General features: G+C 36.3%; 105 protein-coding genes, 1 tRNA gene, 3 pseudogenes and 1 riboswitch (1 of these 110 only partly in view). Of the genes and pseudogenes, 23 read left to right on the top strand and 86 right to left on the bottom strand.

Annotated features, from left to right (window positions below):
• Positions 1 to 644, bottom strand: a pseudogene (locus IGJ27_RS05265) (transposase); its annotated part reaches 242 nt to the left of the window's first position; the annotation flags it as partial.
• Positions 645 to 1,024: 380 nt separating this feature from the next.
• Here IGJ27_RS05265 and IGJ27_RS05260 point away from each other — a divergent pair.
• Positions 1,025 to 2,302: a hypothetical protein gene (locus IGJ27_RS05260; protein WP_178306019.1), complete on the top strand. Its 1,278-nt coding sequence runs from the start codon at positions 1,025 to 1,027 to the stop codon at positions 2,300 to 2,302.
• A gap of 203 nt (positions 2,303 to 2,505) precedes the next feature.
• Here the strand turns inward: IGJ27_RS05260 and IGJ27_RS05255 are convergent, their stop codons facing one another.
• From IGJ27_RS05255 to IGJ27_RS05230, 6 genes are all read right to left on the bottom strand, one after another.
• Positions 2,506 to 3,816 (bottom strand): nucleobase:cation symporter-2 family protein, encoded by a 1,311-nt coding sequence (locus IGJ27_RS05255; protein WP_010719392.1) that lies wholly within the window; start codon positions 3,814 to 3,816, stop codon positions 2,506 to 2,508.
• Positions 3,817 to 3,818: 2 nt separating this feature from the next.
• On the bottom strand, positions 3,819 to 4,400 hold the full coding sequence (locus IGJ27_RS05250) for a xanthine phosphoribosyltransferase (RefSeq protein ID WP_010719393.1): 582 nt from the start codon (positions 4,398 to 4,400) through the stop codon (positions 3,819 to 3,821).
• Positions 4,401 to 4,552: 152 nt separating this feature from the next.
• A riboswitch (purine riboswitch) is annotated at positions 4,553 to 4,650 on the bottom strand.
• 322 nt (positions 4,651 to 4,972) lie between these two features.
• Positions 4,973 to 5,656 (bottom strand): hypothetical protein, encoded by a 684-nt coding sequence (locus IGJ27_RS05245; RefSeq protein WP_010737428.1) that lies wholly within the window; start codon positions 5,654 to 5,656, stop codon positions 4,973 to 4,975.
• A 22-nt stretch (positions 5,657 to 5,678) separates the two neighbouring features.
• Positions 5,679 to 6,296 (bottom strand): glycoside hydrolase family 73 protein, encoded by a 618-nt coding sequence (locus IGJ27_RS05240; RefSeq protein WP_178306020.1) that lies wholly within the window; start codon positions 6,294 to 6,296, stop codon positions 5,679 to 5,681.
• Positions 6,297 to 6,305: 9 nt separating this feature from the next.
• The gene (locus IGJ27_RS05235; protein WP_034700361.1) at positions 6,306 to 7,109 is read right to left on the bottom strand and encodes a M15 family metallopeptidase; all 804 of its coding nucleotides are present in this window, start codon (positions 7,107 to 7,109) and stop codon (positions 6,306 to 6,308) included.
• A 14-nt stretch (positions 7,110 to 7,123) separates the two neighbouring features.
• On the bottom strand, positions 7,124 to 7,660 hold the full coding sequence (locus IGJ27_RS05230) for a hypothetical protein (RefSeq protein WP_014834723.1): 537 nt from the start codon (positions 7,658 to 7,660) through the stop codon (positions 7,124 to 7,126).
• Between the two features lie 183 nt (positions 7,661 to 7,843).
• On the opposite strand from IGJ27_RS05230, the gene IGJ27_RS05225 reads away from it, so the two are divergent.
• Entirely contained in the window at positions 7,844 to 8,797 is a 954-nt protein-coding gene (locus tag IGJ27_RS05225) for a Gfo/Idh/MocA family protein (RefSeq protein WP_010737424.1), read from the top strand.
• Between the two features lie 112 nt (positions 8,798 to 8,909).
• Here IGJ27_RS05225 and IGJ27_RS05220 read toward each other — a convergent pair whose 3' ends face one another.
• Complete coding sequence (locus IGJ27_RS05220) at positions 8,910 to 9,863, bottom strand: aromatic acid exporter family protein (RefSeq protein ID WP_178306021.1); 954 nt, start codon at positions 9,861 to 9,863, stop codon at positions 8,910 to 8,912.
• Between the two features lie 109 nt (positions 9,864 to 9,972).
• Between IGJ27_RS05220 and IGJ27_RS05215 the strand changes: the two genes are divergently transcribed.
• Positions 9,973 to 10,566: an FUSC family protein gene (locus IGJ27_RS05215; RefSeq protein ID WP_178306022.1), complete on the top strand. Its 594-nt coding sequence runs from the start codon at positions 9,973 to 9,975 to the stop codon at positions 10,564 to 10,566.
• Between the two features lie 77 nt (positions 10,567 to 10,643).
• On the opposite strand, the gene IGJ27_RS05210 is transcribed toward IGJ27_RS05215, so the two are convergent.
• The 3 genes from IGJ27_RS05210 to IGJ27_RS05200 all read right to left on the bottom strand — a co-directional run bounded on the left by IGJ27_RS05210 (position 10,644) and on the right by IGJ27_RS05200 (position 15,470).
• Positions 10,644 to 12,131, bottom strand: coding sequence for a flotillin family protein (locus IGJ27_RS05210; RefSeq protein ID WP_010719401.1), 1,488 nt, complete (start codon positions 12,129 to 12,131; stop codon positions 10,644 to 10,646).
• A 15-nt stretch (positions 12,132 to 12,146) separates the two neighbouring features.
• A complete protein-coding gene (locus IGJ27_RS05205; protein WP_010719402.1) occupies positions 12,147 to 12,671 on the bottom strand; it encodes an NfeD family protein in 525 nt (174 codons plus the stop codon).
• A 195-nt stretch (positions 12,672 to 12,866) separates the two neighbouring features.
• Complete coding sequence (locus IGJ27_RS05200; RefSeq protein WP_178306023.1) at positions 12,867 to 15,470, bottom strand: HAD-IC family P-type ATPase; 2,604 nt, start codon at positions 15,468 to 15,470, stop codon at positions 12,867 to 12,869.
• A gap of 178 nt (positions 15,471 to 15,648) precedes the next feature.
• Here IGJ27_RS05200 and IGJ27_RS05195 point away from each other — a divergent pair, with 178 nt between their 5' ends.
• Positions 15,649 to 16,431 (top strand): MerR family transcriptional regulator, encoded by a 783-nt coding sequence (locus IGJ27_RS05195; protein ID WP_053766399.1) that lies wholly within the window; start codon positions 15,649 to 15,651, stop codon positions 16,429 to 16,431.
• Positions 16,432 to 16,595: 164 nt separating this feature from the next.
• On the opposite strand, the gene araD is transcribed toward IGJ27_RS05195, so the two are convergent.
• Genes araD through ulaG form a run of 7 tightly spaced genes read right to left on the bottom strand, consistent with a single transcriptional unit; the run spans position 16,596 to position 22,200 of the window.
• Complete coding sequence (araD, locus tag IGJ27_RS05190) at positions 16,596 to 17,312, bottom strand: L-ribulose-5-phosphate 4-epimerase AraD (RefSeq protein WP_178306024.1); 717 nt, start codon at positions 17,310 to 17,312, stop codon at positions 16,596 to 16,598.
• Positions 17,299 to 18,159, bottom strand: a complete 861-nt coding sequence (locus IGJ27_RS05185) for an L-ribulose-5-phosphate 3-epimerase (RefSeq protein ID WP_178306025.1) — start codon at positions 18,157 to 18,159, stop codon at positions 17,299 to 17,301. The genes araD and IGJ27_RS05185 overlap by 14 nt, the downstream gene beginning before the upstream one ends.
• Positions 18,160 to 18,161: 2 nt before the next feature.
• Positions 18,162 to 18,803, bottom strand: coding sequence for a 3-keto-L-gulonate-6-phosphate decarboxylase UlaD (locus IGJ27_RS05180; protein WP_010719407.1), 642 nt, complete (start codon positions 18,801 to 18,803; stop codon positions 18,162 to 18,164).
• A 14-nt stretch (positions 18,804 to 18,817) separates the two neighbouring features.
• On the bottom strand, positions 18,818 to 19,117 hold the full coding sequence (locus tag IGJ27_RS05175; RefSeq protein WP_053766400.1) for a PTS sugar transporter subunit IIB: 300 nt from the start codon (positions 19,115 to 19,117) through the stop codon (positions 18,818 to 18,820).
• 43 nt (positions 19,118 to 19,160) lie between these two features.
• Positions 19,161 to 20,651, bottom strand: a complete 1,491-nt coding sequence (locus IGJ27_RS05170) for a PTS ascorbate transporter subunit IIC (protein ID WP_010737417.1) — start codon at positions 20,649 to 20,651, stop codon at positions 19,161 to 19,163.
• Between the two features lie 12 nt (positions 20,652 to 20,663).
• Positions 20,664 to 21,116: a PTS sugar transporter subunit IIA gene (locus tag IGJ27_RS05165; RefSeq protein ID WP_438791693.1), complete on the bottom strand. Its 453-nt coding sequence runs from the start codon at positions 21,114 to 21,116 to the stop codon at positions 20,664 to 20,666.
• 16 nt (positions 21,117 to 21,132) lie between these two features.
• On the bottom strand, positions 21,133 to 22,200 hold the full coding sequence (gene ulaG / locus IGJ27_RS05160; protein WP_010737415.1) for an L-ascorbate 6-phosphate lactonase: 1,068 nt from the start codon (positions 22,198 to 22,200) through the stop codon (positions 21,133 to 21,135).
• A 217-nt stretch (positions 22,201 to 22,417) separates the two neighbouring features.
• Here ulaG and IGJ27_RS05155 point away from each other — a divergent pair, with 217 nt between their 5' ends.
• Positions 22,418 to 23,182, top strand: a complete 765-nt coding sequence (locus IGJ27_RS05155; protein ID WP_178306026.1) for a DeoR/GlpR family DNA-binding transcription regulator — start codon at positions 22,418 to 22,420, stop codon at positions 23,180 to 23,182.
• 164 nt (positions 23,183 to 23,346) lie between these two features.
• Here the strand turns inward: IGJ27_RS05155 and nagA are convergent, their stop codons facing one another.
• The 4 genes from nagA to IGJ27_RS05135 form a co-directional block, all read right to left on the bottom strand.
• Positions 23,347 to 24,495 (bottom strand): N-acetylglucosamine-6-phosphate deacetylase, encoded by a 1,149-nt coding sequence (nagA, locus tag IGJ27_RS05150; RefSeq protein ID WP_010719415.1) that lies wholly within the window; start codon positions 24,493 to 24,495, stop codon positions 23,347 to 23,349.
• Positions 24,496 to 24,569: 74 nt separating this feature from the next.
• Entirely contained in the window at positions 24,570 to 25,406 is an 837-nt protein-coding gene (locus tag IGJ27_RS05145) for a helix-turn-helix domain-containing protein (protein WP_010719416.1), read from the bottom strand.
• 206 nt (positions 25,407 to 25,612) lie between these two features.
• Positions 25,613 to 26,830 carry a pyridoxal phosphate-dependent aminotransferase gene (locus IGJ27_RS05140; protein WP_010719417.1) on the bottom strand — a complete coding sequence of 406 codons (1,218 nt, stop codon included), beginning with the start codon at positions 26,828 to 26,830 and terminating at the stop codon, positions 25,613 to 25,615.
• A 143-nt stretch (positions 26,831 to 26,973) separates the two neighbouring features.
• Positions 26,974 to 27,135: a hypothetical protein gene (locus tag IGJ27_RS05135; RefSeq protein WP_178306027.1), complete on the bottom strand. Its 162-nt coding sequence runs from the start codon at positions 27,133 to 27,135 to the stop codon at positions 26,974 to 26,976.
• 68 nt (positions 27,136 to 27,203) lie between these two features.
• Between IGJ27_RS05135 and IGJ27_RS05130 the strand changes: the two genes are divergently transcribed.
• The 3 genes from IGJ27_RS05130 (at position 27,204) to IGJ27_RS05120 (ending at position 29,092) form a co-directional block, all read left to right on the top strand.
• Positions 27,204 to 27,286 (top strand) — tRNA-Leu (locus IGJ27_RS05130).
• 623 nt (positions 27,287 to 27,909) lie between these two features.
• On the top strand, positions 27,910 to 28,119 hold the full coding sequence (locus IGJ27_RS05125) for a DUF378 domain-containing protein (RefSeq protein WP_010719419.1): 210 nt from the start codon (positions 27,910 to 27,912) through the stop codon (positions 28,117 to 28,119).
• Between the two features lie 355 nt (positions 28,120 to 28,474).
• On the top strand, positions 28,475 to 29,092 hold the full coding sequence (locus IGJ27_RS05120) for a LysM peptidoglycan-binding domain-containing protein (RefSeq protein WP_010737411.1): 618 nt from the start codon (positions 28,475 to 28,477) through the stop codon (positions 29,090 to 29,092).
• Positions 29,093 to 29,198: 106 nt separating this feature from the next.
• On the opposite strand, the gene IGJ27_RS05115 is transcribed toward IGJ27_RS05120, so the two are convergent.
• The 10 genes from IGJ27_RS05115 to IGJ27_RS05070 form a co-directional block, all read right to left on the bottom strand.
• Positions 29,199 to 30,017, bottom strand: a complete 819-nt coding sequence (locus tag IGJ27_RS05115) for a plasmid recombination protein (RefSeq protein WP_374220323.1) — start codon at positions 30,015 to 30,017, stop codon at positions 29,199 to 29,201.
• A gap of 382 nt (positions 30,018 to 30,399) precedes the next feature.
• Entirely contained in the window at positions 30,400 to 30,906 is a 507-nt protein-coding gene (locus IGJ27_RS05110; protein WP_010737409.1) for a hypothetical protein, read from the bottom strand.
• A 304-nt stretch (positions 30,907 to 31,210) separates the two neighbouring features.
• Positions 31,211 to 31,840 carry a hypothetical protein gene (locus IGJ27_RS05105; RefSeq protein WP_010737408.1) on the bottom strand — a complete coding sequence of 210 codons (630 nt, stop codon included), beginning with the start codon at positions 31,838 to 31,840 and terminating at the stop codon, positions 31,211 to 31,213.
• 55 nt (positions 31,841 to 31,895) lie between these two features.
• Positions 31,896 to 32,234 carry an LPXTG cell wall anchor domain-containing protein gene (locus tag IGJ27_RS05100; protein WP_223603537.1) on the bottom strand — a complete coding sequence of 113 codons (339 nt, stop codon included), beginning with the start codon at positions 32,232 to 32,234 and terminating at the stop codon, positions 31,896 to 31,898.
• 247 nt (positions 32,235 to 32,481) lie between these two features.
• Positions 32,482 to 33,954, bottom strand: a complete 1,473-nt coding sequence (locus tag IGJ27_RS05095; RefSeq protein WP_010719424.1) for a helix-turn-helix domain-containing protein — start codon at positions 33,952 to 33,954, stop codon at positions 32,482 to 32,484.
• A 382-nt stretch (positions 33,955 to 34,336) separates the two neighbouring features.
• Positions 34,337 to 35,821, bottom strand: coding sequence for a helix-turn-helix domain-containing protein (locus IGJ27_RS05090; RefSeq protein WP_034867558.1), 1,485 nt, complete (start codon positions 35,819 to 35,821; stop codon positions 34,337 to 34,339).
• Between the two features lie 391 nt (positions 35,822 to 36,212).
• Positions 36,213 to 37,535: a dihydrolipoyl dehydrogenase family protein gene (locus IGJ27_RS05085; protein WP_034700340.1), complete on the bottom strand. Its 1,323-nt coding sequence runs from the start codon at positions 37,533 to 37,535 to the stop codon at positions 36,213 to 36,215.
• Positions 37,522 to 38,487, bottom strand: a complete 966-nt coding sequence (locus IGJ27_RS05080) for an ABC transporter ATP-binding protein (protein WP_178306028.1) — start codon at positions 38,485 to 38,487, stop codon at positions 37,522 to 37,524. The genes IGJ27_RS05085 and IGJ27_RS05080 overlap by 14 nt, the downstream gene beginning before the upstream one ends.
• Positions 38,484 to 40,022 carry an ABC transporter permease/substrate-binding protein gene (locus IGJ27_RS05075; protein ID WP_178306029.1) on the bottom strand — a complete coding sequence of 513 codons (1,539 nt, stop codon included), beginning with the start codon at positions 40,020 to 40,022 and terminating at the stop codon, positions 38,484 to 38,486. The genes IGJ27_RS05080 and IGJ27_RS05075 overlap by 4 nt, the downstream gene beginning before the upstream one ends.
• Before the next feature lie 450 nt (positions 40,023 to 40,472).
• A complete protein-coding gene (locus IGJ27_RS05070; RefSeq protein WP_034700338.1) occupies positions 40,473 to 40,760 on the bottom strand; it encodes a hypothetical protein in 288 nt (95 codons plus the stop codon).
• Between the two features lie 127 nt (positions 40,761 to 40,887).
• On the opposite strand from IGJ27_RS05070, the gene IGJ27_RS05065 reads away from it, so the two are divergent.
• On the top strand, positions 40,888 to 41,553 hold the full coding sequence (locus IGJ27_RS05065) for a YitT family protein (protein ID WP_010719430.1): 666 nt from the start codon (positions 40,888 to 40,890) through the stop codon (positions 41,551 to 41,553).
• A 39-nt stretch (positions 41,554 to 41,592) separates the two neighbouring features.
• Here the strand turns inward: IGJ27_RS05065 and IGJ27_RS05060 are convergent, their stop codons facing one another.
• The 5 genes from IGJ27_RS05060 to IGJ27_RS05040 all read right to left on the bottom strand — a co-directional run bounded on the left by IGJ27_RS05060 (position 41,593) and on the right by IGJ27_RS05040 (position 46,178).
• Entirely contained in the window at positions 41,593 to 42,645 is a 1,053-nt protein-coding gene (locus IGJ27_RS05060) for a zinc-binding alcohol dehydrogenase family protein (RefSeq protein WP_178306030.1), read from the bottom strand.
• Between the two features lie 72 nt (positions 42,646 to 42,717).
• Entirely contained in the window at positions 42,718 to 43,452 is a 735-nt protein-coding gene (locus IGJ27_RS05055) for a hypothetical protein (RefSeq protein ID WP_010737399.1), read from the bottom strand.
• Positions 43,453 to 43,550: 98 nt separating this feature from the next.
• On the bottom strand, positions 43,551 to 44,498 hold the full coding sequence (locus IGJ27_RS05050) for a LacI family DNA-binding transcriptional regulator (RefSeq protein WP_034700335.1): 948 nt from the start codon (positions 44,496 to 44,498) through the stop codon (positions 43,551 to 43,553).
• A gap of 521 nt (positions 44,499 to 45,019) precedes the next feature.
• Positions 45,020 to 45,784 (bottom strand): alpha/beta fold hydrolase, encoded by a 765-nt coding sequence (locus tag IGJ27_RS05045; protein ID WP_096709219.1) that lies wholly within the window; start codon positions 45,782 to 45,784, stop codon positions 45,020 to 45,022.
• 4 nt (positions 45,785 to 45,788) lie between these two features.
• Positions 45,789 to 46,178 (bottom strand): hypothetical protein, encoded by a 390-nt coding sequence (locus IGJ27_RS05040; protein ID WP_034700331.1) that lies wholly within the window; start codon positions 46,176 to 46,178, stop codon positions 45,789 to 45,791.
• 527 nt (positions 46,179 to 46,705) lie between these two features.
• Between IGJ27_RS05040 and IGJ27_RS05035 the strand changes: the two genes are divergently transcribed.
• Positions 46,706 to 47,326 carry a hypothetical protein gene (locus IGJ27_RS05035; protein WP_010719437.1) on the top strand — a complete coding sequence of 207 codons (621 nt, stop codon included), beginning with the start codon at positions 46,706 to 46,708 and terminating at the stop codon, positions 47,324 to 47,326.
• Positions 47,327 to 47,491: 165 nt separating this feature from the next.
• Here the strand turns inward: IGJ27_RS05035 and IGJ27_RS05030 are convergent, their stop codons facing one another.
• The 7 genes from IGJ27_RS05030 to IGJ27_RS05000 all read right to left on the bottom strand — a co-directional run bounded on the left by IGJ27_RS05030 (position 47,492) and on the right by IGJ27_RS05000 (position 56,424).
• Complete coding sequence (locus IGJ27_RS05030) at positions 47,492 to 48,373, bottom strand: DUF1803 domain-containing protein (RefSeq protein ID WP_178306031.1); 882 nt, start codon at positions 48,371 to 48,373, stop codon at positions 47,492 to 47,494.
• 228 nt (positions 48,374 to 48,601) lie between these two features.
• Positions 48,602 to 49,528 carry a manganese-dependent inorganic pyrophosphatase gene (locus IGJ27_RS05025; RefSeq protein ID WP_178306032.1) on the bottom strand — a complete coding sequence of 309 codons (927 nt, stop codon included), beginning with the start codon at positions 49,526 to 49,528 and terminating at the stop codon, positions 48,602 to 48,604.
• 292 nt (positions 49,529 to 49,820) lie between these two features.
• Entirely contained in the window at positions 49,821 to 51,212 is a 1,392-nt protein-coding gene (locus IGJ27_RS05020; protein WP_178306033.1) for a glycoside hydrolase family 1 protein, read from the bottom strand.
• Between the two features lie 302 nt (positions 51,213 to 51,514).
• Positions 51,515 to 53,137, bottom strand: coding sequence for an extracellular solute-binding protein (locus IGJ27_RS05015; protein ID WP_178306034.1), 1,623 nt, complete (start codon positions 53,135 to 53,137; stop codon positions 51,515 to 51,517).
• 31 nt (positions 53,138 to 53,168) lie between these two features.
• Positions 53,169 to 54,080 (bottom strand): carbohydrate ABC transporter permease, encoded by a 912-nt coding sequence (locus tag IGJ27_RS05010; protein ID WP_370566457.1) that lies wholly within the window; start codon positions 54,078 to 54,080, stop codon positions 53,169 to 53,171.
• Between the two features lie 10 nt (positions 54,081 to 54,090).
• Complete coding sequence (locus tag IGJ27_RS05005; RefSeq protein WP_053766420.1) at positions 54,091 to 55,044, bottom strand: ABC transporter permease; 954 nt, start codon at positions 55,042 to 55,044, stop codon at positions 54,091 to 54,093.
• A 33-nt stretch (positions 55,045 to 55,077) separates the two neighbouring features.
• Positions 55,078 to 56,424: an alpha-L-fucosidase gene (locus IGJ27_RS05000; RefSeq protein ID WP_178306035.1), complete on the bottom strand. Its 1,347-nt coding sequence runs from the start codon at positions 56,422 to 56,424 to the stop codon at positions 55,078 to 55,080.
• 256 nt (positions 56,425 to 56,680) lie between these two features.
• Here IGJ27_RS05000 and IGJ27_RS04995 point away from each other — a divergent pair, with 256 nt between their 5' ends.
• The 4 genes from IGJ27_RS04995 (at position 56,681) to IGJ27_RS04980 (ending at position 61,432) form a co-directional block, all read left to right on the top strand.
• Positions 56,681 to 57,325, top strand: a complete 645-nt coding sequence (locus IGJ27_RS04995; RefSeq protein WP_178306036.1) for a DUF624 domain-containing protein — start codon at positions 56,681 to 56,683, stop codon at positions 57,323 to 57,325.
• 422 nt (positions 57,326 to 57,747) lie between these two features.
• Complete coding sequence (locus IGJ27_RS04990) at positions 57,748 to 59,616, top strand: beta-N-acetylhexosaminidase (protein WP_178306037.1); 1,869 nt, start codon at positions 57,748 to 57,750, stop codon at positions 59,614 to 59,616.
• Between the two features lie 15 nt (positions 59,617 to 59,631).
• On the top strand, positions 59,632 to 60,117 hold the full coding sequence (locus tag IGJ27_RS04985) for a hypothetical protein (protein ID WP_178306038.1): 486 nt from the start codon (positions 59,632 to 59,634) through the stop codon (positions 60,115 to 60,117).
• Positions 60,118 to 60,127: 10 nt separating this feature from the next.
• Positions 60,128 to 61,432 (top strand): alpha-L-fucosidase, encoded by a 1,305-nt coding sequence (locus IGJ27_RS04980; RefSeq protein ID WP_053766425.1) that lies wholly within the window; start codon positions 60,128 to 60,130, stop codon positions 61,430 to 61,432.
• A 275-nt stretch (positions 61,433 to 61,707) separates the two neighbouring features.
• Here IGJ27_RS04980 and IGJ27_RS04975 read toward each other — a convergent pair whose 3' ends face one another.
• Positions 61,708 to 63,942, bottom strand: a complete 2,235-nt coding sequence (locus tag IGJ27_RS04975) for a helix-turn-helix domain-containing protein (protein WP_178306039.1) — start codon at positions 63,940 to 63,942, stop codon at positions 61,708 to 61,710.
• A gap of 465 nt (positions 63,943 to 64,407) precedes the next feature.
• On the opposite strand from IGJ27_RS04975, the gene IGJ27_RS04970 reads away from it, so the two are divergent.
• Both IGJ27_RS04970 and IGJ27_RS04965 read left to right on the top strand, forming a co-directional pair.
• Positions 64,408 to 65,175, top strand: a complete 768-nt coding sequence (locus IGJ27_RS04970) for a DeoR/GlpR family DNA-binding transcription regulator (RefSeq protein ID WP_010737385.1) — start codon at positions 64,408 to 64,410, stop codon at positions 65,173 to 65,175.
• Between the two features lie 9 nt (positions 65,176 to 65,184).
• Positions 65,185 to 65,412, top strand: a complete 228-nt coding sequence (locus IGJ27_RS04965) for a hypothetical protein (RefSeq protein ID WP_034700313.1) — start codon at positions 65,185 to 65,187, stop codon at positions 65,410 to 65,412.
• Positions 65,413 to 65,640: 228 nt separating this feature from the next.
• On the opposite strand, the gene IGJ27_RS04960 is transcribed toward IGJ27_RS04965, so the two are convergent.
• Together IGJ27_RS04960 and IGJ27_RS04955 are read right to left on the bottom strand one after the other, a co-directional pair.
• The gene (locus IGJ27_RS04960) at positions 65,641 to 66,207 is read right to left on the bottom strand and encodes a CPBP family intramembrane glutamic endopeptidase (RefSeq protein WP_178306040.1); all 567 of its coding nucleotides are present in this window, start codon (positions 66,205 to 66,207) and stop codon (positions 65,641 to 65,643) included.
• A 7-nt stretch (positions 66,208 to 66,214) separates the two neighbouring features.
• Positions 66,215 to 66,673: an LMxysn_1693 family intestinal colonization protein gene (locus tag IGJ27_RS04955; RefSeq protein WP_178306041.1), complete on the bottom strand. Its 459-nt coding sequence runs from the start codon at positions 66,671 to 66,673 to the stop codon at positions 66,215 to 66,217.
• Between the two features lie 233 nt (positions 66,674 to 66,906).
• Here IGJ27_RS04955 and IGJ27_RS04950 point away from each other — a divergent pair.
• Positions 66,907 to 67,103 (top strand): annotated as a pseudogene (locus tag IGJ27_RS04950) (ISL3 family transposase); the annotation flags it as partial.
• Positions 67,104 to 67,170: 67 nt separating this feature from the next.
• On the opposite strand, the gene pflA reads toward IGJ27_RS04950, so the two are convergent.
• From pflA to IGJ27_RS04925, 5 genes are all read right to left on the bottom strand, one after another.
• Entirely contained in the window at positions 67,171 to 67,938 is a 768-nt protein-coding gene (gene pflA / locus IGJ27_RS04945; RefSeq protein ID WP_010737384.1) for a pyruvate formate-lyase-activating protein, read from the bottom strand.
• Between the two features lie 151 nt (positions 67,939 to 68,089).
• A complete protein-coding gene (pflB, locus tag IGJ27_RS04940; RefSeq protein WP_010719453.1) occupies positions 68,090 to 70,321 on the bottom strand; it encodes a formate C-acetyltransferase in 2,232 nt (743 codons plus the stop codon).
• A gap of 274 nt (positions 70,322 to 70,595) precedes the next feature.
• Positions 70,596 to 73,046 carry a DNA topoisomerase IV subunit A gene (parC, locus tag IGJ27_RS04935; protein WP_010719454.1) on the bottom strand — a complete coding sequence of 817 codons (2,451 nt, stop codon included), beginning with the start codon at positions 73,044 to 73,046 and terminating at the stop codon, positions 70,596 to 70,598.
• 11 nt (positions 73,047 to 73,057) lie between these two features.
• Complete coding sequence (gene parE / locus IGJ27_RS04930) at positions 73,058 to 75,082, bottom strand: DNA topoisomerase IV subunit B (RefSeq protein ID WP_010737383.1); 2,025 nt, start codon at positions 75,080 to 75,082, stop codon at positions 73,058 to 73,060.
• 199 nt (positions 75,083 to 75,281) lie between these two features.
• On the bottom strand, positions 75,282 to 75,716 hold the full coding sequence (locus IGJ27_RS04925; protein ID WP_010719456.1) for a CoA-binding protein: 435 nt from the start codon (positions 75,714 to 75,716) through the stop codon (positions 75,282 to 75,284).
• Positions 75,717 to 75,819: 103 nt separating this feature from the next.
• Between IGJ27_RS04925 and plsY the strand changes: the two genes are divergently transcribed.
• Positions 75,820 to 76,458: a glycerol-3-phosphate 1-O-acyltransferase PlsY gene (gene plsY / locus IGJ27_RS04920; RefSeq protein WP_010719457.1), complete on the top strand. Its 639-nt coding sequence runs from the start codon at positions 75,820 to 75,822 to the stop codon at positions 76,456 to 76,458.
• 163 nt (positions 76,459 to 76,621) lie between these two features.
• Here the strand turns inward: plsY and IGJ27_RS04915 are convergent, their stop codons facing one another.
• From IGJ27_RS04915 to IGJ27_RS04860, 12 genes are all read right to left on the bottom strand, one after another.
• Positions 76,622 to 77,497, bottom strand: a complete 876-nt coding sequence (locus IGJ27_RS04915) for an aldose 1-epimerase family protein (RefSeq protein WP_034700304.1) — start codon at positions 77,495 to 77,497, stop codon at positions 76,622 to 76,624.
• A gap of 202 nt (positions 77,498 to 77,699) precedes the next feature.
• The gene (gene codY / locus IGJ27_RS04910) at positions 77,700 to 78,491 is read right to left on the bottom strand and encodes a GTP-sensing pleiotropic transcriptional regulator CodY (protein WP_010719459.1); all 792 of its coding nucleotides are present in this window, start codon (positions 78,489 to 78,491) and stop codon (positions 77,700 to 77,702) included.
• Between the two features lie 15 nt (positions 78,492 to 78,506).
• On the bottom strand, positions 78,507 to 79,907 hold the full coding sequence (gene hslU, locus IGJ27_RS04905) for an ATP-dependent protease ATPase subunit HslU (protein WP_438791692.1): 1,401 nt from the start codon (positions 79,905 to 79,907) through the stop codon (positions 78,507 to 78,509).
• A 12-nt stretch (positions 79,908 to 79,919) separates the two neighbouring features.
• Positions 79,920 to 80,468, bottom strand: a complete 549-nt coding sequence (gene hslV / locus IGJ27_RS04900) for an ATP-dependent protease subunit HslV (protein WP_010719461.1) — start codon at positions 80,466 to 80,468, stop codon at positions 79,920 to 79,922.
• 39 nt (positions 80,469 to 80,507) lie between these two features.
• Positions 80,508 to 81,407: a tyrosine recombinase XerC gene (xerC, locus tag IGJ27_RS04895; protein ID WP_096710450.1), complete on the bottom strand. Its 900-nt coding sequence runs from the start codon at positions 81,405 to 81,407 to the stop codon at positions 80,508 to 80,510.
• Positions 81,408 to 81,689: 282 nt separating this feature from the next.
• Positions 81,690 to 83,063, bottom strand: coding sequence for an FADH(2)-oxidizing methylenetetrahydrofolate--tRNA-(uracil(54)-C(5))-methyltransferase TrmFO (gene trmFO, locus IGJ27_RS04890; RefSeq protein ID WP_051092533.1), 1,374 nt, complete (start codon positions 83,061 to 83,063; stop codon positions 81,690 to 81,692).
• The gene (gene topA / locus IGJ27_RS04885) at positions 83,032 to 85,110 is read right to left on the bottom strand and encodes a type I DNA topoisomerase (protein ID WP_178306042.1); all 2,079 of its coding nucleotides are present in this window, start codon (positions 85,108 to 85,110) and stop codon (positions 83,032 to 83,034) included. Before topA ends, trmFO begins: the two co-directional genes overlap by 32 nt.
• A 120-nt stretch (positions 85,111 to 85,230) precedes the next feature.
• Positions 85,231 to 86,088 (bottom strand): DNA-processing protein DprA, encoded by an 858-nt coding sequence (gene dprA, locus IGJ27_RS04880; RefSeq protein WP_081128696.1) that lies wholly within the window; start codon positions 86,086 to 86,088, stop codon positions 85,231 to 85,233.
• 61 nt (positions 86,089 to 86,149) lie between these two features.
• Entirely contained in the window at positions 86,150 to 86,917 is a 768-nt protein-coding gene (locus tag IGJ27_RS04875) for a ribonuclease HII (protein ID WP_096710453.1), read from the bottom strand.
• Positions 86,910 to 87,770 (bottom strand): ribosome biogenesis GTPase YlqF, encoded by an 861-nt coding sequence (gene ylqF, locus IGJ27_RS04870; RefSeq protein ID WP_178306043.1) that lies wholly within the window; start codon positions 87,768 to 87,770, stop codon positions 86,910 to 86,912. The genes IGJ27_RS04875 and ylqF overlap by 8 nt, the downstream gene beginning before the upstream one ends.
• A gap of 668 nt (positions 87,771 to 88,438) precedes the next feature.
• Positions 88,439 to 88,870 (bottom strand): hypothetical protein, encoded by a 432-nt coding sequence (locus tag IGJ27_RS04865; RefSeq protein WP_010737376.1) that lies wholly within the window; start codon positions 88,868 to 88,870, stop codon positions 88,439 to 88,441.
• Entirely contained in the window at positions 88,867 to 89,313 is a 447-nt protein-coding gene (locus tag IGJ27_RS04860; protein WP_034700296.1) for a LytTR family DNA-binding domain-containing protein, read from the bottom strand. The genes IGJ27_RS04865 and IGJ27_RS04860 overlap by 4 nt, the downstream gene beginning before the upstream one ends.
• Positions 89,314 to 89,656: 343 nt before the next feature.
• Between IGJ27_RS04860 and IGJ27_RS04855 the strand changes: the two genes are divergently transcribed.
• Positions 89,657 to 90,055: a VOC family protein gene (locus IGJ27_RS04855; protein ID WP_010737374.1), complete on the top strand. Its 399-nt coding sequence runs from the start codon at positions 89,657 to 89,659 to the stop codon at positions 90,053 to 90,055.
• Positions 90,056 to 90,146: 91 nt separating this feature from the next.
• Here IGJ27_RS04855 and IGJ27_RS04850 read toward each other — a convergent pair whose 3' ends face one another.
• The 11 genes from IGJ27_RS04850 to IGJ27_RS04800 all read right to left on the bottom strand — a co-directional run bounded on the left by IGJ27_RS04850 (position 90,147) and on the right by IGJ27_RS04800 (position 100,084).
• Complete coding sequence (locus IGJ27_RS04850) at positions 90,147 to 91,160, bottom strand: lipoate--protein ligase (RefSeq protein ID WP_178306044.1); 1,014 nt, start codon at positions 91,158 to 91,160, stop codon at positions 90,147 to 90,149.
• Between the two features lie 217 nt (positions 91,161 to 91,377).
• Complete coding sequence (gene lepB, locus IGJ27_RS04845) at positions 91,378 to 91,929, bottom strand: signal peptidase I (protein ID WP_034700293.1); 552 nt, start codon at positions 91,927 to 91,929, stop codon at positions 91,378 to 91,380.
• 121 nt (positions 91,930 to 92,050) lie between these two features.
• Positions 92,051 to 92,272, bottom strand: a complete 222-nt coding sequence (locus IGJ27_RS04840; RefSeq protein ID WP_010719473.1) for a YozE family protein — start codon at positions 92,270 to 92,272, stop codon at positions 92,051 to 92,053.
• Positions 92,269 to 92,787, bottom strand: coding sequence for a peptide-methionine (S)-S-oxide reductase MsrA (msrA, locus tag IGJ27_RS04835; RefSeq protein ID WP_010737371.1), 519 nt, complete (start codon positions 92,785 to 92,787; stop codon positions 92,269 to 92,271). The genes IGJ27_RS04840 and msrA overlap by 4 nt, the downstream gene beginning before the upstream one ends.
• Before the next feature lie 29 nt (positions 92,788 to 92,816).
• Positions 92,817 to 93,518 carry a YpmS family protein gene (locus IGJ27_RS04830; protein ID WP_010719543.1) on the bottom strand — a complete coding sequence of 234 codons (702 nt, stop codon included), beginning with the start codon at positions 93,516 to 93,518 and terminating at the stop codon, positions 92,817 to 92,819.
• Positions 93,518 to 94,411: an SGNH/GDSL hydrolase family protein gene (locus tag IGJ27_RS04825; protein WP_178306045.1), complete on the bottom strand. Its 894-nt coding sequence runs from the start codon at positions 94,409 to 94,411 to the stop codon at positions 93,518 to 93,520. Before IGJ27_RS04825 ends, IGJ27_RS04830 begins: the two co-directional genes overlap by 1 nt.
• A gap of 145 nt (positions 94,412 to 94,556) precedes the next feature.
• Positions 94,557 to 95,399 (bottom strand): DegV family protein, encoded by an 843-nt coding sequence (locus IGJ27_RS04820; RefSeq protein WP_010719545.1) that lies wholly within the window; start codon positions 95,397 to 95,399, stop codon positions 94,557 to 94,559.
• A 231-nt stretch (positions 95,400 to 95,630) separates the two neighbouring features.
• Entirely contained in the window at positions 95,631 to 96,125 is a 495-nt protein-coding gene (locus tag IGJ27_RS04815) for a dihydrofolate reductase (RefSeq protein ID WP_010719546.1), read from the bottom strand.
• A 19-nt stretch (positions 96,126 to 96,144) separates the two neighbouring features.
• Entirely contained in the window at positions 96,145 to 97,092 is a 948-nt protein-coding gene (locus IGJ27_RS04810) for a thymidylate synthase (RefSeq protein ID WP_178306046.1), read from the bottom strand.
• Between the two features lie 10 nt (positions 97,093 to 97,102).
• Positions 97,103 to 98,998 (bottom strand): ABC-F family ATP-binding cassette domain-containing protein, encoded by a 1,896-nt coding sequence (locus IGJ27_RS04805; protein ID WP_178306047.1) that lies wholly within the window; start codon positions 98,996 to 98,998, stop codon positions 97,103 to 97,105.
• A 318-nt stretch (positions 98,999 to 99,316) separates the two neighbouring features.
• The gene (locus tag IGJ27_RS04800) at positions 99,317 to 100,084 is read right to left on the bottom strand and encodes a cyclase family protein (RefSeq protein ID WP_010737366.1); all 768 of its coding nucleotides are present in this window, start codon (positions 100,082 to 100,084) and stop codon (positions 99,317 to 99,319) included.
• A 432-nt stretch (positions 100,085 to 100,516) separates the two neighbouring features.
• Here IGJ27_RS04800 and IGJ27_RS04795 point away from each other — a divergent pair, with 432 nt between their 5' ends.
• Positions 100,517 to 100,846 (top strand): DMT family transporter, encoded by a 330-nt coding sequence (locus tag IGJ27_RS04795; RefSeq protein WP_053766436.1) that lies wholly within the window; start codon positions 100,517 to 100,519, stop codon positions 100,844 to 100,846.
• A 3-nt stretch (positions 100,847 to 100,849) separates the two neighbouring features.
• A complete protein-coding gene (locus tag IGJ27_RS04790) occupies positions 100,850 to 101,164 on the top strand; it encodes a DMT family transporter (RefSeq protein ID WP_010737364.1) in 315 nt (104 codons plus the stop codon).
• A gap of 82 nt (positions 101,165 to 101,246) precedes the next feature.
• Here IGJ27_RS04790 and IGJ27_RS04785 read toward each other — a convergent pair.
• The 6 genes and pseudogenes from IGJ27_RS04785 to IGJ27_RS04760 all read right to left on the bottom strand — a co-directional run.
• A pseudogene (locus IGJ27_RS04785) lies at positions 101,247 to 101,512 on the bottom strand (DNA topoisomerase); the annotation flags it as partial.
• An 84-nt stretch (positions 101,513 to 101,596) separates the two neighbouring features.
• Positions 101,597 to 103,681, bottom strand: a complete 2,085-nt coding sequence (locus tag IGJ27_RS04780; protein WP_010719552.1) for a cation:proton antiporter — start codon at positions 103,679 to 103,681, stop codon at positions 101,597 to 101,599.
• 12 nt (positions 103,682 to 103,693) lie between these two features.
• Positions 103,694 to 103,969 carry a hypothetical protein gene (locus IGJ27_RS04775; protein WP_010719553.1) on the bottom strand — a complete coding sequence of 92 codons (276 nt, stop codon included), beginning with the start codon at positions 103,967 to 103,969 and terminating at the stop codon, positions 103,694 to 103,696.
• Between the two features lie 231 nt (positions 103,970 to 104,200).
• Entirely contained in the window at positions 104,201 to 104,656 is a 456-nt protein-coding gene (locus IGJ27_RS04770) for a hypothetical protein (protein ID WP_010751262.1), read from the bottom strand.
• 264 nt (positions 104,657 to 104,920) lie between these two features.
• A complete protein-coding gene (locus IGJ27_RS04765) occupies positions 104,921 to 106,129 on the bottom strand; it encodes a CCA tRNA nucleotidyltransferase (protein WP_096710459.1) in 1,209 nt (402 codons plus the stop codon).
• A gap of 26 nt (positions 106,130 to 106,155) precedes the next feature.
• A complete protein-coding gene (locus IGJ27_RS04760) occupies positions 106,156 to 106,509 on the bottom strand; it encodes a nucleotide pyrophosphohydrolase (protein WP_010719556.1) in 354 nt (117 codons plus the stop codon).
• Between the two features lie 159 nt (positions 106,510 to 106,668).
• Between IGJ27_RS04760 and IGJ27_RS04755 the strand changes: the two genes are divergently transcribed.
• Positions 106,669 to 107,544, top strand: coding sequence for a YitT family protein (locus IGJ27_RS04755; RefSeq protein WP_034700281.1), 876 nt, complete (start codon positions 106,669 to 106,671; stop codon positions 107,542 to 107,544).
• A 176-nt stretch (positions 107,545 to 107,720) separates the two neighbouring features.
• Here IGJ27_RS04755 and IGJ27_RS04750 read toward each other — a convergent pair whose 3' ends face one another.
• Genes IGJ27_RS04750 through IGJ27_RS04740 form a run of 3 tightly spaced genes read right to left on the bottom strand, consistent with a single transcriptional unit; the run spans position 107,721 to position 110,614 of the window.
• Positions 107,721 to 108,302: a ReoY family proteolytic degradation factor gene (locus IGJ27_RS04750; protein WP_010719559.1), complete on the bottom strand. Its 582-nt coding sequence runs from the start codon at positions 108,300 to 108,302 to the stop codon at positions 107,721 to 107,723.
• A 5-nt stretch (positions 108,303 to 108,307) separates the two neighbouring features.
• Positions 108,308 to 109,567: a tetratricopeptide repeat protein gene (locus IGJ27_RS04745; RefSeq protein ID WP_010719560.1), complete on the bottom strand. Its 1,260-nt coding sequence runs from the start codon at positions 109,565 to 109,567 to the stop codon at positions 108,308 to 108,310.
• Positions 109,568 to 110,614 carry a hypothetical protein gene (locus tag IGJ27_RS04740; RefSeq protein WP_178306048.1) on the bottom strand — a complete coding sequence of 349 codons (1,047 nt, stop codon included), beginning with the start codon at positions 110,612 to 110,614 and terminating at the stop codon, positions 109,568 to 109,570. It abuts the gene before it with no gap.
• Positions 110,615 to 110,880: 266 nt separating this feature from the next.
• Between IGJ27_RS04740 and IGJ27_RS04735 the strand changes: the two genes are divergently transcribed.
• The gene (locus tag IGJ27_RS04735; protein ID WP_178306049.1) at positions 110,881 to 112,623 is read left to right on the top strand and encodes a hypothetical protein; all 1,743 of its coding nucleotides are present in this window, start codon (positions 110,881 to 110,883) and stop codon (positions 112,621 to 112,623) included.
• A 507-nt stretch (positions 112,624 to 113,130) separates the two neighbouring features.
• On the opposite strand, the gene IGJ27_RS04730 is transcribed toward IGJ27_RS04735, so the two are convergent.
• Both IGJ27_RS04730 and der read right to left on the bottom strand, forming a co-directional pair.
• Complete coding sequence (locus IGJ27_RS04730; RefSeq protein WP_002290178.1) at positions 113,131 to 113,406, bottom strand: HU family DNA-binding protein; 276 nt, start codon at positions 113,404 to 113,406, stop codon at positions 113,131 to 113,133.
• 244 nt (positions 113,407 to 113,650) lie between these two features.
• Positions 113,651 to 114,961: a ribosome biogenesis GTPase Der gene (gene der, locus IGJ27_RS04725; protein WP_010719563.1), complete on the bottom strand. Its 1,311-nt coding sequence runs from the start codon at positions 114,959 to 114,961 to the stop codon at positions 113,651 to 113,653.
• Between the last annotated feature and the right edge of the window lie 382 nt (positions 114,962 to 115,343).

Raw genomic sequence — 115,343 nt, 5'->3', positions numbered from 1 at the left:
GCGGGTTCGACATCCATTTTTCGTTTCCGATAAATCGAACCAGCTTTCTCCTCTAGAAGCTTTTTTCTGCATTCTGCTTTGAAATAGCGCCAATTATTATTTACTTGAATTTTTCGCTTTTGTTCACTTTTCGCACGCGTACATTGACGACGGACTGGACAGTTCCGACAATCCTCACATTCATAGATTTTGAAATCTCGAATAAAGCCACCTTTATCTATTCTGCGACTATAATTTTTGAACGGTACCGGACGATTCGCTGGGCAAATATAGGTGTCTTGTTCTTCAAAATAACGCCAATTCTCCACGTTAAACGAATTCTCCTTGTACTTCTTTTTATTTTCTTTGTGGTAACTTCCATAGGTAATCAAGGGGGTTTTATGTAAAACATCGTTGATATACATGTAAATTTCTTCGCTACCATACCCTGCATCTGCCACAATGTACTCCGGCAACTCCTTATGTTGGTCTAAAAAACTATCTAAAAATGGCTTCAATGTTTTGGTGTCTGTGGGATTCGGAAATAATTCATAGCTCAAAACATACTGATTTTCGGTGGTGATTTGTAAATGATAACCTGGTTTGAGCTGTCCATTTCGCATATAATCGTCTTTCATCCGCATAAAGGCGGCATCAGTAAATGTTCTACATCTAGTGGTAAAGTTGTTTGGTTGATGGTATTATTTTTAAACATAAAGCACACTCCTTTGATTTTTGTTTAAGCACTTGAATCATACAAGGTTGTGTGCTTTTTGCGTGCCTTAAAATCAAAAAAAATGGGACAATAATCAGATTTTTTCTGATTATTGTCCCACTCTCTAATCTTAGTATGTTTTTGTAAATGGAAACAATAAATTTCGTGGGAACTATCATATCCTTTGTATAGATTTATGTAATTATCCATTATACAAGTAGAAGAAAAGAGTAGTTTTTCATCTTTTCCTAACAAAAGAAATTATTAGAATATAACAATAATCTTAACGTGTTAAGATTGAACTATGAATAAAAATAGAGGAGTGAAGAGATGAAAGAATGGTATGAAGGGTTTTACTTTACAAAAGATGAGATTAACAGTCAAAGAAAAATAACTGAAAAAGCAAAACAAGCCCTTAATGTGAAACATGAATATTCATCAGCGAGCAAAGTGGCGAAAGAAAACTACGAAAAAGAAAATAAATGCTTGGAATATATGAAAAGTCATCATCAAGAAGAAAAGGATCAACCAGCATTTAGCACAAAAGAAATAGATGAAGCAAAAGTACAAGTGTATAAATTGGAAATGCAGCATGCTCGGATATCCGATCCTTTTGGCAATGAAGCATTAAAAATATCAGAAAAACTTAAATATGCCAAAAACAGATACAATCATATGGAAAACATAAATAAACCCAAAATACAACGACAGCAACAAGCGAAAGAGGCAGAACAAGCAACGGCTAATTTGGGCATGTTACAAGCAAAGAGAGAACAAAGAGGAGAACCTGATGATAAAAAAATTAAGGTTTATATGGACAATTTTAAAAAGTCAAACAACCAGTTAGAAGCAAAATACAATAACTTAACGACTAACAGTCCTGATAAAAATGGAAAACTCAAAAAAAACCAATTTGAGGAAATCACAAACACTGTGCAGTATGTTAAAGATAATAAACATAAAATGTCCCTGCTAGATAAAGAAGTGCCTGACATCCAAGATAAATTAAGTAATGAAAAAGAGAAACGAGAGAACATAAAAAATCAAATAAATGAAATAGATAATTCGTCATTTTTCAATAAAATTATAGTGTATTTTACAGGCGAGAAGAGAGATTTAACGAAAAAGTTAAACACAAAAGATCAAAATATAGCAATGTATAAGGGTCAATTGAGTACGATATCTGAAGATAAAGCAGCATATATAATGGAGAGTGAAGCAGCAATAGATAAAATGTTACCCATAAGTCAAGAAAAACAGGCTGAGTTTAATGCTTTAAAAACGAATCTCAAAACTTTGATGAATGAGGTGAATCATTTATCTAAAAATACACAAGTAACCCAACAAATTGATCCAAAATTCAAGGATGATTTGACAAACTTAGAAAATTCGAATAAAATACTTTCGGAAAAAATTAATAATTCAATAAACATAGTTCAAAATTTAGCTGACCAAAAAAAGGAATTTGCAACAATGAGGGGGCAAAGTACATTTATTGATCTAAAAGATAATGCGAAGGAAAAACAAAGTGAAATTTTAAGTCAAGGGAAACAACCTGAAAAAAGTAAACAACCAGATAAATCAGAGCGGGGTTCCTCTTTTGCATAGCATAAATAGCATATAATAAGTATAGAATATTGATTTTAGCGTATACATAAAGAAATAAACTAGAACGAGGTTGAGACAAAGGTATTTAGCGTCAAGAAATAAGCAGGAATTTCCAAAATTTGCTTTTCAACTTTTTGGTCAATCCCTGCTTATTTTTCGAAGATGTTACTTTTGTCTCAGTCTCATTTTTAGGACGATTCAAGTTATTTTTTTGCTAATGCTTCTTCAATAATCTCTTCATCTTTTTTCAACCCGTTAAAAATAAGATTCAAAACGATCGCTGTCACGCTACTCATGACAATCCCATTCCCCGTAAACATTTGAACTGTTGGGGGTAATTGGCTAAATAAAGTCGGCATAATATTGAATCCTAAGCCAAAACCAATCGAAACAGCAGTAATCAAGAGATTTTTGTCATTCGTAAAATCAACTTCCATCAACATCCGAATACCTTGAACAGCAACCATCCCAAACATGACTAACATGCCGCCACCTAGAACTGGCTCTGGAATGATTTGTGCCAAAGCACCTATTTTAGGAAATAATCCAAGAATAATCAAAAAAATTGCAGAGAAATAAATTGGCTTTCTTGTCTTGATACCTGAAAGTTGGACTAGCCCAACATTTTGAGAAAAACCAGTGTAAGGGAATGTATTGAAAATCCCACCTAAAATAACCGCCAGACCTTCGGCACGATAGCCTTTTTTCAATTCTTCTTCTCCCACTTTTTGTCCAGTGATATCCCCTAGCGCAAAGTAAACACCTGTTGACTCTACCATACTCACAATAGAAATAATGATCATCAACAAGATCGACCAGACATCAAAAGTTGGTTTTCCAAAATAAAAAGGTTGAGGCACGTGAAAAACAGGTGCTTGACCAATCGCACTTAAATCCACCATTCCCAGTACAGCAGCTAAAATACTCCCGCCAACTAAACCGATCAGTACAGCAATCGAGCGAACAAACCCTTTAGCTAACATTTGTACTCCGACGATCAGTGCAATTGTAACGAAAGCTAGCAATAAATTGGTTTGATTTCCAAAATTAGTCGCAGATGAATCGCCACCGCCCATTTTTTCGATTGCAACTGGAATCAACGTCAACCCAATCACGGTAATGACCGTCCCAGTCACGATCGGCGGAAATAAACGTTTGATCTTTGAGAAAAATCCAGACACTAAAACAACAAAAATACCAGAAGCGATAATCGAACCATAAATTGCCCCAACACCTTGGTCGCTCCCAATAAGGATCAGTGGTGCAACTGCTTGAATAGCACAACCTAAAACAACTGGCAACCCAATACCAAAAAAACGATTAACCGTCAATTGTAATAATGTTGCTAAGCCACACATAAAAATATCAATCGAGATCAAGTACGTCATTTGCTCTTGATTAAACCCTAGTCCCGTACCGATCAGCAATGGAACAGCAACTGCCCCAGCATACATTGCTAAGAGATGTTGTAAACCTAATACTGCGGCTTGGCCATTTTTTGTTTCTTTCTCCACCTTTATGCATCCTCCTCAAGAAATTCAACTTGTCCGTTGGATAATGCCGCAATTCGTGCCAATGAAACAACTTTCAAGCCCATTTCTTCTAATAGCTGACGGCCATCTTGGAACGATTTTTCAATCAGGATGCCGATCCCTTCGACTCCTGCACCTGCTTGGCGGCACAATTCAACCAACCCTTTCGCCGCTTGACCGTTCGCTAAGAAATCATCAATGATTAAAACCTTGTCCTCTGCAGATAAAAATTTACGAGAGATAGAAATCGTACTAGTCACTTGTTTTGTAAAGGAATAAACAGAAGTAGTCAACAATTCTTCATCCATCGTCAAGCTTTTGGCTTTTCTGGCAAAAATCATTGGTACATTTAATGTCTGCGCAACAAATAAAGCTGGTGCAATTCCAGAAGCTTCAATCGTTACCACTTTAGTGATTCCTTGATCTTTGAAAACTTCCGCAAATCGTTGGCCTATTTGTTCCATTAATACCGGATCCACTTGATGCGTCACAAAGCTATCTACTTTTAAGACGCCTTCACCTAGCACACGGCCATCTTTTTGAATACGTTCCACTAATTCTTTCACTTTATTTTCCCCTTTTTCATTTATTGATATCAAAGCTAACCACTATTCGACCTCATGGATCACCCTTTCAAGGTTTCAAGCTCGTGCGAAATACGCAAAAATGCCTGCTTTTTAAACAAAAAAACCCTTTTACTAAAGTAAGTAAAAAGGGTGCAAGACACTCTTTCACTTATAGTCCAGCATTTACGGTGCTGGCTAGAAACTGTCATCCTTATCATGACGATATATAAGTGGGCTATATCACTACGTTCCTTCGATCCTCTTAAGAAACAAAATAGTGATCTATTTTGCTCAAGTAGTCTAGAAGTAGCTTTAATAAAATATGTTTGATTGATTCAAGCATTCATAATCGTTGGTTGGCACTTTCAATGTTAGCTATTGTTCCAAACGATGAAAACAGTTTAACATCTGTTTCAGAAAGTGACAACCAACTTTCACTATTTTTTTCTAAAATCTAATATTTTTGATCTCATTCAGCAAGGTTGTTCGGTATTTCTGACAGAAATAAAGAGAAAAAAGAGAATTTACGTGAGTGCCACGATTTTTTCTCTTTTTTGACTTGTTTTTGATTTTTATGATTCCTCTTGCTTTTCAAGTTGTCGATACTTTTCCATTTTACGACTAAATAATTCCCCGTTACTTGGAGGAGTATAGGTAATAGCGTTCGCTCCAGCTTTGATCGTATCCAAGATGCTTTGATCTGTTGGACCACCAGTAGCAATAATCGGTAGTTCCGGATACTTTTCTCGGAAAAATTTTACCGTTTCAGTTGTTTCTTTCCCTGCACTGATATTGATGATCGTAATACCTGCTGCCAATTTTTCATCGATTTCTGTATATTTCGATGTCACTGTACTAATCACTGGGATATCCACTGCACGACAAACTTCTTGAACTGTTTCAAGTGGTGTGGGTGCATTTAAAACGACTCCTAACGATCCTTGCGCTTCAGCGAATAAGCTCATGTAAGAAGAGCGCGTACCTTGCGTTAGACCTCCGCCAACACCTGAAAATACTGGAATGTCTGCTGCTTCGATAATACTTTTAGTGATTGCAGGATGCGGAGTAAATGGGTACACAGCAATCACAGCATTTGCATTTGTATTACGGACAATTGCTATATCAGTAGTAAAAATAATCGATCGGATCAGTTTTCCAAAAATCTTAATACCACTTGCCTCCATAATGACCTCAGGTACTCTAACGATATCTTTTCGTAGCTCGGTCATAATTTCAGGGGTAAATTGCTCTGCCATCTTGCCACTCCCTTTTTCATAGTTATTGATCATATTGATCCAAGTGATAAGTTTCAATGACTTGGATAATTTTTTGTGCGTAGGAAGGGTCAGTTGCGTAGCCTGCGTTTTGCAGTGCTTGGGCAGCTTCACGATAGTTCGTAGCCGTGATCACTTTTTCATATAATGCTGGATTCCAATCTACCCCATTCACAAAAAGTTGTGTGTGAGAGTCCATCGATTGTTCCCATGAATCATACACACGAAAATCTCCTTGGATCGTGACCCATTCTTCATTCACAAATTCCTTTGTTTCTAAATTGACCTTTTTTTGATCACCATATGCTTTAATTCCAAAAAGATTATTGTATTGACTGGCTAACGTACTCTCGCCCCAGTTTGATTCAAGAATTGCCTGACCTAAAATGATACTTGGGAGAACGCCATAGCCGGTTTGTAATTCTTTCGCATGAGGAGCTAATCGATCAATAAATTGTTGATGTGTTTGTGCCTCATTGTTATTCTGTTCTTGCCCAACAAGAGGCGCTGACAAGCCTCGTAAAGAGAGAACAAAAGCTATCATCAACAATATTCCACCAAAAATCACAGCAATCAAGCGTAATGAATTACGTTTTTGTTTCTTCCATTTTTTTTTGGCCATTCACTACTCCTATTTCTTTTGTAATTGTTCTAAGTATTCTTCTAATGTGATATCATGTTTCGAAATATAGGCCGCACTTTCTTCTCCAACATAACGTAGGTGCCATGGTTCATACGTGATTTTTGTAATATCTTGACGATCTTTAGGATAACGTATGATAAATCCATATTTAGGCGCATTTTCAGCAATCCATTTTGCCCCTGGTTGATCTCCATAACTTGCCTCTAAAAGCTGTGAAGGATAATTATTATACCAATTTTCATCCACTACATCGACCGCTAAGCCTGTATGATGTTCGCTATGTCCAGGGACGGTGATCGTTTGTTTCGTGATCGCTGTCGCCTCTTCCTCTGAAACATGTTGACTACTCATCACTTCTTGGACATTTTGTGTAAACACCTGTTGCTGTGCTGCAACCGAACGATATGCGGAGACCATCACTAAAGGAAAACCTGCAGATTGTGCTGCTTTCGCAAAATCTTCATAATGGGATTCGATACGTTTATCGATCAAATAACCATTGGGCAGTGATGCCAGCTGCGTGTCTTCATTGATTTCTTTTTCGATTTTATGATCAGGTCCTACCAAGACAAGATCCCAATCGGTCGGTTGAACCTTTGGTAAATCTTCACTTTTTTTGGTAGAATCCTTCACTTTAGTTTCTTTGGAACTCTTTGTTGTCTGTTTGGTTACTTGTTCAGTTGTTTGATTTTCTGCTTGGACGTCAGATTTCATGTGTTGCTCGCTTACAAAGATGTACCCCATTGCGGCAACCATGATCACAACTGCTCCAAACCCTAAAACTTTATTCACTCTTAAAAATCCTCTCATTCCTTTTTATGTTCATTTTTTTCATGAACATAGGTTTCTTCCAAATTCTCGTTTACCCAATCCAACAGTTCCAATTTCTCGCCTTCGATCTGTCTTTGAACGTCTGCGGGTAATCGAAAGTTCAAGATGTCGTCATAACCCCATTCATCATAATTAATACTTACCTTCAAGTCAAGGAACCCTGTAAGATATTGATCGTTTTTTAATGGAATCAATTCGACTTTGGCAGGACCATCCGTTAACCATTTTTGAGCGATTCTCGTTTTGATTTGTTTATACTCTGCCACTGCAGTCGTCCTTTTTTCAGGGAAAATGATCGTTTGTCGTAAAATCTTTTGCGTAAGCATCCATTCATAATCAGTAAACAGGTTTTTGATTTTCTGCATGGTTTCAGATGGAAGGTTCTTCTCTCCTCGTTTCCAGCCTTCCCACTGCGCTTCGTCAATTACTAAATAGTCCTCTAAAAAATTCTTTTCTGTTGCGTACTGTTCCAGTAATACACTAAGAATCAAATCAACATAAACTTGATGCATAAAAGTTTCCCCCTCTACTCATTTTACTTAAATTTCAAAAAAATTCACTACGGCTTTACTTTTTCTTATTAAAGTACTCTAACACAAATTTTAACGATTCATTTGGTATAATTAAACAAGGACAATGGCATTTTTTCATTTCATTCACTATATTAAATATAACACGAGAAGGAGTTTTGAAGTATGAAAAAGTATCAATGGGGAATCATTGGCTTAGGAAATATTGCACATGAGTTTGCGGAACATTTTGACCAAGAAACAAGCGAGTTGGCAGCAGTTGCTTCACGAACAATAGATAAAGCAGAAGCATTTGCACAACGCTATCATATTCCTAAAGCATATGGTAGTTATCAAGAAATGCTTAATGACCAAGAAATCGATATTATTTATATTGCCGTTCCCAATCGTCAACATAGTCAACATATCATGGAAGCATTAGCAGCGAATAAGCATGTTTTATGTGAAAAAGCGATCACCATGAATAAAAAAGAACTGACCGAAGCAATGAAATTAGCAGAAGAAAAGAATCTAGTGTTAGCAGAAGCGATGACGATTTTCAATATGCCATTGTATCAACAGTTACGTTCTTTGATCGATACAAACAAGCTTGGGGCATTAAAAATGATTCAAGCACCATTTGGCAGCTATAAAGATCCCGACCCAACCAATCGCTTTTTCAATCCTGAATTAGCTGGTGGTGCTTTATTAGATATTGGGACATATGCCGTCTCGTTTGCTCGTTTCTTTTTGAGCTCTCAACCAGAAGTTATTGCATCAACAATGGTACCATTTGAAACAGGTGTGGATGAACAGTCAGTGACTATTTTAAGGAATAAAGAAAATGAGTTAGCAACAATCAGTCTTACTTTCCAAGCCAAAATGCCTAAAGTGGGAATCGTTGCCTTTGAAGAAGGCTATATCACCATCACCGATTACCCTCGTGCGGATCGTGCGGAGATCATCTTCAATGACGGGACAAAAGAATGGATCGAAAGCGGCAGCACCGCGCAAGCCATGAATTATGAAATCGAAAATATGGTCAAAACTATTAAAGGCGAACTCCCTAACCGTTCGTTGTTTCTGACCCACGATGTCATCGAGATCCTCGATGGGATGCAAAAACTTTGGCAAAAATAAGCTCCTTGAAATAAGCTGGAATTTTTCAAAAACATGAAAAGCTGTTTAAGCAACGGAGACATCCCCAATGCTTAAACAGCTTCTCTTTATTTCATTCATTGAACTGAATAATTTAACCAATCGATTGTTGCAAAAATTCCGCTTTGATTTCAATAAAGCTCTTAAAGGATTGCAAAAATTGAAACAATTCTGCTCGATCTTCAAATTCTAAACGTTCTTTGGGCATAGCCATGTCCCGATATAGTTCGTAGACTTCTTCAATCCGCTTCAATAATTCTTTCCCATCATTCTTTTCAGAAAAAGTTTCTGCAGTATAAACCAACAAGCCGTAAATATGCTTGCCATAAGGAACCGGATCTTGGATTCGATCCAGATTCCCCTGCATATCTTTGATCACGTTGATTTGGGTTCTACGCATGGAAAAATACGTTTCATAGTATTGCGTTTGTTTCACCCAGTAATTCTCTTGGTACTTCCTAGCATCGCTCTGACTTTCTCTTACGAAAGCCAACAATTTATCACAAAGCAGTTGATTGCTGGTATTTCTTCCAGTCAGTAGGAAATCAGCCATGTTGTTTAAAATGATACGAAACTCTTCTTCGATCAATTGTTGATTTTTTTGTAGCTGTTTTTTGATATCCGGCATATAGATATTCGCTACTAGTGCAAAAAAAACACCGATAGCCATTAAACTTGCTGCATTACCGATCAACGACCAACTCATATTTTTTTCACTTAAATAGTGTGTGACTAGCACAGAATTTACGACAATTCCATCCGTCAATTTTAACCCAACAGTCAGAGGAATAAACAGTAGTAGGAACAAGCCAAACCCCAAGATCGTATAATCAAAAATAAAAAAGCTAATAAAAGCAATCACAGTCGCTAAAATAAATGCCGCAATCCTTAACATCCCAGTTCTTAAAGTTGAACGTTTCGTGTTGCCCACACTTAACAAAGCAATGATTCCTGCTGAAGGCCAAAACAATAATGAAAACATTTGGGCGGTAACCATGGACAACATACTACTAACCACTGTTTTCACGGTCCTCATTCCGATACGCATAAGCAACCCCTCTCTTTTCTTAGAATTATACTAAAAGACTTAGCTAAAAACTAGCAATCTCTTTAAAAGTTCGTTATCCTATTAAAAAGGACTAAAAGGAGAATAAGCGATGGAATTTGGCCGTTTTCGTTTAGGAATGCGAACAATAAAAAGCGCATTAGCAGTTTTTTTATGTATTTTATTTTTCCACGTCACTGATCGAGGACTACCGATGATTGCTGCATTGTCAGCTGTTTTTTCCTTGCGCCAAGATTTAACCACTACTGTTTCCTTTGGTCGTTCAAGAATCATTGGCAATTCAATTGGCGGCTTTCTCGGAATCATCTATTTTTTAGTAAAGAACTATTTTCACAATGATTTTTTAGTGGAATTATTTCTGCTGCCGGTTCTAGTGGTCATCGTCATCGTGGTATCTGACGGAATCAATAATAATTCTGGGATCATCTCAGCAATCGCCACTTTGTTGTTGATTGCCCTGAGCGTTCCTCAAGGCGAATCCTCTTTATATGCGATCCAACGAGTCTTAGACACATTCATTGGAACCTTTATCGCCATCGGAATCAATTTCTTTCTCCGTCCACCTGAGACAGAAAAAAAAGAAGAGCTTGTAGAAGACTTAGTTGAGCTGCGAAAAAAAGAAGCGTTGCTTAGAGAAAATTTGGCAGAAGTCGAAGAACAGATCAAAAAACACAAAAATAGCTAATACATAAATAAACAAACCAGTCTCTTCAACATGAAAGAAACTGGTTTGTTTATTTTTCTAACTAATTTTAGCGATAATTATTCTGCTTGATCGGGTTGTTCCCCGTTTTCATAGAGATTAACTTGTTTCATCGTTCCACGATTAGAGAGATTTTCGATAATGTCTTTGATATCTAATCCTGTTGTTTCTTTCAACGTTTCTTGAGTGGAAGCTAAAAGATTGGTAGCATAGTTAGTCACCCGGTTCGCTCCGCCATTTTCGCTTGACCCGTTACTGGTATCAACCACTGAGATTTTCTCAATATTTCCTAATGGTTGTGCTGCTTCTTTCATTAATTGTGGTAACATCTCGATTACCATACTCAAGACCGCTGCTTCACCATATTCTTTGAACGCATCTGCGATTTTGGCTTTGGCTTCAGCTTCGGCCGCTCCTTTGGCTAAAGTCGCTTCTGCTTCCGCTTGACCAGCTAACCGGGTTTTATTGGCTTCGGCTTGTGCCAGAGCTTCAACGCGGAATTGTTCAGCTTCGGCTTCAGTTACTTCTTTTACCTTTTGAGCTTGTGCTTCTTGTTCTTTGGCATAACGATCCGCATCGGCTTTTTTCTTCACTTCTGAATCGTATTGTTTCTCACGACGAATGATTTCTTTTTCTTCTAATTCAATTTGTTTTTGTCGTTCAATGACTTTTACTTCCATTTCTTGTTCAACAACATGTTGTTGCGCCCGAGCGCTTTCCAAGTTATAGGCTTGGTCTGCTTTGGCTTTTGCAATATCTTGTTCTTGCTTGTAAGAAGCTAGTTTTAATTCTTTTTCTTTGATTGATTCTGCAATTTCCGTCTGTCTTTGTAGTTCCGCTGCTTGAGAATCTTTTTCAGCTTCTGCTTTTTTAATACGTGTTTCTTTTAACGCTTCTGCTTCCGCAATATCTGCGTCACGTTTCACTTGGGCGATCCGTGGTTTCCCTAAAGAATCTAAGTAACCGTTTTTATCACGGACTTCTTTGATCGTAAACGAAACAATGATCAATCCCATTTTCGCTAAATCAACAGATGCTACTTCTTGAACGCTTTGACTAAATTTGTCGCGGTTTTGATAAATTTCTTCTACAGTCATCGAACCCAAAATGGAACGAAGATGCCCTTCCAAAACTTCTCTTGCTTCATTTTCAAGTTCCTCACGTGTTTTACCTAGAAACTGTTCTGCAGCAGTCGCAATCTCTTCCACTGAAGAACCAATCTTGATGATCGAGGTGCCATCACACATCACTGGTACCCCTTGTTCGGTATAGACTTCTGGCGTCGAAACATCTAACTTGCTTGACAAGAGACTGATCCGATTCGAGCGTTGGAAAACTGGTAAAACAAATGCCCCGCCACCACGAACGATTTTGATTTTATTATTACTTTCATCTGCGTGGACATTTTTACTGCCTAAATAACTCCCGCTAATAATTAATGCTTCATCTGGTTTGGCAGTTTGATATTTTGCTACAAAGACGATCAGTAACATTAAAATGATCAAGACTGCAATAGCAATTGCGATATAAACTCCTGATATTTCCATTTCTTATACACTCCTTCATATTTTTAGCATGCCTTCATAAGGCGTTACATAACAAACTCTTTCTTTTACTTCAATGATCAAGACCTGTTCCCCTTGCTTAGCTGGTGAACTTTGTGGGGCATAAAAGCATGCAGGTCGCGTAATCGAACCAGTCACACTTTTTAATTGGATCTCCCCCATCCCTTTTAATGGTATGGGTGTAACTACGATCGCCATCTGTCCTTCAAGAGTTTTTTCTGATGCCGACAACGTACTTTCAGCATTTTTCATCGGCATTCGGACATAAAAATTGAGCAAAAACACTAAAACAGTTGCAATCGCCCCACTTGAAATCAATAGAAACAGCGAATCTAATTCTGTTAAGCGCTCTCCTAAATACCCAAACAGGCTGGTAAAAGTTAGCCAAGGGACAATGAGTATCGGGTCAATTGGACCATCGAAATCAAAAATATCTCCAAAGACTAGCAGAAAAACTGCAATCCCCGCACAAGTTAAAAGTGTATACCAATAAATCGTCTCTAATGCCACCCCTCCAATCATGTAATCGCCTCCTCCTCTGTTTTGTTCTATCATACCAATAGAATAACTTTCTGTATAGTTTGATCGATAATTTTGTTTTACCAATTTCCCAATGACGATTTAGCCAGTGGGGCGGACACCCCACCGGCAATAAAAGAACTTTGATGCGATCGTTTATTATTTTTGTTCGCTTCTATTCTTTAAAAAGAAAATGGCTCATGCATCTAGTTTGTGAGTTGATTTTACCGTCATCCCTACAAAAGCTTTCTCTAATTCAACAAGAAGGAATAAAACCAATCCAGGTAGTAAACTGATGCTTGCTTCTTGGACAGTCAACGAAACTGTCCCAATCGCAATTTTTAATGGTGGGAACACTAACATCAATCCTTGTAAGAGGATCATCGCTCCAATCGAATAGAGTAATGCCCGATTTTCAAAAAGATCTTTTGTCAGACTAAATTCAGTCACTCTTCGACAATTAACCATGTAGAAGGCTTGTCCAAAAACCATCGCATTGATCAGAACGGTTTGTTTCGCTTCAGCAGGAACAAAATCCATTGCAACGAACCCTAAAATAGTCATGATGATCCCAACATATAAAATACGCAAAAGTGCATATTTTGATAGGATTTTTTCGTTAATTGGTCTCGGTGGACGATTCATAACATCTTGATCTGCTTTTTCAAAACCCAATGCGTATGAAAGGGTGATCGAAGCGACTAGATTTAACCACAAGATTTGTACAGTAGTTAAAGGTAATGGGAAATTTCCTACCAATGAAAAGAGCAATAGTAATCCTTGGGCTAAACAAGTTGGCAAATAAAAGAGAATCGTCTTTTTCAAATTATCAAAAATACGTCGTCCTTCTTTCACGGCTTTTGCAATGGTCTCAAAATTATCATCTACCAACACCATGTCTGCTGCCTGTTTGCTAACATCGCTCCCTTTGATTCCCATAGCGATCCCGACATCGGCTTTTTTCAAAGCTGGCGCATCATTAACGCCGTCCCCAGTCATTCCAACAATTTCATCTTGTTCTTGGAGATAGGTCACAATAGCCAATTTATGTTCAGGTGTCGTCCTGGCAAAAACATCATTCTCACGGACAGCGATCTTCCATTCTTCTTCTGTCAATTGATCTAGTTCCGTTCCCGTAATCGCCGATTTAGCATTTTTTAAACCTAATTCCTCAGCAATCGCTTTTGCTGTTGCTTGATGATCGCCAGTGATCATTTTTACTCTGATCCCTGCTTGTTGCATTTCCTTGACTGAAGCAATAGCTGATTCCTTTGGCGGATCAATGATGCCACTAAGCCCAATCATCACCAGCTCATTCGTTAATTCTTCATGTGACAATTCACGATCCTTTAACTCTTTCATTGCAAACGCTAAGACACGTTGGCCTGTTTGCGCTAATTGTTCGTTTTTTTGTAACCACATAGCATGATCTATCTGTTGTTGTCTTCCATCTGATCCCAGTTCATATTGCACTTTATTCAGTAAAACATCTGGCGCACCTTTCACAAATAAAATCCTTTTTCCTGCAATCTCATGGACGGTCGCCATATACTTGTAAGCTGAGTCGAAAGGGATTTTATCAACGACTGGATAAAGTTCGATCGGTTGTTGATTGGTCCATTTTAATAAAGCTAATTCCGTGGCATTACCTGAAGTTGGACATACTCCTTGAGTTAGTTGGGTTTCTTGACAATTATGCATCGCTTCAACAAGCCAAGTCTCATTTTTGGTCCAGTTTTTTTCTTCAAGCATTTCCACCCCATGGTTCGCTTCTCTAGTCGCTAAGCTAACCAATGTCATTTCATTTTTAGTCAGTGTTCCTGTTTTATCTGAACAAATTACTGTCATTGCCCCTAAGGTTTCAACTGTGGGTAGATTTTTGACGATTGCTTGTTTCTTTGCCATTCGATTGACACCCGAAGATAAAATAATCGTTAAGATCGAAGGAAGTCCTTCTGGGATAGAAGACACGATCAAGGCAATGACAGCTGTCGCTATATAGCCCCAAGTCATGCCATAATAAAAGTAGGATACGGTAGCTAACAATAAAATCAACGCAGCGATTCCTTTAAATATACTAGTATTCATTTCTTTGATTTTCTTCAATAACGGTGTTTCTTGTTCTGTGATCGACCCTAATGAAGTGCTGATTTTTCCAATTTCTGTAGCAGTTCCGACAGCGACTACGATCCCTATTCCTCTACCTGATTCCACTTTAGTCCCAGAAAAAGCCATATTTGTTTGTTCCGCTAAAGGTGTCTCAAGCGGTAATGGGTCGGTCGTCTTTTGGATCGCATGCGTTTCTCCAGTAAGAATTGCTTCATCAATTTGTAAGTTGAACGTTTCGCTCAAACGTACATCTGCAGAAACGATATCTCCAGCAGCTAATACGATTTGATCCCCCACCACTAAATCAGCTGGTGCAATCTCTTTTTGCTGTCCCTTTTCGATGATGACTGCTTTTTCACTAAGTAATTCCGCAATGCTGTCTAAAGATGAAGCTGCCTTTCGTTCTTGTAAATAGCCGATCAGCGCATTTAAGAAAACAACTAAAAAAATCATACTGCCTTCAATATATGCGCCTGTAAAAAGCTTAACGATCGCAGCTCCTAGTAAAATGTACATCAGTGCATCATGAAAGTAAGAAAGAAATTTTTTCCATTCTGGAACTTTAATACCATTTTCTAAGACGTTTCTTCCATACTTAAGTTGTCGTTCGTTCCTTTCTTGTTCGTTCATTGCTTTTTTTACCATTAATTTTTCTTTGATTTCTATGATTGATAAGGTGTACCATTCTTTCATTTTTTTCCTCCAATAATTCTTACTGATCAAATCATAAAGGTTAGAGTGACTCTAAGGTCAAGAAAAATTTAAGCAAATCTATCTATGTAGAATAAAAAAATCAATTCCATTCACATTTCCCCCACGTTTCGTAGTAAAATAACCTTACTTAAAATGACTGATCAATGGAAGTGATGATTTGAAAATCAATGAATTAGCAAAGCTCTATGATATTACAGCCCATACTTTACGCTATTATGAAAAATTAGGTTTGATTACACCGGATTATGATGAAAATGGCTATCGAAATTATTCTTACGAACACATTGAACAACTGAATACCATCCGTGACCTACGTTATTTTGACGTCTCCATTACTGAGATCGCCGATTATTTGAAGCAAAAAGAAATCAGCAAGACAAAAGAATTATTAGCTTTTGAAATCGAGGCACTTCATCAACTCATCAGTGACTCACAAAAAAAAATCGAGCTTTTAAAAGAACGTGTCCAGTTAATTGAAGAAGCAGAGAACATAGACTATCAAGAAGTGCTATTAGTGCAGCAACCAAAAAGACTGATTCTTAAAGCTTCTACGGTTGCAACGGATGAACAAATCGACTTTTCGTTAAAAGAACTTCATAAAAAATACGAACCTTTATTAAGCACTAATAATCAAAATCTTTTTGGCAGTATCATTCATTTAGAAGAAGATCCTTTTACCTATCAAGTCTTTTATTTTTGTCCTGACCTTACGATCAAAAATGAGGATGCTGAGATACTCCCTGCTGGAAATTACCTTAGTTATAGTTTTAAAGGCGATTATGAACAAAGAAAGAAAGGAATCGCTGCTATCATGAACTACCTGGCTACCCATTCGCTGCATAGAGCCAGTCCATTTTATGAATCTTATCTGATTGATTTTCACGAAACGAATAAGCCAGAAGAATATGTGACGCGTTTAGAAATTTTAGTTGAATCGTAGCTTGGGTTAACTAAATATTTATACAAGAAAAAACTACGTCTGAATTTGACATCAGACATCAAACTCAGACATAGTAACTCTTTTATAAATCAAGAATAAAATTTGCTACTAAGTGCTACGAATCAATAAATGTGAAGACTTCAAGTAAGCCACCGCAAGCTTCGTCATTTTTGACCGTAATATGCATGCATCCCATGTTTTCGATAGTAGTGCTTATCTAAAAGATATTGTGGAATAGATTGCATAGCAGGATTAATTTTTTCATTTTCTTTAGCCATTAAGCATATTTCGTCTAAGATCAAGCTATTCTCTACCGCCTTTGCAGGGGTTTCACCCCAAGTAAATGGGCCATGTCCATAAACGAATACACCAGGAACTTCAGTGGGAGCTAATTGTCTCTCTTGAAACGTTTCAACAATCACATGACCAGTGTTTCTTTCATAAGCACTTTTAACTTCTTTTTCAGTTAATTGCCGTGTGCAAGGAATCGTTCCATAAAAAACATCCGCATGAGTTGTTCCATAGGCAGGCAAGTCTCGACCAGCCTGCGCCCACATGACTGAATGAGTGGAGTGCGTGTGGACGATAGCATTGATTTTTTCAAAAGCTTGATACAAAATCACATGAGTCGATAAATCAGAAGAGGGCTTCATCCCATCTTCTTCTAGCGGATTTCCAGCTAGATCAGTCACTACCATTTGTTCGGGAGCCATCTGTTCATACTTTACACCACTTGGCTTGATCACGATCACCCCAAGCGCTCGATCAATCTCACTGACATTGCCCCAAGTCAACTTAACTAGTCCATATTGAGGTAGTGCCAAATTCGCTTCATAAACACGTTGTTTCATTTCTTTAATGATCGGATTACGCAAACTCATAACCTGCCTCCTTTAGCTTCGGATAAAGATAGCTTTTTGCTGCTGCTATTTCTTTTTTAAAATCCGGATTTTTTTCACTCCACATTTCAATTAAAAATGACCCATTATAATTCATCTGTTTGAGTTTCTTTAACAAACCCTCAAAGTCAACACAGCCTGCGCCAAAAGGAACATCACGAAATTGACCTGATGATTCAGTTGTTACTGGATAGGTATCCTTTAAGTGGATGGAAGAAATCCAATTGATCCCTTTTTCTAGTTCACGTTCTGGATCGTTTTCTTGCCAAGCCGAAAGGTTACCAAAATCTGGATAAACTTGAAGATATGGTGAATCAATCTGGCGTTTGATTTCTAAAAATTTAGTGATTGAATTCATAAATGGATCATCCATAATTTCAATTGACAAGATTATTCCATATTCAGAAGCTATTTTGACGCTTTCTTCAAGTCCTTCAATAAATAGTTTTCGTGATAGCCTTGTTTTTTTTTCATAATAGACATCGTATCCGGCTACTTGGATAATTTTGATACTTAAGCGCTGAGCAAGTCGGATCGCTTTGACCATCAATTCTTTGGCTTTTATCCGATACGCTTCATTTGAAGAGCCAAAAGGAAACCTGCGATGACCACTCAGACAAATGGAATTGATCCGTATGCCCGTCTCTTTCATGTCTTTGCGTATTTGATTGATCATCTCGTCAGACCAATTGAGTCGAGCTAGGCGTTCATCTGTCTCGTCAATCGACATCTCAATAAAGGAAAAACCAAGTTCCTTTGCTAATAAAAAGCGCTCTTTCCAAGAGATATCTTTTGGTAGTGCCTTCTCATAAATTCCGATTTGAGCCAAGTCTATTCCCCCCAAATGCGAATCATTTCTTGTTTAAAATCATTGGCTGCTTTTGCAGGATCGTCCGCACTAGAAATCCCTCTTCCAGCTATAAAAGTTTCCACTTCAATCCCTGCGAATAATTTCAATGTTTCCACGTTTAATCCACCTGTCACAGAAACTGCAAAGCCCATTTCTATCAATTTCTTTACTTTTGTCAGATCCCGTTCTCCCCAAGTTTCACCAGAAAGTAATGCATCTCGACTTTGATGATAGATCACCTGTTGGATACCGATCCTCCGCCATTCAGCTGCTTGTTCATAGGTCCAATCCCCATACAGTTCGACTTGCAATGCCTTCACTTCTTTTTGAGCTGCTTCCATGGTTGGCAGAGTAGCACAGCAGATAACAGTCATAAAATCCGCACCGGCATCAGTTACATTTTTGGCTACCGTTCCCCCGGCATCCGCACATTTTGTATCAGCAACAATTGTTTTCCTTGGAAACATGCTACGAATACAGCTGATGGCTTTGCGCCCCTCTTGCAGACATAAAATGGTTCCAATTTCAATGATATCGACAATATCCCCTACTTGAAATACATCTGCTAATGCTTGTTCTAAATCATTATGATCCAAAGCAATCTGTAATTTTGGTCTGCTCATTTTGTCTTCCTCTTTTATTTAGATTTTTGATACAACGCTGATTCAGCAAATTTTTCACCAATTTCTTTGGCTGACATGACATTTTTAATACCAATCACTGTAATTCCTTTTTTCTCTGCTTGGATAAACATATTCAAAAAATTGACTGGTGTAAAAACGACATCATACTGAGACGCAGAACTTTTTCCTTCAGAAATTGCACAATGATGGATTTTGGTAATTGACACACCTAGTTCTTTCATTGCCTTTTCGACGCTTCTCATCATCATCAAACTTGTTCCCGACCCGTTTGCGCAAGATACTAAAATTCTCATTATGTTTTCCTCCTATGTGTTCATTTTAATTTTATTGTTGTATTTAATTCTCGTTGTGATATTTTTCTGCATATTGCTCATAATCATCGACGATCAAAAAGTACCCGTCTGGATTTTTACGGTATTGTAATTGTGGAATAATCAATAGCCCAACCACGACTAATGCGATACCAACATACCCCAAAAACTTCATCATTACAGTAAATAATGGCCAAGCAGTGGCCCAGTCAAACATACCGAGATAGCCACCATATTTTGACATGCCGATCCAAGTTGCAAAAACGGCCGATCCACCAACTTGAATGATTCCAGAAAGAAATGGGAACAGACAGGCGGCTTTGAAACCACCTCGATTGTTGGCAAAAACTGCGATAACTGCATTGTCAAAGAACAGTGGAATAAAACCAGCAATCACGATGGTTGGTGATTTGAACAAAATGAGTAAGGCAATCATCAAAAATTGACCTAAGGCACCAAACAAGAAGCCAATGGTTACGGCGTTAGGTGAACCAAAACCAAAAGTAGCAGCTACGTCAATCCCAGGAACCGCACCTGGTAGGATTGTATTTGAGATCCCTTGAAAAGATTGTGTTAGCTCATCCACGAAAGTACGGACTCCTAATTGTAAAATGGCTAGGTAGACAGCAAAATTCAATGATGTTGTCATAATATAGAACAAGAAACTTTGTCCTTCTTGCATAAACTGTGCTTGAATCAAATAATCTTTTCCTAGCACTAACAAAATAATTCCAAAAAATAAAAGCATTAATAAAGAAGTTGCTACCATATTTTCATTAAATATAGATAAAAAACCTGGTAATTCAATATCTTCCAATTTTTTATCCACTTTTTTAGAGTGTTCTTTTTTTTGATCACGTTTCTTTAAAAACTCGGCTAACTTCGCAAATATATAGATACCAAACATTTGCTGATGTGCCACAGAAAAACCCGCGCCCTCGGTTAACTCCTGGGTGATACCAACTGTTAAATTAGAAGCTACTGCCCAATAACAGCCTAAAATCAGTCCCATAAAAATCAGAACTTGAATTCTTCCTAAAGAGGGAAAACAAAATAATAATATCCAAAAAGCAGTTGCAGATTGTTGAATCTGAACATTTCCAGTTGTAAAAACCGAACGTAATTTTGTATATTTTTGAAAACGAACGAGTAAGATATTCATAACAAAAGCAATCAAAAGTAAAATCATGACATCCCCAAATGTACGACCAAATGTTTCCTCTAATCCAGAGTCAACGGCATTTTGTCCAAAATATGGATCGGTGACCATCGCATCCAGATTAAACCGTTCTTTTAAACCTACTAAAATGGGGCGGAAGTTGTTTACTAATCCTCCTGAACCAACCGTCAAAATGAAGTAACCGACTGTTGCTTTCAAGAAACCAGCAATACACTCATAAAATGGACGTTTCAAGAGAATGTACCCTAGCAGTACAATAAAACCAATCAGATAAGCTGGTTGAGTTAAGATGTTTGTAGCGAAATAAGTCCAAATGCTCAATAAAAAATCAGCCATTCTTTTTTCCTCCTATAAGTTATACTCTTGCATCACCACTCGATAGTCTTCAATCGAATCGGTATCTGCCAAACGATCAATTAGCCCATCTATCATCAACAACTCAGACAATTTTTGAATATTTTCCATATGCTGATTTACATTTTTGGCTGCTAAAGTAAAGAATAAACTTGCTGATTTTTCTTCTTGGTCGAATTGAATGGGTCTTTTCATTTTAGTGAATGATATAGCTGTTCCATAAACTCCTTCACTATCTGCTGAAGAATGTGGCATTGCTACTTTGGGAACAATCACGATATAAGGACCATGTTCTTCTACACATTGGATGATTTCATCTACGTAACTTTGATCAATCAACTTTTTATCTAATAATAGTTGACAGCTTTCAGCAACAGCTTCCTTCCAATCAGTAATTTCTTTATCGGAATATTTCACCAAGCCTTGATCCAAAAAATATTTCAACATGTTGTTAGCCTCTTTTCTATAAGAATGACGGGAATGGTGTATCGTTTTCTACAGAAAATACATCCTCAAAACCACGGTAGAAATTAAATTCTAGGTCGTCTTTGTTCGTTGGATAGGTAAACTTGCCTCCTACCTGCCAGATATATGGTTTAAAATCGTACTTCAAGCGATCCTTTTTAAACTTCCATATTTCGGTAATTTCTTTTGGATCAGCCATAAAATTTGCCCAGATATCATAATGAACAGGGATGACTACTTTAGCCTTTAATGACTCAGCCATTCGCAACATATCGACAGAAGTCACTTTATCCGTGATACCTCGTGGATTTTCACCATATGCACCTAGGCAAACATCAATAGTATGTTCGTTCCCATGTTTCGCAAACATATTAGAATAATGAGAGTCTCCAGCATGATAAATATTTCCACCCGATGTTTCAAATAGATAATTCACAGCGATCTCATCCATTTCTTGAGGTATTTTCCCTTTTAAAGTTTCCTCTGGATCTTCACAAGTGACTAATGCTGTACGGTCAAATGCTTCTAAAGCAACGATAGTTACATCCTCAATTTTGACTTCATCTCCTGGTTTGACGATTATCGTTTTCTCTTTTGGAATTCCCCAGTTCAACCAAGTATTTACTACTTCTTGAGGACCAATGAATTTTGCATTCGGACAATTTTGATGAACAGCAGCTGCTGTATTGATATCCAAATGATCCGAATGGATATGCGTGACAACTAAAGCGTTTACACTTTTCATTTCAAAAGGGTCAATCACAAAAGGTTGCGTCCGCAAGTTCGGTTGCATTTTTTGAACCCCACTCATTCGCATCATCTGATGCCCTTTTTTCATCATCCCATTTCCATGACTACGTTTACCTGTCCCACACCATAAATCACACAAAATATTTGTCCCTTTATGCGTCTTTAACCAAATCCCGGTACAACCTAACCACCACATCGCAACCGTTCCTTCTTTTACTTCTTCTGTTTCGATCTCTTCATTCAAGTAGGTACCCCATTCAGGAAATGTTTCTAAAACCCAATTTTCTTTTGTGACATCATTGACATGTTTGCTCATTGTAATTCTCCTCTCAAGAACTTTCTTTTGTTGATATCTAAATCATAATATGCAACGACAAACATGAAAACCCTTTTATATGACTGTTTGTTATTTATATGATCGTTTTTGTAAGTTAAATGATTTTTTTAGTATGATATATATAGTTAATAAACTTTATATGAATCTTTGAAGCGATAAAAATCATATACATAGGCAACAAATAGGAGGGTAAATAATGAAAAATTCCATTGTCAATATTGAGAAGCGTCAAAAGGATATTTTGGAGCGATTACAACAAAAAGAGCAAATGACAACATATGAGTTAGCTGAATCTTTAAAAGTCTCTATTAGTACAATACGCAGAGACCTAAATTTATTAGAAGAAAAAAATGAGATCATTCGCAATTACGGGTATTGTTCTTATAATTATGATAATCGTACAGACTTTGATCAATCTGGACCAGAACGACTAAAACAATCAATCGCTCGTGAAGCTTGTAAATACATCAATGATTATGATACCGTATTCATTAATTCTAGTTCTACTGCACTTAAAGTGGTTGAATATGTACGTGCCAATCACCTGACAATTGTCACAAATAACGTAAAAATCACTTACTCCCCTCATAAAGAAAACTGCAATTATATCTTGACTGGAGGTGAGATGCGCTTTCCAAAAGAAGCATTAGTGGGTGATATCGCATTAAATACCATTTCTTCAATGAATGCTGATGTCTGTATCATTGGTTGCAGTGGTGTGTCGATCGATAATGGCGTAACAACTAAAATTCTCAATGAATCAACGATCAATGAAATGATGATTCGTCAAACGTTTAAATGTAAAATTCTAGTTGCTGATCATCGTAAAATTGGTTTAACATCAAAATTTAAAATTGCAGATATTTCTGTTTTTGATTATTTGATTACTGACAAGTTTTGTTCTGAAAAAGTAATTGCTGAAATCAAAAATGTTGGGGTGAAAGTCATCCAAATCAGTTAAAAAAAAGCCGGTGTGAATGGAACAAGGTTCTGTCCCAACCACATCGGCTTTTGCTTATTTACGAATGATGTTCAAATAAAATGACCTGATCCATTAAGTCAAAGCTCTTCAAATCAGCCTTTCAGCGATGGTTCGCTCTTACTTACTTAATAACAGTCTTTTTATTAAGCGTGATAACGTTCTACACCATCTAGGTATGTTGCTTCTAAAGTCATATCTGGATTCAATACGATAAAATCAGCGTCCCGTCCTTTTGCGATCTTGCCACAAGTATCATCGATCTTGCAGCTGATTGCTGGTACTAAGCTTCCCATCATCACAGCTTGTTCAGGTGTAGCTAATCCCCAGTCTACTACATTTTTGATTGCTTCTTTTAATTTCAAGATACTTCCTGCTAAATTACCTGATTCTAAGCGAGCAGTTCCATCTTTCACGACCACTGGAAATTCTCCTAAATTATAATTGCCATCAGGCATTCCACCAGCCATCATGCAATCAGTGATCAATGCCACATGGTCATGACCTGCTTTTTCCATTAAAATTTGAGCAGCATTTGGATGAACATGATGCCCATCACAAATCAATTCTGAAAAAACATGTTCTAGCGATAGTAGCGCACCAACCATTCCAGGTTCACGATGATTTAATCCACGCATGCCATTATACGCATGGACAAAGACACTAGCACCTGCTTCTACTGCCTTTTGTGCTTCATCGATCGTCGCATTACTATGACCCAATGAAACAACCACGCCTTCATCTGTCACTTGTTTGACAAACTCTTCAACGCCTTTTCGTTCTGGGGCTAGGGCAATTTTTTTGATCAGTCCGCCAGAAGCTTCTTGCCATTCATGGAAAGTATCAAGATCAGGGTCTCCAAAATAACTTGGATTTTGCGCCCCTTTATGTTCTTCCGTAAAGAATGGTCCTTCAAAATAGATTCCTTTAATTTTTGCTCCAGGAGCTTCTTGGTACATTTTTCCAATTGTTTCAGCTACATCTTTTAAACGTTCTTTACTTGATGTTAAAGTAGTTGGTAAAAACGATGTTACTCCACAAGAAAGCAATCCTTCTGACATTGCTTTCACACCTTCTGCATCATTATCCATCACATCATGGTTCATATAGCCATGAATATGCGTATCAACTAGACCAGGAGCGATCCATTTTCCGCTTTGATCAATGATATTGACTTCTCCTTCAGGTGTGTTTTGGGTATACTCCCCAAAAAGACCATCAGTGATTTCAAGATAACCTGCATTTTTGACACCGGATGACAAAAAGAATTTGTCTGCGTAGATAAAAGTTCTCATTCTTCTCTCTCCTTTGATTTTCTATCCTAAAGGTACTCTTATTTTGGAGATAAGTCAAGAATGGTCTACACCATTTAGAGACTTTTTGCTATTTTTTTAACTGATTGTGCCAATTCTTCATAAAAGAGAGCTTTATTGATTTCACCTTTCTTTTTATAAATCAAACTCTTTAAAATAAATAAATCGTTAAGGTAATAATAACTATTTTTATCTTGCGCCCACCGTATTCCTTGATTTACTTGTTCTAAAGATAGTTCAATTTCTCCTTGGTGCAACAAAAAGCTTCCATAGTTATAAAAAATTTGAGTAAACTCACTTTTGGTTCGATCTTGGATCGTCTCTTGGAAGAGTTGGATACTACGACTTAAATAGTACCTAGCTTCCGCAGTTTTGCCAGCTACGCCATAGATTTTGCCAATGCAACTGACTAGCTGGATCTCAACATCCGTCACTTGTGTTCGATCTTTTAACGTCGAATAGGAGAGCGCTTCTTTTAAATAACTAAGTGCTTGAGTAATATTTTTTCGTAATGTAAATTCACAGACGCCTAAATAATAATAATATTTTTGAAAATCCGCAGCTTCGTACAAATTTTCTGTAACCTCTGGCGATTTTAACACTTGTTCCAGCTTGCGATAATCTCGTTGCTGAAAATACAAGTCTGTTAACTCAAAATTCTTTAAGACCGCTCGAATTTTCCCATGAGATAAACGCATGACATGATCGATCGTTACGCCTAAACGTTGGCAAATTTGTGCCATTACAACAACATTTGGTAGCTCTTCATTATTTTCAATTCTGCTTAAAACACTCTGTGAACAAATATCTTGCGAAAGCATTTTTTGTGTCATCTTCTGTTCTTTTCGAATTTCTTTTATGATTGTACCAAAGGAAGCGACCAACGTTTCCATAAGCATCCTCCTTCAAAATATGCGTATTCGCATTATACCAATATTTTACTTTACGGAAGAAGAAACATCAAGAAAAGTCCTATCAAAAACTTGTCCGACTTTTTTCCTTCCTTATTTTTGATTTAGCTAGTGATTATTTCATCTCTCACACCAAAAAGAGCCAAAACTTGAGTTCGGCTCTTTTGAGTAAAAACATCCATGACAGGCTATTTTTGTCGGTAAGTCGATAAAAATTCACGCATTTTGACAGCAGTCGTTTTCAGATCATCCATCTTTGGTAAATAAACGATTCTAAAATGATCCGGTTGATGCCAATTAAATCCCCCACCATGAACCAGCAAGATATGATGTTCATGTAGGAAATCTAAAACAAACTTTTCGTCATCTAAAATATTGAAACGCTTCGTATCAATCTTAGGAAAAATGTAAAACGCTGCTTTAGGTTTTACTGCAGAAAGGCCGGGAATGTCATTAATGGCATTGTAAATAAATTCTCGTTGCTCATAAATACGCCCACCAGGTAATAATAATTCATCCACACTTTGATAACCACCTAATGCCGTCTGAATGATTTGCTGAGACAATACATTGGAACAAAGACGCATCGAAGAAAGCATGTTCAATCCTTCAATATAGCCTTTAACATGTGATTTATCTCCACTCAACACCATCCAGCCAACACGAAATCCTGCAACACGATGGGATTTAGATAAACCGTTCAACGTCACGACAAATAAATCTGGTGCCAAGGTAGCGATTGGAATATGTTCTAAACCATCCATGACTAAACGATCATAAATTTCATCAGAATAAATAATCAATTGATTTTGACGAGCAATCTCCACGATTTGCTCTAAAATCTCTTTTGGATACAATGCTCCAGTTGGATTATTAGGGTTGATGATCACGATTGCTTTTGTTCTACTCGTTATTTTTGATTTAATGTCATCAATATCAGGATACCATTCTGCTTGTTCGTCACATATATAATGAACAGGTTTTCCACCAGCCAATGATACTGAAGCCGTCCATAATGGATAATCAGGCATCGGAACTAAAACCTCATCCCCATTGTCAAGTAGACCTTGCATACACATTGTGATCAGTTCGCTGACTCCATTCCCTGTATAAATGTCGTTGATCGTCACATTGGGGAACTTTTTGATTTGACAATATTGTTCAATCGCTTTTCTTGCTGAAAAAATGCCTTTAGAATCAGAATAGCCTTCTGAATCTCGTGCATTCATAATCAAATCACGTATCACTTCATTTGGCGCTTCAAATCCAAAGGGGGCAGGATTTCCAGTATTTAACTTTAAAATACTGATCCCTTCTTCTTGCATACGTTCGGCTTCTTCTAACACAGGTCCACGTACGTCGTAGCTTACGCCTTCTAGTTTATTGGATTTTTCAAATTCTCTCATAACGCTATCCAATCCCTCATTTCAAAATAAACAGAAATTTCTGATTTTTTATTTTTTACTTATTTTCAATATCATACTCTATCCCTCTAAAATTTACCACAATTTTAAGTAAAACCATAAGAAATTTTAGTTAGTTTTCAAACTCATTTCCGTCGATATTCATTGAATAAATTCGCACCCCAGTCCATAGCAATTCCGCAAATAACACCCAAAAAAATTCCGGCAGACAAATCTTTCAATACAATACCAAGAATTAGCCCAACACTCATTCCTAAGGTAGAAAACTCCCCATCATATTTTTCCACTTTTTCTCTCCCTTTTCATCTTGACATCTGCGGAAATACTCGCTATCATTAATTTATTGTTATTATACGCAGACGTGATGGAACGGCAGACATGCAAGATTGAGGGTCTTGTGAGCGTACGCTCGTGTGGGTTCAAATCCCATCGTCTGCATCAATGACTAGTCGTAGAGCATTCCGTGCTCTACGTTTTTTTGTTTTCTTATTCACGTCTTATTAATAAACTTACTGTTCGTTATACTAAACGACCTGACTTCTGATAACTTTACGCATAAATTCTTCTTTCTATTTTACTCTTCCTGTTAATTTACTGCTAATGATTACCATGGACAGTTCCTTCTTATGTTTCATAAGATAGCTTTTTTGATTATTTCTCCTTATTACGATTAAGCAATGAAATCAGTATTGTTTTATCTGCATGCCTTCTATTTTGCCCATCTTAATCATTTTTTATACTTACAACCTATGACCTATACTGTAAAAGAATTATGAGAACGATGAATATTAGGAACCATAATTGAACTCTTATTCAATCGATTCTTTTAAATAGTGTAACGCTTGTTTACAGTTCTTGAATCCTTTTGCTTTCCATTGGACATTTCTCTTTCTTGACCTATATATTTCATTTTTTTCTCATCATCAAACTCGTATTCTTATAAATAAAGATGACATTACCAGCTTATAACCTTATTTTATAAGCTTAAGCAGTATTTTAGTACTAATATAAAAATTAGTTTATAATTAGAGTATGTCAAATATGGAGAGGAGAAATAACAAATGAAAACTTTAGACATTATTGCTTTAACATTGTTGATCGTTGGTGGATTAAATTGGTTATTGGTTGGTTTATTAGAATTTGATTTAGTTGCTACTATTGCAGGTGGATCTACGACAATTCTAGCTAAAGCGATCTATATTATTGTAGGAATTTGTGCTATTTATTGTTTGAAATTCTTTCCACTTATTACAAATAGAGTAGAACGATAATTTTTTAATTATCCTCTGTTCCTAATATAAATAAAACAGTCATGAGCGTTAGTTTGTATGCTCATGACTGTTTTTATTTATATTCATGTAAGCGTTATTCGAGACAAAAGAGAGATTTTTTCTACAAAAAAACGTGAGATTAACCTTTTCTTAATAACTAGACAGCTACTCTTTTCAGAGACATTATGCTTGATTTTACGACAAAGAAATCGCTTTCGATTACATATGTTACTTCAAATATTACAAAAAAGGTAGATTTGTCATAAAGCTATTACCTATGAAATATATCCCCGTGGTAAAGTATTCCTCGTTGGTCACAACAAAACTATTTTTAAATTTACGAAGGAGCTTTTACATGAAATCACTTAAAACATTACTATTAGGAACAACTTTGACTGCCGGCGCACTATTCTTTATGGGAACATCTGCACATGCGGACGAAGCTTATACCGTTCAATCAGGTGATACGCTATCAACGATTTCTCAAAAATACGTTGGTGATAACTCCTTGATCCAAACTATTGCAGAAAAAAATTCAATCTCAAACATCAACTTGATTTATTCAGGTCAACAATTAACAATCCCAACAGGCGAACAAGCAGCAACAACACAAACAGCTTACCAAGCGCCTGCTCAAACAAAAACAGTGGCTGAACAACCAGTGAAGCAAGAACCAGTTCAACAAGCAGCACCTGCCCAACCAGTTGCTCAAGCAACGCAAACAGCGGCACAAGCAACACCAGCAACAACAAACACAAGCTCAGCGAAAGAATGGATCGCTCAAAAAGAATCTAGCGGTTCTTATACAGCAACAAACGGTCGTTACATCGGACGTTACCAATTAGATTCTTCTTACTTAAATGGTGACTATTCAGCAGCAAACCAAGAACGAGTTGCTGAACAATACGTATCTTCTCGTTACGGCTCATGGGAAGCAGCTAAATCTTTCTGGGAAGCAAACGGTTGGTACTAATATAAAATAGCTTGTTTAAAAAGCGAAGGTCCCTCTTTAGGATCTTCGTTTTTTTTACTAAGCAAAGCGTAAATGAAAAAAATTGGCAGAAATGGTATCCTTTCTGTCAATTTTTTTGGTAATTTCGATTTTCTAATTCCAGTTTGGCAAATGGTGGTTCGTTCATCGTGTTTTTTGAACAGTTGTGTTTGTCTAACTGCTCAAAATTATTTTTTGTTTCTTTCATGACGTTCAATAAATAGTTGTTCTCTGCTTTCAATCGTTTCACTAATGAATTCAAATAATTGTTTTCTTTATGTAATTCGTCTATTGTTTTACTCTTTTCGTCTGTCATATGATTTGAGTAGTTGTCTGTTTCTCTTCCTGGTTTCTTCATCCCCACCTCAGAAGGCAACAACGAGTGGTGAAGTAATTTAGTATACAGTTCTTTGTATTCTTGATACTCAGCATTCAATTGTTCTTTCATATGATCATTTGTCGATTTTTTTCGATAGATGGATGTCTTATTTTGTTGAAGAACTGCTTCTAACTTTTTGAGTAATTCTGTTTCTATTTCACAGTTTTTATATTTGGACATAATATAAGCAGAATTGAGACGTCCTTCTTTCATGGGTATTAGGCCAATATGTAAGTGTGGTTTCTCTTCATCAAAATGAACATGTGCATAAATGATATTCGATAGACCGTATAGTTTTTGAAAGGTTTGAACAATTTGTAAAAAAAATAGTTTTGTTTCTCTTACTGATAATTTTTTTAATGCCGATTCTTTAAAGATGATTCGCCATTCAATTAATATTGTCCAATTAGAATGAATCGATTTTGTTGAAGATAAATGGGTCAAATATTTTCTAATGATCTTTTTATAGTCAATAAATTTCTTATTTAAAACATCATAATTTAAAGATGTTTTATCTGGTTGTACAATACTTGATTCAACTATTTCTCTTTGATTATGTCTTTGGACTTGTTCTAATTCATAAAATCGATAATCCGTTTTTTCTAATTTGATTGATTTAATAGTTCTGCCTCCTTACTTTCTTCTTACTATGTGAATCTTTCAAACAAGTAAATAAACAACGTTTTCATCTAAAGTTTAGTTAATTCTATCCGAAAAAACAAACCGAAAAATTCCTATTTCTTGGTAATTATGTACTTTTAGTGAAATAAAAAAGGACCCTCTTTAAAGGATCCCAAGTAAACCAGTTAAAACAAAACCTACTTCGTGAATTTTCGAGTGAACTAAGATAATAAAGCAAGCTTTGGCCCGCCTCTAAATAACTATTTTTTATTATGCTAGCTATGATTCGTTAATCAATACGGAGTGTTCCATCAATGGTTGTTGTATTGATTAGTTCTTTTTCATCATATACTTTATAATATATCTTTATGCCATGCGTACCCGAGGAAGGCATATTCTTGAAAGCAACCGATTCAATCCCATTGTTGGGTGGAATCAATCCTGAAACATATAATTTTTTTTGATTAGATGCTAAATAGTATTCTACTTGTATATTATAGGAGTTGACACCCACATTACGTACATCCACGTGGGCTTTTCCCTCTTTATTTAATTCGATTTCATGCTTCAATACAATCCGAACATTGTCTTTATCGACTTCTTCCTGCATCTTTTTTAATAATTCGCCATTATTCAACTGAGTGATGTTCTCATCAAAATCTGGCAATCCTGTAACGACTTGAGGGGGAGATTGATTAAAATAGAAGTATCCACTGATCCCCAATATCAAAAGTACTACAGAGAAGGTTATCAGGATATATGTGCTTTTTTTTCTTTGTTTTGCTTTATGTGCCATTTAAAAATCTCCCTTTCTGATAAAATCAAAAACAAATCGTCTCAACCAGATGGATAAAAAAATCATTCGTTAAGCATTTACTTTTATTTTTTTTCAAACAATCCACAAGTTTTTTTGTTGATCAACTAGTTTCTTTCGTTCCAACAGTTTATACTTTCAATGATTAGCAGAACTCCAACTATTTGGAATCCTGCTAAATGGTATTCTAAGACAGTCATGTCATTGTTACTATGTGCGAAATTCCCTGTTTATTCTGCTGGGAATTCCAATAATATATGATATAAATGAAACAAATCACGCTTTTTTATGATTCAGTATCTTTTAAAGCAGTGAAATTAAACGTTATTTCGTAACTTGGTCTAACCACTTGATTTTCTTTAAATCCTTCAGCGATTTTTCCTTCGAATTTTAACGTTTTAGATGAAGATTTATCTAATTCTGTTAAATAAGTAGGGCTATTAAGAAATTGACCCGCAACACTTTGTAAACGGACGCCCGCTTCATTTGTTGGCGTAAAGTATAAATCTTGTCTTACACCCGATTGACTTTTTTCTTCAAATTTTGATATTTCAATCTTGACTCTACGTGCACTAGAATTATTTGTTACGGTATAAATAGGTGATAAGATATTAGGAAGTGGCTGGCCATCATCTGTTACCGCATTTGCATAACGTACTTTTGTAGGTACAGTGATGTCAACATAAGATACATCTTCCGGTCCGACCGGATCCCATGGACCAATCCAGCCATCCACTCCAATTTGTGCATTATCTTTTCCTTGAATAGTTGCGCTGTCATCCTCAGGGTCACTTAATCCAGGAATCCAGCCTAATTCATTATCTTTAACTGTTTCTGCACTTGCATTCATTGTTCCAATCCCAAATCCACCTAATAAAATAGATGATACTAGTAACACATTTGTCAACTTCTTCATTATTCTGTCTCTCTCCTCGCTGAAAACGTCTCACAACATTTCCATAAAAATAAAATTACATGATATAGTTTTTTTCTCGATTGAGCTCAATCAACATAACCGTTGAGAAAAGGGATACAATTGTTCCAAGTAACATCATATAAACGCTCAATTGTTCACCAGTTTGTGGAAGTCTCACTTTTTTTGAAGAACCTGAATCAGATGGTGTGATCGTTATAGTTGCTTTTTCTTTGGTTCCTGCGTCACTTACGTTATCAATTGTACTGGCATCTGCGTCCGCATCCCATACTCCTATTATTGCTTCAACTTGAATCGTTTGTTCATTTGTGGTTTGTGCATGACAGTTTGTTGTAATGAAAAGACTAACCATTAAAACACCTATCAAATAATACATCACTCTTTTTATTTCGCTCTTCACCTCCAATACTTTAACGACGCAACCTCCACAATAATATTATCCGTAAAAATAAAATAGAATGAAAACCAAGTTTTACCGATAGATTGGTAAATACCTTTTCCATTAGTAATTGTTATGTAACAAAAAGATGATTAGCTTAGAACATCTAAAAAATAATACTTAATTTTTAGCCATATCAGTTGATAAGCGGAAACTTTTCCGAAATTTATAGTCATAGTGCAAACTAACTATCCATACTGGAATTAACTTTTATATGGTAATAATCAACTAATTTATTAATGATATCTTCATCAAAATAACTAGACATCCCAATCGTTGGAATACCGAAATGGTCAGGCGAATATACATCTGTTAAAAGGCAATCGAACTTTTGTAAATAGCCCTTTTGTATTTGAGTAGTAGGATCGAGTATCTCAATTTTGATATTATGTCTAAAATAAAATTGAATTTCCTCTTTGAGCATCCGCATATGATCGTAAGAGCTATCCAATAAAAGTGCTACATTGATACTTGCTTTACTTTCTCTCACGCGTACCCATAGTTCAGACCAAGAAGTTAATAATTTGAAGATGGATTGCTGGATCATTTCATCTAAGTAAGATAAAAATGGATTACCAAGAGAAAAGTAAATATCAAAAAATTCATCTCTTAATGCGGTAACTAACTCAGGACTTACCTTCAACGTATTTTCAAAAAAATCCGTTTTTTTATTGTATAAAATATAAGTAGGTCGCACCGAACTCATGGTCGTCCAATAAATATCATGAATCAATTTATCTCGATTCTCGCAAAGTAATCCAAAACGTTCTTCCAGCAAAGTAATCACATAGCCGATCTGTTTCTTTATTGAGACCGAATCGATTTCAACTCCTTCTGAATGAAAGCGAGCGATTGGATTAATTGGCTGATGGAATTCATAAAATAATTGCTGAAGATTTTCTTTTACACTTTTGATGCCAAAGACATTATGTATTTTTTCTACTAGTTTTTTTTCGTTCATTAGATGTGTAAAATGAAAAGGTATCTCGTTAACTTCTAATTGATAGCCTTGCTTCAATCGTGTAAAACAGACATACAATTGAAATTTTAAATTTCCCAAAAATAAATGATGGTCATTGTTCACAATTGCCCATATCGTATTTTCTTTGATGAATATATCAATGATCTCTGAAATCAAATTTCTTTCTTCTTTTTGTATCAATTTTTCGGGCAAATGATATTTCTCAGAAAAATATACTGAAAAGAAGTCTCTGATATTCCCTTCGTTTCCGATAATTTTGATTTGATTGGTAATTTGAAAATCGAAAAACCGGATTTCTTGATTGATTCGATTAATTACCCTTGATACCTGAGTTTCTGAAATATAAAGCAAATCACTAAGCTCTTCTTTAGAAGTAACTTTTCCTAGGAAAATCGTTTCCAGTAATGTGTATTCTAGACTCTTTTCAAGAATTTTTGAATAGATAAATGACTTAGGCGTTGTGATATCTTTCTTTAAAATGATTCCTGCTCTAAAAGAAGTTTCAATTGATAGAGGCTCAATCATTTCGTTGACTTGAGATAGATCATTTCGAATGGTTTTTTCTGAACTATCAATTTTTTCAGCTAATTCCGCAGTCGTAATCCATTCCGTATTCCAAAGGATTTCTAAAATATTCAATTGGCGTCTCAAACGACCGTCTAATATTTCTCTCATTTCTATTACATCTCTCCTCTCCTAACAGATAAATACTCCTTGTTTTATTTTTAGCATATCCCAATCTTTAAAAATAACCTTAATATACCGAGCCCTTGGTAAAATATCTTTCATAATCTTTTATTTTTTCTACCGATCCATTGAGTTGTTCGTGATGCAAAGTAAAAAAATAGGAGACCAAAGACAATCATTCATCTCGGGTCCCTTTACTAGGTAGATCTATGCAACAAACAGAATCGTTTTCACTAAATAGCACGCTTACTTTTTTTATAGTTAATGTAACGATAACTGCTCTTTGGATGTTCATTCGGAAATACTACTATGATTGTTACTGTATCGTTCAGCCTCTTTCTCAATATGTATATTCAACTTGTTTTGCTTTTTAGATGAGTATATTCTTTCTAAAAACGTGTAATTCTTCCTTTTTGTTGATCAAAAAATGATGTAGTTTTTTGACAAATTCTTCTCCAAAATAATTAGGGACGCCAATAATTTTCACATCTCCTAGATCGCCAGTATTAAAGCCATTGGTTAGGACACAATCATAGTGTTTTAGCTGATTCACAGAATTTTGTGCTATTGGCAATAAAATATCAACTTCATATGTATTTCTAAAATGATATTCGATTTCTTCTTTTAGCATTTTTAAATGCCCGGCTGGTGCATCTAATAGCAATGCAGCGTGGATTTTAATCGTTGGCTTACGTATTTCCGAACGAAATTCAGACCATTGTGAAACTAAAGTATAAATGGATTGATAAATCATATTTTTTTTATCTAGAGAATGAACGGTTAGATCGTCATAAATTTCACTGAATTTAGCTTTCAAATTTAAAACGATATCTTGTCGATCATTCATTAATTCGCAGACAAAATCTTCTTCAACGTTATTTAAAATATGCGTTGGACCGATCGTACGAAATATCCGCCACATAACGGCCTGAAGTAGAGCTGTTTTGTTCTGGCATTTAATCTTAAATTCATAGCTAACTTCCAAAATCAGATTTTCCAGTCTTGTTTGTAAGATCGATTGACTAGTCCCTAGTTGTAAGCATCTTTCATTTAATTTGAATGGAGCATGAAAATACTCAAACAGGTTAAACAAAACTTCTTCTGATAGTTCGATACCAAACACAGCTTGCCACCTTTTGTTTAATTCTCGATCTCCAGTAATCATAGAATAATTAAAATAATCTTCCTCTTGTTTAAAGAATGAGCTAGATTTACAACGATAGGCAGCCACCCATAATCTCATTCGCATTTTATTCAATAAAAAATGATGTTGATCATCCATAACCATCTTCTCTTTATTTTGTTTATAAAAAATATCAAGTACTGTATCAATCAGTTGAAATTCTTCTGTTTTAAAAAGTAAATCGGGTGAAAGGTATTTTTCATAGAACAAACTAGAGAAAAGTTTACGGATATTTTTTTCATGACCGATCAATTTCAAATCATTTGTGATTTTTATTTCGTATTTTTTCATTAAAATATTCATTTTATTATGTAATCGATTGAGTTGTGTTTCTGAAATAAAGAGTTGATCGCATAGTTCCCCTCTTTTCATCATGGGATTGATGAATATCATTTCCAACATTTGACATTCGACACTTTTTTGTAAAAAAAGCGAATAAACATATGATTTTGAAACACCTAAGTCTTTACTTAAAAAAACGCCATATTTTACCGAAGTCTCTATTTTTAAAGGTTCAATTATTTCATTCAGTTGTTTGATGTCTGTTCGTATCGTTTTTTCAACCCCACCTATTTTTTTGACGATCTCTGCAATCGTCAGCCATTCGTTGCTCCAGAGTAACTCTAAGAGTGCTAGCTGTCTTAAACTTTGTTTCGTTAGTAATTGCTTCATTTTCCCCTCCTAATCCCTCAAAATTTACAAACGCTTTGTTTTCTCTATTCTCCTCTATTATTAATTTTAATGTACGAAAATAAGTATGTCTACCATTTCATTAAAATATAAGTATAATAATATTAAAAAAGTAGTGATCAACCTATAAGATTCGTGCTTTTCTGCGAGGTAATATTTTAATAAAAATAACACTCAAGATATCTATTATTAAAATATTTACTACCGGATCTTTTAGAGAACACCATAAAGAGCCTTTCACTAAAATAATCTTTTTATCATTTTCACTACAATAGAAAAAACGCCTAAATTCGAGGACATTTTCAGCCACAGATTTAAGCGTTTATTTTTTTATATTTAATCGTTTTTTTACATAATCAATACACTGTATTTTTTATTTCAATAAATAGGATAAATCACTCGCTACCGTTGGATAACCCATGATCCACTGCTCTAATTCTTCTTTTTTTGTATGTTGACTGATCAATAAATTCAAATCATTGATTAAATCATCTGCCTGTTCACTAAGGACACTGGCACCAATCAAATACCCAGCTTTGTCATAGATCATTTGGGATTTAGCAAGTGGTTCATTCACACGATGATAGGTAAACCAATTGGTCATATCAATTTCTACTACTTCTTCTTGTCCAGTGAGTTGTTTTTTTGTTACTCCGACCTGAGCCAATTTCGGACTAGTAAAAACGATCGTAGGGATGGAAGGGTAACTAATTTTTTCTTTAGTATTTCCTAATACATAGTTTGCAACATAATTTCCTTCAAAGGTAGCAACTGGCGTTAATTTTGGCTCTGTCCGTGAGATGATATCCCCGCAAGCAAAAATCATTGGATTACTCGTTTGAAGATAGTCATTAACAACAACACCATGTTTCGTTGTTTCTACCTTCGCCTTTTCCAGGTCTAGTCGCTCAACATTTGGCTGTCTTCCAGTGGCACAAAAAATCGCATCTGCCTGTAGTTCTTGATCGTTTGACTGCAAGGAATAGTGCGTTCCTTCTTGAATGATTCGCTGTGACTCAAAATCAAAAACAAATCGAATCCCGGCTGCTTCCATTTGTTTAACTAATTGTTTGACCAATTGTTCGTCAAATGCTTTTAATGGTCGTTGATTATGGTGAACGATCGTGACATTGCTTCCTGAAGCATGAGCGATCATCGCTAATTCAAATGCAATATAGCCTGCACCAATAAAAATAATGTCCTGAGGCAATTCACTTAAGGATAAAAAGTCAGTACTTGTTTGTAAAAATTCATTCCCATCAATAGGTAAAATCGATGGTCGTTGACCAGTAGCAAGAATGAAATGTTCAGCTGAAATTTTTTCTTCTCCTACCATGATCGTATTTTCATTGATAAAGCGTGCTGTTCCAGCTAGATAATCAATGTCAGCTGCTGCTAATTCTTTTTGACGATTCTTTGAAACTGGATCTGTAAAACTACGCTTAAATGCTTGTAGTTCTTGCCAATCAACAGTTGGTACCTCGCTGAATCCTTTACCCAACAACTGTTCAATTCGTTTTCTTGCTTCCACACTATTTAGTAGAATTTTTTTAGGGTCACATCCTCGATTAGGACAAGTACCACCCCAAAGATTTTCTTCGATGATCAAGACGTTCTTCCCTGCTTTTTTTAACCCATAAGCCACGCTCATACCAGCTACGCCAGAACCAATCACAACTTCATCATATTCTTTCATTTTCCCTTTCCTTTCTAGATAAATAAGTGAAGATATCTTTTCTTGTAATCTCCCCTAGATTTTCCTCATTTTCTCGAATATTTACTGCTTCATGTTGGATCAATAATTCGAATACTTCAGTCAGCGGTGTACTTAAGTAAACATCTGGAAAATCCGCTTGATGAAGTCCTTTGCTGTAATCGTCAGCTACGATCAGCTCTTTTACTGTTTGTTGTTTTTGTTGAATCGTTTCATCAAAAAAGCTCCGTACAAATTCATTTTTAGGCTGAGTCAACAACTGGTCGGGTTGGTCACATTGTATTAATTCGCCCTCTTTCATGACAGCGATCCGATCTCCTAATTTTATGGCTTCATCCATATTATGCGTCACAAAGACGATCGTTGTGCCTAATTCTCGATGTAAGGAAAGTACAAGGTCTTGTAAAGAAGCTCGAGACAAAGGATCTAAAGCACTAAATGGTTCGTCCATCAAAATAACTTCTGGGCTAGCTGCCAAAGCACGGACGATACCGATCCGTTGTTGCTCTCCACCGGATAATTCCTGTGGCATTCTATTTCGATAGATTGCAGGATCAAGTCCGACTTTCTCAAGTAATTGGTCAGCTATTTTTTCTCTTTTTCTTCTTTCCCATCCTAGCATTTCTGGAATAACTTCGATATTTTGTTGGACAGTCATAGTTGGAAACAACGCAATTTGTTGTAAAACATAGCCCATTTTCCACCGCATTTTTTGTAAATCATAGTCTTTTAACGATTTACCCTTGAAGAAGATCTCCCCTGCGCTCGGCTGAGATAGACCATTGATCATTTTAAGCGAGGTCGTCTTCCCGCTACCAGAGGGACCCACCAAAACAAAGATTTCCCCTTGTTCAATCGATAAGTTTAGTTCTTTAATTGCATATTTTTCGCCAAATTTCTTTTGGACTTGCTTGAATTCTATCAGATTATTCATTTATTCCCCTCCTTCAGTAGTCCTTCTTTTTCCAAGAATGCATGCGCTACTTCCGCAGGTTGTTGTTTTTCTACATTCACTTGATAATTCATTTCAATCATTTGAGATTCCGTTACTTTGCTAGCGAGCTTGTTTAGAGCTGCAACGATTTCTGGATGTTCCTTCGCAAAGGCTTTGGTCATCAAAGGAGCTCCTTGATAATCTGGAAATAATCCCTGATCATCTTCTAAGGTGACAAGGTCATATTGTTTTAGATCACTATCAGTCGAATAAGCATCTACTACATTGACATCTCCGTTATCGATGGCTTGATAGCGTAAACTTGGTTCCATACTTTGTACACTTGGAAAATTAAGCTTGTAAAGTTCTTGGATTCCTTTATAGCCATCCGAACGATCAATAAATTCTAATGTGAAACCGGCTTTTATCTGATCTTCAATCTTTCCCAAATCAGAAATGGTTTTTAGCCCATTTTCTTTGGCAAATGATCGCTTCACCGCTAAAGCATAGGTATTTTGATACGCCATTGGTTGAAGAAGTGTCATTTCAAATTGTTCACCTAATAAGCGATTCGCTTGATTATAGGTTTCTTTTTCATTCAATTCTTTATTTTTTAAGTCATCAGGTACTTTAACTAAGCTTTCTAAAACAGTTCCTGTAAATTCCGGATAAATATCGATCTGTTGATTCTCCAATGCACTAAAAAGAAAACTGGTTTTGCCGAAGTTCGGTTTTAATTCAACTTCAACATCTGAATTATCTTCAATTAATTCTTTATACATTTGAATCAAAATATCTGGTTCTGAACCTAATTTCCCAGCAATCGTCACCTTATCTTCTTTAAAGAGTCCGCTTTGATACAAAGATATTCCACCGATTCCCAAAAAGATAAGCAATAAAGTGATAACTGTATATCGAGGTTTCAAATGTTGAAGAAGTCTGATTAAACTACTGAAAATAATCGCTAACAAAGCTGAACTGATTGCACCAATCAGAGTCAAAACTGGCGTATTTCGATCAATTCCTAATAAGATAAACGTTCCTAAGCCACCGGCACCGATCAATGCTGCTAACGTTGCTGTTCCAATGATCAAGACAAGGGCTGTCCGAATACCTGAAATAATAACAGGTAACGCGATTGGCAATTCCACTTTGATCAACCGTCTCATGCGTGACATACCAAAAGCAACTGCTGCTTCTTCAATGGATGGATCAATTTCACTAAGTCCGATATACGTATTTTGAAAAATTGGTAATAACGCATAGATCACTAATGCAATCAACGCTGGCACTGTTCCGATTCCAACGAAGGGGATCAACAATCCTAATAAAGCTAAAGATGGGATCGTCTGTAAAACACTGGTTATCTGCAACAATACTTCTGCCATTTTTTTATGGTTCACTGCCCAAATAGCTAATGGGATTGCAATAACAATCGCAATCAATAAGGCAATTAATGAAATTGATAAGTGCTGAAATGTTGCGGAGATCAATTCTCCTTTTCGCTCAACAAGCGTTTGAAAAAAATTATTCATAGGATCTTCCTTTCCATTCTAATTTAAGTATAAACATAGACGAAAAAATCCCCAACTAAGTTGTCTGAAAAGAACAAAAAAGATGCGTACTTCATCATTTGTAAATCCAACACCCCGACAATTCTCTGAATATGCTTCAAACTAGCAATAAAGTCCTTAATCAATAAATGGAAAGAAAATGGAAAGAAAGAAGAAATTTATTTCTTCAAACTCTATGTATTTCTTTTATATAAAAAAAGACACATCTCACGAATTTGAACGAGAAATGTGTCTAATTTATTTGAATATAAAAAAACAGCCAGTAAAGCAGAAACCTCGTGGGGGAGATAATTTTTACTGGCTTGTTCATAAATTATTATACTGTAAGTTTTGTCCAAAGATAAAAAAAAGTAATAAATGATCGTTTTAGAGTCATAAACGTTCAATTTTTCTCGAAATTCCTATTTTTTCTCAAATGACTAGCTGGTTTGCTCTTTCTTTCACTCCGTATAATGGATAAAATTCTTGACCTTTTTGATACAAAATTTCTTTTTCACGATTTTTCATCAAGAAAACAAGCAACTCTTTCATCGGCAGATTGGGTTTATTTGGTTCAAATAAAAACACACATTGAGTCTCACCCTTTTTTTGAATACTCGTCAAAGCCTGCAGATTATCATGAAGATCACAATAGATGCCTTTATATTCTCTTTTCGTTGGAGAAGTTGTGATGAGTGTTAATAGATCAGCTGCTCGCATAGTTACTCCTTTCCTTGGACATCCTTTAAATGTTGAAAAAATTTTTCAAATTATCTATTGAAGATTCTTAGCTAATAAGTATAATAAAGAAGTTGCTGAAAATTTTCAAAAGAAAAGAGGTTTGAGAATGAAAAAAATAAATCTATTAATTGATCTGGTTGGTATCAGTTTTGGCGCTGCACTTTATGGTTTAGCTGTGACCGGGATCAATATTCCTGCTAAATTAGCAGATGGTGGTGTAACAGGAATTGCCCTTTTACTTAATAATTTATTCGGTTTTGCTCCTTCCATTACATCACTTATTATCAATTTACCATTGCTATTGGTTTCATTATTCATTTTTGGTAAGCAGGCTTTTCTGCGAACGATTGTCGGAACCTTTGCCTTAGTGTTCTTTTTACATTTGTGGGAAGGACTAAACGTCCATTTTGCTGTCCACAATCTTTTACTCAATAGCCTGATGACTGGTGTATTATCTGGTATCGGTTGTGGTCTGGTCTTTCGCTTTGGTGGAAGCACTGGCGGAACAGACATCATTTACCAAGCCTTTGAAAAATATTTCCATATCAAGATCGGTAAAAGTCTATTCTTGATTACATTTGGTATCTTGGTTGTTTCTTTATTATATCTGGATGTAACACATTTTGTTTATACCTTACTCAGTTGCTCCATCTTATCTTATACGTTAAACAAAGTGAAATATCTCGAAGTAAAAGGTTCTCTCAATCCTTTTTCTGCAAATCGTTCAAAAGAACCTTTTGATACTCTTGATTCTGCAGAACAATTTGAATAACATTCTTAAATGATTGGTTAGCGACTGAAAAGTATATTTCTACTTTTCAGTCGCTATTTCGTTACTAGCAAAACCTCCAGTAATCACTACTTTACCATGTACTTTTCCAGTCTCTACTTCTTTCGTTGCCTGCTTTAAAGTCTCTTTGCTGATGCCTTCTCTGTATACTTTTCCTAAAGTAGTATGGATTTTTTCTTCTTCTACCAATGCTGTCAAATGTTTTAATATTTCCCCTTGTGTCTCGATTAGTTGACCATAATCCGTTTTAGTAAACATATACTCCCATTCAAATGAAACAGATAAATTTTTAAAACTTGCAATATCGATTGGTCCATCAAGTCCTACGATCATCCCAATTTTCCCCATAGGTTGAATCATTTCTGCCAGCTCAGTTAGATAGGGACGGATATCATGTAAAACCGCTACGACATCGACGGTGCTTATCCCAACCTTTTCTAGTTGAGGCTTTAACTCTTGATGGTAATCAATTGGATGATCGACCCCATTTTCTTTTAACCATTGAAAGTTTTTGGGGCTGGCTGTCGCAACCACCTCTAACCCACTCCATTTTGCTAATTGTGTGAGAATCGAACCGACACCTCCAGCACCGTTGATGACCAATATTTTTTTACCTTTATTCGCTGATTCTTTAGGAATCAATTGAAATTTCTCAAATAAGAGTTCATAGGCGGTGATCGCAGTTAACGGTAATGCTGCACTAGCTTCGTCCGTGAGATTTTCTGGTGCTTTTGCCACAATTCGTTCATCTACCAACTGATATTCTTGGTTACTACCTGGTTGTTTTGATGAACCAGCATAATAAATACGGTCTCCTATCTCAAAATTTTCAGATTGGGGACCTTTTGCAACTATTTTCCCTACCGCATCAAATCCCAAAACAGTAAAAGACTCTTGTTTTGGCGTCTGCATTCTAAATTTTACATCCACTGGATTCACTGAAATCGCTGAAATCTCCACCAATAACTCCCTTTTTTTAGGAACCGGAGTTTCTGCCAACTTTTCTAAAAAACTATTTTTGTCAGTCAATGGTAATCCCTCATAAAACCCTATTTGCTTCATTTGTTTTTTCATAGAAACCTTTCCTTCTTTCTTTATACAAAAAGACCTGGATCAATCCACGAAAGGAGTTATCCAGGCTTTCCATTATTTAAAATAGCTATTTTCTCCCAAAGAATTCCCTTGTTCTTCTATCAATCCTTTTAATGATCTTTCTAAAACACCATGATTTTTATCTTTTCTTTTTGATGTCGCACTGAGTGGTTCTTTCTCAGCTTTGTTAAAAGGTTGTACAGAAGGAGAGCCGGCTTTTTTTGTTTGGTAAGGTACCGGTTCATTATCAAATAACAAATATGAATCTTTCATTTTTTTCATTGAATCAACTAGTTCTGCGTCAGAAATACTAGATACTTTTGGATCAGGAATAATTGATGCTGGCACATACTTAGGTACAAAGTAAGAACGCCCACGACCATTTTTTTGTTGGTTCGATGTATAGGCTTTGGTACTTGTGTGCTGCTCTTGACTCTTCTGACTATTCATTGAATCAGCCGCTTTTCTCGTCCGCTGATTAGTCAATGGGCGATTACTTGCTTGATGCGTATGATAATCAGGAAGCTGTTCTTTGTGTCTGACTAAATTTTCTTTTGGAATTGTTGATTTTTTTGAATTGCTCAAATTTCGACGTTTGCGTTGTTCTCTAGCATCGCCTTGAGCAAAGTGAAATTCTTGCATTTGCTCAAACATTGGTTGATTATTGTTTTCGGTTAATAGATCATCCTGTCCATCAAATAAAACACGCCTTTGGTTTTTTGCTAGTTTGACGCCAATTTCGTCATCATAGGCAGGAAAACGAAAATGTTTCCGTCTAATTTCATTCATTTTAAACCATCCTTCTCATAAATGGAACTTTTCTCAATCATAGCATAATTTTTTCATTTTCCATAGTAACCATAACTAAATTTAACCTCTTTCGACGGTCATCTGGTCGTTTCTCGAATGACCAATTCAGGGAAAAATCGACGGTATCCTTGACTTTCTCCTTTTTCGGTAATTTTTTTTAACAACATTTCACCACAAACTTCACCCATTCGTACGATATCTTGTTTTACCGTAGTTAATTTGGGTGAACTGATTTGGTCTAAAAATACACCATCAAAGCCAATGACTCCAAAATCTTCAGGAATTTTTCCCTTTTCTTTAGCAATACCTCTTACAATCCCTAAAGCTAGTCGGTCAGAGCTGCAAATAAAACAAGTCTTTGGTTTAATAGTTGACCAATGATCGGCAAGATATTTCTCTGCCATTGTCGAATGATTTGGGAAACGTAATATTTGCGGCTTCATGTTGGCTGTCTCCATAACTGAAAGGTAGCCTGCTTCTCTTGATAACTCAAATGGCTCATCCTCGTCAATCCCAATATAAATAATTGTCTCGTAACCGCATTCCATAGCATATTGTGAAGCCTTTGCTGTGCCATAATGATTGTCGCTATCTACATAATCATAGCCAAAACGATTTTCACCAAAGAGGACGACTGGTTTTTCCAATCGGTCGATCCAGTCAAAATCTTTTTCTCTCACCCCTGTAATGATGTAGCCGTCGCAAGACCCTACGTCAAATGCATCATTGGTTACCAACTGCAAAGAATAGTGCGCTTTTCCAATACATTTTGCAATTCCCATCAATAAATTCATATAATACGGTTCTGTTGTATCAATCTCTTCAAGGATGAAAAGTTTGATGATTTGTGACCGATTAGAAACGAGTGCTTTTGCTGCAATATTGGGGCGATAATCTAATTCTGCCATCGCAGAAAAAACTAATTCTTTTAACTCATCCGTTACTTGTTCCGGGTGATTGATGACACGAGACACCGTCATTTTGGATACATTTGCTTTTTTAGCAACATCAGCTAATGTTGGCATAGGTTGCTCCTTTCACAATAGAAAACTTTTTTCTGTTTTCTACCATTATAGCAAACTTGAAAGCGATAAAATGTAGAAATATCGTAAAAATCATCTGCACGCCAGCATCTTTTTAATAAAAGTTCACTAGAATCGAAAGCCAGTTACTCCATTTTATTAGAAAAATGTACGTTATCTCCATCTATTTTCTAGTTTCAGATATGAACTAGAAAAATAGCAAAGAATGAGACTAAGCCAAAAATAGCCTCCTCTTCTAGTATCTCTAAAACAAATAAACGGTGTTTAAGGAGCAACAACTTCAAAAAATTTGCCGAAATTGACTAAAAATTTGAGAAACACCTAGTAAGTATCCATCAATAGCAAAAACCAGTGTTTGTGTTTCTTGTCAATTTTTGGATATTCTTTCGTATTTCTTGATGCTAAACGATTTTTTCTCAACCTCAACTTTGCTTATTTCATAGCATTGCTTACTTCTCTATCTATTTAATTTGTTATAAAAAATCAGAATACACCTGTCTTTTCTATTCTTTGGATCCATTCATCATTTGCACCAAAAATTTGGTTGCTGTATCCATCAACGGGACTTTTACCATATGCTTTTCGGTTTGCGAATAATCAAAAACAATTCCTTGACCATAACGTTCTTTTTGATTATTTTTCACAAAATCATTGGTTTGTTGAAAGGGAATTTTCTCGTCTTTTTCACCGTGCCAAAAATATAAAGGTCGCCCAGCTAGTTTTTCTGGCTGCAAAGATAAATCATATTTTTCGACCCAAGAAATTAAATCAAAATAATCGTTCGGCAGTATGTATTGGTACTGATGAGCTCTTTTGTAAATTTCTTTAGCATACTGTTCAGGCGCAGGAGAACCCATCAGACAAATACCACCAACCAAATGCGGATGTTTTGTTAACAACGCACAAGTCGTCATCCCCCCCATTGAAACGCCACCTACAGCTACTTTTTCATGAAGAACATCTCGTTTTTCTAAGTGCTTCAATAAAGTCTCAAATTCAAATAAGTTTCCATAAATACTATTCCAAAAGGTAAAGGAAGGAATAGCAGAAACTACTTGCTTTCTTTCACCATGGTTCATTGCATCTGGTAGTAAGACACGAAATCCTTGTTTAGCAAACTTTCTTCCTTGTGTCAAAACTAATTCTTTACTCGTTTGCCAACCATGATAATAAATAATTATCGGAATTTTTTCAGCTCTTAATTCGGTTAGGACAACTTCTAATAATGGAATATTATTGACTTTACGTTTTAATATAATTGGATTCACTTCTTTAGTCTCCGATCTTCATCAAAATAGTCGAACGAAATATTTCCCATCCACTAACCACAATTTGAAATAAACAAATCGTACCAAACAAAATCAAAAATAAGCTCATCGTTTTTGAAAAGAGCAATAATGCTAAAAGACCAGCTAGTCCTAATCCTAAGGTAAGCAGTGGATAAATTGTGAAATTAAAAAAACTAGCAAAGCTACCAAAAATATTTCCGATAAAGATCACGGAAAATAAAAAAATACTTAAAAGCAAGCTATCGGTCAATGATATCTGAAAGATATTATTATTGGCTACGATGGGCTGCTGAAGTGAATATAAATCTAAATACCCACAAGAGGCAACACTGAGAACATGAGTGACTCCTATGGCTCTGTTTATTATTTTCATTCGTATCACCAACTCTCTTTATAATTCTATTATAATCGTTTTATCATCATTTAGAACAAAAAAGGCTTAAATTTTAATTTTTTCTTTTTTCCAAATAATCGTTCACAATCAAAATGACCTAACAACCTATGAGTACCTCTTGTTTTTTTGTCATGCTCCTCATTTTGTCTGTCTAGTTCTGAAAAAATTTAATTCTTTTTTCAGGCATTTCATGTTCAAACTTCTCCTTTTTTAAAATAGAGAATAAATATACTTTTGGGAAAATCTACATCAAACTGATCTATTATTAACTCATAAGTAATAATCAATGTTGTCACTAAATTTCTTTGTGAATAAAAACATTTAAGTGAGGCACATCATTAGTAAAACCTTTAATTAAATTAGTTTGAAAACTTGTAATTGAAGTTAAAATGAAATTTACCATATAAAAAAAGCCTTTATTTTTTATTTCCATTAAAAAGCATCGACATATACTCATCATTTTGTTATCATATATCTGATTAACACTATTTTTATCAGGAGAATATATGAAAACGAAACGACAGACAAGTACATTTTTGCACATAGGGACGCTTTTCGCCCTATTGACACTTTTTTTGTTCTTATGCTATTCCTATTTCAGATCTTCCGATATACCATGTAATGCCTTTGGCTGGTTATTGTTAGATCACCCCGGTTTAAGTCAGGTAGATGAGAGCCTCTTCTTGCTAATTCTTTCATCTTTGTGTGGTTTTATTTTTTCATTGGCTTTTCGAACATATGTGAAAAAACAAATCCCCAAAAAGATGGATGAAGCTGCTACAATTTTTGTTGCATCTAGGTTGCTCGCATTGCTGACCGTTTTATTCTATTCCTTTAACCAAAATTCATTGTTCTTTTTTATACTGAATGGACTGGTTATCATTTTATCCATCTTTACTTACTTTATTTTTTCACTAATATTCAAAAAGTTACGCTTGCCACTTTTAATGCAACTAATCCCACTATTCTGCTTTGTCTATAGTGTCTTTTCTTTTCTTGTATTAGCGTTAGCGCCAACTTTTGATCCAGCAAATATTCAAATCACTAGTAATTTTCTTGAATTACTCTTCATTTCGTGTTTAGGAATGATGATGTGGCAAATAAGAAAAACAGTTCAGGACAAGTAAGTCTAAGTGCCTTGAACTGTTTTTTTATTTTTCGGATGATATTGCTAATAAAGAATCCTTTACAATAGACATAAATGATTGAACTTTACATAAAAAACATCAAAGCTAGTCATTTCTGATAACTTTGATGTCTGAGGATTATTAACAGTTGAGTCTAAAAATTTTTCAGTTGATTTTTTCTATATAAGAAAAATCTGCTAAATTTAGTTCCTTGATAAGACAATCATAGACTTTTCTAGCAATATAAGCATGCTCTTCCACGGTTCTTCCAGCAGCGATTTTGGGTAGTTGTCTTCTGCTGTTTGCCGTTTTAACCAACGGCAATGCTAATTGATAGTTGAGCTGATCATCAGTTTTCACAACTTTAACAGTATTCGACAAGATCAGTGAATCAAAGAAGATACTGGAACGACGATTCTTATATTTTTGAGCTTGGATACGCTCAATGATTACTTCAACTTGATCAAAATAATAAGTTTCGTTGACGTCACCGATCAGTTCTACAATTTTTAAAAATTCTGATGGCACAGGTAATTGTTTCTTTTGTAAATAAAAATAATTGGCAAGAGAATAAGATAACTTGTTATGATAATTTAAAGAAACAAATCGATAATTCTCATTGCCGGCAACCTGTCTCGTCACAGGAATAAGATCTTCTACGGTTGCATAAAAATAGGTTGAATTAGACACGAAACATTCTTGCCAACATTCATTTCCCATAACCAACTGTTTTTCCGTTTGCGACAAATGACTAATATCTTGTAAAATCTGGGCTGCAGCTTCTTCAATTTCTTTTTGATAAGTTTCTTCCTCAAATATTGGAAAATTCAACTTATAACGACGATTTTCCCGCTTGATTAGATTTTCATCAATCAACTGATCAAGAAAAGCTTCAAATTTTGGATGATCAAAATTTTTTTTCAACTCTCTCAAAATAATGTCTTCTTCTTGATGATGATGCAAATACTCAATCAAAGTTGGAAAAACAGCATTGTTTACTAGTTTGCTAAGCAACTGCTGGTGATTTTGTGAATAAAAATAGTTCATTTTTTCCCCTTCTCGTTTTCCCTAGCTCAATCGGAAATAGGCCGAAGAATCCCAAAAATACGAGCAACTATTTTCGGATTCTTCGGCTTATTTTTTAAAGCTGGATCACTTCTGTTCCAACCTCATTTTGATCGAACAAGCTAGGCTGGCATTGTGAGCCTGGAACAAATAGCTGTCAGGCTCTTTAATAACTATCGAATAAAAGGTGTTAGCAACCCCTTAGCTAGCTTAGTTAAAAACTGCTGTTAGCTGAGGAACGACTTGTTTCTTACGAGAAACAACTCCTTTTAATAAGGCACGATTGTTCGTTAATTTAACTTGGAAAGCTTCTTCGACTTTATCTAATCCTTGACCTGCAACTAATAATTCCGAATCGCTATCTAGGATATTCGTTACCACTAGGACAAAGAGGTCATATCCATTTTTAGCCATTTCTTCAGTCATCGCTTCTTCCAGTTCCGTTTGACGAGCCATTACTTCGCTTAAATCGACTGTATTCACTTGTGCAATACGAACATTAGCTTCTCCCATTGGGAAGCTTTTGGCATCAAGATCAAGTAAGGTTGCAGCTGATTTATCGCTAAGATTTGTACCGGCCTTTAACATATCTAACCCATAGCTTGTCAAATCAACGCCTGCAATTGTTGCAAGTTCTTTTGCAGCTGCCTCATCTTCTGATGTGCATGTTGGTGATTTGAATAGCAATGTATCAGATAAAATTGCAGAAAGCATAATGCCAGCAATCTCTTTAGGAAGTTCTACTTGGTTTTCTTTATATAACTTCAAAATGATTGTACTTGTACAACCTACTGGTTCAGCTCGGTAATAAAGTGGATTTGCTGTTTCAAAATTTGCAATCCGATGATGATCAACGACCGCTGAAATTTCTACTTCTGCAATATCAGAAATACTTTGTTGAAATTCATTATGGTCCACTAGCATCACTTGTGTTGCTTCTTCTTTTGCTGATTGAACGACACGTGGGGCAGATAACTTAAAGTAATCTAATGCATATTGTGTTTCTTCGTTAGGTGTACCTAAAGCTACAGCTTCAGTTTCTTTTCCTAGTTGATTTTGCAAATGTGAAAAGGCGATTGCCGCTCCAATTGCATCTGTATCTGGATTTTGGTGACCAAAAACTAAAATTTTTGACATTTGTCTCGCTCCTTTATGGTTTCTCCTACTTAATAATAGCAAAAAAACCGAAAGAAGCAATACTGACGCTATAATTTCTAGGATGGAAGAAATTCCGATCCATCTTACTTTTATATCAAACAATCGCAAACAAAATTTTTGATAGCGCGAAGTACCATGGAACAGTCATTTAAAAAGTTGGCCATGCCATTACTCATTCCATTGCAGAACTCTTCGCACTGAAAGAAAAAGTTGGGAAAAGTAAATCATTTATCGTTTTTTTCTTTACTAGCCTTTAATGACTACTTGAGTTTTAAGCAAACGGTTCAACTAAGCGGTTTTCAGCAATTACCTGTGCCATCCATAAACTTGATTGTTTCGGTAACCGTTTATAGCCATTGTCTAGATCGACACGATAAAAACCATATCTATTTTTATAGGCATTCAACCAACTCCAACAGTCAGCAAATGTCCACATATGATACCCAAAGCAAGGAGAACCTTCTGAGATTGCCTGCTGCAGTTGCGTCAAATGTTCAAATAAAAAATCAATTCGGTAGTTGTCGTCAATCATATTCTCTTTATTGTTGAACCGTTCTTCTTGCGACACACCCATCCCGTTTTCTGAAATATACCAAGGAATATTGCTATAACTGTTTTTTAACCGCATCGCAATATCATAGATTCCCCGCGGATAAATCTCCCAGCCACGATGTGGGTTAATTCGTTTCTCCGGCCAATCATAACCTCGGAATAAATCTCTTAGTCCTGTGATTGGTCGTTTCTTTTCTTGAGGTGCTTGAACACGTAATGGCTGGTAATAATTACAACCAATAAAGTCTACTGTATTCTCCGCAAAAATTTCTTTATCACCTGTTTCTGTTTTAGGAAGCAAATCACTTTCTCGTAATACCTCTACCAGCTCTTCTGGGAAAGTACCTCGTACCGCACAGTCCAGAAAGCTGCGAATATAAAACAGGTCTGCCCACTTTGCAGCAGCCACGTCTTCAGCTTCTTCGCTTTTAGAGTAAACGGGTGCTAAATTGAGAATGATAGAAATTTGTCCGTCATTAAAAGAAGAGCGCCGGTACTCCTTTACAGCTTTCGCATGCGCTAGTAGTGTGTGATAGGCAACTTGTATAGCTCGTTTAAAATCATGCACCTTGGGCCAATGTGCATCTCCCATATACCCACATTCGATGTGTACAAGAGGCTCATTGAACGTCGCCCATTTTTTTACTAAATCGCCAAAAGCTTCAAACGCAGTCTTTGCGTAAAATGCAAAATGATCCGCTGACTCACGAACTTCCCAGCCACCTTTTTCCATCAGCCACCAAGGCATATCAAAATGGAACAAATTGATGATCGGCTCAATGCCATTATCCAGCATTTCCTGAAAATAGGCTCGGTAAAAATCAACAGCTTGCGGATTTAATGTCTTGCCATCCGGTAAAAGACGCGTCCAAGCAATCGATGTCCGATAGGAATTTAAATTCATTGCCTTCATACAGGCAACATCTTCTTTGTATTGATAATACGTATTAGAAGTATTTTCTGGTCCTGTTCCGTTATAAAACAATTCTGGTTCTATTTCAAACCACTTATCCCAAGTTGATGGGCTCTTGCCATCAACCAAAGCAGCTCCTTCTGTCTGAGGGACAGAAGCCGCTGCTCCCCACAGAAAGTTTTGTGGAAATGTATCCATTTAAAATTTCCTTCCTTTTCTATCGTTTTATCCACTGATTCCCTTCAGTCAGTGAACCCAATGATCATCGTTTATGTTGGTTCATTCTTTTTCTCATTTATATTTACCATGATTTGGCAAAATTATTTAGTCAGTGTGATACTCGTTCTCTTTGATCTTTATCATGAAACCATTTGTTTGACCATCATCGCTATGCTAGTTGCTAATGATCTCATTTTGGTTTCTCCAAACTCTTGATATTTTGTTCAAACAAAGCTGGACGCTAGGAACATCCCAAACGTCCACTTTGATGTTAAAGATGATTATTCGGTTTTAGCCCAACGATCATATGCTTTTTGATAAGTGCTGACAAAATCATTTAATCCCATTGATTTTAATGTACTGACATATTCATCCCATTTAGCCAAACTTTCCACACCTGTAATAAATTTAGCTTCCATTTGCTCTACATAAGTCCGAATGTCCGTCGCGTTGATCGCAATTTGATCTGCTTCATCTTTCGTCATATAAACAATTGGGAAAGGTACCTCGGTATTGGGCATGATTTTCTCGTTGATTTCTTTCATGCGAAATTCCGTCCATACACTAGGATCAGGATCGTTGACATTAGCTAAAACACTTTGGGCATAATCGTCTTCTAATCCCGGTACGACTAAGCCATAATCCATTGCAATTTTCCCACGGTCTTCTTCCATCTTTTGTTTATTTTCACCTGTATATACCCGAACTTTTTCTCCAGAATCGTTTGTTTCATATTTCCAAAATGCCCCTTCTGGACCTTTTGTCATTAAATCTTGCCCTTCTTCTGTGTAAAGATAGTCCGCCCATCGCATTGCTGCCTCTGGACTTTTACATTTATTGGTAATCGCAAAAGTTCCAGTTGTTACACGAGGATGACCCGGTGCTAAAGGTGTATTTTGAATACTTGAAGTAACTGGTGAAAACATTGGATCTGATAAAGAATCCTCAGGCATTTTACCAGTAGCCATGTATGAAGCATACGCGCCAAATAAACCGACTTTATCTGTTTGTGTGTTTCCTTGATACTTTTCTTCTGACTGCGAGAAGACTTCTGGGTCCAGCAATCCTTCAGAATAAAGTTTATTCATATACGTTAAATATTCCTTATAGTTAGCCGATGCAGCAGCATAACGCACTTTTCCGTTAACTTCTTCGATTCCTAGAGATTTCATACCAAAAGCAGGTAGCAACCACGTACGAATAATTGCCAACTTGTTGCCGTCTGATAACGGAATCTCATCTTGTTTGCCATTACCGTTGGGGTCTTCTTCTTTGAATCGCTTCAACAATTTATATAACTCATCCGTGTTTTTTGGCAATTCGGTTACCCCTAATTTTTCTAGCCACTCGCCGTTATACCATAAAGGTGTGATATAAAGAGGGCTAGAGGTATCTTCTGGATATAATCGTGGTAAAGAATAAATGTGACCATCTGGTGCAGTAATTGATTTTTTGAACTCTGGGTTCTCATCAAGGATTTTCTTTAAATTTGGCGCATAGTCATCAATCAAATCCTCCAAGGCAATTAAAATTCCTTGTGATCCATAATCTGATTGTTTGGCATTTGAAAGACCACTTCCTGCACCAAAAATAACATCTGGTAACTCACCAGAAGCAAAAGCCAAATTCAATTTCGCTTCAAAATCTGTACTTGGCGGAGTAATATAATCAAAATTGATTCCAGTTAATTCCGCTAACGCTTTAGCCGAAGCTAACTCATCCCATTCTGCTTCTCCACCAGGAGCCATCATCGTCATGTTGATTTTTTCTTTGACGATTGGCATTCCGGTTTTTTCAACGGCAATAGTTTCTTCTTTTCCAGCAGTATTTCCCTTGTTCCCACAAGCACCCAAAAGAGTTGTTGTCAACACTAATGATGCAATTACTAAATAACATTTTTTCATTCATTTCACTCACTCTCTTATTTATTTTTAGTTAGCCTTTCAAAGAACCAACCATGACACCTTTAACAAAGTACTTTTGTAAAAACGGATAGATCATAATGATTGGTAATGTCGAAACGATCATTACTCCATATTTAATGACTTGTGCAAGCTGTTGTTTACTATAAGCTACTTCTGCTGCCGCTGCTGTCATCTCTGTTGTTCCTTTTGTTAAATCTTGATTCACTAAAATCTCTCGCAGGATTAATTGAAGCGGATACATTGATTTGTTTGTTAAATAGATTAACGCACTAAAATAACTATTCCAATGAGCCACTCCGCAAAATAGTCCCATTACTGCAATAATTGGCATTGATAATGGTAAAACAATCTTCATAAATATCTGAAAGTCAGAACATCCATCAATCAATGCCGCTTCCTCCATTTCTCTAGGAATGGTGGATTGAAAGAAAGTACGTGTAATTGCAATATTATAAACTGAAACGGCTCCTGGAATAACTAACGCCCAAATCGAATCATTCATCCCTAGATTTTTAATCAATAAATAAGTAGGTACCAAACCGCCACTGATAAACATAGGAACCATCAAAAACTTCATAAATAGATTTTTCCCATAAAATTCTGCTCTTCCTAGAGCATATGCACAAGGAAGTGTACATAATAAATTGATAAATGTTCCTAGTAATGTGTAATAAATCGTGTTCCGGTAACCTTGCCAGATACTTTTATACGTAAAAATCGTTTTGTAACCATCCCAAGTGATCTTTTTTGGCAATAACCACATTTCTCCAGAATTGACGGAGGTCGGACTAGATATAGATGCGCTTATAACATAAATCAACGGATAAATAACCAACAAAAGGGCAATGGCAATAAACAAGTAGATGAGAAACATGAAAAATTTGTCACCTTTCGATGATCGGATCGCTTTTGAATACATTATTTTCCCTCCATTACCATAAACTTGTTTCGCTGACTTTACGCGAAATTTTATTTACTGTGATCAATAAAAATGCGTTGATTGCTGCATTGAACAGTCCGACAGCTGATGCATAGCTGTACTGTGCGTCAAGCAACCCTTGTTTGTAAACAAACGTGGCAATCACATTTGAAGAATCCATATTCAATGCGTTTTGCATCAACAGGATTTTTTCATAACCTAATGACATCAAACTCCCCACATTCATGATCAGTAAAATAACCATAGTAGGAATGATAGTCGGTAGGTTGATATACCAGATTCTTTGCCATCTCGTTGCACCATCGACAGTTGCAGCTTCATGAAGCTGTGTATCAACACCAGATAATGCAGCTAAATAAATCACTGAGCCCCATCCTGTTCCTTGCCAAACCCCAGATAATACGTAGATCGTTTTAAACCAACGAGGATCTGTCATGAAACTAATTCGCTCAAAACCTAGAAAAACCAGTAGATGGTTAATAATACCGGTGGAAGGCGTCAAAAAAGCAATTAACATACCGCATACGACAACGACTGAAATAAAATTAGGTGCATAAGTCACTGTCTGCGTAAATTTTTTAAATTTTCCATCTTTCAACTCATTTAGTGCTAGTGCTAATATAATTGGTAGCGGAAATCCTACGACCAAAGAATATATACTGATACCTAACGTGTTTTTAATTAGATCCCAGAAATAGTAGGAATCAAAAAAACGTTGGAAATGCTTAAATCCTACCCAAGGACTTCCAAAAATCCCTAATGATGGGATATAATCCTTGAATGCTATAATCACGCCGTACATGGGACCGTAAGAAAAAACAGCAACCACCACCAATGCTGGAATGACAAAAATATACAGCTGTCGGCTTTTATATAATTTTTTTTTGATCTCTGACCATTTTGTTTTCTCTTTCTCTTTATTGACATCAAGTAATGCATCAGCCATTTTTTAACCTCCTTTTTTGAAGTTCACTCATCTCTATCCTTGTGGCTTTTTTAAAATTTCAAGACCAATCAGCCCAATTGCTGGTTTCTCTAATTCACTGCTGAGGATATATATTTGATCTTCTTCCGTATATACTTCTAATTCTTTTTTTGTAGATAAATCTTTAATCACATGATGTTTCTCGGCCTCAATGTCAGCTAAAAATATTTTTTCTTGTGTAAAGCGAATACTTTGAAAGGCATAGTGTATGGTTTGATCTTTGCTGTATGTTAATTTCCACTGATTTTGCCATTCTTTAGGTTGTGAGCGAGTTTCATAGATTCCTTCTCCATAGATATTTAGCCAATTCCCAATTTCCTGTAAGATTTTGGTTTCTTCATCAGTAAAGGTACCATCTGGTTTTGGCCCAACTCCTAAGATCAAATTCCCACCTTTGCTGACCACATCGACAAAAGTTTCCAATAGTTCTTGGGAACTCTTAAAGCGATCATTTGGTACATAGCCCCAATCATCACCAATCGGGATATTACTTTCCCAAACTTTCTTGGGAATTTCAGCTAGTTCTGGCACCTTTCGTTCAGGGGTCACATAGTTCTCATGTCTGCCCCCCATCATACGATCCACAATAATTAATTCCGGTTGCTTCTCACGAGCGATTTCTGCTAATCGATCCATTTCCAGGTCTTCTTTTTTCTGTCCACACCAACCAGCATCTAACCATAAAAGATCCACATGACCATAGTTATGCGTGATTTCTTTAATCTGATTATGAACAAAACTTACGTAACGTTGCCAAATTTCTGGGTAACGTTCCGTATCATAGCTCGCATGACGCCCCTTGATCGTATCGTCATCCAACCAATAAAACGGCGAATACCAATCGGCTTTTGAATAGTAGGCTCCTGTTGCTATTTCTTCCTTACGAAAAGCCTCAAAAACTTCTTTTAAAATATCTCTTTTAAACGGGCTTTGTTTACCGCCAACCTTATATTCTGTTTCAAGAGTATTGTACATATTAAACCCATCGTGATGTTTCGTTGTAAAAATACAATACTTAAAGCCTGCTTCTTTACATATACTTGCCCATTTCTTTGCCTGTAATTTTTCTGGGTTAAACTCTTTAATCAAATTCCAGTAGTCTAGTTGCAGTTGTTTAAAATCTTTCCGAAACTCACGCCCTTCTCTTGCCCAAAGGTCTTTTTCAGAAAGTTGCCAAGATTCTACGATTCCTGCTTGAGCATAAAGTCCGTAGTGAAAAATCACGCCAAGTTTTAAATCTTGAAACCATTCTAATCGTTCTTTTAGCATTTCTGTTTCTGGATAAGTCCTATGATCTAATTCAACCTCTTTAGGTACTTCGATATCTCCGCGTATCGTCATTTATGAAACCCCTTTCATGTTTGTGCTTTAAATTTACAAAAAAAGCAAGGCAACAGCAATATGTAAAAAGCATAAGCTATGTAGAAACAGCATAAAGCGTAACTTATTTAGAGGATATCTATATCTTATCTCTTAGTCGGAAAGTAACTATGTAAAAGTAGAAAAAGCTATGTAATAATCGCATACTGATAGAAAACATAAATAAACCTTACTATAATAAAAAGAGCTGTATGACTAATACAAGGAGGTTTTAGCTATGAATCAACATAAACGATCACCACATTCTATTTTTGATTTCACCTATTCTTTAGGAAAATTCTTGCTTTTTCTCATCAAGCTCCAAGTATTTTGGTTTTTATCGGTATTAAAAGGTTGTATTCTACTAGGAACTTTTCCCGCAAGTGTTACCGTTCTCAAATTTTTCTATCATTTATTTGAAGAAAAACAAATTCCTCAAGTCTTATATTCAGATTTTCAAACAAGCTTCAATAATCTGTTTATTTCAACAAATCAACTAGGCTATGCTGCTGGCATGTTACTAGGATTTCTATGGATGGATCTGAGAATTGCAGCTGTGTATTTACAAAACCCTTTCATTCATATGGGGATCTTATTATTATTTATCACAACTGTCATAGTCATTCTTTATTTATTCCCAGTATTTTTACGTTATGATTTGTCATTCACACAATATTTCAAACAAGCATTATTTCTATCTTTGTGTAGCTTGATTGAAACCGTAGCGATTATTCTGGGGATCTTTGTCGTGACGGCTGTCTCTACCTTTTTCCCAATTTTGACAATCGTGGCTTTTGTGCCTTTATTCTGTTTGCCATTAAGTTGGTTCTCTTTGCAATCAATGATTAAAATTGAAGAAAAAAATCGTACGTTAACGCAATAACAAAAAACAAACCTTAAATCAAACAAACAGCTAAAAGCTGTAACAGAACTGCGAGGAGTTTTTACAAGGAAACCTCAATAATAGCTCTTTTTTTAACTTACAATCTACAATGCGATTCGTCAGCCCTTTAGGTAAAAGTCAAATGTCTGTTTCACTCCTTATTCATAATTGTCGCCATCAAAGGGAACCTTCTGCCAATCGTTGACTCAAGCCTTTTTTCAATTTTTGCTAAGGCTACTACCTGTTACTTATCCCTTTCGTTTTTTCTTTCATTTATTATTTTCCAGAAGCTGATTGGCTATGTATATTCATCAACTTTCACTATGTCAAATAAACAGATTATGTACTTTCAAGCTAGTTATTTTCTTTTTTTACAAGTGCTATATACTGAAAATGAAAACGATTACTTAAAGGAGGTTATTATGCAAGTTTCAATCGAACTTACAGATGTCATGCGTGATTTTTTTGAAATTGCGACAAACGAATTAGCGTTAACTATTTCAGATAATGGAAAACCACTCCAACTGATTCAGCGCAACGGTTCATTAAAAATTGAAAATAAAGAAAACGAAACGTTTATCTATTTTCAGGAAAAAGCCCATCTTTTTCGAGCGCTGTCACTCTGGTTAGATCGCTGTGAAGAAGAATTTGTTTATGAAGAGTTTCCGCAATTTGAAAAAATTGGGCCCATGGTAGATCTTTCTAGAAATGCTGTGATGACTGTTGATCAGCTGAAACACTTTTTTGTTCTTTGTAGCAAGATGGGATTAAATAGCTGCATGCTTTATATGGAAGATACGTATCAAATCCCTGATTATCCTTATTTTGGTTATTGTCGTGGTGCTTATTCTCTTGAGGAATTAAAGGCGTTGGATGCTTTTGCAGAGACGGTAGGGATCGAGCTGATTCCTTGTATTCAAACGCTGGCTCATTTAACTAATCCGCTAAAATGGGGATTTGCCAATGGCATGAGAGATACAAGTGATATTCTCCTTGTGGAAGAGGAAAAAACATATCAATTTTTAGATCGTGCAATTTCTGTGATCGCAGCCGCTTTTAAAACGTCAAAAATTCATATCGGGATGGACGAAGCTCATGATCTGGGACGTGGTCATTATTTAACCCAGCATGGTTTGATCGATCGCTTTGATATTATGGAAAAGCATCTGAAAAAAGTAATGGAAATCTGCAGGAACTATCAGTTACAGCCCATGATGTGGAGCGATATGTTTTTTAGAATCGGTTCAAAGTCAGGAGACTATTACGATAAAGACGTACATTTCCCAGAAGATTTGATTACAAAGATTCCTGAAATTAGTATGGTTTATTGGGATTATTACCATCATTCAAAAGAAGAGTACCAATTGCATTTTTCAAATCATAAAAAATTGCAACGACCGATCGTTTTTGCGGGCGGTATCTGGACGTGGAATGGTCTTGCACCAAATTATGGAAAATCGTTTGAAACGACCAGTGCTAGTCTTTCTGTCGCAAAAGAGGAAAAAATCAACGAAGTTTATGCTACTTTATGGGGCGATGATAGTGCTGAAACACCGATCATCGCAAGTTTGTTAGGATTACAACAATTCAGCGAGGAACAATTTGCTCCTGAAGTAAGCATGGAACTGATTAAAGAACGTTTCCGTCTCTTCCACCATCTTGAGGCTGATGATTTTTTACTGCTAGATGCTTTTGATCAGACGAAAGGTGTAGCAAAAAATAACCCTGATGGATCAAATAGTAGTAAGTTGGCACTTTATCAAGATCTATTATACGGTCTTTACGATGTTGATCTGCAAAATTTAGAACTTCCTTCGCATTATAAGGACTTAAGTGAGAAACTATCTAGCGTAACAGCTAATGAGGACACACAAACGATGTTTACTTTTTATCAGAAATTAGCACAAGTCCTTTTTGTAAAAACAAATTTGATCGGTCGCTCTTATCGATCCTACCAATCAAAAAGGAATGACCAGTTACAACTAATCCTTCACGAACTGGAAGTTCTCACCAAAAAGATCAATGAGTTGCAACACCTCCATCGCCAGCTATGGTTTGAATGGAATAAACCCTTTGGCTATGAAATTATCGATCTTCGTTACGGTGCCTTAAAAAGTCGGATAGAAACAACCATTTGGCGACTGAATAAATTTTTAACAGGAGAAATCAAGCAATTGCCTGAGCTTGAGCAAACGCCTTTACCCTTCGATGCTCCTTTCAAAACAGCAAGCGGTGTCGGGCGAAACTTGTTCCATGGAATTTATAGTGCTAGTAAACTATCAGATATCTAAAGGCAGGGATAAAAAATGAAAAAGAGAACTCTTTTTTTGGTCATTCTGAGTATTTTTTTGTTGGTCACTGCTGCTTCTCAGCTTGTCAGAAACGTGCCTCGTGTCGAAGCAAAACAGACATCTACTAAAATCACTGGGAAAATCAATAATCAAAGAACTGCGAACATCTGCCATCAGCTTTTGCAACAAAATTTAAAGGCTGCAACGGATAAAAATCTGAACGACTATTTAGCAACACTAGTCAAAGATGCACATAAAGCTACCGCAAAAGAAATGCAGCAATTTTTTAAAGACTATGATGTCAGTCATGAACTGCTTTCTTTCGAAGTAATCAAACAAGCACCTCAATCGATGTTAGTAGTGGCAGAACAAAAAACAGTGAATCATGGGAAGAAGGCATATCGAGATCATATCACAACGGCATATCACACCTTTATTTTTGAAGAGAATGAATGGAAAATCAAAGAAACAACAATGACAAATACACAATTTTTAAATTAGGAGTGTTCATATGAAAAAATTCAATAATTGGCCCACCGACTATCCTGATCCTAACTGGTTTATCCATGATCGTTTTGGTTTGTTTATCCATTTTGGCTTGTTCAGTGTGGGAGCTAGACACGAATGGTTTATGACCACAGAACAAGTCTCTTTAGAGGAATATTCAAAAAAATATTTTCAGCATTTTAACCCTGATTTGTTTGATGCAGATGCTTGGGCAAAAGAAGCCGCTCGCTGTGGGGTGAAATACATGGTGTTCACGACAAAACATCATGAAGGCTTTGCCTTATGGGATACGAAACAAACTGATTACAAAATCACCAATACTGCTTTTGGACGAGATCTTCTGGCAGAGCTACTCCCGGCTTTTCGCAAAGTCGGGATCAAAATCGGGTTATACCATTCACTGATCGATTGGCGCCATGAACATTTCCCACTGGACGGACTGCATCCTGAAAGAGAGAACCAGAAACTGCGAGAAAAAAATTCCGAAAGAGATATCAAGATTTATCAACGCTATCTTCGCGAACAAGTCAAAGAACTACTGACAGAATATGGAAAAATCGATTATTTATGGTTCGATTTTTCTTACAGCCACCGCGATTGGGGTTGGTCAAAAGGAAAAGGGCACATTGATTGGGATAGCGAAGCACTAGAAAAGCTCTGCTTAGAACTGCAACCCCATCTCCTATTGAATGATCGGCTTGATTTAGGCCATGGCATCACTACTCCAGAACAGTTTCAACCTGATAAACCATTAGAGAAAAACGGCATGCCTGTTATCTGGGAAGCCTGTCAGACAATGTATGGCACTTGGGGGTATGACCGTGACAATATGGAATGGAAAAGTAGTGAGATGCTTTTGAAAATGCTGATTGATACCGTTTCAAAAAATGGGAATTTCTTGATGAATATTGGTCCTAATCCACGAGGAATGATTGATACGAAAACGTTGGAACGGCTTCATGCTATCGGGGATTGGATGACCCTTCACAAAGCATCTGTCATTGGTTGTTCATATAGCGCCTTTGAAGCTCCTGACGATTGCCGATATACACAAAATGGAAACAAGCTTTATCTGCATCTCTTTTCTTATCCTTACCGCAACCTTCATCTTAAAGGATTAGCAGGTAAAGTTGAGTTTATTCGTCTGCTCAATGATGGCTCGGAAATTTTTTATCGAGGATTTGATCCGGACGAAGTGATTACTTCTACAGAAGCAGTCATTGCTCCAGAAGATCTTGTCATCACCTTGCCAATCATCAAGCCTGATGTGCTGATCCCAGTAATTGAAATTACCTTGAAAGACGATTAAAGAGCAAATATAAAGCAGATGATACTTCCTTCGTCGATTCACAAAAAATACTGGCATCGAAAGCTTGTAAAAACATACTTTTAGTGAGAAATATCGTAAAACATTTGAATAACTACCCAATTTGTATGCTGAAAAAGCAACAATTTGGGTAGTTATTTCAGTCTTTTACAATTATTTGCTCTTGTTTTTTTGTAAGAAGCTCAAAACTGGAAATAAAATGACTTCTTCGTCCTGCTCCAGTTCGATGCCCCCCTTAGTTTACTCCTATTTATTGCTTATAAAGTTCCTTCTCTATTCATTGTTCGGTATTGACCTGGAGTCACACCAACGTTCGTCCTGAATTTTCTCGTATAGTTTGAAACATCATAATATCCATTCTTTTGAATAATCGTTTTTATTGGCAAATCAGTTTCTATTAAGTCTTGCTTGATTTTTTCTAGCCGCAATTCTTGCAGATATTTTGAAAAAGTAGTACCTGTTTCTTTTTTGATAAAACGGCTAAGATAGGAAACTGAAAGTTGAAATTCATCTGCCAACTTTTCCATAGATAATTGGGAAGAAGCATAGTTTTTGTGAAGATATTCGAACAATTCTTTTTTCAGCACAGACTCTTGATTTTGTGGCTTAACTTGCATAACCTCACAGATCATTTTTGCGAGCATTAATAGTTGTTGCTTCAATTCGAGTAAATTACTAAACTTAGCACTTCTTTCTGCTTTTTTCAAAATTGTTTTATTTTGCAAATTACTACTTACTTTAGCAACTGCATTTAATAGATAAAAACCATACATTTTTTGTCCACTATAAGAAAAATGTTCTTTAATCCCCCGCTCAATCAACGATTCAATCGTTTCCGCAGCAATCGTTAAGTCTCCTTGACGCAGACTTTGAATCAATTTCAGTTTTTCTCCATCTGGGTAATTAATGCTAGTTGAAGACTCTTCACTTGGAATTTCATTATAGAAAACAAAGTTATTTTCTACTGTTGAATAGTCTAATGCGGCCAAACCTTCAATATAAGAAGCATTGATCTTCGTAAGGTTTTCAGTACTATTTCCTACTCCTATCCTAAAAGTACCGTAACACGCTTTTTTTAGTTGCTGAATCATCTCTATTACAACTTTCTTGTGACTAGTGTTTTCATAGGTACTAAAGATATAGGCGGTCACTCCTGCAGATAGGATCTCTGTACCATATCCCGAAAAGTTCTTTCCACTTACTTTCAGCGGTAACTCATTAGCTGTGTCGTCAATGCTCTGGATAGGATAATCAACTACGACGACAAAATAGCAAGTACCGGTAAAATGTACTTGGACAGAGTTCAGTAGAACTAATGAATCTTCTGGAGACTTAAATTTCCCTCCTAAAATTTTTCTAAGGACCTGTTCTCTCGCATGGGGAGTCTGTCGTTTAATTTCTTTATGTAGCTCTTCATGTTCGTTCAAAAATTGCGCCAACGTTTCATAGACATTCCCGTTGGAAACAGCTACACCGATTTTATTTCGATAATATTGATCAATCAATTTTTCAATGTTGCGGATCGGCTGTGAAAAACGAGTACCTATAATCACTACAAGCACTAGACCAAACACAAATATCACAAAAAAAAGTTTTAAAAACTTTTGGTGGATGGTATTGATCTTTGTCAAAGCTTGTGATGGATCCATTACAGAAACAAATGACATATTCAAATCCCTGCTATTCAAAGACTGGACAAGATAGTTTCGATGGTTGTAGTAAAAATTGTCCTGTTGCAAGATCATTTGAATTTGCTTCGGCTGATGCAAATGCGCCGTTAGTTTGTTATTACTGGTATCTGCTGCTAGAATACGATACGAGTCATCAATCAGATAGTTGGTACTGATACCATCACTATTGGAAAGATTCAACAGCTTATTCAAAATCGAAATATTGATTGAATAGATTGCTGCGCCATAAAAATGCATTTCTGCATCTTTAATTGGAACAATATAAAAAAGTTGTGTGGAATTAGGTTCTTTTTTCAGGGTTAGTCCAGTTGGAATATCGTTATCAAGATGTGAAAGCAGCTCTTTTTTATCAAGCGAATGATTATTGATTTTTCGTTGCAAAAAATTGTCCACTGTCAAGCTACCGGCAGATGAAAACAATGTATTTGGGTTTTCTTTGTAGTAAAGATAAATTTCCTCAACAAAATCATTACTTAGCTTATATTGTTGCAAGCTAAGTTGTCCTTCACGAGCATAATAACTATGGGAAAGCCTTCCAGGTGAAAGATTGGTGTTATAAGGAATGTGTTGAGTGATATTATCCAATTGCAAAAACTTATTTTCAGATGAGTACTTCAATTGGAGTAACTGATTTTTGGCTGTCAAAACAACTTGCTGATTAATGCTTTCTTTAGCCGTATGAAACCAAATTAACGATACCATAAAAAATGGCACTAGAAAGACAAAAAGATAAGATAAAATCGACTTAGAAAGCTGTCTGTGCTGTTTATTTTTCCCGTTAGTAGCAACTTCTCGTACCATATGTCCCTCCTTGATTCTTTAGCTAATCCTGTCGTGTTATCTAGGGCTTTAGTTACAAATAGCAACTTTTCATTTCTATAATTACTCCTCACAATTCCATCCGAACTGGTCAATGAATAGATATCTACAGGTTGCTAATCCCGATGAAGATACCTAAAAAAGCTGATCCATCAACTTCATAGAACCATTTTCATTATCCTGACAACCCAGCTTTTTGCAGCCACATTTTATTTACATATATCACAAATCTAATTTTTATCTGTTATTCTTCCATCGTTTCCTTTTATTCCAACGTATGTATGCCTCGATTATAAAGCGTTTTCCAAACAAAGGAAATCCTTGCTTAAAATTTTGATCATTGTTCAAAAATTAGCAAGATTTTTGTTCAACTCATTCATTTTTATTCAAAAGCATTTTATTCGCAAAAAGAAAGCGCTATAATAAAAGAAAAACTTGGAGAAAAAAATGGAGACTAGACGTACAAGCGATCTTTTAAGCTATTTGGTAAAAAAGAAACAAGCAACTTCCAAAGAACTTTGTACTCACCTTCACTGTAGTATAAGTACACTTCGCAGAGAATTACTTGAGCTAGAAAAACGAAAATTGATCCGTAGAACTTGGGGCGGAGCGATCTTGAACGAAACGACAAACATGGAATATACTTATCTTCAAAGAGAAGCCAGTAATATCCCGGAAAAAAAGATCATCAGTGAATTAGCACGAGATTTTATTGCACCAGGTATGTGTATTTTTTTAGATTCCAGCAGTACGGTTCTACACCTTATTCCACTACTTGTTAAGATACCTAACTTAATTATCATTACCAATGGTTTGCGTACAGCTTTAAAGTTAAGTGAATGTCAGAACGAATCTTTAAAAATTTATTTGACTGGCGGTGAAGTCAAACTTAATGCTAGTACAGTTATTTCAAATACACTTGATCCCATTACCAGTTCCTTTCGTTTCAATGCTGCCTTTTTATCTTGCCGGGGGCTCGACCATGAAGGGATTTATGAAGCAAACTTCAATCAAGCACAAATCAAAAAAGAAATGATGAATAAAGCACAAGAGATTGTTTTATTGGCTGACGAAACGAAATTTGACTCTACTCATTTTTTCAAGATAGGTGATTATTATGATTATGATGCGATTGTTACCAATAAAAAACCGCCTAAGATTTATCATAGAATCATTGAAAAAAATGACATTCACTTGGTGTATCCCACTGAATGAGAAATATAAATGGACAAAAAACGATTGGAGCATCCAATATTTCTCATTGTCCAACTTGTTGATAGAACTTTTGCAACCAGCCAAACAAACGCCCTTGTTACTCACCCTTTTTCTTCTCAAAAAGCAGGTGACTCAAACAGCACTTATTTGCTTCATCAAAAGAAACAGCACACCTACATCAAGCTATTATGGATTAACCTAAATTCACAGATCATCGAACAAGACAATCCGCTATAAAAAGTGTTTTGGTATCGCTAAAAAATGAACATACAGCATTGAGACCATTGCTTAATTGGCTCTATCATTTATGTGACTGGAGGATTCTTCAGTCACATTTTCGTGCGCTTTGTGCGAAACAAAAAATCTGAGACAGAATGAGATTCATTCTGACCCAGATTTGATTTTACACAGCTACTCAGTTCTTATTGATAAAGAGTCGCATTTGCTAAACACTTTTTGTAATAATTAAGTTAAAAATAAATAAACCAATATAGCAAAACAATTATATAAACTATGCGTTATTATGGAATACCAAATGTTTTGTGTTTTTATATAGACAAATCCTAAAAGAATTCCACTTAAGAAAATCACTAAACCGAATCCATGGACAAGTGCAAATAAAAAAGCAGAAATTAGCATTATTATATACTGACTTTTTTTATTAGTTTGAAGGTTAATCATACAGAAGCGAAAAACTATTTCTTCTAAAATTACGCCATAAGTAATTGCGCTAAAAAAGAAGAAAGAGAGTGAATTTTTTAAATCACTCGGGCTTAAACTTTTTGAAATTGGTGTATTAATCAAATTAATAATAAATAGTATGAGAAATGAAGAAATAACAACTCTTAAAAGTTTTGTTATACTGATTTTTTTCAATTCTTGGATTAAAGTAGAATAAAATAAAACGATTGACAAAATGAAAAAGAAGATACTACTATGCTCAAATAAAAAATAAATATTCGAGGGTACACCAAGCGAAGGAATAATAAAAGTTAGGAGTAAGTACGTACTACAAAATAACCATTTAACCATTCAATCACTATCCAATAGGAATATAATCAATATACTGTGTGTTTGCTGTTGCATTTTCTGTACGAACATAACGATTATCAACTTTCCTATAAACTTTATAGGTTACGGTTATTGTTGCATTTTGACGATATTTTTTAAATTTTCCACTTGCAGAAGTAGTTCTATTTAATTCGATTTTCATTCCAAAAATATTAGCACTAACGGATAATTTTGTACCACGCGTATGAGTTTCTACACCTAAATAAGTTCGAGTTCCTTTCTTGATTGACCAGTTTTGAGGTTTTGACCAAGTTCTCGTTTGAATAGTAGATTCATCTAATACGTAATAATAGTCATCATCAGAATAAGCAGCTATATTAGAAATATTATGCTCACTAGCTAATACTCCAACGCTAGGCATAATGGCAGAACCTAAAGTCAAAATGGACGTTGATAATAACATTGTTTTAAATAAATGCTTTTTCATGGTGTTCTCTCCCAGTAACAATAGATTAAGAAAACGTTTTCTGTGTTTTTAGAATAATAGAAAAATTTAAGGTTGTCAATATTCATTCTAAATAAATTTTGTTATTTAATTTTACGATATAACCAATAAAAAATAGGATAAACCACCCATATATTAGTTAACTATTTGTAATTTTAACTAATTTACCTCAAAGAATCCTGTAAAAGCTTGTTCATACGTGATGTCTCTTTTTTCTTTTTTGTTCATTGTTAAAAGAAATTCCAGAAACGCAAGATGAAAGCTTTCGAGTGAAGCTTCAAACCTTCTGTACTATGAAGATGGGAACACCAATGCGCTGATTTCTCCGTACTCTAATGGGAAAATAGAAGCGAAGAATCCTCATGAAAAGACAACCAAACGAGTAACTTACAGATTTAAATCAATTAATTAAAGTAAATGAAAAAAATCTGAGACAGAATGAGATTCATTCTGACCCAGATTTGATTTTACACAGCTACTCAGTTCTTATTGCTGAGATATCCTCGATAGTCTTCTGTGTGAAGTAGTCGTTTGGCATTCTCGACTCTTTCTTTTGTTGGCGGTTCAATACCTTCTAGTGGATAATCTAAGCCAAGTGTTTCCCACTTATATTTCCCCATCGTATGGTAAGGTAGAATCTCTACTTTAGCTACATTGTTCAATGTCTTGATAAAGTCATCTAGCCGAATCAAGTATTCATCATAGTCACTGCGTTCAGGAACTAATACGTGTCTGATCCACACTGGCTTATTGATCTCAGAAAGATATTGCGCCATCTCCAGAATATTTTCATTATCCCAACGTGTTAACTTTTTATGCTCTTCGTTGTCGATGTGTTTGATATCAAACAGTAACAATTCAGTATACTTCATCAATTCTTGAAAACGAGAAAAGAATGGTTCGTCACGCGTGAAAGGCTTCCCACAAGTATCTAGCGTAGTATGCATACCACGCTCTTTCGCTTTCTTGAACAGTTCGATCAAAAAATCGATCTGTAATAAAGGTTCGCCTCCACTAACAGTGATACCGCCTTCTGAACCCCAATAGGAACGATAGCGCTCTGCTTGGTCTAATAGTTCATCCGCCGTATATTCTTTTCCTCCGCCTATATTCCATGTATCAGGATTATGACAAAATTCACAACGCATGCGACAACCTTGCATAAAAACGACGAATCTAACGCCTGGTCCATCTACAGAACCAAACGTTTCGATCGAATGAACATAGCCAATTGTTTTTTCTTCCATAAGGATCACTTCTTTTCTTTGATTTCATTTTATTTCAAAAGACACTTGAATCAACCGATTGCTAGGAAAAGACGAGGGCAAAGACCTCCGCCTTGCCCTCAACCTTTTTCAATCGTTCTTTTTAATGATAGATCGTATTATTTATTCCGCTTTACATTCTATCGTGTGATGTTCTCATCAATACGTCTAATTGTTGTTCTCTCGTTAGATCACGGAATTTAACAGCATAACCTGAGACACGGATCGTCAAGTTAGGGTATTTCATTGGATTTTCCATAGCGTCACGTAATAGATCATTACTAAATACATTGACGTTCAAATGGTACGCTCCCTTAGAGAAGTAACCATCTAATACATTACGCAAGTTGCCGATACGTGTTTCTTCATCTTTTCCAAGACCGGAAGGATTGATCGTTTGCGTATTAGAGATCCCGTCACGTGCATAACCATAATTGATTTTAGCAGTTGAGTTAAGACTTGCCAACAATCCATTTTGTTCTGCATTGTAACTTGGGTTTGCCCCAGGAGCAAGAGGTTTACCTGCTTCACGTCCATCAGGTGTGTTACCAGTGTTTTTACCATAAACCACGTTTGATGTGATTGTTAATAATGACGTTGTTGGTGTGGAGTTACGGTAAGTTTTATGACGTTTGATTTGTGTCATAAAGTATTCTAAGATCCATTCTGCTAACTCATCTGCTGCATCATCGTCATTTCCGTATTTAGGGAAGTCGCCAGTTACTTCGAAATCAACGGCAATTCCTTTTTCGTTACGGATTGGTTTCACATCTGCATATTTGATTGCTGACAAGCTATCCGCTGCATGAGAGATTCCAGCAATCCCTGTTGCAAATGTACGTTTCAAATCTGAATCCATCAATGCCAGTTGAGCTGCTTCATAAGAATATTTATCATGCATATAATGGATGATGTTTAATGTATTCACATATAACTCAGCTAACCAGTCCATCACATTCATAAATTTGTGTTTTACTTCTTCAAAGTCTAATACATCAGCTGTGATTGGACGATACTCAGGAGCAACTTGGGCACCAGTTACTTCATCAACCCCACCGTTGATTGCGTATAATAATGCTTTTGCTAAGTTCGCACGAGCACCGAAGAACTGCATGTCTTTTCCAACAACTGTTCCAGATACACAACATGCAATAGCGCAATCATCTGAACCCCATTGTTCACGAAGAAGATTGTCATTTTCAAATTGGATAGATGAGCTTTCGATTGCAATTTTACTTGCATAAGTTCTGAAGCCTTCTGGTAAATGTTCTGAATATAAAACTGTTAAGTTTGGTTCAGGAGAAGGACCCATGTTAGTCAATGTGTGCAATAGACGGAAATCATTCTTAGTTACTAATGAGCGTCCATCTAAGCCCATTCCAGCGATTGAAAGAGTCGCCCAGATTGGGAATCCTGAGAATAATTGATTGTATTCTGGTGTACGGGCAAATTTCACCATACGCAATTTCATGACTAAGTGATCGATCAATTCTTGTGCTTCTTGTTCGGTGATCACGCCATTATCTAAGTCACGTTGGATATAGATATCTAAGAAAGCAGAGATACGTCCGATTGACATTGCTGCACCATTTTGTGATTTGATTGCTGCTAAATAACCGAAGTATAACCATTGTACTGCTTCTTTTGCATTAGCAGCTGGTTTAGAGATATCATAGCCATATTTTGCTGCCATTTCTTTCATTTGTGCTAAAGCACGATATTGTTCTGTGATTTCTTCACGAAGACGAATGACTTCTTCATCCATTGTATGGAAACCTGTCATATCATGGTCTTTTTTCTTTTGTTCCATCAAATAGTCAATACCATACAATGCGATACGACGGTAGTCACCAATGATTCGTCCACGTCCATAAGCATCTGGAAGGCCTGTAATGATTTTGTTTTTACGTGCTGCACGCATTTCAGCTGTGTAGGCATCAAATACACCTTGGTTATGTGTTTTACGCCAATCGCTAAAGATATGTGTCAACTCATCATTAGGTGTGTAACCATTACTTGTTAATGCATTGTTAGCCATATTGATACCACCAAATGGCATAAATGCTTGTTTCAATGGTTTATCTGTTTGTAAACCAACGATTTTTTCAAGATCTTTGTCTAAATAACCTGCATCATGTGAGGTAATCGTTGAAACGATTTCTGTGTCCATGTCATAAACGCCATTGCGTTCAAATTGAATATCATTTAGTTTTTGTAATTCTGCCCAAAGCTTTTCTGTTGCTTCAGTTGGTTTTTCTAAAAAGCTGTCGTCTCCACGGTATTCAGTGTAGTTATTTTGGATGAAGTCTCTTGTATCTACGCCTTCTTTCCATTTCGTTCCTTTAAATCCATTCCATTGCTCCATTGTATGGACCTCCCGTTATCTGTTTTATGTAACAGTTTTTACGTGATTAGTATAACACAGACGAGCATCTTTGCAAGGGTTTTCTTGTTTTTTATTTAACAAAAGATGGCGTTTTTATTCACTTATATCAACAAACGCTAATATACCAAGCTTTAGCAATTGTGAACACTTTCATATTTTTTTATCTTAATATTTATAATTTTTTAATAATCAGAAAAAAGAAGGTAGTTCTGTATTAAAACAGATCTACCTTCTTCCAAAAAAACTATAACAGTTAATCGGTAATGGCTACTTCAGGTGGCTCAATGACTTTGATCACTTCGCCGCCTTTTTTCTCGTCAACTGCAAATGAGCCATTAGACGTTCGATCGCCAATCGGATAATCCGTTGGGTCAATCATTAGCTCTTGACCTTTTTGATTAATGATCATTATTTCTTTGGCGTTTCCTTCAGACATATGAATAACTCGATGTGGGTTTTTCTTTAGTTCACGTAGAACTGTAACACCACGTTTTGCTCGAGAGGTTTGACTAATTTCTTGCGCAAGCATCCGTTTTACCGCACCACGTTGAGTGACGATGATGATTGGCGTATCTCCTTCTGTCAAAACGAGTAACCCGTTAACGACAGTATCTTCGTCTTTGAGGTTGATTGAACGAACGCCAGCAGCTTTTGCTCCTACCACAGGTACTTCTTCTAATGGATATCGTAACCCCATCCCTTGGTAGGTGACTAAAAAGAGATCTAAATCCGTTTGACCTTCTACCAAGTAAGACGCAACTAATTCATCATCGTCACTTTTGAGTTTCATGCCACTTAACGGACGACTCTTATAAGTACGCCATGGTTCAAATTCAGTCATTCGAGTTTGTTTTACCCAGCCATTTTTACTGATGAAGACCAATGTTTTTTCTGCTTCGATTTTTTTGTATGGAAAAACAGCTAGAATCGATTCATCAACCGAAAGATTGACAATCGTTTGTGAAATATGTTCTCCAGCATCTTTCCATTTTAAATCTGGCAATTCATGGACAGGACGATAAATGACATTTGCCTTATTGGTGATCAACAACACATGATCCAAGGTATTTAGTTCACCAGAATACAAGAGATAGTCCCCTTCTCTCATGCCGATTTCCTCTGGTTTAGAAGCACTATATGAACGTAGACTAGTCCGTTTCACATAACCTTCCTTCGTTACGCTGACAATCACATCTTCTTGTGCTACTAACACTTTTGTATCAATTTTGATTTCTTCGATTTCGTCTTCAATTGTCGTTAAACGTGCATTAGCATACTTTTTCTTGACCTCACGAAGTTCTTTCTTCATGACCGAGAATAATTCTTTATCATTAGATAGAATTTTGTTCAATTCAGTGATTTGTGCTATTAAGCTTTCTGATTCTTTACGTAATTCCGTAATATCCGTATTTGTTAGACGATATAGTTGCAACGTCACGATTGCTTCAGCTTGTTCTTCCGTAAACTGAAAAACTTCGACTAAATTTTGCTTCGCGTTTTTCTTATCTTTACTTTCTCGGATCGTGGCAATGACTTCATCCAAGATCGACAAAGCTTTCATTAAACCTTCTACGATATGCTGGCGCTTTTGTGCTTTTTCTAAATCAAATTGACTTCGTTTCGTGATCACTTGTTTTCGATGATCAATATAACTACTTAAAATATCTTTTAACCCCACTTGATGCGGTGTCATATGATCAATAGCTACCATATTGAAGTTGTAATTGATTTGTAGTTCAGTATTTTTAAACAGGTAATTGAGGATACCTTGTGCGTTAGCATCTTTTTTCAATTCAACCACGATCTGTAATCCAGTGCGGTCACTTTCATCTCTAACTTCTGCAATGCCATCGATTTTTTTATTTAAACGGATTTCATCCATTTTCTTCACTAATGTGGCTTTATTTACTTCATAAGGGATCTCGGAAATCACGATTTGTTGCTTGTTCCCTTTAATCGCTTCAATTTTAGTCTTTGATCGCAGAATGACTTTTCCACGTCCAGTTTCATAAGCTTTTTTGATCTCTGCTTTTCCTTGCAAGATTCCCCCAGTAGGAAAATCAGGACCAGGGATATAATCCATTAGTTTCTCTAAACTCGCTTGGGGATGATCAATGAGGTAAATCGTACCATCAATGACTTCTGCTAAGTTATGGGTAGGGATCTCCGTAGCATAACCAGCGGAAATTCCCGTTGAACCATTGACTAATAGGTTTGGATATCTCGCTGGCAACACAGTTGGTTCTTTTTCAGTATCATCAAAGTTCCATACAAGATCAACCGTATTTTTTTCAATATCTGCCAACATTTCACCACTTAATTGGGAGAGCCGTGCTTCTGTATAACGCATAGCAGCTGGTGGGTCACCATCCATACTACCGTTATTTCCGTGCATCTCTATAAGTACTTCTCTTAGCTTCCAATCCTGACTCATCCGAACCATGGCTTCATAAATACTACTGTCCCCATGAGGATGATAATTCCCCATGATATTTCCGACAGATTTGGCAGATTTACGGAATCCTTTATCAAAAGTATTGCCATCTTTATTCATCGCAAATAAAATTCGTCTTTGAACGGGTTTCAATCCATCTCGGATGTCTGGCAATGCTCTTTCTTGAATAATATATTTTGAGTAACGTCCAAAGCGGTCACCCATCACTTCTTCTAGGGTTAGTTCTTGGACTTCTTGACGTTCTTCCATTAGGTGACCTCCTATTCTTCTACTAATTCAGATTGTTTCTCTTCATCGAACAATTCATTGGACGTAGCTGTATTTTCAATATCTTCTTTTTTATCTAAGATACTACCATCTTCTTCTAACGTGAATTGCACATGATTTTCGATCCATTTTCGGCGAGGTTCAACTTTGTCCCCCATTAATGTCGTCACGCGACGTTCCGCTTGAGCAGCATCATCTATCCTCACGCGAATCAACGTTCGAGAGGCTGGGTCCATGGTAGTTTCCCACAATTGTTCTGCATTCATTTCTCCAAGACCTTTATAGCGTTGCAACATATAGCCTTTACCAATTTTTTTGATGGTCGCTGCTAATTCATCATCTGTCCAAGCATATTCGACCACTTGTTTTTTTCCTTGACCTTTAGAAACCTTATAAAGCGGTGGTAATGCGATATACACTTTTCCTGCTTCAATCAATGGTTTCATGTAACGATAAAAGAACGTCAGTAATAACACTTGAATATGCGCACCATCGGTATCCGCATCGGTCATGATAATAATTTTGTCATAATTGCAATCTTCAATTGAAAACTCAGGTCCAACACCTGAACCGATCGTATAGATCATCGTATTGATTTCTTCGTTTTTCAAGATGTCTTGCATTTTTGCTTTTTCAGTGTTGATCACTTTCCCACGAAGAGGCAAGATGGCTTGGAATTTACGGTCTCTTCCTTGTTTTGCTGAACCACCAGCAGAGTCTCCCTCCACGAGGTATAATTCATTCTTTTTCGGATTTCGTGATTGAGCAGGTGTCAGTTTTCCTGAGAGTAATGATTCACCTTTTTTACGTTTTTTCCCATTACGGCTTTCTTCTCGAGCTTTTCGGGCAGCTTCACGTGCTTCTCGGGCTTTGATTGCTTTTCGCACTAACATTTGGCTCATTTCACTGTTTTCTTGTAAATAAAAGCCCATTTGTTCTCCAATGACATTATCTACTGCCGTACGGGCAATTGGTGTACCCAATTTTTCTTTTGTTTGTCCTTCAAATTGTAAGAGATTCTCAGGTACTCGAATGGAGAGAACAGCTGCTAAACCTTCTCTAAAATCACTACCTTCGAGATTCTTATCTCGTTCCTTCAGCAAGCCTACTTTTCGGGCATATTCATTGTAGGCTTTCGTCATCGCTGACTTCATACCGACTTCATGGGTGCCTCCATCTTTCGTTCGGACATTATTCACAAATGACAACACGTTTTCTGAATATCCATCATTATATTGGTAAGCAACTTCGACTTCGATACCGTCTTTTTCACCAGAAAAATAAACAACTGGTGTCAACGTATCTTTTTCTTCGTTTAGGTAGTCAACAAATTCTTTGATTCCTTCTTCGTAGTGAAAAACTTCCTTGATTGGTTCTTCACCACGCAGATCAGAAAGTGTGATTTTTACTCCTCTTAAAAGAAAAGCTGATTCTCGCAAACGTTCAGATAAAATATCATAAGAAAATTTAGTAGTGGAAAAGATCGTGTCATCTGGTAAGAAATGAACTGTCGTTCCATTGGATTTCTTGGTTTTCCCGATTTTTTTCAGTGTACCATCAGGCTTACCACCATTGCTGAATTTTTGTTGGTATTCAATCCCATCACGGACGATTGTAACAACCAACCATTTTGATAAAGCATTGACCACACTTGCTCCGACACCGTGTAGTCCCCCTGAGGTCTTGTATCCTCCTTGACCGAACTTTCCGCCGGCATGTAGTACAGTAAAAATCACTTCAACTGTGGGGATACCAGAAGCATGCATCCCAACTGGCATACCACGACCGCTATCTGTCACAGTGATACTATTGTCTTCATGAATGGTTACATCAATTTCATTTCCATATCCAGATAAAGCTTCATCAACCGCATTGTCAACGATCTCATAGACTAAATGATGTAAGCCCCGGCTATCCGTTGACCCGATATACATTCCTGGTCGTTTTCTAACTGCCTCTAATCCTTCAAGAACCTGGATCGATGCATCATTATATTCGTTCTTTACTTTTTTTGCCAAGGCAAACGCTCCTTCAATAATACTTTACGGTTAAAACCGCATCACGATAATCATACTAGAAATACGCATGAAAAAAAAGAGGTTAGGAAAGAATTAAAACTTAATTACTAACTAACCTTTGAGAATACCATCTTTTTTATTCTATTGTTCGCTTTTGTCTTGTCGATTAAATATTTCACGTTATTTAAAATGCAAACATTTAGTTATCTTTTTCGTTCATATTGTTCCACTCGATTTTTATACAACGATCCATGACGATGTCTTTGCGATTTGCTGATTGAAGCTTGTTTGCTGCTTCTTCATTTGCAATACCTAATTGCGCCCAAAATACTTTTGCTTGAGTCTGTAAAAAGTCAGCAGCTACCTCTGGCAAAAATTCACTACGCCGAAAAATATCCACGATATCGATCGGTTCTTGGATTTCCTGTAGCGACGCATAGACCTTTTCGCCTAAAATGATCTCTCCTGCTAATAATGGGTTCACCGGAATGATACGATATCCCCGTTCTTGCAGAAATCGAGCAATTTGATAACTTGTTCGTTCTTCCTTATTACTCAAACCAACAATTGCAATCGTTTTTGCTGTTTTTAAATAATCGAAGATTTTTTCTTGTGTTGGATTTTCAAATGACATAAATAATACTCCCTTTCCTTCACTCTTTCAAGTATTTCCAATTGTTCACGTACTTTATTCATGCTAAAATAAACATTAGTTTCAAATTGAAAGAGGTAGAACAATGAAATTAATTTTATTATTGGTACTTGCCTATCTTCTAGGCTCGATTCCTTCGGGGGTTTGGATAGGTAAATTATTTTTCAAAAAAGATATCCGCCAACATGGCAGCGGAAATACTGGCACCACCAATACTTTTAGAGTTTTAGGAAAAACAGCAGGTACAATTGTGTTGTTCATGGATATCTTGAAAGGAACCTTGGCAACTTGCTTACCAGTTATTTTCCACGTTACAACCATTAATCCCCTATGGTTTGGTGTTTGTGCGATCTTAGGTCATACGTTCCCTATTTTCGCTGGCTTCAAAGGAGGCAAAGCAGTTGCAACAAGTGCTGGAATGTTACTTGGATTCAATCCTCTATTTTTTATCTATTCCAGTATCATCTTCGTTGTTACGCTCTTTTGTACTAGTATGGTAAGTTTAACAAGTATGATCAGTGCAACTTTGATCACTTTATCAACGATTATCCTTCCTTACATCGCACCTGGTATCTTACCTAAGCAAAACTGGCTATTGACGATCATTGCATTTTTAGTTTCTGCCTTTATTTTCTATCGCCATAAAGAGAATATCCTACGAATCAAAAACCATACAGAAAGTCGTATCCCCTTCGGATTGAATAGTAGTAAGAAAAAAAATTGACCTGAGAGAAAAACAGTTGACTAATCAGCCAACTGTTTTTTTAGCTTTTAAATGATTGATTCGTTAAGAAGCGAAAAGAAACGATTAGCAAAATAAAGGGAACATGAATCATTATACCTGATTTCCTCTGATTAATTGAAATCAAACAACTTTAGGATAACCACTATTTTACCGTAATCGAATATTTTGTTTGAAAAATTTCATGTGCGCCTAGTTGATTGATTCCAGCTTTTTCCATCAATTCTCCCGAGCTGTTTACTGTATCTGCGATACCACACCAAGGTTCGATACAAACAAAAGGCGCTTCTTTTGGATAAGGTGACCAAATCCCAACATATGGCATATCTTTATAACTCAATGTCACACTGTGGCTAGATTTTTCACTACGGATGGCATAAGCGTTCAATCCTTTCGTTTCAAATACTAGTGCATCATTTTCAAAAAGATCGTGTACTAATGCAAGGTTGGTATTTGTTTGCCCAAGTGTTTTTTGTTCCATATCGATATATGGCCCACTTAAAGGTAAACGCAAACGTGATTTTTTAGGTGAAAACGCAAGATAAAAATCATCAAAAGTCAATCCTTCTTCCAGAGGAACATTAAAGGCTGGGTGACCCCCAATCGAAAAGAACATTTCTTCTTCTCCAGTATTAGCCACTTGATAATGAACGGTGATCCCATCTCCGCCTAATTCATAAGAAATCACTAATTCAAAATCAAAAGGATAATTTTTTTTGGTCTCGGGTGTGCTTCTTAACAAAAAGCTGGCTAATTCTTGACCATGTTCGATTACTTCAAAATCCATATCTCTCGCAAAGCCATGTTGCCCCATTGAATAAGTCTTTCCTTGGTACGTGTATTGGTCATCCTTTAATCTTCCAACAAATGGAAATAAAACGGGCGCATGTCTTCCCCAATACGCTGGATCAGCTTGCCAAATATACTCAAGATTATTATCCTTTGATTTTAAACTGACCAATTCTGCTCCATGTTCAGCAATTTCAGCAATCAATTGATCATTTTGAATGATTACAGTCATTATAATTCCTCCACCGTTAAATCTTAGGACCTGAGATAGCTAGTCTCAGGTCCTAAGCTATTCTTATTTTTTCCAACAAGAAGTATCCGAATCATCCTTGGCATTACTCGTGTGTTTCAGCGAAAAGAAAACCTAAAGGAGACTCTTTTTGTTTACTTCGTTCCTACTGAATAGATTCATCTAATCAATCGGTCATAGATTTTTAGTAACTGTGTTTTGTTAATTCTTCTTTGAATCTGGAATTTAGAACTTTTAAATACGTCCCTTTCATCCCAAGGGAGCGTGATTCAATGATCCCAGCTGACTCTAATTTACGTAATGCATTGACGATCACTGAGCGAGTGATCCCAATTTTATCCGCAATATTGGATGCTGTTAAACGTCCTTCATCGCCTTCTAAGGCATCGAAAATCGCTTGAACTGCCTTCAATTCGCTGTAAGACAAAGTATTGATCGCCATTTGGACAGCTGTTGCACTTCTGACATCCGCTTCAATACTACGTGATTTTTGATAAAGGATCTGCATACCGACTACCGTCGCACCATATTCAGCCAACACTAGGTCTTCATCGGTAAAGGCTTGTTCCATCCTTGATAAAATAATGGTTCCTAACCGCTCGCCAGCACCAAAAATAGGGACTACTGTCGTCAAACCAAATGGGTATTTTTCTCTTGCTTCAAAAGGAAAAGCAGTCATTTCACTACTGATCGGAATATTGGCTTCCGTTTTGTTCAATTGATCAACTGTATCAGTATAAGAATCGGGAAATTGCTTTTCAACAAACATCATTTTTATCCGTTCATTGTTGACATCATGACGTTCATCATAGCCTAATAAGACTCCTTCACTGCTGATGATATAGACGTTACTATCTAAAATAGCACCTAATGTCACAGCCATTTTATCATAAGGTAAATCAGCTCGCAGATCGAAAGTATTTTTTTGTTGTAATAATTTGTTGATATTGCGGGTTTTTGTTAATAAATCCGTCATTTTCTTCCTCCGATTTTATAAAATAAAACGACTTAAATCTTCATTTGCTACAATCGAACCTAATTTTTCTTCTACATATGCTTCCGTAATCGTGATTTCTCCCATTTGCATGTCAGGTGCTTCAAACAATAAGTCTTCTAACAATTTTTCTAAGATCGTGTGCAAACGTCTAGCTCCGATATTGTCTGTATCGCGGTTCACATCATAAGCGATTTGAGCGATTTTCTCAATTGCTTCTTTCGTAAAGATAACTGAAACATTTTCTGTACCAATTAATGCTACGTATTGTTTGATTAGTGCATTGTTTGGTTCAGTCAAGATTTTAATAAATTCATCTGCAGTTAAATCATCTAATTCTACACGTATTGGAAAACGTCCTTGCAATTCTGGAATCAAATCACTTGGTTTTGATAAATGGAAGGCACCAGAAGCAATAAATAAGACGTGATCCGTTTGGATAACTCCATACTTCGTGTTCACTTGTGAACCTTCAACGATTGGCAGGATATCTCTTTGGACGCCTTCACGTGATACTTCACCAGATTGTTGTGATTTTGAAGTGATTTTATCGATTTCATCAATAAAAATGATCCCGCTTGATTGTGCTAATTGAATGGCTTCACTATGGATGTCAGCATCTTTGACTAGTTTACTTGATTCTTCTTTGATCAACAGTTCAAGTGCATCTTTTACTGCTAACGTGCGCTCAACCTTTTTCTTCGGTGTTAGCGCCCCTAATGTTTCATTTAAATCAATGCCCATCTGTTCCAAACCATTGTTCATCATCGGAGCTGGTTTCTTTTGTTCTTCTATTTCGATTGTTACTTGACGGTTATCAAGTAAACCTTTTTGTAATTGTTCTAGAACCGTTTTCCGATTGACACGGATTTCTTCAGTCACTTCTTCTTGCGGTTCTGCTGTATTTTGTTGCGCAACATTGAACATGTTCATCATTTGTTCAAATTGATTTCCTGTTTGTTTTTGTTCTTTTTTAATCCCAGGAACCAGCACTTTTACTAGGCGTTTTTCTGCTCTTTTCTTAGCTTCAGTATATACACGGCTATATTGTTCTTTTTCAACGATCTGGATCGCATTTTCTACTAGATCACGAACCATCGACTCCACATCTCGACCAACATAACCTACTTCTGTAAATTTCGTTGCTTCTACTTTCACGAAAGGAGCGTTGACGATTTTCGCCAATCGACGAGCGATCTCTGTTTTCCCTACCCCTGTTGGTCCGATCATCAACATATTTTTAGGTGTGATGTCTTGTTGCATTTTTTCATCTAATTGTAAACGGCGATAGCGATTGCGCAAAGCGACCGCAACTGATTTTTTAGCTGCTTGTTGTCCAATGATATATTGATCTAATTCATTAACGATTTGTCTTGGTGTTTGTTTTAATTCATACATTCTTCTTCACCTCTATAATTCTTCCACAATAATATTATGATTTGTAAAGATACAAATGTCTGCTGCAATATTCAATGCATTCTCTGCGATTTCTTTGGCACTCATGTCGTTTTGTGCGTAGTTCTTCATTGCTCGAGCAGCAGCTAATGCAAAATTCCCTCCTGAACCAATGGCCAAAATTCCATCATCTGGTGCAATCACTTCCCCAGTACCTGAAACTAATAACATTTCTTTTTCGTTCATTACGATCAACATTGCTTCTAGTTTTTGCATGGACTGTTGTGTCCGCCATTCTTGCGCTAATTCCACTGCAGCTCGCTGTAAATTACCATTGTATTCATTTAATTTGCCTTCAAATTTTTCTTCCAATGTAAATGCGTCTGCGACACTTCCAGCAAATCCTACGATGACTTCATCATTATAGATTCGACGGACTTTTCTTGCGCTTCCTTTCATCACCACGGATTCGCCCATTGTAACTTGACCGTCACCTGCCATTGCAAATTTTCCATCTTTTTCAACGGCACAAATCGTCGTTGAATGAAATTGTGATTCTACCATAGTTATTTCCTCCCAATTAAGATTACTGATCCTTTTCTATTACGCTCTTGGATGAAACGAGCGATAATTTTTTTGTAAACTTTCTTTTGTCACGTGAGCATAGATCTGTGTAGTAGATAGATTAGCATGACCCAACAGTTCTTGAACTGTCCGCATATCTGCACCATTATTCAGCAAGTGTGTAGCAAAGGTATGCCGCAGCATATGTGGATGGATCGAACTATCTAAACTACTCTTTTTAATCACTTGATTCAATACATACTCGATCCCTGTTGGCGTAATTGGTTCACCATGATGGTTCACAAAAACATAGTCATGACTCTTGTGGTATTTATCCATCAAAGCCTTTCGCCCTTTTTCAAAATACTCTTGTAAGGCATCTTGTGCGAATGAACCAAGTGGTGCATACCGTTCTTTATTCCCTTTACCATGAATCAACATGACTTCGGAGTCGAAATCGATTTCTGCTAGTTTCAAATTACTGCACTCGCTTAATCGAATCCCCGAACCGTAAAGAACTTCTAATAGCGCTTGGTTCCTCAAATCTAAAGGTTTTTCTCCTTTGACACTGTCAAATAATACTTGCATTTCATTCTCATAAAAAAAGCGAGGTAGTTTCAAATTTTTCTTTTTTAGGTGGACATAAGAAAAAGGATTTTCTTTGATCACTTCTTCTTTTAAAAGGTATTGATAAAAAGAGCGCAGACTTGCAATCTTACGACTGATCGAATTTCTACTATATCTTTCATCAGTTAGGTAACTTAAATACACTCGAACATCTAAGTGATTGATTTTTAATAAATCATCCTCTCCTGATTCTGTAAGAAATCTTTCAAAATTAGTGAGGTCTTCCTCGTATGCTTCTCGTGTTTTTTCAGAGTAACCACGTTCCACGATTAAATAACGCAAAAACTTATCTTTCCACGTTTGTTCTAGCATTTTATCACCTTCCTTTTAATCCCAGAGATAAATTTAGCATAGCAAAATTAAAAAAACAAATAAATTGTCAGAATTTAATCAATATTTCTAAGTTTGTTCACAATTGAAACAATTAATTTGACAAAATTCTTAGATTACGACCTTTTTTTTAATCTGATATTTACTCATTTTTTACCAAAAGAAAAAATTTTTTTTGGAACACTGCAAATAAAAGATGTGTTGTATATTTATTTTATGCCTAGTAAAGAGCCCGGAACACCTTTGTCCCGGGCTCACTTCATGTTACTGAGCTGTTACTTCATCAATTAATTCTTTTTTTATTTGTTCATTTGCCTGAAGTGCTCTTTGAGCAATCGCTTCATAACGTGTTTTTTTGTCACGAATGCGCTCTGGTAATTCAGGGAACAAACCATAATTCGCATTCATTGGTTGGAAATGTTTTCCTTCAGCATGTGTAATATAATACGCCATACTCCCAATCGCTGTTTCTCGTGGAAACTCAATCGGCTCACTTTCTTTAGCTAAACGAGCAGCATTGATCCCTGCAAGCAAACCACTAGCTGCACTTTCAACATAACCTTCCACACCAGTCATTTGTCCTGCAAAGAACAAGTCTTCACGCTTGGTTGATTGATAAGTTGGTTTCAATAATTCTGGTGAATTCATAAAACTGTTGCGGTGCATCACACCATAACGGACAAATTCTGCGTTTTCTAAACCTGGGATCATACGGAAAACCCGTTTTTGTTCTCCCCATTTTAAGTGCGTTTGGAAACCAACGATGTTATACAATGAGGCAGCGGCATTGTCCTGACGTAACTGGATCACCGCATAAGGGCGTTTACCGGTTTTTGGATCTTCTAATCCAACTGGTTTCATTGGACCAAACAGCATTGTTTTAAAGCCACGCTGAGCCATCACTTCGATCGGCATACAGCCTTCAAAGTATTTTTCTTTTTCAAATGATTTAAGTTCGGCTACTTCAGCTGTTGTTAAAGCTTCGTGGAATGCTTTAAACTCTTCTTCAGTCATTGGACAGTTTAGATAAGCAGCTTCCCCTTTATCATAGCGTGATTTTAAATAGACTTTATCCATATCAATCGTTGCTTTGTCTACGATCGGTGCTGCTGCATCATAAAAATAGAATCCGTCAGAACCATTGAATGCTTTAATACTTTCAGCTAACGGGTGAGAGGTTAAGGGACCAGTAGCAATGATCGTGATCCCTTCTGGAATTTCAGTGATTTCTTCATTGATGACTGTTACTAGCGGGTGTTCTTTGACTTTACGTGTGATCGTCTCAGAAAAAGAATCCCGATCCACTGCTAAGGCACCGCCAGCTGGAACAGCTGTTTCATCAGCTGAAGTGATCACGACTGAATTTAACCGTCGCATTTCTTCTTTTAATAAACCTACTGCATTGGCTAAACTATTCCCTCTCAAGGAGTTGGAACAGACTAACTCTGCAAAATTACTTGTATGGTGTGCTTCCGTTGATTTCACTGGGCGCATCTCGTATAAACGAACAGGAACACCAGCTTGAGCGACTTGCCAAGCTGCTTCACTTCCAGCTAATCCTGCACCTATTACATTAACAGTTTTCAAATAAAGACCTCTTCTCATTTTATTTTTGAATGTCTTCTTCATAGTCGCCATTGATACATACGACTTGTTTTCCGCCTTTGACTTTCTTTTCAACTAAATACTGGTCACATTTCGGACAATTTCGACCTACTGGTTTGTCCCAAGAAGTAAAGTCACAGTCTGGAAAACGTGAACACCCGTAAAAGATTCGGTTTTTCTTAGACTTGCGTTCAATCACCTGACCCTCATGACAAACTGGACAAGTCACACCGATCTCTTTAACAATTGGTTTCGTATTTCGACAATCAGGAAAATTACTACATGCATAAAATTTACCATACTTTCCTAATTTTATAACCATCGGATGCCCACAAATATCACAGTCAAATCCAGCCGGTTCATCTTTGATTTGAATTTTTTCGATTTTTTCTTCTGCATTGGTCAATTCTTTTTCAAATGGTTTGTAGAAACGATCCACCACTTCGATCCATGCTTCTTTTCCTTCTTCAATTTTATCCAAATCACCTTCCATTTCAGCGGTAAAATGGATATCGACGATTTGGGGGAAGAAATCACAAATCAAAGAATTGACGATTTCACCCAATTCAGTTGGTTCGAAGCGTTTTTGTGTCAATTTGACATAGTAACGTCGTTGGATCGTATCCAGCGTTGGCGCATAAGTGGAAGGACGTCCCACACCATTTTCTTCCAAAGCACGGATTAAAGTTGCTTCACTGAATCTTGCTGGCGGTTGCGTGAAATGTTGCTTCGGTTCAATGTCCACTGATTGAACAATGTCCCCTTGTGCTAGTTCTGGTAAGATATTTTCTTTATCTTCTTTCCCATCATCTCTGCCTTCAACATAGACTTGCATGAACCCTTTAAATTTAACTTTAGAGCCATTCGCAATAAAAAGTACGCCATTTTGTTCTAAGGTAACTTTCATGGTATCTAATATCGCTGGTGTCATTTGACTAGCAATAAATCGTGACCAGATAAGGGTGTAGAGTTTTAATTGGTCCTTGTCTAAATATTGTTTGATTTCCTCAGGAGTACGTAGGACACTTGTCGGGCGAACTGCTTCATGGGCGTCTTGCGCACCTTGCGCATTTTTGATTTTACGTTGTGCATGACTAGAAAATTCTTTCCCGTAAGTTTCTTCGATGAAGGTAGCCGCTTCTGCTTTCGCAGTCTCAGCGATCCGTGTTGAATCGGTACGCATATATGTGATCAAACCTACAGTCCCTTGCTTACCTAAGGAGATCCCTTCATATAATTGTTGCGCAACCATCATCGTTTTCCGTGTTCTAAAATTCAATTTTCTAGCAGCTTCTTGTTGTAGGCTACTCGTAGTAAATGGGTTTGCTGGATTTCGTTTCCGTTCTTTCTTTTCAACTTTTTGAACGGTGAAATCTGGTCCATCAATACGATCAGTAACTTCTTTTACGGATTGGGCATCAGGCAATTTCTTTTTCTTGCCATCAATTCCCCAAAAGTTTGCTTTAAATTTTTTACGTGTTTTTTTGAAATTACCGTCAATGCTCCAGTATTCTTCTGGAATGAAATCACGGATTTCTTTTTCACGATCAATGATAATTTTTAATGCAATAGACTGTACTCTTCCAGCACTTAATCCTTTTTTGACTTTGCGCCATAGGATTGGACTGATGGAGTAGCCCACCAAGCGGTCTAACGCCCGTCTTGCTTGTTGGGCATCCACTAAATCCACGTCGATCGTTCTTGGTTCCTTGAAGGCTGCTTTTACCGCTTCCTTAGTAATTTCGTTAAAAACCACACGATTTTTTTCTGATAAATCTAAACCTAGTAAATAGGCTAAATGCCAAGCAATTGCTTCCCCTTCTCTATCCGGGTCACTTGCAAGATAAACTTTTTGCGCTTTTTTTGCTGCTGATTTTAAACTTTTGATCACATCGCCTTTTCCGCGAATTGAAATATAATGGGGTTCATAGTTGTTTTCGACATCAATTCCCATTTTACTTTTAGGTAAATCACGTATATGACCGACACTGGCCATTACTTTATAATTACGACCAAGATATTTTTCAATGGTTTTGGCCTTTGCAGGTGATTCCACAATCACTAAATATTTATATGCCATTACTGAATGGACTCCTTTCCATTGACATGTTCCTACTATATTAAGCGGACTCATACAAATCGTAGCTTATCATATCCATTCAGAAAACGTTTGTCAAGAAAATCAAATGAGAAGTTCCTGTTATTCTTTCAACTCGAACAATAAATCTTCACCAGAAATCACACAAACAGCACCATCTTGAATTAGTTGATGGGAGCCAGTTGAGTATTGTGTCAAAATATTTCCAGGTACAGAAAAAACAGTTCGACCGATTTCTAACGCTTGTTGTGCTGTTATCAAAGAACCACTCTTTTGCTTTGCTTCAATGACACAAGTGCCTTGTGACAAAGCAGCAATGATTCGATTTCTCATGGGAAAGCGGTATTGTTTTGGTCCTTCGTATGGTGGATATTCACTAAGTAAAAGATGATTCTTTCCAATTTCTGCTTGAAGAAATTGGTTTTCCTTTGGGTAGGCTTTTTTAATTCCTGTACCGATTACCGCAATCGTCTTTCCAGTATTTTTAATCGCAGCCAAATGTGCGTATGTATCGATTCCTTTGGCACAGCCACTAACGATGACATAGTTAGCATCTATGACCGGAGTTAAAAGTTCATGTACAACTTTTTTTGCCAAGACCGAGGTTTTCCTGCCCCCAACCACACTGAGCATCTTTTGTTTTAGTAGAGAAAGATCACCAGAATAAAATAAAAGAATCGGTGGTGTCGCAAGATGAAAAAGTTGCGGGGGATAGCACGGGTCAAGACAAGTAATGAATGACTGAGCTGTTTTAAACTTCGAAAAATTTTGATTGATTTGCCGCCAACTTTCTTGAAATTTTTCTCGATGACGAACAATTTTTGCGATTTCAATGATTTCATAAGAAGACAACTCGCTTGTTTGAGCTTCCAATAAAGCCTGGACAACCGCCCATTTTCCTTGACTGCTAATTCCTTTCGCATAAGCTAATTTAAGTAAAAATCCTTCAATCTGATCCATGAACGAAAACCGCCTCTCGAAGTTACTTTTAAATAAAATACGCAAGAGACGGTCAAACATCTTAAGATAAATAATTTTTTATCGGTGCAAAAGAGCGCCGATGAATAGGGGTAATTCCTTGTGTTGCTAAGCCTTGTAGATGTTCTTTCGTTCCATAACCAGCATTATGACCAAAACCATAACCTGGATATAGTTCATCATATTTTTTCATTAAATCATCACGATAAACTTTTGCAATGATACTTGCTGCCGCAATAGAAACTGAACGAGCATCTCCTTTGATCAATTTTTCTTGCTGGATTGGCAAATCCAATGTCATGGCATCAATTAAGAGATAATTTGGACGTATCGCCAGCTTTTCTACAGCTTGGATCATTGCTAGTTTGCTTGCCTCATAAATATTGACCTCATCAATCTTTTTTTCATCAATGATGCCGATACCGATAGCAAGTGCTTTTTGTTGGATTTGGTCATAAAGCTGTTCTCGTTTTTTTTCTGATAATTGTTTCGAGTCATTTAATCCAAGGATCGGTTCGTCTTTAGGTAGGATGACAGCGGCCGCTACTACTGGCCCTGCTAAAGGCCCACGCCCTACTTCATCAATCCCCGCAATCCATTCATATCCTTGTTCATATGCCTGCTTCTCAAATAATGACATTTCCAAATATTTTTCTTGGATCAATGCCGTTTTTTTTACTTGTTTCTCAAAGGATAGAAGCGCTTGTTGTACCCCTTTTCGCTGATCTTGCTTTAGTTCGGCAATGAAGGGATCAGTTAACGACGTCACTGTTTTTAATCGTTCCTTGATACTTTGGATCGATTCACTCATCGCTTGTTTTCCCCATTTCTTCACATCGATCTAACGTGTAACGCCCAAGTTTTCCTTGACGGATATCGAAGACTACCACTTCACTACCACGATCATAATCATCTTTATAGCCACGCTTTGCAGTAATCGTCATCAATAATTCAGGTGCTAATTGTTGTTCTTCTTCTTCTGGCAACTGATAGCGCTCTGCGATTCTTCCTGGATAGTAACGAGCGAAAAAATCTAAGCCATAAATAGCGAGATCATCTAAATGAACTAACTGGTCTTTAATGGCTCCGGTTAGTGCTAGTTTTTTACCGATCTCTTCATCTTCAAATTTAGGCCATAAGATTCCTGGCGTATCTAATAACTCTAATTCGCTACCTAGGCGCAACCATTGTTGTCCTTTTGTCACACCAGGTTTATTACCTGTTTGCGCAATTTTTTTCCCAACTAAGCGGTTCATCAATGTTGACTTCCCGACATTTGGAATACCTAAAACCATGGCTCTGATTGCTCGTGGTTTGATCCCTCGAGCAGCATCACGTGCCCTTTTTTCTTTTAGTGCTTCTTTGGCTGCTGGAATCAACGCTTTGATCCCTTTACTCTCTTGAGCGGTAATCGCTAATGCTTGATGACCTTGTTGTTGAAAATACGTTTGCCATAACTTCGTTTGTTGGGGGTCTGCTAGATCAGCTTTATTTAATAATACCAACCTTGGCTTTTGTTGGATGATCTGATCAAGCATTGGATTACGTGAAGACAAAGGTAATCGCGCATCGACTAATTCAAAGACGATATCGACATATTTCATTTTCTCAGAAACTTCACGACGGGCTTTTGCCATGTGCCCTGGGAACCATTGGATCGTCATAGAATAAATTCATTCCTTTCATATAAGGATTTCAAACCTTATTCTTACATTATCATATTTAACCTTAGTAAATCTATGCATACAAGTCTACTACCATCAAGTAAGTTGATTAGGCTCATTTTCCTTATATTATTCAAAACAATTATTGGGTAGACTCTTTCAAAAGTAGCTCTGCAACTATCCATACTACCATGAACCTAAGATCAGCGATTATTTTTATGCATTTATCCTGACTTTACAATTTTTTAAAGTGGATACCGCTTTTTATTCATCAGTGGTTCGGCAGAATAATCCTTCTATCATGATACTAAATCTCAACGCCTTAGGGTATTTTTCTTTATCAAACATGTTTTGTATTCTTATTACTATTAATAAAAAGAAAATACATCATTATAAATAACAAAAAGGCGCCTGTTCCGTATTTTATCATATTTCCCTACTAATCGCACTCTCATTTTGGCATTTTCCGTTCTCTGGGTTCTTGATTCCTCCATGCTACAAATTGGTGAGATAACACATCCTTTAAGACTTCTTCGTGATCCATTACTCAATATAATTTTAGATATTTTTTCACTTTATTATCGATTCTGAATTTTGGAATCATCAACTATCGATTATCCTTTTTCAGTTAAAAATGAGTGGAAAACTTCCAACTTGCTTTCTAACGTTTAATCGATTGAGTTATTTATTTTTTTATTTAACGCTCTTGCTTGCTTTTTGCTCTCATTTTTTGCGTATAGATAAAAAGCAATGGTGTGTAAGATCAAATTTAAAATAAGATAAATTGCCAAAAGATTAATTGGTGAAATTGCCAAAGGCAGTTTGAATGAAAGCAAATTGAAAATCGCTAAACCCGCAACTGTATTTCCAACAGTCGCAATCAAAATATTACTGACTGGTTTCAGCGTAAGATGATTCCAAAGCACATCATACATCACACCAAAGACTAATGCACAAACTAGACTAACACCCATTACGTGCCAAAGAAAATAAACATGGATCATCTGTCCTTTCGCAAAGAAGCTTGTTATTATAAATATCAACCAGATGCTGCTTAACGAGAACGTTTGAAAAAAATTATGTTTTATCTGTTTACTCATACCCACATCTCCTTAAATTTTTTTACATAGTGACGATTCACAATAAATTTAGAACCATTTTTCATTTCAATTTCAACCCGTGCATTATCCGTAGAACGAAAAGCTTTAATAAAAGATCGATTAACCAGCGTACTAATGTTGATCCGCACAAATCCGTAACTTGTAAATTGCTTCTCAACTATTTTTAACCGTACAGCTAATAGATACCTCTCATTTGATGTAAAAACGACATGACACATCTGTTCTTTTGACTCGATTGAGGAGACATCACTTAATAGCCTGGAAACTTTCTTATTTGTTTTTGCATCAATTACTACGATTGTTTGCTCCGTAGTCAGAATAGCTTCTTTTATTCTCCCCCACGTTTTTTCGCAAGAAGAATGGGTAGTTACCTTCACTGTATCCTGTGCAATGTGATTATCAATTCCAAATTTTATTCTCAAATTCTCTCCTCCTTGCTTTGATACTCTCAGTTTAAGCCGTACGCATACCATATTCAATTCCTTTCCATGAGGTTGCACTTTTTCGCAAGAAGATTGCAAGAGATAGGAAACATTTCAATACTTCCTCCCTATTCAGGTGTACCCTGCTTCTTCAAATGAAGAATGTTCCTGTCTTTAATGATGAACGACATTCGATTGGGTTTAATCGTTTTTTCTAGTATTCTGCCGATAAATATATTCAATGAACGTTTATAAAACTGTAAAGAAGAATTCTTTCAGCACGCATCTTTTGACAACGTTTACATTTTAATAGATGATAGGATAAAAGAAAGGAGAGGTACAAATGAACAGTATGGTTTTTGTTAATTTCCCCGTTGAAGATGTAGACAAGTCTGTTGCTTTTTATGAAAAATTGGGCTTTAAGAAAAACGAAGAATTTTCAACTGACGAAGCAAGCGCTGTGGTTTGGGACGACACATTTTGGATCATGTTACTCTCTCACGGTTTTTACAAAAAATTCTTAAAAGACAAAGAAATCGCAGATAATAAAAAAACAAGTGGCGCCTTGATTTCTTTTAGTGTAGCAAATGCGGATGAAGTTAAAAAGTTTGCGAATACGGCGAAAGAAAATGGCGGAAGCTACCATGAAGTCGATATGGGCATGTCTGAAGAAGAAATGTTTTCACTTGAAGTCCAAGATTTAGATGGAAATACATTAGAGCCTGTCTGGATGAAAATGTAAATTTTTTAAAGCCCTCCATTAGAAAAACAGATGGAAGGCTTTTTTAGATAAATTATCTTGGTCTCCTATGCACTTATTTTGGCTTGTTTGACTAAAATAGTAGTGCTAGTAGATCTTCGTTATTAAAATGAAAGATATAATCTGAAACAGTCATATCATTTAATGCGTTTTTTATTTCTTCATAAATAAATTTTTGACCAAGTAATTGTTGTTCAAGAATACTTACATCTTTTTGTCCAAAAAAATCCCCATAAAAACGAATCTCATTGATTCTCCCATGCAGTGTCGACAAACGGACGTCCACAATTCCAACTTTTGGGAGCCTGATTCTGCGTTTCACCGAAAACCTTGGTGTTTCACCATAGACCCAATCATCATTAGCATAACGATTCTGGACGATTTGTTCAATGTTTTGTTCATCTTTCTTCGTCAAATCTACCCTTTTATCTTCAATTTCTTGCAGATCATCGACCTGATAGACTTCACAAATCAGTGCATCTCTAAAGTCAGCGGTTTTTTCAAATTGATATTTTTCTTTTAAAAATGGTTTCAGATTCGTCACACTTTTTTTTACTGATTTCGTTGCTTTAGACTCAATTTTCTCTTTGGAAACCGTCAAAATTTTATCAAGAACGGACAAATCAACATCATACATTAATGTACCATGTGAGTATAACCGATTTTTTTTCGTATACATGGCATTACCAGAAAATTTCATTCCTTCGATATACATATCATTACGTCCACCAACTTCTGCTTTGGTTGCGCCCATTTTTCTTAATGCTGTGATAATAGGCGAGGTAATGGATTCATATTCACCAAATTTCATTGCATTTTTGCTGGTCACAAAGCTAAAGCTTAGATTTCCTAAGTCATCATATACAGCACCTCCACCTGAGGTTCGCCGAGTGAGTGTCACGTTTTTTTCCCTTAAATACTTGAGATCGATTTCTTCATAACTATTTTGGTTTCGTCCAATAATCACACAAGGTTTTTGAATATATAGTAAAAATAAAGGTTCATCACTGTCAAAACTGTTCATAAGATATTCCTCTGTTGCTAGATTTCTCCGAATATCTAAACTTTCCATGATATGATAACGCACTTTTATCCCTTCTTACTTTTTCTCCTATCATCTCTTTTAGAACATAAAATGGCAAGAAATTAGTTCATTTTATATCTTAATTGTACTCTTTTAATCAAGTAAAAAAGCGACCTCCAAAAGTTAGAACAGAAAACCTAACTTTTGGAGGTTGCTTCACTCTAAAACAAATTAGCGCTGGCATTAGCACCTTGAAATCATCCTGAATGATCTCTTTTCTTTACCCAATCCATTTTATCTCGTTCAAAGGATAGTAAACAAAGCGAGCCTTACCCAATATTTCGCTTCCTGTAATCATACCAAAGGAGCGACTGTCTTTCGAAACACGTCGATTGTCCCCTAAAACAAAGTAACTGTCGGCTGGCAGCTTTGTCTTATTCGTTAATTCTTCCAGAGTAAAGTCCGTTGTATAAGGACTACTTTCATGATCTGACTTTCTATTTTTCGTTAGAAAAGGTTCTTCGACCACTTTTCCATTCACTTTCAGCTGATCATTCTCATAGCTAATTGTCTCTCCTGGCAACCCAATCACTCGTTTGATATAAATCGTTCCATCAGCCAATTGAAAAACAACTACGTCAAACCGTCTGATTTCAGAAAATTTTTCCATTACAACCATGTCACCTTGTTTCAAGACGTTTTCCATCGAATTACCTTCCACTGGCACTGGAATAAGAAGAAATCCTCTTAAAATAAAAGCGATCAAGATGGAGCAAAGTACATATTTGATTATAAGCCAAAAACGGTCGATATAGCGTTGTTTTTTTGTCAATATCCATCATTCCACTCTCAAGGTTATCGTTCTTTCTCTATTATAGAAAAAAAAAACAAAAAATGCGACTAGATGTTTCCTTTTTGATCTTTTCTAAAAAATGAAGAAAACAAACGCAGAATCAATGGCTGTTTTCTAAATATTTTTCCCACACCTCATCAAATATATCCATAGATGACAAATAATCCACATTCAATTCTAGATAATCGGAAATTTCTTCATAACTCGTACTATGTTTAGGAAACTGGATATCTTTTCCTGCTTCTGTGGCGAAAACAGACTGTTGATCTGCTTGTTTACCGCCACGAAGAGTCATTAAATAATGATAGAAGCTTTGATTCACATTCTTTCCTCCCAGTTTTCTTTGACGAAAGCCGCTCTTCTTGCATGGTTTCGCTCAAAATTTTCAGGATTTTTTTTATAATAATCTTGATGCTCTGGCTCAGCCAAATAAAATGGTTGTGCTTTTTCAATCGTGGTCACGATCGGTTTTGTAAACCGACCACTAGCCGCTAATCGATTTTTACTTTCTTCCGCGATTCTCTTCTGTTCATTTGTCGTAAAGTAAATAACCGGCCGATAATTCTCGCCACGATCTTCAAATTGTCCAAATGCATCCGTTGGATCGGTTTGCTGCCAATAGATTTCCACTAATTCTTGATATGATATTTTCTCTGGATCATAGATGATCTCTACCGCTTCTGTATGACCAGTCGTTTTAGATTTGACTTGTTCATAGGTTGGAGATGGCACATGTCCACCTGTATAGCCAGACATGATCGTATGAATCCCTGGTAGCGTATCAAAGGGCTGAATCATACACCAAAAGCATCCTCCAGCAAAAATTGCTCTTTCCATCCTTCTCTCTCCCATCAATGACCCACTGTTTACTTCGTTACACTCGTGTCGGTGGTATCAGTATTCTTTGTCGTTTTATTGCTCGTTGTCTTTTCACCAGTTTCTTTAGGTAGATATAGACTAAAACGAATGTCATCATTCACTAAATCAATTTTATCTGCTTTGATGTACATACCATTTTGCATACGGAAGCGATCTAAACGTAGCATGATCGTCAAATCATCCGTATTGATTTCAATCCAATCAGGCAACTTATAATTTCGCTTGATCATATTCATGATATCTTTGATCGGTAAACTCAATGTGCCGATCGAAAGACTTTTCGCTTTTAATTGGACATTTCCATTTTCCATCACATATGGATCAAAGTACAGATAAAAGTTGATTGGAAATCCTAATACTTCAAACGTACCATTCAACATCGCTTCATTTTCAAGATAAAATTTATATTGAATACCTTGGTCTTTTTGATAATCTGTCAAGAAAAAGCTGATCATTTGATTGACCTTTTCTTTATTGGTGTTGATGGTCAAGACTGGATCTCCTTGTCTTTGGGTGATCGCTGGCACCTTAGCAAAATCCGGTTCTCGATTCGCAAAAATCCGAGTACCTAAAAAGATGCTTGATCCAAGAACAACCCCTAAAAGGATCAAAAAAGCCCATTTCCAATAATTTTTCTTTTGAATTTCAGTATTCGTTTCTGTCGAAACCTTTTTTGAGCGTTTTTCCATTATTTCTGATCCTCCCTTGGCAACCACTGGTCTTGCGTTTCAATTAATTCATCTCGTACAGCATTTGCCATCAATTGATAGCCTAAGTTATTAGGATGAAAATGATCTTCTTCATACAATACATTATTTTTGCTATGTGACGTACTTTCGCTAGTACTTGACTGATTCGTTCCTTCTTCAGTTACGCCAACTTTTTGGTTTAACCCTTGATATAGCAAATCATTGATTGGGATAAAATAGCAGTTGTCCGCATTTTTGACAACAGACTCAGTCCCAGCATTCCAGTTGTTCACAATCGTCTGCATGTCTTTAATCTCAGGGAAGTTCAAATAAAATGGATTATAAATACCTAAGATGTAAACCGGTGCGTGACCATTTAACTTCCTAATTTCTTCAATCAGTTGTTCAACATTTTTCTGATACTTTTGTAATGGTCGCTTAAATGATTGGATACTGATCCCAAATAGATCGTTTTGAATCACTTTCATTAAGTCATTTCCGCCCACTGTCAAAGTGATAAAGTCAGCTGATTTAATGTTTGTTTGAATCTCTGAATTTTTCTTGAGCCGTTTTAAAATTTGATCGCTCCGTTCACCGTTTACCCCATAGTTTTCAATTTCAACAGCAGTCAGATCATAGCGATCTTTTAAATCGTTGGCTACTAATGGAACAAAACCACCTTGTTTCGTTTGATCTCCTATTCCTTCAGTTAACGAATCGCCGATAGCTACATAATGGATTTTTTCTTTTTGATCCGTCTTTTGACTAACTGTCGCTGCTGGTTTTAATAGCGGTTTAGCTTTTGGAATCGATAAAGATAGTCCTAAATATACAAATATAGCGATTAGTAATGGGAACAAAACGAGCAATAGTTGTCGTTTTGTTAATTTCATATCATTCACCTCATATTATTCGATTGTTTCTTATGTTATCAAAAATTAAAATAAAAAGGTAGTGTTTCTGAAAAAAATAAGAATTATTATAAAGAAAAAAAGGATAAAATCAATGGCTAACTGACCAATGATTTATCCTCTTGATTTAGTCAACGTAATACATGATTGCAAAGGCGTTTTTCCCCGTATGTGTTGCAATAACTGGATTCGTGTGTAGAACAGGAATCGTCATATCAGGAAATAATTCTTGTAGTCCTTCTTTAAATTCTTGAGCAAGCTCTTGAGCATCTGCATGAGAGATCCCAATTTGACGAACATTTGGTAGTTCTTTTAATTCTTTCTTCAAATTATTGAACCATTTGTCAAAGGTTTTCTTTCCTCGACCCTTAGCAACTGGGATCAACTCTCCATGAGTGAAATTCATCACAGCACGTATGTTCAATACACTTGACAATAAACCAGTTGCTCGGCTAATGCGCCCACCTTTGACTAAGTTATCTAATGTGGAGATCCCAATATATAATTTTGTATTTTCTTGTACTTTTTTGATTTCTTCAAGAATCTCATCAGCACTTTTTCCTGCTTGTGCAAGTTCAGCAGCACGGATCACTTGGAAGGACAGCCCCTGATCGGTTGTATCACTATCGATGACAGTCACTTTCGTTTTAGTCAGATTGCTTGCCTGACGGGCCGCTTCAACCGTTCCACTCAAACCTTTAGTCATATGGATCGAGATAACTTCACTGCCATCTTCGCCAAGTTGATCATAGGTTGAAATAAATTCACCGATTGGCGGTTGACTCGTTTTTGGTAATGATTTAGCTTGAGCCATCATATCCATGAATTTTTCTCCACCTAATTGATCGTCATCAGGATAGACCACGCCATCGATCATGATAGCTAGCGGCATCACCTGGATATTTAAGTTATCTCGCACACTTTTTTCCATTGTACAAGAAGAATCTGTTACGATTTTTACATTTGTCATACTATCTCACTCTTCCTTTAACAAGATGCCTTTTGGTTTACAACAAGTACTAATAAAGGCAATTTCTTTTTTAAGTATAACAGACAACAGACGTTTTTTCATTAAATACCTCTACGAACGATTCCGTTTTCATCCAAAGATGTGGTATTGATCATTTCAACTTTATTAAAAAAGATATTTCCCAAAATGTGCTAAACAAGCTTTCAGGAAATACCTTTTTTCATTGGTTATTTATTTTCTTTTTCGTTGATATGTTTCAAATTGATGGGCATAAGGATTTTTTTCGTCCATCTCCCCTTGACTGATATTGATTAATGACCATTGATCCCAATCAACTTCTGGAAAATAAGTATCCCCTGTAAAAGAATGATGGATGACTGTGCGATACAGCACCGAACAAAAAGGAAGAAATTCTTTATAAATAGCTGATCCTCCCGCAACGAACAAAATACCATCGTTTTCCTTTGCGTAATCCAATACTTCTTCAATCTCGTGCATAACCATGACATTGTCAGCTTGGTAATCACGATCTCTTGTCATCACGATTGTTTGACGGTTAGGCAACGGACGACTTCCCATACCTTCAAATGTTTTTCTTCCCATAACTAAAGTATTCGCTTCAGTCATTTGTTTAAAAAACTTCAGATCATTGGGTAATCGCCAAGGCAGTTGGTCTTCTTTACCGATCAACCCATTTTCATCTTGTGCCCAGATAGCAGCTAACATTTCATCATCCTTTCTGTGTTCATACTGCGATTGGCGCTTTGATTGCTGGATGAGGTTCATAGCCTTCAACCTTGATATCATCCATTTCAAAGTCAAACACAGAATTTTTTTCTGTATTTAAAACTAATTTAGGAAACGCACGCATTTCTCTTGAAAGTTGTTCTTTCATTTGTTCCACATGATTTGAATAGAGATGAGCATCACCTAAAGTATGGATAAATTCACCAACTTCTAATCCAGTTTCATGCGCAATCAGATGGGTTAACAAAGCATAACTGGCAATATTGAAAGGCACACCTAGAAATACATCACCACTCCGTTGATACAATTGACAACTTAAACGACCATCATGAACATAAAATTGAAACATCGTGTGGCAAGGCGGTAACGCCATACTAGGAACATCTTCTGGATTCCAAGCAGACACGATCAAACGTCTTGAATCAGGTGTTTTTTTGATTGCTTCGACCACTTCCTTGATTTGATCGATAAACCCACCATCTTTCGTTTCCCAATGGCGCCACTGGTACCCATAGATGTGACCTAAATCGCCATATTTTTCAGCAAATGCGTCATCAGTTAAAATTCTTTCACAAAATAGCTGACTTTGTTTTTGATATTGTTTATTAAACTCAGGATCAGAGATGCTTCGATGGCCAAAATCAGTCATATCTGGCCCATGGTATTCATCACTTTTGATATATCGTTCAAACGCCCATTCATCCCAGATATGATTGTTATTTTGTAAAAGATAACGGATATTCGTATCCCCTTTTAAAAACCATAACAATTCACTCTTAATCAACCCAAAAGGAACCCGTTTCGTTGTTAATAATGGAAATCCTTTTTGTAGGTCGAACCGCATTTGATAGCCAAAAATGCTGCGTGTACCGGTGCCTGTTCGGTCGCCTTTTTCATGTCCTTCTTCTAGTAGTTTCCTGCCTAAATCAAGATATGCTTGCTCCATTTTTTTCCTCCTAGTCTTCCACCCATTCGCTTAAGTATTCCCAACGAGCCATTTTCTCATCTAATTTGCTTTCTGCTTGTGAAACGTTTGCTTGTAATTCTTGTAAACGAGTAAAGTTATCTCCTTGATGATTCATTTCTTCTTGCAGCTCTGAAATCTGTTCTTCTAATTCAGCAATTTCATCTTCGATCGTTTCCCATTCTTTTTGCTCTAAATAAGAAAGTTTCTTTTTTGTTTCCTTTTTATCGTCAGTAGCCGGCTTCGTTGCATCATTCATTTTTTCTTTACCTAAAGGCGCTACATCTTTTTGTGTCAATAAATAACTCGACATATTCCCATAATATAATTCTTGCTTAGCATTTCCTTGAAAAACTAATAATTTTTCTGCTACTTTGTCTAAGAAATAACGGTCATGTGATACAGTAATCACGGCACCTGGGAAACTCTTGAAATAATCTTCTAAAATGGTCAGTGTGGCGATATCTAAATCATTCGTTGGTTCATCCAAGAGTAAAACATTAGGTTGTTGGATCAGCAATTTCAATAGATATAGTCGACGTTTTTCGCCACCAGATAATTTTTTGATCAATGTGCCATGCATAAATCGAGGAAATAAAAATCTTTCCAATAATTCAGCCACACCAATTTGCATACCTTCTGCCGTTTGAGCTTCTTCAGCTGCTTCTTGCAAATAAGCAATCATGCGTTTTTCGGGATTCATCTCTTCATTTTCTTGTGTATAGTAGGCGATACGAACAGTCTCACCAACCGTAAACGTACCATTATCTAAAGGAATACGTCCCGCTAAAATGTTCAGTAAGGTTGATTTACCGGCACCATTTTTCCCAGTGATCCCTAAACGTTCTCGTGATTGAATCAACAAATCTAAATGGTTGATCAGCAGTTTCCCTTCAATAGCATATGTTCCATCTTTGATCTCTAATACTTTTTTTCCTAAACGTTTCGTTGCGATATTCAATTCGAGGTCTGCTTCATGATTGACTTGATACAAGTTTTCTTTAAGATCCTCAAAACGATTGATGCGTGCTTGTTGCTTCGTTCCGCGTGCTTGAACTCCAGCTCTCATCCAGGCTAATTCTTGTTTGTACAGGCGCTTTCGTTTTTCTTCTTGTTCCACTTCCACGCGATCTCTTTCAGCTTTTTCTAAAATATAAGCTTCATAATTCCCTCGATACTCGTGTAGTTGTCCAAATGATAGTTCAAAAATGCGATTCGTCACTCGATCCAAGAAATAACGATCATGGGTGACCATTAATAACGATCCACGATACTGTTTTAAGTAATTTTCTAACCATTCAATCGCTTCATAATCCAAGTGGTTCGTGGGTTCATCTAATAATAATAAATCAGGCTCATCGATTAGGACTTGTGCTAAACTTACACGTTTTTTTTGTCCACCTGACAGTGCGCCAATCTTTTTGTCTAATTCACTGATGCCTAATTTTTGTAAGATAATCTTAGCATTTGTATCTGTGGTCCAAGCATCTTCTTTGTTCATTTGTTCTTCTGCCTTGGCATAACGTCTCTGAACGCTCTCGTCCTCGCCATTCTCAGCTAATACAAGCAAAGCTTCCTCATATTCTCTCACGGTACGGATTAATGGACTATTTCCTTGAAAAACCGCTTGAAGTACAGTCAATTCATCAGAAAATTCGGTTGTCTGTGACAAATATCCAATTCGATAATCATTCGGATAAAAAACTGTTGGTCGATCTCCATCCCCACTGTCGATACCTGCTAAAATATTTAATAAACTTGTTTTTCCAGTTCCATTAGTTCCAATCAAACCGATTCGGTCTTTTTCGTGGATCAAAAAAGAAATCTGGTTAAATAGTTCTTTTTCACCATACGTTTTATTGAGGTCAGTTACTTTTAATTCTTTCAATCCATTCCCTCCTCATCTTGGTTATTGTATCATAAAATAATTTAATTACGGATATTTTTCTATTGTCATCTTAGACAAAATAAAGGGAGAAAATAAGATAGTGTTGATTTTTTCATTAGAGTGGGATAATAGTTAGAAAAAATCTGATTATTGCCTCATTTTTTTAAGGTACACAAAAAGCACACAACCTTGTATGATTAAAGTGCCTAAACAAAAATCAAAGGAGTGTGCTTTTTTTGTATCTATAAAATAAAAAAAATTTTATGTTTTGACTATCTATAACGTTCCTATTATAAAAAATAATTAGAAAGATGTTAATTATTCGATTATAGCTACTGCTCTAACCCAACCAGCACTAGCATTTTTAATTTTTATCGGATAACAACTGATTTTAAACCCCGTGGAAGGTAATTGATCAAGACTGGTTAATTTTTCAAGCTGACAATAAGATTTCTCGATTCCTGCAAAATGCCCTTCCCAAATAAGTGAAGGGTCTCCGGTCTTATCAAATTCTTTTGCAATGAATGGTAAAGGTCTGTCCCATGACCAAGCATCGGTACCTACCACTTTTATTCCTTGTTCGAGTAGCCATAAAGTTGCTTCTCTTCCTACACCGCACCCACTGATTAAGTAATTTGATGTTCCCCAATATTGATCTGCTCCAGTCCGAATTAAAACAATGTCCTTTTCTTTTAATCGATAGTCCATCGCATCTAAAGCTTCTTTAAAATCCTCGATTTCTAATCGATATCCGTCTGGTTTGTTTGAAAAATCAAATACAACACCATTACCGTAACACCAATCAAGAGGAATTTGCTCAATTGTCCAAGCTGGCTTACCTTTATCCATTGTTGGATGGTAGTGATAAGGAGCATCTAAATGAGTACCTGAATGCGTAGTCAAGTGAATTTTTTCGATCGCCCATGCTAAACCAGCAGGCAAGTGTTCTTTTTTTGCTGTTCCAAAGAAACGAAGCATATCGTTGACGCTTTGTTCATGATCAATGTATGAAATTTTAGGTATCATTTCCTCTGGATCACTGGGCAAATCATTTTCTATAGTGATACTTAAGTCAACTAATTTCAATGTCTAACAACTCCTTGAATGATTATCTAAGTTTTAATATTAACTAAAAAAATTTTTCTATTTTACTTTTTTTTGATGATTTTTGAATTTATTTTTTATAGTGATAGTCTGATGGACAATCATTGAATTATGTCATTAAATAAAGAATAGACATTAAGAACGATGCTTTTATCAGTTTACAACGATTAGAAAGGTGAAGAAAATCTTGAAAAATAATTGTCATTTATCCTATTGATTTTATAATGTGGAAGTCCAACATAGTATACTTTACTTGATTTTTCGAGACTAGAAGAAATATCTTCTTTACATTAATAGAAAAATATATTACAATTTTTTTCGAATATCGGAGGATCCTAAGGGATTGGATAAGATTACTCTTATCCAATCCCTTTTTTGTTTTCTGATATCTAATTTTTCTTAAGGAGGTACGAAATGGAGAAGAACTGGTTTTACGTTATCTTCGGAGGTTTTTTAGAAATTTTTTGGGTACTTTGTTTAAAAAAATCAGAGAATTTCCATCATTTTTTCTATTCCATTTTGACGATTTTGCTCGTTGTCATTAGCTTTTATTTATTTGCTAAAGGTATGGAAAGCTTACCTACTGGAGCAGCATATACAGTGTTTACTGGAATAGGTGCAGTTGGAACAATCATTTTTGGTATTTTATTTCTGAAAGAAAGTGTATCTGTGCAAAAAATATTGTTTTCTGCATTATTAGTTATAGGAATTTTGGGTCTAAAAATCACAACAAAGGAGGAATAATCTGTGGATATACTTTATCTTATACTAGCAGGAATAGCAGAGATCATAATGGTCTTTTCTCTTAAAAATTCACACGGATTTAAAAAAATAAATTGGAGTATTATAACTATTATTTCTGCAGCCTCTAGTTTACTCCTTTTATCGCATTCAATGAATACATTAGAAGCTGGGGTTAGCTATAGTATTTGGGTAGCTTTTGGTTCCATTGGTTCAATGATCCTTGGAGTATTTTTATTTAAAGAAAAAATGAACTGGCTACAATTTGCTTCCATGATTATTATTTTATTTTCTGTGATTGGCCTAAAACTAGTTAGCTAATTAAATTGAAGAATCTATTGTCATTTGTGAGACTGGGACAAAACTTGCCTCAGTCTCTTCTACTATCACTAAAGCTGTTTGCTAATTGAAAGCCATTTTCTTTTAAATACGCTTCAAATGCTTCTTGTGTGGTTTGAGTTTCATTCGGATCAAGCTTGGCACAAAACTCTCCGTTTTAAGCGATTATCTGGGCTTTTCCTTCAAAGTAAGGTTTTTTTTTACGTTCCTGATCTTTTCTTGCAATTGGTAAATCATAGATGTTGTTGGGGTTTGGACTCTACCTAAGGACAAACTTACTGGTATACCTTTTTGCTGCAAGAGTAAACTATACCATGGGTTATCATTCATACCATCAATGAATCAACGTGAAATAACAAAAAATCTGAGACAGAATGAGGTTCATTCTGACCCAGATTTGATCACGCTGAGCACTTACTCAACTTTTTTAGCCGGAAGCGAACGTTTTCTTGCCCGCAATGCGAATTTAAATGAAAAATCATCAACTGGCTTATTCATAGTATAGGATTCCAGTAAATTAATATTTTTCCGATAACTATTAGCAGAAAAAGTCGTGATCTTCTCAGCTTCTTCATACTCATCAACGATTTTGCGCTCTAAGTAATAGCCACGTAACATTTTTTTAGAATAAAGACTGTCTTGTTGGATCATCCAAGAGGAGATCAAATTTCCTGAAGCCATTTTGATGCCTTCCATTTTTCGTTGTTGGATGAAAAAGTTGACCATTGTTTCATCATAAACATCGGTTAGGTTTTCTAAACTCTCAATGATCAATTGTGTGTTTTTTTGATAGGTTTCCCGAATTTCTTGAATATCTTTTTCGGAAATCAGTGTCTTTCGATCTGATTTTTGTCGTTGCCAGAACATTTTGGGATGTAAGATGATTCGAATCAACCGTCGAACAAAAATAAACCAGAAGCCGACAAACGATAGTACCTGACTAGTAATAGAGTGTTCAAAATTAGCAAGAAATCGTGAATAAAAACGATAGCCATTTGAGGAAAGCTTACCAGAACGATAACTTTTATCTAACCCATCACGTTCGATGGATAAAATCAATGCTTGAATTTCTTGTACTTCTTGCTTTTCATCATCAGAAAGATCTTTTAAATAAAGATCACGGATACGCTCTTGATAGTTTTCGATCACTGCTTCAGTTGCTAAATATTCTTTTGAATCTTTATCTAACGTTTTGATTTCAGATTTCAATACTTCAATGACTTCTTCTAGGATCATTAAAGCATTCAAATCTGTTTTCACTACCTCTTCCGTTTCTGTCAACAGGGGTAAAACCACGATTCCTACGATCAGTGTTACCAAAATAACTCCTGCCGTCAAAAATAATAATAAAGAGCGCTGATAAAAAATCATTTGGTTAATCGTAAAAGGTAAGATGAAAATCGTTGCTAAACTAACCGTTCCTTTCACACCACCAAAAGTTAAAATCAAAATCTCATTCAATTGTTCCTTGAATTCTTTTCCTTTATATTTAAATAAATAAAAAAGACTGATCGAAACAAAGCGAATCATAAATAAGATCATTGAGATCAACAAAATCGTGATTAACAGCAACCAGTTTGAATAAAGCCCATCTCCCCAAACTGGAGAAAATACTTGAGTTAATTCAATTCCTAAAAAGATAAAAACTAACGCATTCAGCGTAAATGTGATTGTTGTCCATGTACTATCGGACAAACTTGATAACTCCGCATCAAACACCGAGATTTTTCTAAATCCCGAAGCTTGCAATACCCCAGCTACTACTGCGGCAATAATCCCTGAAACATCAAATACTTCTGCTAAAACATACGCTAAAAACGGTAATAGCAATTCAATTAACAAGTAACCTGTCACATCTCTGGCAGAAGCCTTCTCAATCAGATTAATCACTTTTCGTTTGACCCAGACAAGTAAAAAGCCAACGACGGCTCCTCCTATACTAGAAAACACAAGTGTAAATCCTGCGTTGACTGCAGAAAAAGAGCCCGTGATCAATGCAGCTAATGCAAATTGAAAGGCGGTAACACCTGAAGCATCATTTAATAATCCTTCGCCTTCTAAAATATGCATCGCTTTATTTGGGATATTCACCCGTCCAGAGAGCGAGCTGACAGCGACAGCATCGGTTGGTCCAAGAGCCGCTCCAAAAGCAAAACAAGCAGCTAATGGCACGCTGGGTAATAAAAACGACAGCGTAAAACCAACCCCGACTAATGTCAGGATTACCCCTCCAAAAGCCAGAAATAAAATCGTATCAAAGTTTTTCAGGATCGAGGATACATCGGCTTTTTCTCCTTCACGAAAAAGCAACGGCGCAATGATCATCACTAGAAAGAGTTCTGGTTCAAAGTTGATCGATTGGCCCCATTCTGTTAAGCCTAAGATGATACCAAGAAATATTTGGATCAGTGGAGCTGGGATCATAGGTAAAATGCGGCTAGCTATATTAGATAAGGTGATCGTTACAGCAAATACGATCACTAACTCAGCAAATTCCATGGTCCGTCCCCTTTATTTTTTATTTTGAGCGAGTACCTTTAGAAATTGTTCTTTTTTCTTCAATATTTTGTTTTCTACCACTTCTGCTTGTACATTGTTTCCTTCTAATTCACACTGTACTCGCTTTGATTCTAAACGTAGCAAATCATGTTTCAATCGCTCAAGCTGACGATACATGATGATATTTTTCTTTCGCAGCTTACAAAGGATTTGCCGACGATCTTCCATTGAAAACGCACCATAACGATCATGCAACAGTTTCTTTTGTTCTTCAAAGCTCTTCCTCATTTTTAAGATCTCCTAAATGCAAACTTGATCTTCATGAAACACTGAACGTTAAAAGGAAAAGGATCCTCCTTCATTAGACAAGTTCAGCTGGATTCGAAGAATAAGTTTGCTTGAATTTCAGAAACTCATTCTATTCCAAATGGAAGAAAATATCAAGTGCGGAAAACACACCAAAAAAGGAGCTGGGAAACCATTTCCGCTCCTTTCTCAGCTATCCATTAAACTTTGGTTTTATTCAAAAAACTCGCCATAGATATCTTCAACACGTTGATCCGGATTGATCACGATGTATAAATTGCCTGTTTTTTCACTGATTTTAGTTGATTGGTATTGATTATCCAATCCTTCTGTTCCTTTATCAAGATAAGGGAAGTAAACAAGGTCAGGTGTACCATTGCGATAAAGGATCTCCATCCGTTCAATATCTTCATATTTTAATGCACGGTTGAACATACCCATCTCTAATCCACCTAAGTTGATGTCGTGAGTTGCTACGGAATCACCTTCGTGAAAAATTTCGATCTTAAATCCAGCACAAGGATGGATTTCCATAAATTCACTACCATTGATTCGTCCAAAACTCGTTGTTATTTGTTTGATCCACAAATCACCAATATGGCGACGATTGATCGTCCACGTTTCGCCGTTTCGGAAATAAAATTTTAGCGCTGTCATTTCTTTACTCATAAAAAAATCCCCTTTTGACGTCATTTATTCTGGTTCCCTTTTAGTTTAGCACACATCCCACGTGAAGGTCACATCTAAAGTTTTTTCAAAGATGTGAAACTTTAGAAGCGTTCCACTATTGACAAAAAAATCCGGAAGCAACTCCCCAGCAATAAGCGAGGATTTTCTAAATAGGAGAAGTTTTTAAATTCCTCACTTATTACTCAGAGCTGATTGCTTCTTTCAGAATCTCTATTAAAGCGCGACTCCGACATTCATCGAAATCTATAAATGGTTATTTTGCTGGAGATAATCAACAAGGGCACTTGCTTCATTTGCTAAATTTCCCTCTACCACTGCTCTTTCTGCAGCTTGAAGTGCATCACTGACCCATTTCCCTGGTTTCTTGTCACTCACACTAAGAAGTTTCTTCCCATCAATTGCTAACTCTCGCATGGATGTAATCGGTAATTGATCATAGCGCTTTGCTACTTGTTCTAGTTGAGGTGTTTCACCAAAATAAATCATGAGTTCTTCTGTCTTCAAAGCGTTCTCTTTTCCCAAACAATAGAGTACCATTGGTTCCAACATCTGTCTTTTACGTTGAATCAATCCATGAACGATCATTTGAACTTCTCGAATCATTTGGTTGGAACATTTCCATTCCTTTAAGAAAGGACGGATCTCACTTTCTTGAAGTCCTAACTGATCGATCAACAATGCCCACGCCTGACTTTCAGTTTGCAATGGTTCATCTGGTAAATCGGCAAAACGTAACAAGGCTTCACCATAGTCTCTTAAACCTGGACAATAAATATAACATTGCGTCTCAACGAATGTTCTCAATCCTGTAGAACGCTCTTTCCCTAATAACATTTTGATGAATTCCACATTAATCCGTTCGACAGAAATTTTTCCTAATAATGAATGGTTGGCCTGAATGGCCGCAGCCGTTTCTTGCTCGAGTGTAAACCCAATTTGACTAACAAATCGAATCCCACGCATCATACGCAAAGCATCTTCATGAAACCGTTCCTGTGGATCGCCTACTGCTCGAAGGATCTGGTTTTCTAAATCAGCTAACCCGTCAAATAAATCAATGATTTGACCATCTTCTTTTAATGCAAATGCATTGATCGTAAAATCACGTCTTTTTAGATCCTCTTCAAGTGAACGGACAAATTCGACATGATCTGGACGACGATAATCTTGATAGGTCGATTCTGTCCGAAAGGTCGTGATTTCATATTGTTCCTCTTCAGCCAAGACCAAAACGGTGCCATGTTCAATGCCGATATCAATGGTTTTCGGAAAAAGTTGTTTGATTTCTTCTGGGAATGCACTTGTTGCGATATCTACATCATGGATGGGTTGATCCAACAAGATATCTCTGACGCTTCCCCCGACAAAATAAGCTTCAAAACCCGCTTGCTCCAATTTATTCAAGACAGGAATCGCTTTTTGGTATTCTCTTGGTAATTGTTTTAGTTTCATTGTTTTCCCTCTTCCAACTTGATGGCTTACGCTTTTTTATCATCCTTATTTGCTTCTTTTCTTTCAAAGCGATTGTGATCTCTGCGATTAAATTTTTCCATATTTTTTTCAAATACATCCGTTAAATCGATTTCCAGGGAATTTGCCATGATCATAGTGACAAATAAAACATCACCTAATTCTTCTGCTACAGAATTGTTGGGCTCCGTTTCTTTCTTCGCTTTTTCACCGTATGTATGATTGACTTCTCGAGCCAGCTCCCCGACTTCTTCTGTTAAGCGTGCCATTTGAGCTAATGGAGAAAAATAGCCTACTTTAAACTGTTGGATATAGTCATCTACTTCCTGTTGCATACTTCTTAAAGAACGTTCTTTTGTCATTTCTTCTCCACCTTTCCTATTTATCTTACCAAAAACTACGTCCAAATCCTAGGCAAGAGCGATTGAGAAAATAAAGATTACGTGCTACATTGAGTAATGTGATGTAAAAAGAATGAAATATTGCGAAAATATTAGTCGGTTTATCGAAGGAGTGGTTTGATGATCTCAATGAAAACAGTTAAAGAAGTCGTAATGATTATGGTTGGTACAAGTATTTATGCGTTTGGACTCGTTTATTTAAATATTGCGAATCATTTAGCAGAAGGTGGCGTTTCAGGGATCACTTTGATCTTACGCGCACTTTTTGGGATTGATCCTGCCTACTCTACGCTATTGATCAATATACCTTTGATTTTGATTGGTGGAAAAATTTTAGGAAAACGTTCACTCGCTTATACCGTCTTAGGAACAGTTTCGTTGTCCGCATTTTTATGGATTTGGCAACGTGTTCCTTTACAAATCAATCTTCAACATGACTTACTGATCGTCTCATTATTGGCTGGCTTAATTGCCGGAACTGGAAGTGGTCTGGTCTATCGGATGGGTGGAACTACCGGTGGAAGTGATATCATTGCTCGTATATTAGAAAAGAATTATGGGATCTCAATGGGTCGATCTTTACTGGTATTAGATGTTATCGTTTTGTTGGCTTCATTGACTTACATTGACTTGAAACGCATGATGTATACGTTAATTGTTTCTTATGTTTTCAGCCGTGTCATTGATTCAATCTTAGATGGCGGTTACTCAGCTAAAGGGATTTTAGTCGTCTCAAACAAAAATGAAGAAATTGCCCCACTGCTGATGACTGGATTAGAACGCGGCGTTACTTTTTTAAGTGGTGAAGGTGGGTTTTCTGGTCATTCTAAAAAAATTATCTATATGGTTGTTAGTTCGAGTGAATTGAATGAAGTGAAACGAATCGTCCATGAAATCGATGAAAAAGCCTTTCTATCGATCATCAATGTCCATGAGGTCGAAGGAGAAGGATTCACTTATCTTAAACCACAGACTAAGTTATTTAAGCGAATATAGCTCTCTCCTAGTTCTACTCGTTTTTCTGGAGTGAGTTTCATCTTTCTTTTTGGCATACAAAATCCCCCTATACAGGACTTTTATATTTCAGTGTCCTATATAGGGGGAGCATATCAACTTGCCTCAGTCTCTTTTAGTATCTTTAAAAACGAATAAACGGTTAAATAAAAGTATCCTTAGTTAGGATTCTTTCCTGCATGTTCGCCTTTTACTTGGTTCTTGCTTAATATTTCACGATTAACTTCATCGGACAATTCCAGGAAAGCATCTTTATCCCCTTTTTCAAGCGCTTGATCAATCTGTAAGTAAAGCATTTTGAGATGGGCTGCTTGTTCTTTCTCTTTGAGATATTGCTCGACTAGTTCAAGATCTTCTTCACTAATAGAGTCGTTCCAAGATGCAAAGGGGTTCTCTTCTAAAACCATTAAATACTCTTTCGTCTGCCAAGCATTTTCAAAAAGGCATTCTACATATAGCGGTCTTTTCCAATTTAATCGAATTTCATGAAAAATTTGATCAGTATCGGTAAACTCTTTCCCCTCGAGAAATAATTTCATTGGTTCTCCATCGAAAGAAAGGTCACTGATTTGTAATCCCCGATTTGCTTGATTCGCTCCTTCAACAAAATGAACATTACTTAAGATTGCTTCATGATTAGCCAAGTAATTCAAAATCCAAAAAACCTCTCTACGACTAAATGAAACATGATTGACCATCCAAGTTAAGAAATTCTTTTTTTCCTTTACATCTATTAGCATTTTACTCACCTCTCTGCTAGGTCGTCTAATACTGACAATGCCTCCAAATCTCCAGGTTCCAATTCTAAATAATGAGTAAGTAGATCTTTTGTTTTTGTCAATTGTCCTTCTTCTCGTAAGAATAAGGCGTATTCTTTTAGAAAATCAGGTTCATGCTCCAATTCGTGATACGCTTGTTCATAATGAACAGCTGCTAGCGTGAAGTCCTCTAATTCATTATAGGCATGGGCTAAATTCCATTCCGCATATGGATTTGCAGTTTCTTCCATTTGCTCGATACTCTTGATTACATCTTCGTAACGTTCTTCATCTAAATACAAATTACTTAATGTTAATAATGTTTCGTCTTGTTTTTCACCTAATTCCAACGCATTTAATAATAGTTTTTCTGCTTTTTCTTTGTCATGTAGGCGATACGCATTTTCAGAAGCTAAGTGATAGAGTTCTACTTGATAAGGATTTTCTTTGATCCCATCTTCAAGAACTTTCTGCGCTTCTTCAATCAATTCTTCTTCTTGCAATGCTTGACCTAAATAAAGATAAAGAGATTGATATTGGGGATTTACTTCTCTCAATTCTTGTAAATAATTGATCGCTTTTTCATTTTCTTTTAGCTGCAGATTGGTGAAAGCTAACTGGAATAAGCGATCATCTGTCCGTTCTTCCTGCAATGCTTGTTCCAATGGTTCGATTGCTGCTTCGAACTCTCCTTGCATGCTTAGAGATTGTCCTAAACGTTCCTGCATAGAGATACCAGAAATCTCATCAATATTACTTGATAATAATAGTTGATAGATCGTTGCAGCTTCAGCAAAACGATCGACTGAAAAGTAAAGTTCGGCTAAAGCAAATTGGATCAATGGTTCATCAGGCAACAACGCAGCTGCTTCCTTTAATTTCGCTTCACTGACTTCAGGAATACCGATTACTTGATATAAATCAGCAATTGCTAATAAAGCTTGAGGATAGTAGTCACTTTCTTTTGAAATGTTTTCCAGATATTCAAATGCTTGATCGATTTCATTATCTTCAATCGCAATTTCCGCCAATGGAATGAACAACTCATCATTTTCGGGGTACTGTTTCACTAACTGTTCAAAAATTTGCTTTGCTTCTTCTAAAAAACCAATCGCTAAGAGTTCTTCCCCTAATTCAGCCAAAACATCGGCCGGATCTTCTTTCAAAGCTTGTGTCAGATATAACTGAGCTTGCGCCAAATCTTCCTCTGACAATGCTTGTAACATTTTTTCACTATTTGTATTCATTTAAATCCCTCTAATCTCACTAATAATCTCGTCATAAGATTTCATTGTTTGTATTAATTCTTGTTCCTTTGGCGATTGATATTTCTCTATTATACCAATTTTTTTCAAAACAAGAATTTTTTTGCTTTTTTCCGCTAGAAGCAAGACATTTTCTAAATAATCAATTTTTGATAATTGTTCTGGCCAATCGATAGGATAACCCAGATGTTTCAACCAGATAAAAAAATTTTTCAATTGAAAGGACATATCCGCTAGTCCTACATTCCAAGTAAGATGAAAAAGCATTCCTAATAGTTTTTTCATACTAGCTGATAACAAATGACCATTTTCTGTTAGGTAAAAAGCTTGTTCAAATAGTTTACCATAATTTGAGAGATTTTCCGCATCTACTTGGTAAAAACTAATCATTTCTTCCAGCATCCCCGTAAAAGCCCGCTGAGATAACTGCCTTAGTTGCGGATAGTTTTTATAGAGATTTTGTAAAAAATGATAATCACAAACTAAACCACATGTTATCAAAGTCAAAAAATCTATTTGTTTCCCTTCTCCTTGTTTTTCACTGATTGTTTGATCGTAAACGATTCGTTCTGGAAGGTTGGTCGTTCGCAAGACGACTTGATTTGGCAATTGTAAAATATTTCGTTGAGGAGTTAATGCCCGGGCCATTGAACGAATCGATACTGAAATTAGCCATAATGTTGATGCAAGTGAGGTATGCTTCTGGAAAAAACCTGCTAAATCCATGATCCCCTCATTCCCAAACCCAATTATAAGTAAGGATTGGTTTTCAGGATATCGTTTTGCAAATGTCACAAGATTACTTAGTTCTGTTAAGTGATTACATTGAGTATTGGCACAGATATACCAATCAATCTCACTTGGGTTAGGAAACTGTTGGTTGATTTTCTCAACAAACAAATCGTAATACCGTTGGTTCGTCAAAAATAAAACAGGCTGATCAATCGTTATTGTTTTCAGCTGGCTGACCAACGTTTCCCCATAATAGATTTTTGTTTGTTCTTCTTGTCCTTGATAGTCGATTTCCATAAGCACCCCTCCTTTTCTTTATTTTACCATTAGTAAGTAAAATCGGAAAAGAATAGGGTAAATTCTTGGGAGAATATAGAAAAACTTCGTAATTCACCTACATTTAAGAGCACCTATTTAAAGAATTCTTGTGTAATAAATCGGGCATGGTATACTGTAATACGAAGTAAAAGATTATATAGGACTTTGCTTTTCATTTTATAAAACGGAGAAATGGATTAAGCAATTTTATTCAACTAAATTTCATCAAAAATGAGGGATAAGTTTTGTCAAAAATAAATAAAAAATCAGTTACAGCAATTTTAATTATCTCCCTATGTGCTTTTTTTATGGTTTCACCTCAAATTTATAAACATGCACTCATTGTTTCAAATGACTGGGTATTTCATATGAACCGTTTCTATGACACGGCTATGCAATTAAAAAATGGCACGTTTAATTATTTCCAATCCATCTACGGTTTTAGCCAATCGGGAAGAGTCATCAATGCCCTTTATGGAACCGACTTTGCCTATTTACATGGACTGTTACTTTTAATTTTTAAAACTTGGTTCAGATTCCAACTTGTATCTACTTTTCTGTGTTACTTCACTGCCGGTACATCGATGTATTTCCTTGGACGGTACTGCCATTTAGAGAAAAAAATTGCTACTGGGATGGCTATTTTATACATGGGTACACCTACCATTTTTTACTATACTCTTGCCCAAAATTTTTCTGGTTGGGGTGCTGCCTTTTTACCTCTTATTTTTATTCCAGCTGTTAGAATGATAAGAAATCGGGAAAGCCCAATCCAACCTGTTGTGCTAGGAGGAACCATTTCATTATTGCTATCTGTCCATATGTTTTCAACATTACTAGCCGTAGCCGCTTTGATTCCCTTTTTCCTTGTAGGTTTTCTTCACTCGAACAAAAAACTAGTAATAATCAAACAGGCTCTACTAGCAGTGGTGATCGCTATCGGTCTTTCTTTCAATACGTTTACTGCTTTTCTGGATTTGTCCAATGATACCTTGATTCCACCATACGCAGTAACTGATCTATTATCGAATAGTACTTCACTTTCGTTTGGTTCAATTGGCTGGACAAACTTTGGACTAATCCTTTCTATGATATTTGTTTTTCAACTTGTGTTTACTATCGTCCACTTTAATAAACTCAGTGTGTTGGAAAAAACAATCAACTTAGTCGGAGCATTCTTTTTACTTGTCTCTTCTAAATACATTCCTTGGAATGATATCGGCAATTATTTTACATTTGTTCGCAAAATGCAATTTCCACAAAGACTGGGTTGCCTCGCATGTATCTTATTAATACTAGGGTTCGGTTTTACCATTCAAAAAGCCTTTGTAACTTTAGAGAAACAATCAGTTTTAAAAATCAGTGTGCCACTATTACTGACTTTTTCATTGTTAAATTTAACAGGTGGCTATGCTTTAATTTCGGATACAGCAGCTATCTGGAATAGTGATGCCCCACTTTCTAAAGACACCAGTGCTGCTGAAACCTTAGAAAGTAATGCAAGTAATATTCGTCACCTATTTGGAGGCAATGTTGATCTATCTGCTGCTTTACAAATACACAGAAAACCGATGGCTGACTATTTACCTGCTAGTGGTGGACAATTGGAAGATCCTTACAAAGCATATAAAGAGGACGTTTTACACAATTCTATCCCTCTTAAAAGATCAATTGACAAACAAGGGAATATACATCTAACTTTCACTGCTAAAGATACAAATAAAATAACTTTACCAGTAATCATTTACCACAATAGTTCCCTCATAATCAATGGAAAATCTAGAAGTGAAGCACAATATTCACTGACTTCAATAGGCGCTCTAAGAATTTCTCCAAAGATTGGTACAAATGAAATTATTGTAGGATATAAACCAGGTAAACTATTCAGATCAGCTATTTATATCCGAATACTAACAGTGGTTATCATCATTGCTTACTATATGAGCAAACGCTGCAAATTTTTCAGTAAAAACAAACGCACGAAATAACCGATGAGCAAAAGATTTTTTCTAAACAGCCAGATAGACAAATGAGACAATGAACGAAGCAAGCAACTTTGAATAAATAAGAGGTTGTAAAAATAACGACTATCTTATTCATTAAGATAGTTTGAAAAAATAGCTTTTCGTCAATAATGACTGATAAGTTTTGTATTAAAAATCTGGGACAGAATGAACCGTATTCTGCCTCAGATTTTTTTATTATTGTCTAAAGTAAGGTTGTGAAAGCATCGGAGCTTCAATGACAATAAGAAAAGATTTTTTGAAATAGCTTCTCCTATTTTAGAAAATCATCGCTTATTGCTGAGAAGTTGCTTCTTGCAGACCATTTACTCATTTTTAAACTGAAAAATAAGATTTATATCTCAAATTCATAAATAACGGAGACGCAAAGTACCCTTCTTCTCTATCTTCTTCACTCTAAAACTCAAAACAATAGGAAATATAAAAAAGCACTTGCAGCTTAAAGCCACAAGCGCTTTTTTATGAGCCGTATTATTTAACAGCGTCTTTTAATGCTTTACCTGGTTTGAATGCAGGTACTTTGCTAGCTGGGATTTCGATTTCTTCACCAGTTTGTGGATTACGTCCTTTACGTGCAGCACGTTCGCGAACTTCAAAGTTACCAAAACCGATTAATTGAACTTTTTCGCCGTTAGCTAAAGCATCTTGAATAGTTGAAAATACAGCATCGACTGCTGCAGTTGCATCTTTTTTAGTTAAGTCAGTAGCTGAAGCAACTTTTTCGATTAATTCTGCTTTGTTTGCCATGGATAGATTCACCTCCTCCACAAGAGATATGATGTAAAACATCAGTTTAGTTAAAAACATTCTGAGTGGTCCAGAAGTTTAAAAGAAATATTGATCTAGTTCAATATTCTGTTATCACGATATCATATAAACCGCTTAATAGCAAGGTTTTTACCATTTTTCACGTGCTTTTTTTAGTCATAAAAACGTAATAAACAAAACCACCTATTTTTTTTGAAAAAAATCTGCCGATGTGGTAAAATGCCTATTTTCGTCTTCTTGGAATGATTCGGATCGAAGTTCCTTCGAAAGTAAATGCTTTACGAATTTGATTTTCTAAGAAACGTTCATAAGAAAAATGCATCAACTCTTCTTCGTTAACAAAAACGACGAAGGTTGGTGGTTTTACAGCCACTTGCGTAGCATAGAAAATCTTCAAACGCTTCCCTTTATCTGTTGGAGTCGGGTTGATTGCTACTGCATCCATGATGATATCATTCAAGACAGCAGACGGCACACGCAAGTTTTGATTCATACTTACTTCTTCGATCATTTCAGGTAAACGTTCTAAACGTTGTTTTGTGACTGCTGATACGAAGACGATTGGCGCATAATCTAAATAACGAAATTCTTCACGAATTTCTTGCTCAAAATCACGCATCGTATTGGTTTCTTTTTTGACAAGATCCCATTTGTTTACCACGATGATCACACCACGTCCTGCTTCATGTGCGTATCCAGCTACCCGTTTGTCTTGCTCACGGATTCCTTCTTCAGCATTCAAAACCATCAAAACGATGTCGGAACGGTCAATAGCACGCATCGCACGCATCACACTGTATTTTTCGGTATTTTCATATACTTTTCCACGTTTACGCATTCCAGCAGTATCGATCATTAAAAATTTCTGACCGTTATCAGATACAAAGTGAGTATCGATAGCATCTCTAGTCGTTCCTTCTATATCCGAAACGATCACTCGTTCTTCTCCTAGAATCGCATTAATCAATGAAGATTTCCCAACATTTGGGCGGCCGATCAAACTAAATTTGATCGTATCATCCTCTTCTTCTTCCCCATCATTTGAAAAGTGTTTAATTGCTTCATCTAATACGTCGCCGATCCCTAAACCGTGACTCCCTGACACTGGATATGGATCACCCAATCCTAATGAATAAAACTCGTAAATATCATTTCGCATTTCAGGATTATCCACTTTGTTAACTGCTAAAATCACAGGTTTATTACTGCGGTATAAAATTTTTGCTACTACTTCATCTGCATCGGTGACTCCTTCACGTCCGCTGACAACACAGATGATGACATCTGCTTCTTCAATCGCGATTTCTGCTTGATGCTTGATTTGATCCATGAATGGTTCGTCACCTAAATCAATCCCACCTGTATCGATCACACTGAATTCTCGACCTAACCATTCGCCTTTAGCATAAATACGATCGCGAGTTACTCCTGGAGTATCTTCGACAATCGAGATACGCTCGCCAGCGATGCGGTTAAAAATCGTAGACTTACCGACGTTCGGGCGGCCAACGATTGCAATTGTTGGATTTGCCATATTTTTTCCTCCTCACAAGTTTCCAATCTTACTTAGTGTAACGAAAGCTTTGCGAACTTTCAAGCATTGTTCGCTAAAATTACGCAAGTATTTATTCATTGGACAACTTTTTTTCATAAAACATCAAAGTGAATATTGAACCCTAGGAAACCATCTTTTATTCTTGTTTCTTTGGTTAAAGAACTACATTGTTCAAATAACCCTAAAAACCATATTCAGAACCGCTAGATGAGCGTTAGCCTAAATATTCACACACTACTGAACTTAAAATCGATCAGTGACATTTGATTATAGCATAATTTGTTTCTCTCGTTTTCATTTTCTACTCTTTTTATTGTTTCATGATATGTGAAAGCTCTTTTCTTCACTCTCATTCTTTCAA

The sequence above is a fragment of the Enterococcus sp. DIV1726a genome (assembly GCF_051710985.1).
Taxonomy (GTDB): domain Bacteria; phylum Bacillota; class Bacilli; order Lactobacillales; family Enterococcaceae; genus Enterococcus_B; species Enterococcus_B hirae.
The sequence above is the reverse complement of the archived record's forward strand: the minus strand, read 5'-3'. Positions and strand labels throughout refer to the sequence as shown.

What these genes read in the sequence shown, in the direction of transcription:
- IGJ27_RS04980 (WP_053766425.1), top strand. Translation starts at nt 60,128, where the DNA reads ATGAAAAAATTCAATAATTGGCCCACCGACTATCCTGATCCTAACTGG.
- IGJ27_RS04730 (WP_002290178.1), bottom strand. Translation starts at nt 113,406, where the DNA reads ATGGCAAACAAAGCAGAATTAATCGAAAAAGTTGCTTCAGCTACTGAC.
- IGJ27_RS04975 (WP_178306039.1), bottom strand. Translation starts at nt 63,942, where the DNA reads ATGGTACGAGAAGTTGCTACTAACGGGAAAAATAAACAGCACAGACAG.
- IGJ27_RS05125 (WP_010719419.1), top strand. Translation starts at nt 27,910, where the DNA reads ATGAAAACTTTAGACATTATTGCTTTAACATTGTTGATCGTTGGTGGA.
- IGJ27_RS05230 (WP_014834723.1), bottom strand. Translation starts at nt 7,660, where the DNA reads ATGCATCAAGTTTATGTTGATTTGATTCTTAGTGTATTACTGGAACAG.
- plsY (WP_010719457.1), top strand. Translation starts at nt 75,820, where the DNA reads ATGAAATTAATTTTATTATTGGTACTTGCCTATCTTCTAGGCTCGATT.
- der (WP_010719563.1), bottom strand. Translation starts at nt 114,961, where the DNA reads ATGGCAAATCCAACAATTGCAATCGTTGGCCGCCCGAACGTCGGTAAG.
- IGJ27_RS05035 (WP_010719437.1), top strand. Translation starts at nt 46,706, where the DNA reads ATGAAAACGAAACGACAGACAAGTACATTTTTGCACATAGGGACGCTT.
- IGJ27_RS05225 (WP_010737424.1), top strand. Translation starts at nt 7,844, where the DNA reads ATGAAAAAGTATCAATGGGGAATCATTGGCTTAGGAAATATTGCACAT.
- araD (WP_178306024.1), bottom strand. Translation starts at nt 17,312, where the DNA reads ATGAGTTTGCGTAATCCGATCATTAAAGAAATGAAACAACGTGTTTAT.
- msrA (WP_010737371.1), bottom strand. Translation starts at nt 92,787, where the DNA reads ATGGAAAGAGCAATTTTTGCTGGAGGATGCTTTTGGTGTATGATTCAG.
- IGJ27_RS04770 (WP_010751262.1), bottom strand. Translation starts at nt 104,656, where the DNA reads ATGAGTAAAGAAATGACAGCGCTAAAATTTTATTTCCGAAACGGCGAA.
- IGJ27_RS05180 (WP_010719407.1), bottom strand. Translation starts at nt 18,803, where the DNA reads ATGAGCAGACCAAAATTACAGATTGCTTTGGATCATAATGATTTAGAA.
- IGJ27_RS05030 (WP_178306031.1), bottom strand. Translation starts at nt 48,373, where the DNA reads ATGAACTATTTTTATTCACAAAATCACCAGCAGTTGCTTAGCAAACTA.
- pflB (WP_010719453.1), bottom strand. Translation starts at nt 70,321, where the DNA reads ATGGAGCAATGGAATGGATTTAAAGGAACGAAATGGAAAGAAGGCGTA.
- dprA (WP_081128696.1), bottom strand. Translation starts at nt 86,088, where the DNA reads ATGGATCAGATTGAAGGATTTTTACTTAAATTAGCTTATGCGAAAGGA.
- topA (WP_178306042.1), bottom strand. Translation starts at nt 85,110, where the DNA reads ATGGCATATAAATATTTAGTGATTGTGGAATCACCTGCAAAGGCCAAA.
- IGJ27_RS05070 (WP_034700338.1), bottom strand. Translation starts at nt 40,760, where the DNA reads ATGCGAGCAGCTGATCTATTAACACTCATCACAACTTCTCCAACGAAA.
- ulaG (WP_010737415.1), bottom strand. Translation starts at nt 22,200, where the DNA reads ATGAGCAAACATGTCAATGATGTCACAAAAGAAAATTGGGTTTTAGAA.
- IGJ27_RS04915 (WP_034700304.1), bottom strand. Translation starts at nt 77,497, where the DNA reads ATGACTGTAATCATTCAAAATGATCAATTGATTGCTGAAATTGCTGAA.
- IGJ27_RS04995 (WP_178306036.1), top strand. Translation starts at nt 56,681, where the DNA reads ATGAATCAACATAAACGATCACCACATTCTATTTTTGATTTCACCTAT.
- IGJ27_RS05000 (WP_178306035.1), bottom strand. Translation starts at nt 56,424, where the DNA reads ATGACGATACGCGGAGATATCGAAGTACCTAAAGAGGTTGAATTAGAT.
- IGJ27_RS05210 (WP_010719401.1), bottom strand. Translation starts at nt 12,131, where the DNA reads ATGGAAATATCAGGAGTTTATATCGCAATTGCTATTGCAGTCTTGATC.
- IGJ27_RS04825 (WP_178306045.1), bottom strand. Translation starts at nt 94,411, where the DNA reads ATGAAATTAACAAAACGACAACTATTGCTCGTTTTGTTCCCATTACTA.
- IGJ27_RS05205 (WP_010719402.1), bottom strand. Translation starts at nt 12,671, where the DNA reads ATGATTGGAGGGGTGGCATTAGAGACGATTTATTGGTATACACTTTTA.
- IGJ27_RS05100 (WP_223603537.1), bottom strand. Translation starts at nt 32,234, where the DNA reads ATGTATTATTTGATAGGTGTTTTAATGGTTAGTCTTTTCATTACAACA.
- IGJ27_RS05245 (WP_010737428.1), bottom strand. Translation starts at nt 5,656, where the DNA reads ATGGCAGAGCAATTTACCCCTGAAATTATGACCGAGCTACGAAAAGAT.
- trmFO (WP_051092533.1), bottom strand. Translation starts at nt 83,063, where the DNA reads ATGGCGACTATGAAGAAGACATTCAAAAATAAAATGAGAAGAGGTCTT.
- IGJ27_RS04795 (WP_053766436.1), top strand. Translation starts at nt 100,517, where the DNA reads ATGGAGAAGAACTGGTTTTACGTTATCTTCGGAGGTTTTTTAGAAATT.
- hslV (WP_010719461.1), bottom strand. Translation starts at nt 80,468, where the DNA reads ATGGTAGAATCACAATTTCATTCAACGACGATTTGTGCCGTTGAAAAA.
- nagA (WP_010719415.1), bottom strand. Translation starts at nt 24,495, where the DNA reads ATGAGAACTTTTATCTACGCAGACAAATTCTTTTTGTCATCCGGTGTC.
- IGJ27_RS04745 (WP_010719560.1), bottom strand. Translation starts at nt 109,567, where the DNA reads ATGAATACAAATAGTGAAAAAATGTTACAAGCATTGTCAGAGGAAGAT.
- IGJ27_RS05140 (WP_010719417.1), bottom strand. Translation starts at nt 26,830, where the DNA reads ATGAGAGAATTTGAAAAATCCAATAAACTAGAAGGCGTAAGCTACGAC.
- IGJ27_RS04865 (WP_010737376.1), bottom strand. Translation starts at nt 88,870, where the DNA reads ATGAGTAAACAGATAAAACATAATTTTTTTCAAACGTTCTCGTTAAGC.
- IGJ27_RS04760 (WP_010719556.1), bottom strand. Translation starts at nt 106,509, where the DNA reads ATGACAAAAGAACGTTCTTTAAGAAGTATGCAACAGGAAGTAGATGAC.
- IGJ27_RS05090 (WP_034867558.1), bottom strand. Translation starts at nt 35,821, where the DNA reads ATGAAGCAATTACTAACGAAACAAAGTTTAAGACAGCTAGCACTCTTA.
- IGJ27_RS05040 (WP_034700331.1), bottom strand. Translation starts at nt 46,178, where the DNA reads ATGAAAATAATAAACAGAGCCATAGGAGTCACTCATGTTCTCAGTGTT.
- IGJ27_RS05085 (WP_034700340.1), bottom strand. Translation starts at nt 37,535, where the DNA reads ATGAAAGAATATGATGAAGTTGTGATTGGTTCTGGCGTAGCTGGTATG.
- IGJ27_RS05200 (WP_178306023.1), bottom strand. Translation starts at nt 15,470, where the DNA reads ATGAAAGAATGGTACACCTTATCAATCATAGAAATCAAAGAAAAATTA.
- IGJ27_RS04855 (WP_010737374.1), top strand. Translation starts at nt 89,657, where the DNA reads ATGAACAGTATGGTTTTTGTTAATTTCCCCGTTGAAGATGTAGACAAG.
- IGJ27_RS05020 (WP_178306033.1), bottom strand. Translation starts at nt 51,212, where the DNA reads ATGGATACATTTCCACAAAACTTTCTGTGGGGAGCAGCGGCTTCTGTC.
- IGJ27_RS05110 (WP_010737409.1), bottom strand. Translation starts at nt 30,906, where the DNA reads ATGGCACATAAAGCAAAACAAAGAAAAAAAAGCACATATATCCTGATA.
- IGJ27_RS05080 (WP_178306028.1), bottom strand. Translation starts at nt 38,487, where the DNA reads ATGAATAATCTGATAGAATTCAAGCAAGTCCAAAAGAAATTTGGCGAA.
- IGJ27_RS04985 (WP_178306038.1), top strand. Translation starts at nt 59,632, where the DNA reads ATGAAAAAGAGAACTCTTTTTTTGGTCATTCTGAGTATTTTTTTGTTG.
- IGJ27_RS05050 (WP_034700335.1), bottom strand. Translation starts at nt 44,498, where the DNA reads ATGCCAACATTAGCTGATGTTGCTAAAAAAGCAAATGTATCCAAAATG.
- IGJ27_RS05095 (WP_010719424.1), bottom strand. Translation starts at nt 33,954, where the DNA reads ATGAGAGAAATATTAGACGGTCGTTTGAGACGCCAATTGAATATTTTA.
- codY (WP_010719459.1), bottom strand. Translation starts at nt 78,491, where the DNA reads ATGACGGATTTATTAACAAAAACCCGCAATATCAACAAATTATTACAA.
- IGJ27_RS05240 (WP_178306020.1), bottom strand. Translation starts at nt 6,296, where the DNA reads ATGGCCAAAAAAAAATGGAAGAAACAAAAACGTAATTCATTACGCTTG.
- IGJ27_RS05075 (WP_178306029.1), bottom strand. Translation starts at nt 40,022, where the DNA reads ATGAATAATTTTTTTCAAACGCTTGTTGAGCGAAAAGGAGAATTGATC.
- IGJ27_RS04965 (WP_034700313.1), top strand. Translation starts at nt 65,185, where the DNA reads ATGGACAAAAAACGATTGGAGCATCCAATATTTCTCATTGTCCAACTT.
- IGJ27_RS05220 (WP_178306021.1), bottom strand. Translation starts at nt 9,863, where the DNA reads ATGCGTATCGGAATGAGGACCGTGAAAACAGTGGTTAGTAGTATGTTG.
- IGJ27_RS04810 (WP_178306046.1), bottom strand. Translation starts at nt 97,092, where the DNA reads ATGGAGCAAGCATATCTTGATTTAGGCAGGAAACTACTAGAAGAAGGA.
- IGJ27_RS05065 (WP_010719430.1), top strand. Translation starts at nt 40,888, where the DNA reads ATGAAAAAAATAAATCTATTAATTGATCTGGTTGGTATCAGTTTTGGC.
- IGJ27_RS04990 (WP_178306037.1), top strand. Translation starts at nt 57,748, where the DNA reads ATGCAAGTTTCAATCGAACTTACAGATGTCATGCGTGATTTTTTTGAA.
- IGJ27_RS05025 (WP_178306032.1), bottom strand. Translation starts at nt 49,528, where the DNA reads ATGTCAAAAATTTTAGTTTTTGGTCACCAAAATCCAGATACAGATGCA.
- xerC (WP_096710450.1), bottom strand. Translation starts at nt 81,407, where the DNA reads ATGCTAGAACAAACGTGGAAAGATAAGTTTTTGCGTTATTTAATCGTG.
- IGJ27_RS04815 (WP_010719546.1), bottom strand. Translation starts at nt 96,125, where the DNA reads ATGTTAGCTGCTATCTGGGCACAAGATGAAAATGGGTTGATCGGTAAA.
- IGJ27_RS05165 (WP_438791693.1), bottom strand. Translation starts at nt 21,116, where the DNA reads ATGTTGAAATATTTTTTGGATCAAGGCTTGGTGAAATATTCCGATAAA.
- IGJ27_RS04925 (WP_010719456.1), bottom strand. Translation starts at nt 75,716, where the DNA reads ATGTCATTTGAAAATCCAACACAAGAAAAAATCTTCGATTATTTAAAA.
- IGJ27_RS05215 (WP_178306022.1), top strand. Translation starts at nt 9,973, where the DNA reads ATGGAATTTGGCCGTTTTCGTTTAGGAATGCGAACAATAAAAAGCGCA.
- IGJ27_RS05170 (WP_010737417.1), bottom strand. Translation starts at nt 20,651, where the DNA reads ATGGCTGATTTTTTATTGAGCATTTGGACTTATTTCGCTACAAACATC.
- IGJ27_RS05005 (WP_053766420.1), bottom strand. Translation starts at nt 55,044, where the DNA reads ATGGCTGATGCATTACTTGATGTCAATAAAGAGAAAGAGAAAACAAAA.
- IGJ27_RS05175 (WP_053766400.1), bottom strand. Translation starts at nt 19,117, where the DNA reads ATGAGAATTTTAGTATCTTGCGCAAACGGGTCGGGAACAAGTTTGATG.
- hslU (WP_438791692.1), bottom strand. Translation starts at nt 79,907, where the DNA reads ATGTATGAATTAAAACAAACACCAAGACAAATCGTTAATGAATTAGAT.
- IGJ27_RS04750 (WP_010719559.1), bottom strand. Translation starts at nt 108,302, where the DNA reads ATGCTAATAGATGTAAAGGAAAAAAAGAATTTCTTAACTTGGATGGTC.
- IGJ27_RS05155 (WP_178306026.1), top strand. Translation starts at nt 22,418, where the DNA reads ATGAAAAATTCCATTGTCAATATTGAGAAGCGTCAAAAGGATATTTTG.
- IGJ27_RS05120 (WP_010737411.1), top strand. Translation starts at nt 28,475, where the DNA reads ATGAAATCACTTAAAACATTACTATTAGGAACAACTTTGACTGCCGGC.
- IGJ27_RS04765 (WP_096710459.1), bottom strand. Translation starts at nt 106,129, where the DNA reads ATGAAACTAAAACAATTACCAAGAGAATACCAAAAAGCGATTCCTGTC.
- IGJ27_RS04820 (WP_010719545.1), bottom strand. Translation starts at nt 95,399, where the DNA reads ATGACAAATGTAAAAATCGTAACAGATTCTTCTTGTACAATGGAAAAA.
- IGJ27_RS04960 (WP_178306040.1), bottom strand. Translation starts at nt 66,207, where the DNA reads ATGGTTAAATGGTTATTTTGTAGTACGTACTTACTCCTAACTTTTATT.
- IGJ27_RS05105 (WP_010737408.1), bottom strand. Translation starts at nt 31,840, where the DNA reads ATGAAGAAGTTGACAAATGTGTTACTAGTATCATCTATTTTATTAGGT.
- IGJ27_RS05055 (WP_010737399.1), bottom strand. Translation starts at nt 43,452, where the DNA reads ATGAATGAAATTAGACGGAAACATTTTCGTTTTCCTGCCTATGATGAC.
- parC (WP_010719454.1), bottom strand. Translation starts at nt 73,046, where the DNA reads ATGGAAGAACGTCAAGAAGTCCAAGAACTAACCCTAGAAGAAGTGATG.
- IGJ27_RS05015 (WP_178306034.1), bottom strand. Translation starts at nt 53,137, where the DNA reads ATGAAAAAATGTTATTTAGTAATTGCATCATTAGTGTTGACAACAACT.
- IGJ27_RS04775 (WP_010719553.1), bottom strand. Translation starts at nt 103,969, where the DNA reads ATGAGGAAGAGCTTTGAAGAACAAAAGAAACTGTTGCATGATCGTTAT.
- IGJ27_RS04780 (WP_010719552.1), bottom strand. Translation starts at nt 103,681, where the DNA reads ATGGAATTTGCTGAGTTAGTGATCGTATTTGCTGTAACGATCACCTTA.
- IGJ27_RS05060 (WP_178306030.1), bottom strand. Translation starts at nt 42,645, where the DNA reads ATGAAAAAACAAATGAAGCAAATAGGGTTTTATGAGGGATTACCATTG.
- pflA (WP_010737384.1), bottom strand. Translation starts at nt 67,938, where the DNA reads ATGGAAGAAAAAACAATTGGCTATGTTCATTCGATCGAAACGTTTGGT.
- IGJ27_RS05145 (WP_010719416.1), bottom strand. Translation starts at nt 25,406, where the DNA reads ATGGAAACGTTGGTCGCTTCCTTTGGTACAATCATAAAAGAAATTCGA.
- IGJ27_RS04755 (WP_034700281.1), top strand. Translation starts at nt 106,669, where the DNA reads ATGATCTCAATGAAAACAGTTAAAGAAGTCGTAATGATTATGGTTGGT.
- IGJ27_RS04830 (WP_010719543.1), bottom strand. Translation starts at nt 93,518, where the DNA reads ATGGAAAAACGCTCAAAAAAGGTTTCGACAGAAACGAATACTGAAATT.
- ylqF (WP_178306043.1), bottom strand. Translation starts at nt 87,770, where the DNA reads ATGACGATCCAATGGTTCCCAGGGCACATGGCAAAAGCCCGTCGTGAA.
- IGJ27_RS05260 (WP_178306019.1), top strand. Translation starts at nt 1,025, where the DNA reads ATGAAAGAATGGTATGAAGGGTTTTACTTTACAAAAGATGAGATTAAC.
- IGJ27_RS04955 (WP_178306041.1), bottom strand. Translation starts at nt 66,673, where the DNA reads ATGAAAAAGCATTTATTTAAAACAATGTTATTATCAACGTCCATTTTG.
- IGJ27_RS04970 (WP_010737385.1), top strand. Translation starts at nt 64,408, where the DNA reads ATGGAGACTAGACGTACAAGCGATCTTTTAAGCTATTTGGTAAAAAAG.
- IGJ27_RS04875 (WP_096710453.1), bottom strand. Translation starts at nt 86,917, where the DNA reads ATGAGTGAATCGATCCAAAGTATCAAGGAACGATTAAAAACAGTGACG.
- IGJ27_RS04740 (WP_178306048.1), bottom strand. Translation starts at nt 110,614, where the DNA reads ATGGAAATCGACTATCAAGGACAAGAAGAACAAACAAAAATCTATTAT.